The organism is Salinicola halophyticus (assembly GCF_003206695.1).
In the GTDB taxonomy this organism is placed as follows: Bacteria; Pseudomonadota; Gammaproteobacteria; order Pseudomonadales; family Halomonadaceae; genus Salinicola; species Salinicola halophyticus.
The window spans coordinates 576,716-692,058 of the sequence record NZ_PZJN01000003.1 but is presented as its reverse complement, the minus strand read 5'-3'; the positions used below and the strand labels follow the sequence as shown (position 1 = coordinate 692,058).

The 115,343-nt window shown below is 60.9% G+C and carries 87 protein-coding genes and 2 tRNA genes (2 of these 89 running past the window's edge); 65 read left to right on the top strand and 24 right to left on the bottom strand.

From position 1 onward, the window contains the following. The 18 genes from DOM58_RS05170 to DOM58_RS05090 all read left to right on the top strand — a co-directional run. Positions 1–19, top strand: partial view of a nucleotide sugar dehydrogenase gene (locus DOM58_RS05170; protein WP_110691996.1) — the 3' end only. The gene continues 1,148 nt to the left of window position 1, outside the view; the window shows 19 of its 1,167 coding nt (coding positions 1,149–1,167); its start codon lies off the left edge, out of view; its stop codon occupies positions 17–19. A 44-nt stretch (positions 20–63) separates the two neighbouring features. Continuing rightward, on the top strand, positions 64–954 hold the full coding sequence (locus DOM58_RS05165) for an O-methyltransferase (RefSeq protein ID WP_110691995.1): 891 nt from the start codon (positions 64–66) through the stop codon (positions 952–954). A 53-nt stretch (positions 955–1,007) separates the two neighbouring features. After that, complete coding sequence (gene rfbB, locus DOM58_RS05160) at positions 1,008–2,144, top strand: dTDP-glucose 4,6-dehydratase (RefSeq protein ID WP_110691994.1); 1,137 nt, start codon at positions 1,008–1,010, stop codon at positions 2,142–2,144. After that, entirely contained in the window at positions 2,141–3,025 is an 885-nt protein-coding gene (rfbD, locus tag DOM58_RS05155) for a dTDP-4-dehydrorhamnose reductase (RefSeq protein ID WP_110691993.1), read from the top strand. The genes rfbB (DOM58_RS05160) and rfbD (DOM58_RS05155) overlap by 4 nt, the downstream gene beginning before the upstream one ends. A 79-nt stretch (positions 3,026–3,104) precedes the next feature. Then, positions 3,105–3,404: a nucleotidyltransferase domain-containing protein gene (locus DOM58_RS05150; protein WP_110691992.1), complete on the top strand. Its 300-nt coding sequence runs from the start codon at positions 3,105–3,107 to the stop codon at positions 3,402–3,404. Continuing rightward, positions 3,401–3,880 (top strand): ribonuclease HepT family protein, encoded by a 480-nt coding sequence (locus tag DOM58_RS05145; protein ID WP_110691991.1) that lies wholly within the window; start codon positions 3,401–3,403, stop codon positions 3,878–3,880. Before DOM58_RS05150 ends, DOM58_RS05145 begins: the two co-directional genes overlap by 4 nt. A 223-nt stretch (positions 3,881–4,103) precedes the next feature. Then, positions 4,104–4,994 (top strand): glucose-1-phosphate thymidylyltransferase RfbA, encoded by an 891-nt coding sequence (gene rfbA, locus DOM58_RS05140; RefSeq protein WP_110691990.1) that lies wholly within the window; start codon positions 4,104–4,106, stop codon positions 4,992–4,994. Then, positions 4,991–5,551 (top strand): dTDP-4-dehydrorhamnose 3,5-epimerase, encoded by a 561-nt coding sequence (gene rfbC / locus DOM58_RS05135; protein ID WP_110691989.1) that lies wholly within the window; start codon positions 4,991–4,993, stop codon positions 5,549–5,551. The genes rfbA (DOM58_RS05140) and rfbC (DOM58_RS05135) overlap by 4 nt, the downstream gene beginning before the upstream one ends. 102 nt (positions 5,552–5,653) lie before the next feature. After that, positions 5,654–8,317 (top strand): glycosyltransferase, encoded by a 2,664-nt coding sequence (locus DOM58_RS05130; protein ID WP_157957494.1) that lies wholly within the window; start codon positions 5,654–5,656, stop codon positions 8,315–8,317. Between the two features lie 11 nt (positions 8,318–8,328). Further along, entirely contained in the window at positions 8,329–9,945 is a 1,617-nt protein-coding gene (locus tag DOM58_RS05125) for an asparagine synthetase B family protein (protein WP_110691987.1), read from the top strand. Positions 9,946–9,991: 46 nt separating this feature from the next. Continuing rightward, positions 9,992–10,771 carry a hypothetical protein gene (locus tag DOM58_RS17440; protein ID WP_157957493.1) on the top strand — a complete coding sequence of 260 codons (780 nt, stop codon included), beginning with the start codon at positions 9,992–9,994 and terminating at the stop codon, positions 10,769–10,771. 172 nt (positions 10,772–10,943) lie between these two features. Continuing rightward, positions 10,944–12,848, top strand: coding sequence for a hypothetical protein (locus DOM58_RS05120; protein ID WP_110691986.1), 1,905 nt, complete (start codon positions 10,944–10,946; stop codon positions 12,846–12,848). Between the two features lie 8 nt (positions 12,849–12,856). Next, positions 12,857–15,928, top strand: a complete 3,072-nt coding sequence (locus DOM58_RS05115; protein ID WP_110691985.1) for a glycosyltransferase — start codon at positions 12,857–12,859, stop codon at positions 15,926–15,928. 12 nt (positions 15,929–15,940) lie between these two features. Further along, positions 15,941–18,262 carry an alginate O-acetyltransferase AlgX-related protein gene (locus DOM58_RS05110; RefSeq protein ID WP_110691984.1) on the top strand — a complete coding sequence of 774 codons (2,322 nt, stop codon included), beginning with the start codon at positions 15,941–15,943 and terminating at the stop codon, positions 18,260–18,262. Beyond that, positions 18,259–20,562 (top strand): glycosyltransferase family 2 protein, encoded by a 2,304-nt coding sequence (locus tag DOM58_RS05105; protein ID WP_110691983.1) that lies wholly within the window; start codon positions 18,259–18,261, stop codon positions 20,560–20,562. The genes DOM58_RS05110 and DOM58_RS05105 overlap by 4 nt, the downstream gene beginning before the upstream one ends. A gap of 36 nt (positions 20,563–20,598) precedes the next feature. Next, a complete protein-coding gene (locus DOM58_RS05100; RefSeq protein ID WP_188113774.1) occupies positions 20,599–21,636 on the top strand; it encodes a glycosyltransferase family protein in 1,038 nt (345 codons plus the stop codon). A 39-nt stretch (positions 21,637–21,675) separates the two neighbouring features. Further along, entirely contained in the window at positions 21,676–22,692 is a 1,017-nt protein-coding gene (locus DOM58_RS05095) for a phytanoyl-CoA dioxygenase family protein (RefSeq protein ID WP_075561188.1), read from the top strand. Positions 22,693–23,028: 336 nt separating this feature from the next. Continuing rightward, positions 23,029–24,294: a glycosyltransferase family 2 protein gene (locus tag DOM58_RS05090; RefSeq protein ID WP_157957491.1), complete on the top strand. Its 1,266-nt coding sequence runs from the start codon at positions 23,029–23,031 to the stop codon at positions 24,292–24,294. A 145-nt stretch (positions 24,295–24,439) separates the two neighbouring features. On the opposite strand, the gene DOM58_RS05085 is transcribed toward DOM58_RS05090, so the two are convergent. From DOM58_RS05085 to DOM58_RS05055, 6 genes are read right to left on the bottom strand one after another with little or no spacing between them, the layout of a single operon-like run. Then, a complete protein-coding gene (locus tag DOM58_RS05085) occupies positions 24,440–25,762 on the bottom strand; it encodes an aminotransferase class I/II-fold pyridoxal phosphate-dependent enzyme (RefSeq protein WP_110691980.1) in 1,323 nt (440 codons plus the stop codon). After that, positions 25,759–33,465 (bottom strand): type I polyketide synthase, encoded by a 7,707-nt coding sequence (locus DOM58_RS17680; RefSeq protein WP_245392156.1) that lies wholly within the window; start codon positions 33,463–33,465, stop codon positions 25,759–25,761. The genes DOM58_RS05085 and DOM58_RS17680 overlap by 4 nt, the downstream gene beginning before the upstream one ends. A 39-nt stretch (positions 33,466–33,504) precedes the next feature. Further along, positions 33,505–35,100 (bottom strand): LTA synthase family protein, encoded by a 1,596-nt coding sequence (locus DOM58_RS05070; RefSeq protein WP_110691979.1) that lies wholly within the window; start codon positions 35,098–35,100, stop codon positions 33,505–33,507. Continuing rightward, the gene (locus DOM58_RS05065) at positions 35,097–35,891 is read right to left on the bottom strand and encodes an SDR family NAD(P)-dependent oxidoreductase (protein WP_110691978.1); all 795 of its coding nucleotides are present in this window, start codon (positions 35,889–35,891) and stop codon (positions 35,097–35,099) included. Before DOM58_RS05065 ends, DOM58_RS05070 begins: the two co-directional genes overlap by 4 nt. Beyond that, positions 35,888–37,150 carry a capsule biosynthesis protein gene (locus DOM58_RS05060; RefSeq protein WP_245392155.1) on the bottom strand — a complete coding sequence of 421 codons (1,263 nt, stop codon included), beginning with the start codon at positions 37,148–37,150 and terminating at the stop codon, positions 35,888–35,890. Before DOM58_RS05060 ends, DOM58_RS05065 begins: the two co-directional genes overlap by 4 nt. Before the next feature lies 1 nt (position 37,151). Further along, positions 37,152–39,212 (bottom strand): capsular polysaccharide biosynthesis protein, encoded by a 2,061-nt coding sequence (locus DOM58_RS05055; RefSeq protein WP_110691976.1) that lies wholly within the window; start codon positions 39,210–39,212, stop codon positions 37,152–37,154. A 738-nt stretch (positions 39,213–39,950) separates the two neighbouring features. On the opposite strand from DOM58_RS05055, the gene cysD reads away from it, so the two are divergent. From cysD to DOM58_RS04960, 19 genes are all read left to right on the top strand, one after another. After that, the gene (cysD, locus tag DOM58_RS05050; RefSeq protein ID WP_083627667.1) at positions 39,951–40,868 is read left to right on the top strand and encodes a sulfate adenylyltransferase subunit CysD; all 918 of its coding nucleotides are present in this window, start codon (positions 39,951–39,953) and stop codon (positions 40,866–40,868) included. Next, positions 40,868–42,781 (top strand): sulfate adenylyltransferase subunit CysN, encoded by a 1,914-nt coding sequence (gene cysN, locus DOM58_RS05045; RefSeq protein ID WP_110691975.1) that lies wholly within the window; start codon positions 40,868–40,870, stop codon positions 42,779–42,781. Before cysD ends, cysN begins: the two co-directional genes overlap by 1 nt. 180 nt (positions 42,782–42,961) lie before the next feature. Continuing rightward, positions 42,962–43,366 (top strand): DVU3141 family protein, encoded by a 405-nt coding sequence (locus DOM58_RS05040; RefSeq protein WP_157957490.1) that lies wholly within the window; start codon positions 42,962–42,964, stop codon positions 43,364–43,366. A 180-nt stretch (positions 43,367–43,546) separates the two neighbouring features. Next, on the top strand, positions 43,547–45,298 hold the full coding sequence (locus DOM58_RS05035) for a polysaccharide biosynthesis/export family protein (RefSeq protein ID WP_245392154.1): 1,752 nt from the start codon (positions 43,547–43,549) through the stop codon (positions 45,296–45,298). A 211-nt stretch (positions 45,299–45,509) separates the two neighbouring features. Continuing rightward, the gene (locus tag DOM58_RS05030) at positions 45,510–46,247 is read left to right on the top strand and encodes an ABC transporter permease (RefSeq protein ID WP_075561200.1); all 738 of its coding nucleotides are present in this window, start codon (positions 45,510–45,512) and stop codon (positions 46,245–46,247) included. 13 nt (positions 46,248–46,260) lie between these two features. Continuing rightward, a complete protein-coding gene (locus DOM58_RS05025) occupies positions 46,261–47,247 on the top strand; it encodes an ABC transporter ATP-binding protein (protein ID WP_110691973.1) in 987 nt (328 codons plus the stop codon). Next, positions 47,244–48,359, top strand: coding sequence for a KpsE/RkpR family capsule polysaccharide export protein (locus tag DOM58_RS05020; protein WP_110691972.1), 1,116 nt, complete (start codon positions 47,244–47,246; stop codon positions 48,357–48,359). The genes DOM58_RS05025 and DOM58_RS05020 overlap by 4 nt, the downstream gene beginning before the upstream one ends. 96 nt (positions 48,360–48,455) lie before the next feature. Then, on the top strand, positions 48,456–49,529 hold the full coding sequence (gene rfbB / locus DOM58_RS05015; protein WP_223162134.1) for a dTDP-glucose 4,6-dehydratase: 1,074 nt from the start codon (positions 48,456–48,458) through the stop codon (positions 49,527–49,529). Beyond that, entirely contained in the window at positions 49,526–50,413 is an 888-nt protein-coding gene (gene rfbD, locus DOM58_RS05010; protein ID WP_110691970.1) for a dTDP-4-dehydrorhamnose reductase, read from the top strand. Before rfbB (DOM58_RS05015) ends, rfbD (DOM58_RS05010) begins: the two co-directional genes overlap by 4 nt. An 80-nt stretch (positions 50,414–50,493) precedes the next feature. Next, entirely contained in the window at positions 50,494–51,414 is a 921-nt protein-coding gene (gene rfbA, locus DOM58_RS05005) for a glucose-1-phosphate thymidylyltransferase RfbA (RefSeq protein WP_075561203.1), read from the top strand. A gap of 38 nt (positions 51,415–51,452) precedes the next feature. Further along, complete coding sequence (gene rfbC, locus DOM58_RS05000) at positions 51,453–51,998, top strand: dTDP-4-dehydrorhamnose 3,5-epimerase (protein WP_110691969.1); 546 nt, start codon at positions 51,453–51,455, stop codon at positions 51,996–51,998. 165 nt (positions 51,999–52,163) lie between these two features. Continuing rightward, positions 52,164–53,519 carry a UDP-glucose dehydrogenase family protein gene (locus DOM58_RS04995; protein WP_110691968.1) on the top strand — a complete coding sequence of 452 codons (1,356 nt, stop codon included), beginning with the start codon at positions 52,164–52,166 and terminating at the stop codon, positions 53,517–53,519. Between the two features lie 732 nt (positions 53,520–54,251). Next, positions 54,252–55,298 (top strand): HAD family hydrolase, encoded by a 1,047-nt coding sequence (locus DOM58_RS04990; RefSeq protein ID WP_110691967.1) that lies wholly within the window; start codon positions 54,252–54,254, stop codon positions 55,296–55,298. Between the two features lie 41 nt (positions 55,299–55,339). Next, on the top strand, positions 55,340–57,700 hold the full coding sequence (locus DOM58_RS04985; protein ID WP_223162130.1) for a rhamnan synthesis F family protein: 2,361 nt from the start codon (positions 55,340–55,342) through the stop codon (positions 57,698–57,700). 190 nt (positions 57,701–57,890) lie between these two features. Further along, the gene (locus DOM58_RS04980; RefSeq protein WP_157957489.1) at positions 57,891–58,883 is read left to right on the top strand and encodes a hypothetical protein; all 993 of its coding nucleotides are present in this window, start codon (positions 57,891–57,893) and stop codon (positions 58,881–58,883) included. Between the two features lie 33 nt (positions 58,884–58,916). Beyond that, positions 58,917–60,761 carry a glycosyltransferase family 2 protein gene (locus tag DOM58_RS04975; protein ID WP_110691965.1) on the top strand — a complete coding sequence of 615 codons (1,845 nt, stop codon included), beginning with the start codon at positions 58,917–58,919 and terminating at the stop codon, positions 60,759–60,761. Between the two features lie 11 nt (positions 60,762–60,772). After that, positions 60,773–63,085, top strand: a complete 2,313-nt coding sequence (locus DOM58_RS04970; RefSeq protein WP_188113772.1) for a glycosyltransferase family 2 protein — start codon at positions 60,773–60,775, stop codon at positions 63,083–63,085. Positions 63,086–63,130: 45 nt separating this feature from the next. Then, positions 63,131–64,159 carry a glycosyltransferase gene (locus DOM58_RS04965; RefSeq protein ID WP_075561209.1) on the top strand — a complete coding sequence of 343 codons (1,029 nt, stop codon included), beginning with the start codon at positions 63,131–63,133 and terminating at the stop codon, positions 64,157–64,159. A gap of 198 nt (positions 64,160–64,357) precedes the next feature. Further along, positions 64,358–65,308 (top strand): glycosyltransferase family 2 protein, encoded by a 951-nt coding sequence (locus tag DOM58_RS04960; protein ID WP_157957488.1) that lies wholly within the window; start codon positions 64,358–64,360, stop codon positions 65,306–65,308. Positions 65,309–65,456: 148 nt separating this feature from the next. Here DOM58_RS04960 and DOM58_RS04955 read toward each other — a convergent pair whose 3' ends face one another. The 3 genes from DOM58_RS04955 to DOM58_RS04945 all read right to left on the bottom strand — a co-directional run bounded on the left by DOM58_RS04955 (position 65,457) and on the right by DOM58_RS04945 (position 71,281). Next, positions 65,457–66,695: a capsular polysaccharide export protein, LipB/KpsS family gene (locus tag DOM58_RS04955; protein ID WP_110691962.1), complete on the bottom strand. Its 1,239-nt coding sequence runs from the start codon at positions 66,693–66,695 to the stop codon at positions 65,457–65,459. A gap of 379 nt (positions 66,696–67,074) precedes the next feature. Beyond that, on the bottom strand, positions 67,075–68,826 hold the full coding sequence (gene ligB / locus DOM58_RS04950) for an NAD-dependent DNA ligase LigB (protein ID WP_223162129.1): 1,752 nt from the start codon (positions 68,824–68,826) through the stop codon (positions 67,075–67,077). A 316-nt stretch (positions 68,827–69,142) separates the two neighbouring features. Then, the gene (locus DOM58_RS04945; RefSeq protein WP_110691961.1) at positions 69,143–71,281 is read right to left on the bottom strand and encodes a carboxy terminal-processing peptidase; all 2,139 of its coding nucleotides are present in this window, start codon (positions 71,279–71,281) and stop codon (positions 69,143–69,145) included. Positions 71,282–71,414: 133 nt separating this feature from the next. On the opposite strand from DOM58_RS04945, the gene DOM58_RS04940 reads away from it, so the two are divergent. The 12 genes from DOM58_RS04940 (at position 71,415) to DOM58_RS04885 (ending at position 83,887) form a co-directional block, all read left to right on the top strand. Next, on the top strand, positions 71,415–72,731 hold the full coding sequence (locus tag DOM58_RS04940) for a M18 family aminopeptidase (protein ID WP_110691960.1): 1,317 nt from the start codon (positions 71,415–71,417) through the stop codon (positions 72,729–72,731). 93 nt (positions 72,732–72,824) lie between these two features. Further along, on the top strand, positions 72,825–73,739 hold the full coding sequence (locus DOM58_RS04935; protein ID WP_110691959.1) for a LysR substrate-binding domain-containing protein: 915 nt from the start codon (positions 72,825–72,827) through the stop codon (positions 73,737–73,739). Between the two features lie 102 nt (positions 73,740–73,841). Further along, the gene (locus DOM58_RS04930) at positions 73,842–74,762 is read left to right on the top strand and encodes an N-carbamoyl-D-amino-acid hydrolase (RefSeq protein WP_110691958.1); all 921 of its coding nucleotides are present in this window, start codon (positions 73,842–73,844) and stop codon (positions 74,760–74,762) included. A gap of 67 nt (positions 74,763–74,829) precedes the next feature. Continuing rightward, positions 74,830–75,690 (top strand): hypothetical protein, encoded by an 861-nt coding sequence (locus tag DOM58_RS04925; protein WP_110691957.1) that lies wholly within the window; start codon positions 74,830–74,832, stop codon positions 75,688–75,690. Continuing rightward, entirely contained in the window at positions 75,672–76,244 is a 573-nt protein-coding gene (locus DOM58_RS04920; RefSeq protein WP_110691956.1) for an amidohydrolase family protein, read from the top strand. The genes DOM58_RS04925 and DOM58_RS04920 overlap by 19 nt, the downstream gene beginning before the upstream one ends. A 37-nt stretch (positions 76,245–76,281) precedes the next feature. After that, entirely contained in the window at positions 76,282–77,721 is a 1,440-nt protein-coding gene (locus DOM58_RS04915; RefSeq protein ID WP_110692068.1) for an N-acyl-D-amino-acid deacylase family protein, read from the top strand. Positions 77,722–77,864: 143 nt separating this feature from the next. Beyond that, positions 77,865–78,950, top strand: coding sequence for a TRAP transporter substrate-binding protein DctP (dctP, locus tag DOM58_RS04910; RefSeq protein WP_110691955.1), 1,086 nt, complete (start codon positions 77,865–77,867; stop codon positions 78,948–78,950). Next, positions 78,947–79,507 carry a TRAP transporter small permease subunit gene (locus DOM58_RS04905; protein ID WP_110691954.1) on the top strand — a complete coding sequence of 187 codons (561 nt, stop codon included), beginning with the start codon at positions 78,947–78,949 and terminating at the stop codon, positions 79,505–79,507. Before dctP ends, DOM58_RS04905 begins: the two co-directional genes overlap by 4 nt. Before the next feature lie 57 nt (positions 79,508–79,564). Further along, complete coding sequence (locus DOM58_RS04900; protein WP_075561220.1) at positions 79,565–80,881, top strand: TRAP transporter large permease; 1,317 nt, start codon at positions 79,565–79,567, stop codon at positions 80,879–80,881. Between the two features lie 80 nt (positions 80,882–80,961). Further along, positions 80,962–81,963 (top strand): N-acetyltransferase DgcN, encoded by a 1,002-nt coding sequence (dgcN, locus tag DOM58_RS04895; RefSeq protein ID WP_110691953.1) that lies wholly within the window; start codon positions 80,962–80,964, stop codon positions 81,961–81,963. Further along, positions 81,957–82,937, top strand: coding sequence for an N-acetyl-D-Glu racemase DgcA (dgcA, locus tag DOM58_RS04890; protein ID WP_110691952.1), 981 nt, complete (start codon positions 81,957–81,959; stop codon positions 82,935–82,937). The genes dgcN and dgcA overlap by 7 nt, the downstream gene beginning before the upstream one ends. A gap of 86 nt (positions 82,938–83,023) precedes the next feature. After that, positions 83,024–83,887: a D-amino-acid transaminase gene (locus tag DOM58_RS04885; protein WP_110691951.1), complete on the top strand. Its 864-nt coding sequence runs from the start codon at positions 83,024–83,026 to the stop codon at positions 83,885–83,887. A gap of 106 nt (positions 83,888–83,993) precedes the next feature. On the opposite strand, the gene DOM58_RS04880 is transcribed toward DOM58_RS04885, so the two are convergent. From DOM58_RS04880 to DOM58_RS04840, 9 genes are all read right to left on the bottom strand, one after another. Then, positions 83,994–84,070 (bottom strand) — tRNA-Met (locus tag DOM58_RS04880). 159 nt (positions 84,071–84,229) lie between these two features. Continuing rightward, positions 84,230–85,321 (bottom strand): redox-regulated ATPase YchF, encoded by a 1,092-nt coding sequence (gene ychF, locus DOM58_RS04875; protein WP_110691950.1) that lies wholly within the window; start codon positions 85,319–85,321, stop codon positions 84,230–84,232. A 180-nt stretch (positions 85,322–85,501) separates the two neighbouring features. After that, positions 85,502–86,086 carry an aminoacyl-tRNA hydrolase gene (gene pth, locus DOM58_RS04870; protein WP_110691949.1) on the bottom strand — a complete coding sequence of 195 codons (585 nt, stop codon included), beginning with the start codon at positions 86,084–86,086 and terminating at the stop codon, positions 85,502–85,504. Between the two features lie 34 nt (positions 86,087–86,120). Beyond that, positions 86,121–86,771, bottom strand: coding sequence for a 50S ribosomal protein L25/general stress protein Ctc (locus DOM58_RS04865; RefSeq protein WP_075561225.1), 651 nt, complete (start codon positions 86,769–86,771; stop codon positions 86,121–86,123). A gap of 203 nt (positions 86,772–86,974) precedes the next feature. Next, the gene (locus DOM58_RS04860) at positions 86,975–87,916 is read right to left on the bottom strand and encodes a ribose-phosphate pyrophosphokinase (RefSeq protein ID WP_188113771.1); all 942 of its coding nucleotides are present in this window, start codon (positions 87,914–87,916) and stop codon (positions 86,975–86,977) included. A gap of 263 nt (positions 87,917–88,179) precedes the next feature. Continuing rightward, positions 88,180–88,254 (bottom strand) — tRNA-Gln (locus tag DOM58_RS04855). Between the two features lie 149 nt (positions 88,255–88,403). Further along, positions 88,404–89,288, bottom strand: a complete 885-nt coding sequence (gene ispE / locus DOM58_RS04850) for a 4-(cytidine 5'-diphospho)-2-C-methyl-D-erythritol kinase (protein WP_110691948.1) — start codon at positions 89,286–89,288, stop codon at positions 88,404–88,406. Next, entirely contained in the window at positions 89,285–89,998 is a 714-nt protein-coding gene (gene lolB / locus DOM58_RS04845) for a lipoprotein insertase outer membrane protein LolB (protein ID WP_110691947.1), read from the bottom strand. Before lolB ends, ispE begins: the two co-directional genes overlap by 4 nt. An 88-nt stretch (positions 89,999–90,086) precedes the next feature. After that, complete coding sequence (locus tag DOM58_RS04840; RefSeq protein WP_110692067.1) at positions 90,087–91,799, bottom strand: tetratricopeptide repeat protein; 1,713 nt, start codon at positions 91,797–91,799, stop codon at positions 90,087–90,089. A 271-nt stretch (positions 91,800–92,070) separates the two neighbouring features. On the opposite strand from DOM58_RS04840, the gene hemA reads away from it, so the two are divergent. The 5 genes from hemA to DOM58_RS04815 all read left to right on the top strand — a co-directional run bounded on the left by hemA (position 92,071) and on the right by DOM58_RS04815 (position 96,823). Continuing rightward, positions 92,071–93,345, top strand: coding sequence for a glutamyl-tRNA reductase (gene hemA / locus DOM58_RS04835; RefSeq protein ID WP_110691946.1), 1,275 nt, complete (start codon positions 92,071–92,073; stop codon positions 93,343–93,345). A gap of 16 nt (positions 93,346–93,361) precedes the next feature. Then, positions 93,362–94,447: a peptide chain release factor 1 gene (gene prfA, locus DOM58_RS04830; protein WP_075561230.1), complete on the top strand. Its 1,086-nt coding sequence runs from the start codon at positions 93,362–93,364 to the stop codon at positions 94,445–94,447. After that, the gene (prmC, locus tag DOM58_RS04825) at positions 94,447–95,280 is read left to right on the top strand and encodes a peptide chain release factor N(5)-glutamine methyltransferase (protein ID WP_110691945.1); all 834 of its coding nucleotides are present in this window, start codon (positions 94,447–94,449) and stop codon (positions 95,278–95,280) included. Before prfA ends, prmC begins: the two co-directional genes overlap by 1 nt. 244 nt (positions 95,281–95,524) lie before the next feature. Next, positions 95,525–96,025: an Lrp/AsnC ligand binding domain-containing protein gene (locus tag DOM58_RS04820; RefSeq protein ID WP_075561232.1), complete on the top strand. Its 501-nt coding sequence runs from the start codon at positions 95,525–95,527 to the stop codon at positions 96,023–96,025. 51 nt (positions 96,026–96,076) lie between these two features. Next, positions 96,077–96,823 (top strand): HesA/MoeB/ThiF family protein, encoded by a 747-nt coding sequence (locus tag DOM58_RS04815; RefSeq protein WP_110691944.1) that lies wholly within the window; start codon positions 96,077–96,079, stop codon positions 96,821–96,823. Between the two features lie 1,143 nt (positions 96,824–97,966). Here DOM58_RS04815 and DOM58_RS04810 read toward each other — a convergent pair. The 3 genes from DOM58_RS04810 to DOM58_RS04800 form a co-directional block, all read right to left on the bottom strand. Continuing rightward, positions 97,967–98,515, bottom strand: a complete 549-nt coding sequence (locus DOM58_RS04810) for a glycine zipper 2TM domain-containing protein (protein WP_075561234.1) — start codon at positions 98,513–98,515, stop codon at positions 97,967–97,969. Continuing rightward, positions 98,512–98,781 carry a hypothetical protein gene (locus DOM58_RS04805; protein ID WP_157957487.1) on the bottom strand — a complete coding sequence of 90 codons (270 nt, stop codon included), beginning with the start codon at positions 98,779–98,781 and terminating at the stop codon, positions 98,512–98,514. The genes DOM58_RS04810 and DOM58_RS04805 overlap by 4 nt, the downstream gene beginning before the upstream one ends. Before the next feature lie 202 nt (positions 98,782–98,983). After that, a complete protein-coding gene (locus DOM58_RS04800; RefSeq protein ID WP_075561322.1) occupies positions 98,984–100,243 on the bottom strand; it encodes a 6-phosphofructokinase in 1,260 nt (419 codons plus the stop codon). Positions 100,244–100,688: 445 nt separating this feature from the next. On the opposite strand from DOM58_RS04800, the gene mpl reads away from it, so the two are divergent. Next, positions 100,689–102,062 (top strand): UDP-N-acetylmuramate:L-alanyl-gamma-D-glutamyl-meso-diaminopimelate ligase, encoded by a 1,374-nt coding sequence (gene mpl, locus DOM58_RS04795; RefSeq protein ID WP_110691942.1) that lies wholly within the window; start codon positions 100,689–100,691, stop codon positions 102,060–102,062. Next, complete coding sequence (locus DOM58_RS04790) at positions 102,046–102,711, top strand: flavin prenyltransferase UbiX (protein ID WP_110691941.1); 666 nt, start codon at positions 102,046–102,048, stop codon at positions 102,709–102,711. The genes mpl and DOM58_RS04790 overlap by 17 nt, the downstream gene beginning before the upstream one ends. A gap of 60 nt (positions 102,712–102,771) precedes the next feature. On the opposite strand, the gene DOM58_RS04785 is transcribed toward DOM58_RS04790, so the two are convergent. From DOM58_RS04785 to DOM58_RS04775, 3 genes are read right to left on the bottom strand one after another with little or no spacing between them, the layout of a single operon-like run. Beyond that, a complete protein-coding gene (locus tag DOM58_RS04785) occupies positions 102,772–104,178 on the bottom strand; it encodes a bifunctional DedA family/phosphatase PAP2 family protein (protein ID WP_110691940.1) in 1,407 nt (468 codons plus the stop codon). Then, complete coding sequence (locus DOM58_RS04780; protein ID WP_110691939.1) at positions 104,175–105,098, bottom strand: diguanylate cyclase domain-containing protein; 924 nt, start codon at positions 105,096–105,098, stop codon at positions 104,175–104,177. The genes DOM58_RS04785 and DOM58_RS04780 overlap by 4 nt, the downstream gene beginning before the upstream one ends. After that, positions 105,089–105,919 (bottom strand): hypothetical protein, encoded by an 831-nt coding sequence (locus DOM58_RS04775; RefSeq protein WP_157957486.1) that lies wholly within the window; start codon positions 105,917–105,919, stop codon positions 105,089–105,091. Before DOM58_RS04775 ends, DOM58_RS04780 begins: the two co-directional genes overlap by 10 nt. A 197-nt stretch (positions 105,920–106,116) precedes the next feature. On the opposite strand from DOM58_RS04775, the gene DOM58_RS04770 reads away from it, so the two are divergent. The 9 genes from DOM58_RS04770 to DOM58_RS04730 form a co-directional block, all read left to right on the top strand. Further along, positions 106,117–107,400, top strand: coding sequence for a glutamate-5-semialdehyde dehydrogenase (locus DOM58_RS04770; protein ID WP_110691937.1), 1,284 nt, complete (start codon positions 106,117–106,119; stop codon positions 107,398–107,400). Continuing rightward, positions 107,387–108,112: a nicotinate-nucleotide adenylyltransferase gene (gene nadD, locus DOM58_RS04765; RefSeq protein WP_245392152.1), complete on the top strand. Its 726-nt coding sequence runs from the start codon at positions 107,387–107,389 to the stop codon at positions 108,110–108,112. Before DOM58_RS04770 ends, nadD begins: the two co-directional genes overlap by 14 nt. Before the next feature lie 66 nt (positions 108,113–108,178). Beyond that, positions 108,179–108,583: a ribosome silencing factor gene (gene rsfS, locus DOM58_RS04760; RefSeq protein WP_110691936.1), complete on the top strand. Its 405-nt coding sequence runs from the start codon at positions 108,179–108,181 to the stop codon at positions 108,581–108,583. Beyond that, the gene (gene rlmH, locus DOM58_RS04755) at positions 108,580–109,047 is read left to right on the top strand and encodes a 23S rRNA (pseudouridine(1915)-N(3))-methyltransferase RlmH (protein ID WP_075561241.1); all 468 of its coding nucleotides are present in this window, start codon (positions 108,580–108,582) and stop codon (positions 109,045–109,047) included. The genes rsfS and rlmH overlap by 4 nt, the downstream gene beginning before the upstream one ends. Before the next feature lie 105 nt (positions 109,048–109,152). Further along, complete coding sequence (mrdA, locus tag DOM58_RS04750) at positions 109,153–111,048, top strand: penicillin-binding protein 2 (protein ID WP_110691935.1); 1,896 nt, start codon at positions 109,153–109,155, stop codon at positions 111,046–111,048. Then, entirely contained in the window at positions 111,038–112,180 is a 1,143-nt protein-coding gene (rodA, locus tag DOM58_RS04745) for a rod shape-determining protein RodA (protein ID WP_075561243.1), read from the top strand. The genes mrdA and rodA overlap by 11 nt, the downstream gene beginning before the upstream one ends. Positions 112,181–112,215: 35 nt before the next feature. Then, a complete protein-coding gene (mltB, locus tag DOM58_RS04740; RefSeq protein ID WP_110691934.1) occupies positions 112,216–113,247 on the top strand; it encodes a lytic murein transglycosylase B in 1,032 nt (343 codons plus the stop codon). Between the two features lie 44 nt (positions 113,248–113,291). After that, complete coding sequence (locus DOM58_RS04735; RefSeq protein WP_245392151.1) at positions 113,292–114,308, top strand: septal ring lytic transglycosylase RlpA family protein; 1,017 nt, start codon at positions 113,292–113,294, stop codon at positions 114,306–114,308. 27 nt (positions 114,309–114,335) lie between these two features. Then, positions 114,336–115,343, top strand: partial view of a D-alanyl-D-alanine carboxypeptidase family protein gene (locus DOM58_RS04730; RefSeq protein ID WP_075561246.1) — the 5' portion only. Its footprint extends 213 nt past the window's final position; only the first 1,008 of its 1,221 coding nucleotides appear in the window; the start codon lies at positions 114,336–114,338; its stop codon lies beyond the right edge, outside the window.

Below are 115,343 nucleotides of genomic sequence, written 5' to 3'. Positions count from 1 at the left end.
CCTGTTCGGTAACGACTGACTCGATTAGCATCGAGACTCTTCAAAGGTCACCGGGTATGCGACATGAGCGAGGATAAAGCCAAAGAGGCGTGGTCTGCGGACCTCTCTCCGGCCGAAGCGCTGGAAGCGTCGCGTCTCGAGGCGTTCGATAAGGTCTTGGATGCCCGCCTGCACAAGCTGCAATCCGCCATGCTGGCTAAGCAGCAGGAGATGGATCGGCATCTCTACCGGCAGTTCGAGGCGTTTCACTGGCTCACTCAACGGCTCAAGATTCAGGGCCGCTTGCCCCCGCTGCGTGGCTGGCCGCTGTCGCCAGATGTGCTGCTGGAACTCCACGAATGGATCATGGCGACACGGCCCAGGCTGATCGTGGAGTTCGGTAGTGGTTCTTCCACGCTGGTGATTGCGGATGCGCTGTCCCAGGTCGGTGCCGGTCGGTTGGTTTCGATCGAACACTCCGCGCACTTCGGCGGTAAAACTCAAGCCAATCTCGACAGGGAGGGGCTGGGCAAGTGGGTCGATCTGCGCGTTGGCGAGCTGGAACCGTGGCAGGGTGAGCATCTCAATACGCGTGAAGACCAGACCGTCAGCTGGTATCCGGTGGCGTTGCTCGAAGACCTGCAAAACATCGATTTCGTACTCATTGATGGCCCGCCGGCCAAGACGTGCGAGTTCGCCCGTTACCCGGCGGTGCCGGCAGTGATCGATAAGCTCGCTCCCGACGCGGCGGTCTGGCTGGACGATGCTGCGCGCGGGGAAGAGAAGCGGATCTGCCAGAGCTGGGCCGAGGCGTTCAATTGCACCTTCGAGTCGGTACCGATGGAGAAGGGCCTTGGCGTGTTTACCTTCGAGCGTAAGCCTTCTGTCGATACCGATACCGATACCGATACCCGCATCGAAACGCCGGACGATGCCGATACCCGCCCCGAAACGCCTGGCGATGCCGAGCGATGAACTTTCCTTCCTTGTGAACCCTGGCCGATCCGGCCAGGGCAGATGATTTCTCTATGAGTTTGACTTTTCTAGTGACCGGCGGGGCGGGCTTCATCGGTTCCGCCGTCGTTCGCGAGCTGATCGGCAATACTGAGCATCGTGTCGTCAACGTCGACAAGCTCACGTATGCGGGCAATCTGGAATCGCTGCCCGCGTTCGTGACGGATAGCGCGCGCTATCGTTTTCACCTAGCCGATATCGGCGACCGGGAGGCGATGGCGCGCATCCTCGAAGAGGCGCAGCCGGATGTAATCCTGCATCTGGCGGCGGAAAGCCATGTCGATCGGTCGATCGACGGCCCGGCGGCCTTCATCGACACCAATATCGTCGGCACGTATCAACTGCTGGAAGCAGTGCGAAGCTACTGGCAGGCGTTGGCCGAGCGAGACGCCAGCCGCGCTCAGCGGTTTCGCTTCCACCATATCTCGACGGACGAGGTCTACGGCGATCTCGCGCCCGAAGATCCGCCCTTTGCGGAAACCCACGCTTACGCTCCGAGTTCTCCCTACGCTGCCAGCAAGGCGAGCGCCGATCACTTGGTGCGGGCGTGGCGGCGCACCTACGGCCTGCCGACGCTCGTTACCAACTGCTCTAACAACTACGGCCCGTATCACTTCCCCGAGAAGTTGATCCCGCTGATGATCCTCAACGCGCTCGCCGGCAAGCCGTTACCGGTCTACGGGGATGGGCTTCAGGTTCGCGATTGGCTCTACGTCGAGGATCATGCGCGGGCGCTCGTCCACGTCGCGACCCAGGGCGAAGTCGGGGAGACGTACAACATCGGCGGTTGTAACGAGATACGCAATATCGATGTCGTTCGAACCGTCTGCCAGTTGCTGGAGGCGTTGAAGCCCGAAAAGCCGGCTGGCGTGGCGCGTTACGCGGATCTGATCACTCACGTGACCGATCGCCCGGGTCACGATACCCGCTACGCGATCGACGCGGGCAAGCTGGAGCGCGAGCTGGGCTGGCGCCCGCGAGAGACGTTCGAAAGCGGCCTGCGCGAGACGGTGGCGTGGTACCTGGAAAACCCGCAATGGTGGCAGCGCATTCAGGATCATAGCTATCAGGGCGAGCGGCTGGGGCTGGCAGCTACCGGCGATGACGCCCCCGAGGCGCCAGCCAAGAACGACGGGGCGAATGACGCATGAAGATTCTGATTACGGGTGGCAGCGGCCAGGTCGGGTTTGAACTGTGCCGAACGCTTGCGCCATTGGGGCCCATTCTGGCCCCGAATCGTCAGGCGCTGAATCTGAATCGCACTGACGAAGTTTCAGCTTATCTCGACCGTCATCGGCCTGAGTTGATCGTCAACGCCGCCGCCTTCACCGCGGTGGACGCAGCGGAAAGCCAATGGGAAGCCGCCGAGCGGCTCAATGCCGGTTTGCCCTTGCAACTGGCGACCTACGCCCGTGAGCAGGGTATCCCGCTGGTTCATTACTCTTCCGACTACGTCTATCCCGGTAACGGCGACACGGCCTGGAAAGAAGACGGCGCCATCGGGCCGCTGTCTCACTACGGGGCAACGAAGCTGCAGGGTGATGAGGCGATCCAGCGCAGCGGCGCGGCGCATCTCATTCTGCGCACGAGCTGGGTCTATAGCGCGCGCGGCAAGAACTTTCTCGATACCATGCTGCGCCTGGGCCGGGAGCGCGAACGTCTGTCTATCGTCGATGACCAGATCGGGGCGCCTACACCGGCTCGGCTGATCGCCACGGTGACGCTGCTGGCGCTGCGCGAATGGCAGCGTGGCACGATGGCAGGCGGTCTCTATCATCTGGTGGCGCGTGGGGAAGCCAGCTGGCATGCCTTCGCGAGCGAGATATTCCGCCAGGCCATCGCGGCGGGGGAGGCGCTGGCAATCTCGCCTGAGGCGGTCTCCGCGATCCCGACCCGCGATTACCCGACGCCGGCGGCGCGCCCGCTCAATTCGCGCCTGGCGGTCGACAAGCTGGAAACCGCGCTGGGGATCACCTTGCCGGATTGGCAAACGCAATTGGCCTTGACGCTGCAAGAGTACCTCGCACCCTAACAGCCCGGTCTATGCCGGGCTTGGCATCTCGACGAAAATGCTACAGTGGGTTCGTTTTTGCCCTTGCTGAGGAGGCATGATGCGGCTTTCAGACAGAGAGATCGGCGCCATCAAAAATGCAGTAAGAGACGTCGTTGGCCGAGATGCACAGGTCAGGCTGTTTGGTTCTCGTACCGATGACGCTGCCAAGGGAGGAGATATTGACTTGATGATTACGGTAGACCGTGCCATCGAAAATCCCGCGTGGGCAATCGCCAGGGTCGAAGCCAAAATTATTCGTCAACTTGGTGAACGCAAGATAGATGTCGTTCTCAACGCGCCTAACATGACCAAGGCATTGATTCACCGCATTGCCCAGGACAAGGGGATGCTGTTATGAATCTCGCGCCGGAAACACAGGCTCGATTGGCCTTCCTTGTACGGGTCGTTGATAAGGAAATAAAACATCTGGACTATGCAGATAGCCAGACTTTTTCGCCCTCACTTAGCTTGAAGGCCGTAGAGGGCCTTGATGAGAATCCAGAGCTGGCGCTTAGGCTGGAGGCTTTTACCAGCCGGTTTTGTCGGCTTCAAGATACGCTCGGTGATAAGCTGTTGCCGGCACTACTCGATGCTCTCGGTGAACCCGTTAAGGCCTTGCTTATCAATCTGGATAAAGCGGAAAAATATGGTTGGCTGGAATCAGGGGAAGAGTGGTTAAGCCTACGTCAGCTGCGCAATAAAATGATCCATGAGTATATTGAAGATGCTGATATTCTTCACAGTTCACTGATCACCGCTCACGAAAGACTGGATGTGCTGAAAAAGTTTGCTGGAAATCTGACTTCGCAGGTTCAGCAGTTACAAAAATGGTAATTACATCCCTAGAAAATCCACAGATTCATGTGGCGACGCACACGGAAGTCGTGAAGGCGTACCATCTCGATGGCCGCAACCAAATCCGCCATATCGATGTCGTTTGGGCCGTCTGAGAGTGGTGATTGATGAGCCCGAAAGCCAGAGCGAATTGGCCGATCGATCGAATCACCGGCTGTCTGATCAGTATGCAGAACGCTCTAGTGATGAATAAGGATTCAACATGACACGCAAAGGAATCGTGCTGGCCGGGGGCACCGGCTCGCGTCTCTTTCCGATGACGCTAGGCACGTCCAAGCAGTTGCTGCCGGTTTACGACAAACCGATGATCTACTATCCGATCTCGGTGCTGATGCTGGCGGGTATTCGCGAGATTCTCATTATTTCTTCACCGGATGCACTGCCGCAATATCGCCAGTTGCTGGGCAGCGGTGAACAGTTCGGCGTGAGCTTCGAGTATGCCGAGCAACCGGCGCCGGAAGGGCTCGCCCAGGCGTTTCTGATCGGGGAGTCGTTCATCGGTCAGGATTCGGTGTGCCTGGTGCTGGGCGATAACGTCTTCCATGGCCAGCACTTCTCCGAGCAGCTGCGTATTGCGGCGCAAAAGCCGCATGGCGCGACGATCTTCGGCCAGTGGGTGAAGGACCCGGAGCGCTTCGGCGTGGTGTCGTTCGATCATTCAGGCCAAGTCAAAAACATCGAAGAGAAACCCGCGCAGCCGCAATCTCCCTATGCCGTTACCGGGCTCTATTTCTACGACAACGACGTGGTCGAGATCGCCCGCGGCGTGAAGCCCTCAGCGCGGGGCGAGCTGGAAATCACCTCGGTCAATAACGCCTATCTCGAACGTGGCGATCTGTTCGTCGAACGCCTGGGCCGGGGCTTCGCCTGGCTGGACACAGGCACGCCGGAAAGTCTGATGGAAGCCAGCCAGTACGTGCAGAGCGTGGAGCACTGCCAGGGATTGAAAGTCGCGTGCCTCGAAGAGATCGCCTGGAACAGCGGCTGGATCGATGACGAAGCGCTGCTGGCACGCGCCGCGATGTTCGAGAAGACCGGCTACGGCGAGTATCTGGCTCGTCTGATTTCTCAGCAGAAGGCGGGTTTCGCATGAACTATGAACCGCAAGCGATACCTGAAGTTGTTCTGCTGACGCCGCGCCGTTTCGAAGACGAGCGCGGCTTCTTCATGGAAACGTTTCGTCAAAGTACCTTTCAGGAACACTGTGGCGAGCACACCTTCGTGCAGGACAACCACTCCCGCTCCGCTCGCGGCGTGCTGCGAGGGTTGCACTATCAGATTCGCCAGCCCCAAGGAAAGCTGGTTCGGGCCGTGGTGGGTGAGATTCTGGACGTCGCGGTCGACCTGCGAGAACAGTCCAAGACCTACGGCCAGTGGGTCAGTGCGCGCTTGAGCGCCAGCACCGGCCAGCAATTGTGGGTGCCGCCGGGCTTCGGTCACGGGTTTCTGGTGCTGAGCGAGGTGGCGGAGGTCGTCTACAAAACCACTGACTACTATGCGCCTGAGTGCGAGCGGTCAGTGCGCTGGGACGATCTCGATCTAGCGATCGACTGGCAGCGAGAGGCGTGGTCCTGGCAAGGCGAACCGGAACTCTCGGCCAAGGATCTGGCTGCCCCCGGCTTTTCGTCGGTCAGTGATTCAAGAACGTAGCCACCGTTCGAGGCGATGCCGGCTCATGAGAGCGGGTAGAGCTCCGAGTGGCGCTTGAATCCATTCATGTTATCGAAGCTGGGCAACAAGGAAGATGCTTCCATGTATTTGAAGAAAATCGAGTTTGTCAGAAGTTCAGGGTTTTTCGATGAAAGCTGGTACGTAAAGCAGTACCCGGACGTAAAGAAGTCCGGCCTCGACCCGGCTCTGCATTATCTGAAGTACGGCGAACCTTGGGGACGGCAGCCGTCGCGCTTCTTCGAGCCCAACTACTATCTGAGAAACTATCCGGATGTGCAGTTCTCGGAAACCGGGCCGCTCCTGCACTACCTGATGCACGGCATGAGAGAAGGTCGTCGGCCGGCGAGTAAAGTCTCGCGGCAGTCGGTAGAAAACGCGAAACAGCAGAGCCGGCGTTCGAAGAAAAAACAGGCTCAGCGAATCAAGGACATCGTCGCGCGGATCTACGACCTCGAATTCTCGAACGTGGCGGTGCCGGAACTCGAAGCCATCGTTCGGGATGAAATCGGATCTTCGCGCCAGCTCGCGCTATGGGAGCTCGGGCTGTGGTACTCCGCGCAATCGACCTCCGCGAGCTTGAGCAAGGCCGGCGCGTTCCTCGAAGCCTTCATCGATTCCACCAAGGATGAAGCCTCGCAAGCGCTGGGGAGAAAGCTGCTTTCGCAAGTTCACGCTAAGTCCGATCGACCTGTCGAAGCGCTCGCCGTATTGGCGGAAGTGCCGGCAAGTCTGAGAGACGACGATTGGCGCCTTTGCCATATCAATGCCGAGCCGGATTTGCCGGCACGGCTGGCCGTCGTCAACGATTTGTACCGAAGCCATGGGCTCGAGTCGATTCATCTGTCGGAAGATGAAACGCCGGGTTTCTACGAGCGTGTTCAGGCTCGGGCCAGCACTTCGAGCCCATCGAGCTCGCTGGTGAGTGTCATCATTCCCGCTTACAACGCGGCCCAGACGCTGCCGACGGCGATCGAATCACTGCTGGCGCAATCTCATCGCGAGTTGGAGATCATCGTCAGCGACGATGCCAGCACCGACGACACGGTGCAGGTCGCCGAACGTTACGCGGCGAAAGACGCTCGTATCCGTGTGCTGCAAAGCGAGATCAACCAGGGGCCTTATGCGGCGCGAAACCATGCCCTGGACCACTGCGCCGGCGATTACATCACCACGCACGATGCCGACGATTGGTCACATCCACGCAAGCTCGAAATTCAGGTCGCGCATCTGGATGCCAACCCGCAGATCGTTGCCAACTGCTCGCGTCAGATACGTCTGGAAGAAGATGGCCGTATCTATCTCCGGCCCAAGTCACGCACGTTTGTGCTGATGAACCTCTCGTCGCTCATGTTCCGCCGGCAGCCGGTGGTCGAACGGCTCGGCTACTGGGATAAGGTGCGTTTCGCGGCGGACTCGGAATTCCTGGCGCGCATGCGCGAAGCCTTTGGGCGGGAAGCGGTGGAAACGCTCGACGGCGCGCCACTGTGCTTTCAGCGTCAGGCCGAGGGTTCGCTCACGGCAGACAGCGCGTTCGGCTATCTCGGCTTCAAGACCGGGGCCAGGAAGGAGTACGACGAATCGGCCGCTTATGCGCGCAAGCAGAGCCACTCGCTTCGTTATGGCGCGGAAGGGGCGGCGAAGCACTTCGCCAGACCCAGCCCGATGTTGCCGGACAAGGGCATCAGCCGAACGCACTACGATGTCATCATCGCGTCCGATTTTCGTCTGCCAGGTGGCACGAGTCACTCCAATATCGAAGAGATCAAGGCGCAGCGCTATTTCGGCTTGAAGACCGGGCTGCTCAACCTGCCGCGCTACGATCTCAATCCGGGCCGCAAGATCAACGAGAGCATTCGCTATCTCGTCGACGGCGAATCTGTGTCGTTCGTCGTGCAGGGGGAATCGGTCACCTGTGATCATCTGGTGATTCGTCATCCGCCGGTCGTGCAGCACCTGCAGGATCGCATTCCGCAGGTCTCGGTCAAGCGCGTTTCGGTCATCGTCAATCAGCCGCCGAAGCGGGAATATAGCGAAACCGGTGCGACGCTCTACGATATTCCCACGTGCCATCGCAATATCGTCAAAGCCTTCGGTGTTGAAGCAAGCTGGCACCCGATCGGCCCGCTCGTTCGGGCATCGCTGTTCGACCATCACGCGGATGAATTGGCCAACATCACCCTGGGTGACGAGGACTGGGTCAATATCATCAACGTTGCCGAGTGGCAGCGGGCGCCTCATACACCGGGCGACGGCCCGATCCGCATCGGTCGGCATTCTCGCGATCAGTACGTCAAATGGCCGGAATCCGCCGAGGTACTACGCGAGCTATACCCGGCTGACGAGCGTTTCAGCATTCACGTACTCGGTGGCGCAAAAGCCCCGGCAGAAGTGCTGGGGCATCTTCCGGGCAACTGGGTCGTGCATGAATTCGGCTCGGTTCATCCCGCCGAATTCCTCAAGGATCTGGACTTCTACGTCTACTACACCCACTCGGACTGGATCGAAGCCTTTGGCCGCGTGATGTTCGAAGCCATGGCGGTTGGCGTGCCGGTGATCATCGATCCTAAGTACAAGCCGCTGTTCGGGCCGGCAGCGGTCTATGCTTCCGCCGAAGAGGTCAAAGACGTTATCGCGGAGCTGAAAAACGATACCGCGCGTTACCGTCAACAGGTCGAATTGGCATCGGAATACGTGGTCAAGATGTTCGGTTACGGCGTCCATCGCGATAGACTGCTATCTCAATGAGGGAGAAGAGAATGCAGTCGAATGGCCCAGTATTCCTGGTGGCCTCGTCCGATGAGGCTTACCAGAGCTATTTCGCCGGGATTGCCTACACCTCGAGTGATATTATCTTGGGCACGGGCGGCGCGGAGGATTATTTCGCAGAGTTTGGCGAGAAAGCTTTTTACGATAACGTCATAGATGGCCGATTCTTTGCGTTCTTGAGCTTGGGAAGCGAGTTACGTGCCTACACCGACCCTATGGGGCAGGATGTCCTCTATTATTGCCTGGACGATAATGGTTGGGCCGTTTCGAATTCCTTCTATAGACTGGCTCAGTTTTTGGGTAAAGACAGAAAGCTCAACCTCTACAAACCGGCTCTCGATGCATTCTTCATTGCCAATGGAAATGGATTTGGCGCCCAGCCTATCTCGAACAACACGTCAATTTCGGAAATCAAGGTCTTGCCTCTTGGTAAAATATTCAAGGTCGATCTGCATGAAAATCAGGCAAGGTTGATCGATGCAAAGCCGGTGCTGCAGTCTGATGAATCATATGAAGCGCTCATTACAAAAGGGCTGATCGAAAGTCGGGATCGACTGACGGCCATTGCTCGTTCAGGTGCCAATCTAATCGCGGATCTCTCAGGCGGCCAGGACTCGAGAGCCGTCTTTGGAATCGCCAGAAGCTCCGCGGGAGAGGATAAAGGTTTGCGAATCGTATCGAATCCCCGAAAAGAGGACGATTACCGAATCGCTCAATCGTTGGCCGCACGCTACGGAAACAAGATCCATCATAACAGCGGCGCTAGTGCCAGTACCAACGGGGAGGCCGCTTACCAACTATGGAAGTCGGGTAGCTTGGGCGTTTATCTCCCGGTTTACCCCGTGAACTCGGAAGTGCCGGACTATCGCAAGTACAAAGTAAATGGGGGCAATGCTCTCGCTAAAACCTTTGCTAATCTTTCTGCACCTGAGTTTGTTAGCCACATCGAGCAATATTACGCTGACTCCCAAGCGTGCGAAGAAGTAAAAAAAGAATTTGTGAATGCCATCCGTGATTTGGGCGTGGAAGAAAACGATCCGGATGCGATGTACTTGCATTATTATAACTTCAGGGCGCGCTTTCATTACGGCCGAAATTGGTATGCTTCGTTGATCAGTCCGGTGATTTCGCCGTTAATCAATCAGCATTTGCTGAAAGCTTTTTTCAAGCTCCCAGCCGAAGAAAGAAAACGCGGGCGTTTCTTTCTGGATATATTGATGTCCTTGGATCCCATTTTGGCATTGCACCCCTTTGATAGCCCATCGAAAGGGTTCGAGGTAGAGGATATTTCCCGATCCCCATTCTGGCCATCGGGATCGAAAAGTGTCATTGGCAGCGCAATTCAGACTCACTACAAGATATACTCTCGGGAAACGACTCTAGAAGCGGCCACGAACGGCGGGAACTTTAAAAGCGATTTTGTTGGCTTCATGAACGATGATTTAGAGTTCTCTGCCAATAATTCTTCTTTGGTTAATGCAATCTTTTCAGGCTCGAGTATAAAGAAGGCTAAAAAAGAACTTTTTAAGGCAAAAAAGTTCTCTGATCAGACTCGCTCGGCATCGCGTATTATCGTTTTTGGTGAAATTGATAGGCTGACAAGCTGATGTTGTTTTCTCCCTTGGAGAATATTGATATTTGGGGTGGTATGCAATGCGTCTAGATGACGAGTTGGTGTTTTGTGTTTCGTTGAAATCACGGTCTAACTCAAAAGATTGGGTGCAGGTTTCTCGTTATTTAGAGAATACTGTGAAAAGTATCAAAGGTTCGACGGATGAGCGGTTTCATATTTTGGTTGTCGGTCATGAGAAACCGGATTTTTTAAATCACATTGAGTCGGGTGTTACCTTTCTTCAGGCGCCTTTCGCCCCTCCTTCCACTAAAGATAGAGGACGGCCGATGGATAAGGCGCGTAAAAGACGCTTTGGTGGAGCGTGGCTAAGAGAAAATATAGAAAAATCCGTACGGTTGGCCTTTGTTGATGCAGATGATTTGGTGTCCACTAATCTGGTTAAGACAGCCATGGACCAGCCATCAGAAAGGTCGCTCATTATCGACTCAGGTTATCGATTTGATTTGAGGAATAGCGATTTGGAGTTGATTTCAAATCAATTCTATCGACATTGTGGGTCATGTCTGTTACCTGTTTTTAAAGCGGAAGAGCTACCTGATACCTGGGAAGACGAAAGTAAGGTATTTTCACATCTCGGACCGCATTCCAAGCTGACCGAAAGATTTAAAGTTTTGGGGAGGCCGTTAGAAAAAATAGATTATCCAGCGATCACCTACATGACCAATCACGTCGAAAGTCTTGAACACTCGAAGAAAGGCATGAGAGATGGGTTGATTGAAAATCAATTTTCTGACGCGGAAAAAAAGCTGATTTTTCAAGAGCAGTTCTCGATAGACATTAAGGATTTTGTGGTTGGTTAAATAACGGATCAATGCGTTGGGCTATTGGATTGAAGGTTTATTGGACGTTTTGAGTAGAGCGGACGTCTAGTTGTGATTTACGTTTAACGCTTTTCAGGTTTTCGCCACCTAAGCTGCCTTGGTGGAGAGCTTGAAAAATTATATGACAAGATTTTGTTATGAGATGTGAGTGATGAAAGTTACAGAGCAGAACGCAAGGGGTATGACGGCCGCGCCACTTCAGTCATTGGCGCAAGGCTCGATGTTTTGGCGCCCAGATCATGTGGAATTGTCCGCCTGGCTGGATCATCTGCCTTGGGTATTCTGGTTGATGGAAGCCGTGTTACCTCAGAGATGCGTCACCCTTGGCGCCAGAAGCGGCAGCCCGCACCTCGCTTTATGCCAAGGCATCAGCCGACTCGGGTTGGATACGGAATGTCTATTAGTTGCGGAAAGCGGTAGCGACGAAGCCGAAAAGGTGCACGCTATTGCCGATCGTCGTTACGGCGCGCTGGCGGGGCGAATCAACGTGTCGCCCCGGCGTGGCGCCAAGCAGCTGGAAGAGGGGAGCATCGATATCCTGGCCTTGGATATTCCCCCCGACGACGAGGACATGGAGGACGTGCTCGAGCGATGGCTGCCTCGTATCTCCGAACGTGGGGTGATTCTGATCCCGGGTATCAATCGTCGTGAACCTGGCTGCATCGCACATCAGAACTTCCTGGCGCTACAGAATATTTATCGCTCCATCACCTTTCATCATGGAGACGGGCTAGGGGTCTTGATCGTTGGCGAGACCCCCCCCGCGTTACTGGAAACATTACTGTCTCGCTGGAATTCGCCGACAGCGGCACGAACTGTTCGTGAGGTGTTCGCCCGGTTGGGTCGCGCTTCGGTGGACCAAGCCATGGCCGATGCTCAGACGGCTCGCTTGCATAACGTTCAGGAAAAGCTTGAGACGGTCACCCAGGAACGTGCCGAACGTATCGCCTCGTTGGAACAGCTGCAGAACCAACTCAAGGAGCGCGACGAGGACCTAGCCGGGCTGGAAGCGGACAAACTCCATCTCGCCGAAGAAAACGCCGATGCGCAGCGGTTGGTTCAGTCGCTTCAGACCGAGCTGGCCCAAGTCAGAGCGCAACTGACGGATACTGAAGCCTCACTAAGAGAGGCTGAGCAACGTAGCCAGTCGTTAGAGGCGGCCGTCGCCGAAAAAGATGCCAATATCCAGACGCGGTTTCGTGAATTGGCGACAATGACGAATATTGCCGAAGAAGCCGATCGTCAGACGCAGGTCTTCAAGAATAAAGCCGATACCTACAATGAAAGAAACGAGGCGAAGAAAGTCGAAATAAAAGAGCTGAGAAAACAGCTTAGAAAGTTGGACAGCGATAAAGCCTCTTGGCAATCAGAAAAGAGTGGTCTTTTAGCTCAGGCCCGAACAACTGAGAGCCTTCAGGTCGAGTATGAGCGGGTGCTTGCCAAGATAACTGAGTTCGAAGCTTTGGTCAGCCAACTCGAGGAACGGTTGGCGTCATTGAAAGCGGATAAGAAAGACTCTGATCGCAGCGTCGCCGAGCTCAAGAAACTTCTCAAGAAGCGTGAGAAGTCCTTGGCGAGCCGTTTTGACGAGCTGGGCTCGCTAACCGCGGCAATGGAAGAAAAGGATAAAGAGCTTACCCTATTGAAAGGTGGGGTTGACGGGCGGGCTCGCCAAGGCCAGGAAACGACGAAACCCGGTTCTTCCGCTGGCTTGTTGCACTTCCCTACGTTCAGGGGCAAGTCCGAAAGGCGAAAAGATCTGGAACGCAAGCGCCGTAAACAGCAGGAGTCGCTCGCGGAACTCGAAGCCAGCGAATGGTTCGATTCCCAGTGGTATCTCAAGCAGTACCCGGATATCGCCAGCGATGATAGGTATAGCTCGAATCCCGCGCTTCACTATTTGAAGTTCGGCGGTTTCGAAGGCCGCGATCCTTCGCCGCATTTCGACAGCGCGGGTTATCTGGAAGCCTATCCGGACGTGGCGTTCACCGAAATCAATCCGCTGCTGCATTTCATTCGAGACGGCATTGGAGAGGGGCGTTCCCCGCGACCGTGACGCATCCCATGATCGGACATCTCAAACGATGGTTCGGCACCGGCGGTCAGAGACCCGACCCTGACGCCACGTTCGTGGCGAACTCCGGCTGGTTCGATGCCGATTGGTATCGCCTGCAGGCCCAGTCGGCGGGAATGCTGGTTCGCGCCGACGACGCCGTGCGTCATTACCTGCGCGAGGGCGGCAGGCGTGGGTTAGCGCCATGCTTGCTGTTCGATGGCGCGTGGTACCTGAGCGCCTACCCGGACGTTGCGAACGCCGGGCTCAATCCGCTGGTTCATTTCCTGAAGTTCGGTCAGATGGAGGGGCGGTTGCCGCGACGTAACCGCGCGCTCGCCCGTGATTTTCATCTCTGGCGTGGCGCCGGCCCGGTCATGGTCGAGCGGCTTCAGCGGCTGAGCGAAGCCGAAGATGCAACGGAAGAAGAGCGCCACCACGCACGTTGGGCGCTGGCGCGCTGGTGGGCGTGGCAGGGCGAGCCAGGCAAGGCGATCGATTATCTTCTTCGTGATGGGGGATTGATTGCCTGGCCCAGAAATTCGGCGCCGGCGTTGCTCGCCTTGGACTGTCTGGCTCACGTGGGTGCGGATGCCGAGCGGATGGCCGTGCCTCTGGCCGTCCTCGATCGTGATTGGCCGCAAAGCGCAAACACGGCGCTGGCGCATGCTAATGTCTCGGCGGTGTCAGGAGAGGCGCTGGAAAAACGTCTCGAGTGGATCAATGCGCCCTGGCGACTTCGAGCGTTGCCTACGGTCGGCATTTCGCCCGGCGATGAGGCGCTGATCGATCGGCTCGTCAGCGATACGTCGACGTTCGAGTCGATCCGCACCGAGCGCGGGCCGTTAGTCAGCGTGATTTTGCCGATCTTCAATGCGTCCAGAACTATCTCCACGGCGATCCGCAGTTTGTTCGCGCAGCGCTGGCAGCGGTTGGAGATCATCGCGGTCAACGATGCGAGCACGGATGACACCTCGGAGGTGCTCTCGCGGTTGCAACAGGCGTGCCCGCCGGGCATGTCGTTCCGGGTCGTCGATCAACCGGAAAATCGCGGTGCCTATGCGGCCCGAAACGCGGGCTTGGCGGTGGCGCAAGGCGAGCTGATCACGACCCACGACAGTGATGATTGGTCTCATCCCGATAAGCTGGCACTTCAGGTGGCCGCGCTCGTGAGGGGCGCTGCCCCGGCGAACATCAGTTTCTGGTCGCGGGCGACGCCTGCGTTGATGTTCCATCGTTGGCGGCTCGAGGACGAAGGCTGGGTGCACCGCAACCTGTCGTCACTGATGTTTCGCCGCGAGGTGTTCGAGCGGCTGGGGTTCTGGGACGAGGTTCGCGTCAACGCGGATTCCGAATACCTGGCCAGGATCGAGGCCGCCTATGGAGGGGATTCAGTCGCAGAGGTGGAGCCGGATCTGGCGCTGGCATTCGGCCGGGCTTGCGAGCTTTCGTTGAGTCAGCATGGTGAGACGCACCTCAGTACGCAGTTCGAGGGCGTGCGGGCGCAATATATGGCCGCCGCTCAGCGCTGGCATGAACGTGCCAGGGCGAGCGGTGATTTCTATCTGGCGGCGGGCGCCGAGTCGCGGCCGTTCCCGGCCCCGCTGGCTTTTTCGCGTGGCGAACCGAGTATGGCAAGCGATGACGATCGAGATATCATCGAGGCCTCCGGCTATTTCGATGCCGGCTGGTATCTGCGGCGCTATCCGCAGCTGCAGGACACCCGCATCGAGGCATTCGATCACTACTGGCGGGAGGGGCGGTTTACCGGTCACGATCCGGGGCCTGATTTCAGCCAGTCCGGCTATGCCCGCCAGCCGAGCGGAGCGATTGCCCTCGAAGATGCGCTGGTGCATTTCCTGCGCAACGAGCGCTCGGCAGGGTTGAATCCGTTGCCGGTGATCGAAGGTCAACAGACTCGCCCTGACGATGCCACAGATGCCACGACCGTGCTGCTGTGCGGGCATCAGGCTGGTAACGAGCTCTACGGCGCCGAGCGGAGCCTGATCGACGTTGCCAGCGCCCTCGATGAGTTGGGGTATCGCGTTCTGGTCGTGCTGCCCACGGCCGTCAATGCGTCCTACATCGAGACCCTGCGCCAAAGTTGCAGCGCGATTGCGATACTGCCGTTCGGCTGGTGGCAAAAGGGGCGCCCGCCGGAGCCTGCCACGGTCGGGCATTTCGAGCGTTTGATCGAGCACTACGCGGTTGACCTGGTAGCCGTCAACAGTCTGGTTCTGGACGAGCCGCTGGTGGCGGCCCGGCGCCGTAGCCTGCCGGTCGCCGTTCATCTGCGGGAACTGCCGCGGCAGGACGTGGCGCTCTGCGACACGCTCAATGGCGATGCGCAATGGATCATCGAGACCGTGCGACAACGCGCGGATCTGTTGATCGCCAACTCTGGGTTCACGGCGTCCCAGTTCGTGCCGGAGGGCGAGCCGGCAATTCGGATCGCGACCGTCCCCAATACGATCGACATGGCGCCATTGCTGGCGCTGCCATCTCCCGACATGACCGAGGCGGGTGAGCTGGTGGTCGGCATTCTTTCCAGCAGCCACGCCAACAAGGGGCTTGCCGATCTCGAGGCACTAATGGCAGCGCTCGACGAAAGAGAGTTGGCGGTACGAATCATCGTGTTCGGACCCGTCACGCCGGCGCTGGAGGCGCTCTGCCAGCGCCGCGGCGAAGAGGCATGTGCGAAGGTCGAGCTGGCCGGTTACGTGACGTCTCCGGCGGCAGCATTAGCTCGCGTCCAACTAGTATTGAGCCTCGCACGTTTTCAGGAATCTTTTGGTCGGACGGCACTGGAAGCAATGGCGGCCGGACGGCCCTTCATCGGGTATCATCGTGGCGCGCTGCCCGAGGTGGTGGGAGAGAACGCCGGCGTACTGGTGCCGTTTGGCGACATCCCGGCCCTCGCCGACGCGCTCGCCGGTTTTATCGAATCGCCTGCTCGGCTCGTGTCGATGGGGCAACAAGGCCGGGAGCGCGCCGTAGCACAGTTTGGATGGAAATCGTTCGTGGCTTCATTGGAAGAAGCCTATTCAGCAGTCTCCCGCAAGCCGGGAGCGCGACAGATGTGATTGGAGTCATTGGTGAAGCTGGCTATCGCTGCAATTGTCAAAGATGAGATCGATTCGCTGGCCGAATGGATTGCTTTTCACCGGGTCATCGGTGCCGACTATTTTTTGATCGCCGACAATGGCAGTACGGATGGTACCAGGGAGTATCTCGAATCGCTGAGCGGCGGCGACTGGTTGCAGACCATCAGTGTGGCGACGCCGCCGGATCGGGCACCACAGCTCGTCGCCTACCGCGAGCTTACGGCGCTTTGCCCGGAAGACGTGGACCTCATCGCCTTCATCGATGCCGACGAATATATCCTGCCGGTACCGGCAGCGGGTGAAGAGACTTTTGACCCACGTGCCAGGATGCATCGTTGGCTCGAGGCGCGGTTCGGTGACGGCGAGGTCGGCGCCATCGCGCTCAACTGGTGCTGTTTCGGCTCGTCCGGGCATCGATTCCGCAAGGAAGGGCTGGTAATCGAACGTTTCCAGCAGCGCGCCAGGCAGGGCTTCGGCCCCAACCATCACTATAAATCCATCGTGCGGCGCACGGCGCTCGACAGGATGCAGAACCCGCATCACCCCGGATTGACCGCCGGCACGATGCTCAATGCCAAGGGCAAGCCGTTCGAGTACCGTCTTTCGCGCGAAGGCGTGCTACGCCGGGGCCTGTCGGAAGAGATCATGTGGGACGAAGTTCGCCTCAACCATTATCTGGTGAAGTCGGTCGAGGAGTTCGTGCTCAAGAAGGCGCGTCGGGGCAGCGCGGCGACCGTCGGCTACACCAAGACGGCGGTCTATTTCGAACGTCACGACAAGAACGACGAGCCGTGCGGGATGGCAGCCGCGTTGGCGCCGCGGGTTCACGACGAATTACGGCGGCTGGAAACGATCGTCGAGCTCGATCGTCGTCTGGCGGGTGTCGAAGCGCCCGCCGAACCCAGGAAGGATCGCCCGTTCTTTCAGCGCAAGCGTGCCGAACCGTCGTCGCCGGTCCGGCGCCTTGTCGTGGATTATCCGCAGGAGGAAGGGTTGGCTCGGATCGAAGGCGGCCAGACCCTGGTGCAGGGCTGGCTGTTTCTGACCGACGAGTTCGCCGATTTCAACCCGGATGCACGCCTGATCGCGCGCTGGTCGCCGGAATTCGAATTGCGGCAATCGCTATCCAAAAAGCGTGCCGACGTGGTCGCGCACTTTGGCTACGAGAACCCGGAAGATCACCCGCAACTGCAGTGCGGTTTTCAATTCTTTCTGCCGTTGGGTATCAACCACTGTGAACTCGAGCTGGAGCTCGGGCACCAGCGATGGCCGTTGCAGACGCTGAAAATCCGAACGGAAGCGCAGGCGCCGCAGGAATCCGAGAAGGTGCTGGTGGGCAAGAACGACTGGCTCTTTCTGCGGGCGGATACCAATCTCAGCCTGGAGCAGCACCGCGGCAACCTGCTGTTGACGCCAGCCGGCCTGCAGAGCTGGAGAGCCTATTTCCATGCGCTGGAGGCGATTGCCAGGACCCACGAGGCGGAGTGCCGGGTTCTGGTCACGCCTTCGAAGGAGACGGTGCTGGAAGAGGCCTACGGGACGCCCCGGGCAAGCCGCACCGCGATCGACCAGATCCTGCAGCTGGCGTCTGGCACGACGTTGTATCCGGTCGACGTATTGAAGGCGCTCGGCGATGAGAGCTTCTATCGAACCGATACCCATTGGACTCACAAGGCGGCGATGAAGACATCGGTCGAGCTGGCGGTGTCGTTGGGTATCGATCGCAAGGCGCTCGAAAAGCGGTTCGAAAAAGACCGCTACCGCGAGGTCTCGCACAAGGGAGATCTCGGCGGCAAGCTCGAGCCGCCCGTTCTGCAGCCGGTGGAGATTCTCAAGTCGTTCTCGAATCAGCGACTTAAGGTCTACGATAACGCCATACCCAATTTTGGCCGTCTCGCCATTTTCGACAACGACGACCCGCTCGACGACGGCGTTCTGCTGCTTTGCGGGGCGTCTTCCAGTGCCGGGCTGTTCAATTATCTTTCGCGAATCTTTGCCCGAGTGATCTTCGTACACACCGCCGGCAATCTGGATGTAACGCTGATCGAGGAGTTCAAGCCGGACTTTCTCATCATGCAGACGACGGCCAGGTTCGCGATCCGTCCGCCGGCCACCGACTTCTCGTTCGAAACGTCGTTGAGACAGAAAATCGCGTCACTGGATTCTGAAGCACTGCAAAAGATCGAAAAGAAACGCGTCGTCGCCGATGCTGCGACGGCCAATCCGCCTTGGGAACGCTGGGAAAATCTCTATCAACGCTATGCCACCGAGCGACATGCTCAGCAACATCGGCACGGAGGTGATGCCCCATGAAACCCGATCGTCGTATGGCCATTCGATCGCGCCAGTTCCGGCTGCGCTATCCCCGTTTCAGGACCCGCCCCGGGCTGATGCCCATGGGGCAGATGCGTCCGGTCGTCGATAACGATACCCCCGAAAGCGCCGACTACGATTGGCGCGTCGGCGAAGGCGAAGGCAATTTCATTCTGCTTGGGGATCGGCCGACTGCAGGCTGGAACATGATCGAGCTGGGGATCACTCACGATCAGAGATCGGCCGCGGCTTGCATCACATTTGACCTTGGGCGCGGTTTCGAACGGCGCCACAGTATTTTTCTGGTCATTCGGCGCGGCAAGGTCTCCAAGCGTGTCTGCTTCGTGCCTTACGGGACGAAGCGCATTCGGCTCGAGCCACTCGTTGGCCAGCAGGGCCAGTTCCGAATCGATCATTTCAACTTCGTCTGGCTGACGCCGCGGTTCGCCTATGGCCGCATGATCAATCGGTTGGCATACGCCGATAAGCGTTTCCAGGAAGTCGACGAGAAAGCGATCGTCCGCTCGCTCAAACAGGAAGGCAAGGAAGAGGGCATCAGCTGGAAAAAGCTGATGGGCGCCTACTACGAAGCGACTTTCATCCATTGCGCGCCGGAAACCAGCTACGAGTACTGGCAGGAACATATCGAAATCCTGCGGGAGCCTTCGGCGAACAAGGTCGCCCGGCAACAGGCGCAGTTTCAGAACCCGATCGAGCTTGCCGTCGTCCTGATACCCAGCGGTAAAGAAGCCCAGGCGGCGGGGGACCATCATCAGTTGCTCGAGTCGGTTCGCTCGATAACCGAGCAGCGTTATCCCCACTGGCATCTTTACCTCGCGGAGTCTCTACTCGAGGCGCACGATGGCCAGACATGGGCAGAACGCGTGGTGGCTCGAGACGGCAGAATCCGCCGAGTCACCGGTGGTGTGGGCGAGGCAGTCAAGATGGCCTGCGATCCGAACGGCGAGTCCTGTCACTACGTCATGTTCGTGCGCGTTGGCGATCGATTGGGGCTGAATTCGCTTTTCCATATTGCCAACCACTGCCAGATAACACCGGATGCGGCGCTCATCTACGGCGATGAAGATATCATCGACGCCAGCGGTCAGCGGACGGCGCCCAACTTCAAACCGCACTGGAATCTTGATTTTCTGCTGGCCACGAATTACATCGGCCATGCCGCCGCCTTTGCGAAGGATCAGCTCGAATCACGCTTGCAGGTATTCTCGCGCGAAGGCGGTCTCGAGCTGCATCGACTGCTGCTGGAGCTGATCGTTGGCGTGGACGAGACCAGAATTCATCACGTGCCGTTCGTGATCTACCACAACGCCGAAGCCAACCGGGTTTCGCCGGAGCGGCGCATCGACGAGAGCCGTGAAGCCATTTCGGCCTACGTCGAAAGCGTGGATCCCCAGGCGGTGGTCAGCCCGGCCGGGGACAAGGGCTGTCGAATCGCCTGGTCGGTCCCTGAACCCGCGCCGCTGGTTAGCCTGCTGGTGCCGACGCGGGACCGTGTCGAGATTCTCAAGCCGTGCGTGGATACGCTGCTGGCCCTGACGAGTTATCCCCACTACGAGGTAATCATTCTCGATAACGGCTCCACCTGCGTGGAAACGCTGGCCTACATGGAGGCCATCGAGAACGACCCGCGTGTTCGCGTATTACGCTACGACAAGCCGTTCAATTACTCCGCCATCAATAACTTCGGCGTGCGGCATGCCAAGGGATCGATCATCGGGCTGGTCAACAACGACATCGAACCCATCAACCCCGACTGGCTGACCGAGATGGTCGGCCATGTCTGTCGACCGGACATCGGCTGCGTGGGTGCCAAGCTCTATTACCCCAACGACAGCGTGCAGCATGGCGGCGTGATCCTCGGTTTGGGGGGAATCGCCGGCCACGCCCATCGGTTTTTCCCGAGAGCGCATCCTGGCTATCAGAACCGGTTGAGCCTGGTCCAGAACCTGTCGGCGGTGACGGCGGCCTGTCTGCTGGTGCGGCGGGAGATCTACGATGAGGTCGATGGACTCAACGAACGCGATCTCACGGTCGCCTACAACGATGTCGATTTCTGTTTGAAAGTCCGCGAGAAGGGCTATCGCAATCTGTGGACGCCGTTCGCCGAGCTTTATCATCACGAATCGATTTCTCGCGGGGCCGACGACAATCCGGTCAAGCAGGCGCGCGCCAAGCGCGAGGTGGATTACATGCGCCGGCATTGGCGCGAGGCACTTCAGCAGGACCCGGCTTATAATCCCAATCTCACGATGAGCTATGAAGATTTCTCGCTGCGCTGATCTCGATCAGGCCGTTGCGTCGCGCGAGGGCCTGGTTTGAAGCCGTATTTACCGTGTCGGTGGTTGGTGTTGAGCGATGGCGCGCATCCGACGGAAGACATCTATTTCAGCGATGTTGCGAAGTGGTTGTCGTCTTGTGGCTATCGAAGCGCCTACGTCGATACTCGTGAAATCTCGCCGTGGCGCTACTGGCCCTGGCAAGGATACGCATGGCACCGCGCGAACGTGCTGGTCACGCGCTCGCTCAAGGAACCGTGGCTGGGCTGGCTGGAGCGGCATCGCGAGTGGTTTGGCGAGATCTATTATCTACTCGATGACGATCTGCTAGCCGCGGCTCGGGATCTTTCCGTACCCGAAGAATACCGCCTACGCATGCGTGATCTGGTCTGTAATATTCAGCCCAGGCTCTTTGCGCTGGCGGACGAGGTGGTCGTCTGTAGCGAGACGTTGGCAACCGTGACGCGACATCACCATTCCCGCGTATCGGTACTGACACCGTCGTTGATTTCCGAGTTGCCGGACCACGACCATCACAGGCGCATTCGCCGCGATATCGGATTTCATGGCACGCGTGCGCATATCGGCGATCTGGAGGCGATCACATCCGCGATCCAGGCCGTCCATGAACACTATCCACAGAGCGATTTCGAGATCATGCTGGGCGACAATACGCCCGATTCGCTCAAGTCGTTGGAGCGAGTCGAGTGCCCGACGGCGCTGAAATGGCGCGAGTTCCTCGACTATCAGCGAGGGCGGCGATTACATATCGGCCTCGCCCCTTTGTGGCCCTCGGCTTTCAATCGGGGCAAGTCCTGGATCAAGGTGTTGGATATCGCGGTCATGGGTGGGGTAGGTATCTACAGTGCCCGTTCCCCATACTCCGACGTCGTGACTGATGGGCAAGATGGCCTGCTGGTCGAAGATGACCCGCTGGCCTGGCAGTCGGCGCTGGAGCGCCTGTTGGACTACCCGAGCGATACCGAGCGTATGGCGAAAGCCGCAGGCAAGACGGCCGCCGACATCGGCAATGCGGTGCAGGCGCAGGAATTCTGGTGGCAACGGACCAAAGGGTAGCTTGGCGATCCTGGCTTCAACAGTGAGAGGCTACATGGCATGAAATTCTGGACTCGATATCCGCTCTGGCTCGGTGAACTTTTCACCGGGGCAAAATCGTTCAAGGCCAACCCCATCATCGGTAGTGAGCGGTTGAACCGCTACGGTCTGCACGCCGGTCGGGTATGGTCCGCGTATTGGCTTTCCCGCCTTCGTATGGCGTGGTTCGCACCTGGCGTACCCAAAGCCGATCGCGCGCATTTCCGGCAATATGGCTACGTGCTCAAGGAAAACTATCTGCCCGAGCAGCAGTTTCAGGCTCTGATCCAGGAAATTGGCGCTTTCGAGGGCGAAATTCGCGAGTGCTGCCAGGGCGATACCAACACGCATCGGATTCTGCTGGCGCCAGAAGTCGTCGATCAACTACCGACGGTCAAGGCGGTACTGGAAGATTCCAAATTGAAGCGGCTGTTCCGCTACTGCGCCGGACATGCGCGGCTACCGATCTGCCACATCGAGAACGTGCACAACGGCAGCCGGGATAGTGTGACGGAGCGCGATCCGCAGAAGAATCTGCACGTCGATACCTTCCAGCCGACGATGAAGTTCTGGCTCTATCTCGAAGACGTGACCGACGAGAATGGTCCGTTCGTTTTCGTGCCCGGTTCCAATCACCCGCATCGTGAGCGGTTGAAGTGGGAATACCAGATGAGCCTGCGGGCCAAGGAACACGCGGACCGTTATACGGCGCGCGGCTCATTCCGGGTGAGCCAGGAGGAAGCCGAACGGCTGGGGGTTTCCGGGCCGCAGCCGTTCCGGGTCAAAGCCAATACTCTGTTGATCGCCAACACCTTCGGTGTTCACGCCAGAGGCAATGCCGAGCCAGGAAGCTCGAGACTGGCGCTTTGGGGCATGAGCCGGACCAATCCGTTTCTGCCGTTGCCGGGGCTAGGATTCGGTTATTTCAATCGCCTGCAGTATCGCGTGCTTCAGCGTATGCGTCGTCAGGAAGACGCCAGGGCTGCCGCCAAGGGGGGGCAGTCCTCCTGGCACGTGATCGAGCAAAGACGGATCTAGATTTCGCACAAATTTCATTCGTTTTAAAACAAAGCCACCTTCGGGTGGCTTTTTTGTTTCCGGGCTAGGTGTTGGGGCAAGCACAGACCGTGAAACTGTCGAGCTGATTCCGGCGCGAAGAATATTACAAGACGATTAATCAACGAGCTTATTTTGAGCCGGAGAATAAGTGCTAGAGAAACCATCTTGCTGGTTATTTGATGTTCCGCGATGCTGCTTTGCGCTTTTCCCGAATCTAAAGCTGTTTCGGGCCCCCGAATCCGGCTCATGTTAATCGTTGATATTCGGCATCGTTTTGATAACAGCCAAGCGCCGTGGCGCTTGAGGGATCCATTCATGAAACCGCTTTTCAAAGTCTGCGCCGTTGCCAAGGATGAAGGCCCGTATCTGGCGGAATGGGTCTTTCATCACCTCCATTTCGGGTTCGATTTTATCCATGTCTATATCAATCGGACTTCGGATGCTTCGGCCGCGGTACTTGAAAAAATCAATCAGTCACATCCTCAGGTGACGTTCGAGTTCATCGACTGGGTCGATCTCTGCGATCCCGGCGTTAGTAGCAAATTGCAGACCATTGCCTACGCCAGGGAGCTCGACCGGTCCCGGCAGCTGGGCATGGATTGGCTGCTGTTTCTGGATATCGATGAATTCTGGACGCCCGACGACTTCGCCACGCCCGTTGATCGCTTTGTGGCTCGAACGTCTGGTGACCAGAAGCCGGCGCCTATCTGCCACCTGTGGCACTGTGAACTGGGCCAGCACGCGCCGTTTACGCCCCTTCAAAGAGGCGCAGGCTACGAGTTGTCTTCGCATTTGAAGACGCTGATTCCGCTCGACGGTGTCGAGATAAAGCACGTGCGAGTTCATCATCCGATTTTTGGGAAATCGGTGGTACCGGTAGGCGCGGATGGCGAGCCGATGGTTTTCGACGAAAAGCAGCCTGAGCTGGCAAATCGCGCTGCCATTCGCCCCATGAGTGCCTATGTCATTCATCGGATGTATCGTTCAGAGGACGAATACATGGCGATGATGCTGCGTGGCAGACCCTCCCAGAGAAAGCAGTTGAAGCTGAATCGTCCGGGTTACCGATCGCACCGGAACGTGACCGTGCGCCACCGTTTCTTCTGGCCTGAACATCCATTTCAGGATTACGATCTGGCCCGCCGCAGCTTCCTGGAAGCGAACGATATCGACAGTATCATCCGCGAGGATCGGCGCGCGATTCTCAAGAGGGCGAAACTCGCCGTATCGATGATCAAGGAACTGCTGGAAACGCCGGATCGCGACCGCGCCGTCGCCTTCCTGAGAGGCACCCGCCATGCTGTCGCAGCTAACGACGAAGCGCCGGGTCCCGCACCGGCGGTGATTCAGCCTCTCGCCTTCGAAGGGCAACTCCCGTCCCGATCAGTCCAGGCCGCGCCGGATCATCCCGAATCGATTCAGCCAGAGCCAGTTCAGCTAGATTTGACGCAATCAGAGCCGACGCTTTCCGAGTCGGTTCGTCCAGAGCCGATTCAGGCCAAGCGCGCGGCCGAGATGTTACCCGTCGGTGAAACGAGGAGAAGGCGTTCCTGGTTTGCAGCGCTGGTAGGGAGGTCTTAAATGAGCGGATATCAAGCAGAACGATTGCAGGACAAGCGGTAGCTGGCGCGTCGACTTTTCAGGCGCGACTTCAGCAACAAAACGGCCTTGTCATCCATCCGGATAACAAGGCCGTTTTCGTTCTCGCTCTGCCGGTAGCGTGGCGTCAGCCAGTCCTCGCTTTCCACTCGGTCTCCAGCACGTCGAGCGTCTGGTCGATCTGCTCGCGAGTGTGGTCGCAGTTGAGGAAGAAGCGCAGGCGCGCGCTTTTCTCGGGCACGGCGGGGTGAAGGATCGGCTGGACGTTGATGTCGTGCTTGAGCAGGGCGTCCGACAGCCCGGCGGCGAGCACGGAGCTACCGACGATCACCGGCACCACCGCGACACCAATGCTCTCGCCGATGTCGAACCCTTTGACCTTGGCCTGCTGCAGGAAGTAGCGCGAGATATCGTGCAGCCGTCTCAGGCGCTCGGGTTCGTCCTTCATGACCTGCAGGGCGGCGAGCGATGGCCCGGCGACTTGGGCGGGCATGCCCACGCTGTAGAGGAAGCCCGGGGCGAAGTAGCGCAGCATTTCCACCAGTTCCCGACAGCCGGCGATGTAGCCGCCGCAGCCGGAAAGTGTCTTCGAGAGCGTACCCATCCAGATATCGACGTCGGTCGATGGCACGCCGCAGTATTCCCGGAGCCCCAGGCCCTGATCGCCCATCACGGCGAAGGAGTGGGCTTCATCCACCATCAGCCAGGCCTGGTGGCACTGCTTGATCTCGACGAAGCGCTTCAGGTCCGGGGCGTCGCCGTCCATGCTGTAGAGCCCCTCGATCACCACCAGCACGCGCTCGAACTGGCGGCGATGGCGCGCCAGCAGGTTCTCGAGCGCGGCCGGGTCGTTGTGCGCGAAGCTCATGCGGCGGGCGCCGGATAGCTGCGCGCCGACCACGGTGCTGTTATGGATGTATTCGTCGTGAAGCAGCAGGTCCTTGGGGCCGAGCAGGTAACCCAGCGTCGACACGTTAGTGGCGTGGCCGCTGACGAAGACCACCGACGCCTCGACCTCGTAGGTCTCGGCGATGGCTTGTTCCAGTTCGTGGTGGATCGGGCGCTCACCGGACACCGGCCTGCTGGCGGATACCGAACTGCCGTAGCGCTGCAGGGCATCGATGCCGGCCTGGATCACCGCCGGGTGGTGGGCTAGGCCCAGATAGTTGTAGCTGGCGAAATTGATGCATTCGCGCCCGCCGATCACGGTAGTCGCCCCGGCGGTACTTTCGTGGACCTTGAAGAACGGGTCGGGAATGCCGAGCCGCTGGCCGCCTTCGCGCATCATCTTGAGCTGCTGATAGCCCGGATGCCGATCGAAGCGAGTGAAGCGCTCGTCAACGCCAGCAGTTGCCGATTTGGGGGCAGTGTCGCCTTCGGGGCGCTGCTGGCGGCGCTGGCGCGCCTCCTGCAGCAGGCGCTGTTTCAGCGCGTCGCGGGATTGGCTCACGATTTTGCCCCGCCGTCTTCCTGTGGTCCATGGCCGTTCTGAAGCACTTGGACACCGTTCTGAAGCACTTCGACGCCGTGCTGAGCGGCCAGACCGCTGAGCGCATCCTCGTCGCTGTCGGATTCCGTATCATCGCCGCGCAGTTTGCCCATCAGGTAATCGCACAGCTTGGCCAGCGTACCGGCTTCACTGAGCACCATCACCGGAACCTGGATGCCCAGGCGGGCTTCCAGTGCGGTGACGAGTTCGACCCCCATCAGCGAGTCGAAGCCCATGTCATAGACGGATTTGTGGATATCGATCTTCTCCTCGTCGATCAGCAGAATCTTGGCGAGTTCCTTGCTGAGCACATCGATCAGGGTGGCGTAGAGCGCTTCCGGCGCCAGACTGGCCAGCAGCTGCTGCAGGTCGTCGTCGCCTTCCTGACTGCCATCGTCCTTGGCCGTGCGGGCGATCTCGCGATAGCGCGGCGCTTCCGCGGTGGGCAGGAAGCGCGCCAGGGCGTGCCAGTCGAGCTCGAGAACACCGAGCGAGGCCACGTCGGCCACCAGCATACGCTCGAGAACGCCCAGCGCGTCGGCGGAGGTCAGTGCCTGACCGCCAAGGCGCTCCTGCAGGCTGTCGCGGGTCTGGGTATTGCGGGCCAGGAAGCCGACGTCCTCGATCGCGCCCCAGCGGACCACCGTTGCCGGTCGGCCTCGGGCGCGACGATTGGCGGTGAACGCTTCCAGCCAGTGGTTGGCGGCCACGTAGCTCGCCTGGCCAGGATTGCCGAACAGGGTAGTGGCGGAGGAGTAGACGACGAAGAATTCGAGCGCGTCGCTTGCCGTCAGCGCATCCAGATGACGCGCGCCTTCGAGCTTGGGTGCCATGGCGTGACGAATGCGCGATTCGTCGAGATTGCGGATCAGGCCGTCGTCGATGACGGTCGCCGCATGCACGATGCCACGAATCGGCCCAAGGTTCTGACGCGCTTCTTCCAGCACATGCTCGAGCGCCTGGGCATCGGTCACGTCGCAGGCGCGGGCCGCGACCGTGACGCCGAGCGCTTCGAGCCGCGCTACGCCGCTTTCGGCTTCCTCGGTGGTTGCCCCACGGCGGCTCAGCAGCAGCAGTTGACGCGCGCCCTTGGCGGCCAGCCATTCGGCAGTCGCCAGCCCGAATCCGCCGAGGCCGCCGGTCACCACGTAGGTGCCCGCAGCGTCCAGCGTCAGCGGAATGTCTTTGGGCGCGGCAGCGGCCATCTGCGGCGGGCGTTCGTAGGTGACGACGACCTTGCCGATCTGGCGGGCCTGCTGCATGTAGCGGAAGGCCTCGACCACCCGGTCGCTGCCGAAGGCGATGTACGGCAGCGGCGACAGGGTGCCGTCGGCGAACAGCGCCATCATCTCGGCGAATAGCTCACCGGTCAGCTCGGGCAGCTCGCTCATCAGCTGGTCGGAGTCGACGCCGAAGTAGCTCAGGTTGTTGCGGAACGGGCGCAGGCCGACCTTGGTGTTCTCGTAGAAGTCACGCTTGCCGAGCTCGATGAAACGACCGAACGGCTTGAGCACCCGCAGGTTCTGGTTGATCGCTTCGCCGGCCAGCGAGTTCAGCACGACGTCCACGCCATCAACGCCGGTACCTCGGCCGTTGCCGCCGTTCTCCAAGGCCTGTCGTTCAATGGCGTTATCGTGAAGAATCTCTTCGGCAAACGTCAGGCTGCGCGAGTCGTAGATGCGCTCGACGCCCAGCAGGCGCAGGAAGTCCTGTTTTTCCGGCGAGCCGACGGTGGCGTAGATCTCGGCGCCCAGCCAGCGGCCGACCTGAATCGCGGCCAGACCGACGCCGCCGGCGGCGCCATGAATCAGCAGCCGTTCGCCGGGCTGCACGCGGGCCAGATGCTTGAGCGAGTAGTAGACGGTGAAGAAGGTCGTCGGGATCGTCGCTGCGGCGGCGTAGCCGATCTCGGCGGGGATCGGCGCCACGGCGTTGACGTCGGCGATCAGCCGGTCGCTGAAACTGGCCGGGCCGAAGCCGACCACCGCATCGCCGGGGCGCAGCGAGCCGTTCGGGTCGCCGACGCTGATCACTTCACCGGCGAACTCCAGACCCAGGGTGGGCCCGGCGAAGCCGTTCTCGATCGCTTCGTCGGAGAGCAGGCCGAGCGCGTACATGACGTCGCGGAAGTTGAGCCCGGTGGCCTTGACCGCGATCTCGACCTGCCCGGGCTGCGGGGCGGGTAGATCATGCGGTTGCCAGCGAAGATGGCGCAGCTGGCCCGGCAGTTCGAAGCCGAGGCTGACGGCGCGATCGCTGGCGGGTTCTTCGGTGCCGGCCGGCGTGCCGGGCGCCGCTGCCAGACCCAGCCTGGGTACCCAGCGCTGACCGTCGGTATCCAGCACGATCTCGGTTTCGGCGTCGGGTGCGCTGAGCTCGAACAGCAGCGCATCCAGCACTTCGTGGGGAAGTGAATCCCGGCTCGAGAAGGGCAGATCCAGCAGCCGTACCTGACGATTGCCCGCCTCGTTCTGTAGCGAACGACCGAAACCCCATAGCGCCGCATCTTCGGGGAGCATAGAAAGCGCTGCATCTTCGGGGAGCATGGAAAGTGCTGCATCTTCGGGCAGCATAGAGAGCGCAGCATCCGCAGTGGTGTCGGACGACTTGGAGAGCTCGGGCAGGGTAAGCGAATTGACTGCAGCACCAGGCAGTGAAGACGAATTGACTGCGGCACCGGGCAGTGTAGAAAAGTGCGCTCCCACGCCCAGGGTGATCCACCACAGCGCGGCGTCACTTCCTGCCGATTCCAGCGTCTGCAGCCACTGAGCTGCCAGCACGCAGCGATCTTGCGCTGCGGTTGCCAGCCCCCGTAGGTCGACGATCTGGCTCGGGCTGATGCTCTCCAGCGCCAACGGCAACAGATCCCCGGGGGCCAGTTCACTACCGGCCAGGTGCAGTACCGGTTCGTCCAGCGAGCCGAAACGTGTCACCAGTGCGGCGGCGAGCCACGCCGAGGCATCGTCGCTGACCACCAGCCACTGTTCGGAGGGCTGGGCATCGGCATGCCCGGCAGCGCCAGTGTCGGACCGTGTTTCTTCGGTCGCCAGCGGCGCCTGGGCGGTCAGCAGCTGCAGGCCGCCCTGTTCGTTTTCCAGCGTATGCCGCTCGACCTGACGATAGCCGAGCACGTTCAGCTGCTGGATGACGCCTTCGAGATCAGCCGGGCGCGACTGGGGTTCCATCGGCAGCGACAGGAACGACTGCCAGTCGGTGTCCCCCAGCGCCAGAATCGCGATCTGGGCGTCTTCGGCCAGCTGTGGCGGTAGCCACTGCAGCAGTGTGTCGATCTCGCCCTGGGTGCCATCCAGCGTCACCAGCGCGACGTTGGCGCCGATCTCTGGCGCGGCGGCACCGGGCGTCAGCAGGTCGACGCGCGGATCGTGTTCGGCCAGAGACTCCGCATCGCTCAGCGCGCTGTCTCGCAGCGCGACGAAACGATACTGGGCACGATCGCCTGGAAGACCGCTCATCAGTCGTTCGCCGAGTTGCGGACGCAGCGCCGAGGCTTCGAGCATGATCAGACGCTGATGGGGGGGCAGCAGCTCGAGCGACATGGCATATTGCGCCAGCCATGTCTCGGCCAGCGCGTGCCAGCCGCGCTCGCCGACGGCGGTTTGCACCAGTCGCGTCAGGCGCGAGGCATCCAGTGCCAACGTCGCAACATCGAGACGTTCTTCGAGCCAGTCCGTCAGGTGGAGGCCGAAGCGGCCGATGCTGTGGGTCAGCGCGGCGTAGTCCGGGTAGTCGCGAATCAGCAGATTCCAGACCGTCGCCGCGTCGATATCCGGGGTTTCCTGCAGCTGCCAGCCGGCCGGCGTTTCCGACACGATACCAGTGGCCAGCGCCAGCTCGATCAGCGCATGACGGCGCTGGCGGGTTTCGGTCGATCCGGCATCGAAACGCCCGGCGAGCAGTTGCCCGTCGCTATCGGCGTAGCCCCGCAGCGCCTCGTCGAGAAATGCGGAAACCAGCGTTTCCAGTAGCGGCTCGACTTCATCGCCATAGCGGCTTTCGGTCACGCGACGATAGTTGTCGACCAGTTGCGCCAGCGCCAGCTCGGCGGTGGCCTCGTCCAGCGGCAGCGCGGCGGCTTCGCGCGGTGCCGGCACCAGGCGATGATCGAGGTAGCTCAAGCGATGCTGAACGGCGTGACGCAGTCGGGCGGCCTTGAAACGGGCGCCTTCGACCACCGCCACGGCATTGCCGGCGGCGTCGAACAGCGCCACGTCGGCGCACAACGAGTGCGGGGCGCGGCTGGTCAGGCGGACTTCCATCGACGCCGGCGGCGCGGCATCGACCTGGAGTTGCAGGCGTTCCAGACGCACCGGCACGAAAGCCAGGCCGCCGGCTTTGGCGAGTTCATCGGCCAGCAGCGGGATGAAAAGCTGAAAGGCGCTGTCGAGGATACCCGGCGCCAGCAGGCAGTCGCGCTGATCCTCGGCGATTGCCGGAGGGAGATCGATACGAGCCATGGCACGATCTTGTTCGATCCAGACCTCGCTGATCGCCTGGAAACCGGGGCCGTATTCCAGCCCAACATGGGCGGCCATCGCCAGATGCTGCTCTCGCGTGACATCCGCCGGCCGGTTCGGCAACGGCGTGCCGCGACGTGTCAGCAGCAGGCCACGTGTCTGCGCGGCGATGCGGGCGCGGGCGTTGAGCGTCCAGGCGTCGTCGCTCGCCGGCTCGCGGGTCTTCATGGTCAGGGTGCCGTCGGCGTCCTGAATTTCCACCTGCATCTTCTTGCCATGGGTGGCATCCAGCAGCAGCGGGCTGAGGATTTCCAGCGCTTCGATATCCAGCAGCGGTGACGCCTTGGCGGCCGCTGCCGCGGCGAGCGCGAGTTCGGCGAAGCCGGCCCCCGGAAACACCGTGGCGTCGCCGACGCGGTGATCGGCAAGCCACGGGAGGCGGCGAGTATCGAGCTGGCTTTCCCACGCCATGCCTTGACGCGGCAGCCGATAGCCCAGCAACGGATGTTCGTAGTGCCGCGCCATCAGGCCCTGGGAGTCGCCAGTCGTCTTGACCCAGTAACGCTCGCGCTGCCATGGGTAGTGCGGCAGGTCGACGAAGCGCCCGGTGACCGGGAACCACGCCGCGGGAGAAACGGCGCCGCTGACCAGCAAGCTGGCCAGGCTGGACTCCATGGCGCTGGCGCCGTCGTTGTCGCGGCTCAGCGTGGCGATGACCTTGCCGGTAACGGACTGCGCGGTGAGCGCATCGGTCAGGTAACGCCGCAGGATCGGCTGGGCGCCGATTTCGACGAAGGCGCGGGCACCGGACGCGATCAATGAATCGATCGCCGGCGCGAACTGGACCGGCTCGCGGATATTGAGCCACCAGTATTCCGCACCCAGTTCGCTACCCGCCAGCGCCTTGCCGGCCACGGTAGAAAGGAACGGAATGCGGGCGTCGCGGGGCGAAAGATGCGCCAGCGCGTCGATGACGTCCTGGCGGATCGAATCCATGGCGGGGCTGTGGAAGGCGTAATCCAGCGCCAGCCGCTTGGCGAAGATACGCTCACCGGAAAGCGCCGATTCCAGACGCTCCAGCGCTTTCGTCGGGCCGGCCAGGGTCACGCCCTTGGGGCCATTGACGCCGGCGATCACGACCTCGGCATGCGCGGGTTCTTTCAGCCATGCCTGCATCGCTTCGGCACCGAGGCCGACGGCGGTCATTTCGCCACTGCCACGGGTACGCCCCTGGCACGCGCTGCGGTGATAGATCACGCTGACCGCTTCGGCGAGTGTCAGGGCGCCACAGGCCCAGGCCGCCGCAACTTCACCCACGCTGTGGCCGGTCACGGCGGCGGGATGCACGCCTTCGGCTTCGAGCACACGGGTCACGCCGACCTGCAGCGCGAACAATGCCGGTTGGGCGATCTCGGTGCGAGACAGCCGCTCGTCTCCGTCGGTCGAATTCTGTTGATTGGAACCGTCCAGCTCGGCACGCAGCGAAAAGTCGGCATATCTGGCGAACAGCGCGTCGACTTCGTCGACGGCGGCGGCGAAAACCGCCGATTCACTCAGCAGCGTGCGGCCCATCGCTTCCCACTGGCAGCCGTTGCCGTCATAGACGAATACCGGGCCGTAGCCGATATCGACCCGCTCGCCGACGGCGGAACCGGGCACGCTCTCGGCGGCAGCCAGGGCGTCCAGCCGGGTAATCGCATCGGCGGCGTTGTCGCTCAACAGCACTGCGGCGTGGGGATGGCTCTCGCGACGGAAAGCCAGGCTGTAGGCGGTGTCGTAGAGCGACACGCCGCCCGCGGTCAGGTTGTCGCTGAGGCGTGCCGCGAACTCGCGCAGGGCTTCCGGGCTGCGCGCGCTCAGGCACAGCGGCAGTCGACGCACGGATGCATCGACGGCCTCGGATGCCGGCGTTTCGAGCGCAGACTGCAGGATGACGTGCGCATTGGCGCCGCCGAAACCGAACGAGTTGATGCCGATGGTCAGCTGGCCTTCGGCCTTCAGCTTGCGCGGCTTGTCGACGATGTCGAGATTCCAGCCTTCGAGGTCGATCCGCGGATTGACCTTGCGAATGCCGATGGTGGCCGGGACTTCGCGCTCGCGCAGGGCGTACAGCGCCTTGGCCAGGCCGGCAACGCCGGAAGCGGTTTCCAGGTGACCGAGGTTGCTCTTGACCGAACCGATCGGCAGCGGCGTCTTGCGCTTCTGGCCGATCGCCGCGCCGATGGCACGGGTTTCCAGCGGATCACCGACCGCGGTGCCGGTGCCGTGGGCTTCCAGGTAGTCGATATCGTCCGGCGTCAGCCCGGCGCGCTCCAGGGTCTGGTTCATCAGCGCGACCTGGGCGTCGGGGTTGGGAACCGTCAATCCCTTCTTGTAGCCGTCGGTGTTGACGCCGCTACCGGCGACCACGGCCAGTATGCGATCGCCATCGGCGACGGCCGTGTCGTAATCCTTGAGCAGGAAGATCCCGCCGCCTTCGGAACGCACGTAGCCGTCACCGGCTTCGTCGAAGACCTGACAGCGCCCGGTGGGCGAGAGCATGCTGGCCTTGGCGAAGATGATGAAGCCGAACGGGTGCAGGTGCAGGCTGATGCCGCCGGCCAGCGCCATTGTCGTTTCGCCGCTGCGGATCGACTGGCAGGCCTGGTGGAAGGCGACCAGCGACGAGGAGCAGGCGGTATCCATCGACATGCTCGGACCGTGCAGGTCGAACAGGTAGGAAATCCGGTTCGAGGCGATGCTCGAGGTATTGCCGGTCGCCGTCGAGGTGTCGATCGCCGACATGTCGTCGGCCATGCGATACGAATAATCGAGACTGGCAATGCCCAGGAACACGCCGCACTGGCTGCCGCGCAGCGCCTGCGGCGGGATGCCGGCGTCTTCCATCGCTTCCCAGGTCATTTCCAGCAGGATTCGCTGCTGCGGATCCATCTGGGCGGCTTCACGCGGCGAAATACCGAAAAAGCCGGCATCGAAGCCGGAAATGTCGCCGAGGCTGCCGGCGGCAAAAGTATAGCTGGTGCCCGGATGTTGCTTGTCCGGGTGACGATAGGCTTCCAGGCCCCAGCGGTCTTCGGCGACCGTGGTGACGAGGTCTTCGCCGGTCTTGAGCGCTTGCCAGAAACGTTGGGATGTCGGGGCGCTCGGAAAACGGTGAGCCGCGCCGATGATGGCAACGCGTTTGGTCATTGGGACTCCTTGCTTCGTAGCGCGCGGGCTACGCCTTTCTCAATTCGCACCAAGCTTGCCTGCGTGGTCGATAATTCTGTCGTAGATTGTGGTTCCCAGCTTATCGGCTGGGAGCGTCATCCGCACGTTATCCCCCGAACGGGGCGCTGTCTGCCAGATGAAATAGTTCGTGAAACCATCCGGCTCGCCATGCTGTGCGTAGACTTTCGGCATGATCGGCACATGGTCGCCGTAGAAACCCAGAATGCCGTGCCGGCTGCTTTTATGAAGCTCGTTGTTATCCTGCAGCTCGCTGTTCTGTTGCAGAGAGTCCCTGAGTCGTTCCAGCATACTATCGGTATTGCGTAGATGCCTCAGATAAACCGTTAGCTCTTCGCAACCGGGAGTAACGCCACCTTCGACCCACCGCTCGGCAATGGCCGGGTCCGGCGTTTCGAGATGGAGCGGGCCGTGATTCTCCATGCTGATCACGAAGATGAACAGCGGTTTTTCGTCCGCCGTTGCCAACTGTTTCTGAACCCGCTCTGCCAGCGCCAGATCGCCGGTGTACTGACCGTCGCGCTCGCTGAGATCGAAATCGGCGATATCGATGAAGGTGTCGAACCCGAGATTAGGGTAGACCCGATCGCGCAGGTAGAAACTGACGGGATACGGATGGATACAAACCGTGCGATAGCCCAGACGTTTAAGGGCGCCGGCGAGATTGTTGACCGGCAGCTTCGAGAGCTGATGGTAAGGATTGAAACGATGCACGCCGAGCCGTGACGGGGTGAATCCGGTCAGGACCGCGCATTCGGTGCGCACGGTATTGGCGCCCCAGGCGGGCACGTCGAAACGCCCCGACTGCAGAGATTCGGCCATCAGCGCATCGTATTCACCCAGCAGTTCGCGCCGAATGTCCGGGTGCCAGTCGCGGGGATCGAAGAAGGATTCGCTTTGAACCAGCACGACGTTGGGCAGCGTAGCGGGATCGACGGGTTCGGATTCCAGATCCCACGGGGCGGCGAAGGCGCTGTCGTTGTCGTCGCGGTCGATGGGCAAGCGAGTCATGCGTCCATAGGCCCAGAGATAGGGATAGAGGCCGAGTCGCACGAGATCGTCGTTGGGTTCCAGCGTGCATTCGGGCAGCCGGGGCAGTTGCCAGCTCAGCACGGCGACGGCAGCCGCGGTCAGCGCCAGCGTTCCCGCCAGCGACCAGGGCGCATCGGCATGACCGAAGAGCGATGGCTCGAGCCAGAAACCGATGCCGATGGCGATGGCGCCGGCCACGCTGGCGCCAATCGTCAAGCCGACGCCAAAAAACGGAATATAGAGACGCGGATGGCGAATCGCGTCGATGAAGTATTCGAAATCCTGGCACAGGAAGGGCTCGCGCAGCGATGTCGACTTGGTGTTGTTGACCTGGATCACCACCATCTGCAATGACGCGGCGATGACCAGCGCAAACCACGGCCGCTGGACGATCAGAAGCCAGAATGTAAAGTGCAGGGCGGCCGTTGCCAGGTGCACGGCAATCGCGGCTGGCGGGCGTTGCCACAGCGGCTGCGGGCGCGGTTTCAAAATCATTTCGCACAGGCTGGTCACTACCAGCGTGGCAATCGCCGCCCAGAACCCGTTCCAGAAACCGTGAATCATCGATGCGCTCCGTCGCCGTGGTCGTGGTCATGGTCGTGGTCATAACCGAACAGCGTCAGCAGGCGCTGCGAGATCGCCGCCGGTAATACGGCCAGCCACCAGCAGCCGAAATTGAGCGGAAAGGGGAAGCTGATCCGGGCGCGATTCCTTTCGATGCCCTGGGCGATGAACCGGGCGGCGCGCTCGGGCTGCCAAAGAAATGGCTTGGGGCCGGGCATCTCATCGCACATCTTCGAGCTGACGTAGCCCGGCATCACCACGCTGACGCCCACACCGTGCGGCGCCAGCCAGCCGCGCAGCGCTTCGCCGTAGGCCTTGACGCCGGCCTTGCTGGCGCTGTAGCTCGGCGTCACCGGCAAGCCGTGATAGGCGGCCAGCGAGCTCATCAGCACCAGCTGGCCGTGACCGGCGGCGCGCATGCGTTTGCCGAGATAGTTGCCCATTGCCATCGGCACACGCAGATTGATTTCGAGCAGGCGGCTGGCGTCGTCCCAGTCTTCGCCGCTGGCATCTTCCCCGATATCGATGTTCATGCCGGCATTGACGATCACGATATCCGGCACCGTCGGCGTGCATAGCGTTTCCAGCCAGGCGAACAGGGCATCGTCGTCTTCCAGTGCGACCTGATCCAGCTCGACCTCGGCACCGGCGTGACGACACGTGGCCGCCAGGGTCTCGAGCACGTCGAGCTGGCGGCCATGCAGGATCAGTTGGTTACCCGGCTTCGCGTAGACGGCGGCCAGTGCCTGACCGATGGCGCCGGTGGCACCGGTAATGACGACTCGGGTCATAACGCGATCTCATCCATGAGTTGCTGTAAGGGGGAGCGTTCCCGCTGTAACGCCTGAAGGGCGTTTTTCGCCGCCAGGTCGATTCCCGGACGGCAGTAAAACCCGCCGTTAATCTGAACCGTCTGGGCAACGGTCCGGCGGTAGGCCCGGAACAGTTCCGCGTCCGGTTTGGGGACATTGTGCCAGAATTCGTCCAGCGTGCCCTGATGGGTCAGGCCGGCCATATCGTAGACCGGCGAGGCCAGCGTGTGGGTCGGGCAGTCGAAACCGAGCGAGACGTTGCCGGCGGTGCTGTTGACCGTCACCAGTCCGCTGGCGTGCTTGAGCAGTGCCTCGAGATTGCCGCCCTCGAGATAGACGAGGCGGTCGCCCAGATCGTATTCGTGCGTCAGTACCTCGATCAGGCTCGCGTACTGGGCCAGCCCCATGTCGAGGGGATGGTTCTTGATCACCAGGAAGGCATCGCGCGGGGCGTGGTAGGCGAACGATGCGGCCACCTTGCCGATCACTTCCTGCATGTTCTTGTAATCGGAATGGTAGCGAATCTGGGCATCGCTCTTCAGCTGCAGGGGCAGCAAGTAAAACGGCCGTTTGGCGTCCAACAGCGCTTTCACGCGCTCGTTGTCGCGCCGTTTCAGGTACGGCATGCGCATCTTGCGCAGCAGAAAACCGGCGTATTCCACCGGCGCGGTGACCAGCGCGTGATTGCGATAGTGCGGGTGGAGAAACGGATTGGCGATCCCCGCCAGATGATAGATCACATCGTGGCGCGCCCGGGTGTGGAACTGGTTGGGAAACGCCATGGGTCGCCCGGCGCTGGGCAGCCGCCTGCCGGCTTCGCGGTACCAGTCCGGATCTCGCGGCAGCAGCGAATGGGCGTTGACGCCTTCGCGCTCCAGCGTCACCCAGTAAGGCCGGAAATAACCTTCCTCGAAGACGTGATTACGGATACCTCGGCGCCGCGCGGCCAGAATGGCGCGTCGATGCACCGGGCGACGATCCCCGAAGACGACCTGATCGGTGATCTCGTGGCGGTCCCATATCTGCGAAAGATATTCGGGTATGTCCTTGGCCTGTCCGCGGTAGGCGTAGGTATTGCCCTGACGCCAGAAAGTGCTGTCGCCGACGGTGAAATTGATCTTGATCACTTCGTGTCCCGCGGCCAACAGCTGTTCGCCCAGCCGGTCGAAAAACGGCGAGCAGACACCTTGCAGCAACAGAAAGCGTTTGTGCGCGCTGCTCAAAGTCGAAGCACTCAATTCATTGCCTTTGGGAGAACAGGTTGCGGTACAGACGATACAGACGCACACGAAAGGGCAGGCCCGAGCGCTGATCGCGTTGCTGTTGCATCAGCTCGACGGCGGTGTCGGCATTGCAGAATTCGCCGCTCAGAGGATCGACATAGGTCGGATAGATCAGCAGCGCGCCGGCGATCAGGGCATCCAGTGTCAGCTGTCGTTGGCGACGCGGGGAGGATAGCCGATCCTGCGTCAGACCCCAACCGGCATAGAAGGGGAGGCCGTAGGTATGCACAGCCACCTCGCGCATCAGGCCTTCGAAGCCCGTCAGCGAACACATGGTATGGATCTCGTCGGCCAGCTCGATCAGATCGATGATGTCGTAGTGAACCAGCTCGAGGTCATAGAGTTCGCTGGCACGCTTGTCGAGCAGGCCGACCCGCGCGCCGGAGACCACATCCGGGTGGGGCTTGTAGATGATGAACGCATCGGGTCGGTTGTGCCTGACGGCTTCGAGCAGCGCCTGGTTGGTCTTGATTTCGGGGGAGCCATGCGCGATCGAGGCGTCGCTTTCGACCTGGCCCGGGACCAGCACGATGAGCCGTGAACCCACTACGCCTTCGGGCAGCGTGGGTAGCGTCTTGCCGCGCACGTTGTATTTCGACAGCTTGAGCTCGGTCAGGCGTCGACGCAGGCGCTCGGCGCGCGCCAGTAGCGCCGGCTCGAATTCCGTCTCCGTCAGCAGCCGTTCGAGATCGCTTTCATGATTGGCGTCGTAATAGAGCCCGCGTGAATCGAATGCCAGCGACAGCGGCCGGGTCAGGTCGACCCCGAGCCCGACCGAGCGCACGAACCCGTCTTCCATTCGCCACAGTTTGAGTCCGTGCTGACGGCATAGCGCCTTGAGCTCATCGGTGGCCTTCTGGCCCCACACCACCAGACTGTCGCGACCCTCGAGTTCATGGGGCTGCGGCCGGTCGCTCTGAAGGAAGCGCACGCTCGACGCCGGACCGAGAAAATCGGTAATGAAGGCCCGCTTCCAGCTGGAAAAGCCGACTGCCAGCCAGCGTCCGGCGAGGCGATCGCGCTGGCGTTTCTGATCGGCGATCAGGTCGATGGTGGCCTCGAGCGTGGATGGCAGCCCGGTGTAGGGGTTGGCATAGCGGCAGTAGCGCAGATAGGCCGCGGCGAAGAGTTCCGGCAGCGAGCGTTGTCGCTGGCGGCGCTCGCAGTGGAGCTCATCGAAGGTCAGTCCCCAGCCGGCATAAAACGGCATGCCGAAACAGTGCACCGGCTTTTCCGCCATCAACGCTTCGAACCCCAGCTGACTGGTGACCACGTAGACCGCGTCGACAGCGTCGATCAGCGCCCACGGGTTGATGTCGTCGCCGATCAATCGGCAGCGAGGGTGGGTCGAGGCCTGAGTCAGATAGCCCTGCTTGCGCCCGGCGATGACGTCGGGGTGGGTCTTGATCAGGATTTCGGCGTCCGGATGATCGGCGATCGCGCTCTCCAGCATGCGCTTGAACGAGCTGGCATCGGCCATGCCATGGGTAATCGAGGCGTCGTCGCGGGTCTGGTCGATGACCAAAACCCGCGGCCGATCGGAGGTCGGCAGCGGCCGATCAGGAGCATGGTTGTACTTCGACAGACGACACCGGCGCAGACGCTGCATGGCCTGGCTGGCGCGTGCCAGTTCCTCGGTCTCGAAGACGGCCTCGGCCAGCAGTGTCTCCAGATCGGACGGCCGGGTCGCATCGTAGTAGATACCGCTGTAGTCCACGACCAGGCTGTGGGGCTGGGAGTAATTGACGCCCAGCCCCAGCGAGCGCAGGAAGCCATCCTCGATCGCGACATAGGGCAAGCCGCGGCGGGCCGCCATGCGTCTTGCCCGGGTCGATGTGGGCTTCAGTCCCCAACCGAGAATGGCATCCACGGGCTGGCGGCTGCCCGGCTTGAGGCGAACCTGACGCGAATATTCCGGTAGCAGGCAGCGGATGATGTGCCAGCGGGCCAGGCCCTTGGAGAGGTAGCCGGCCACACGCGGGGAGGACGGTCGCAGAACTGTCGAATCGTTATGCATGGGTCACGAAAAGCCAATGCGGTCCGTCGTCGAAGAGAATTGCGGCATCGCTATTCCTGGGCCGAAGGCCCGACGCGCCGTGAATGTGAAAAGGTGCCAAAGCTACTCAAGTCTGCCGCTTTAGGCAATCGAATGCGCAGTGTACCGCATACCAGGGTGGGCGAGCGCTTTTGCGCTGTAGCGAAATGATAAGAGCAGACATGTCGTGATCACATTCGCAATTGTTAGGTGAGTAGTGAATGCGGCAAATGTAAGCAAACTTTTCTCATAGAAAAATCGATGTTTACGGTATTAACAAATTCACACTTTTCCCGGTGCGGGCGATGTATTTATTTCCTCGCCTTTGTCTCTAAAAACAGGAGTAGGGGCGCTTTTATACGCTTAACATTTCCCTTTGATGGTTTTATTGAACGTCGTTAATGAGACCGTGTCAGCATTTTATCGATAGAGATAATGTCTTGAAAATCATTTAAAAACAATGGCATATCTAAAGTATTAGCTCGCCGTTTTTTAGCATTATTCCTTCCCGTGTAATGTTTTATTCAACGCGCCCCAAAAAATGAATTTTGACATTTACATGGGCTTACTTTTGGCGATTTTAATATTTGACTCGAGGGTCTCGTTTGACCGAAAAGGAGTCTCGAAACAACAAATCAAGGCAACGATCGTTGATGTCTGGTCCGTTTCAGGGCCAAGGACTCGGGTTTCGTTACTCTCGATCGGCTGCACGGGAACGTTATGCGCGAACTCACACACAGGGCTCACATGCACCTTCGGCAACTCGAGGCGGAGTCGATCCAGATCATCCGGGAGGTGGTTGCGGAGTTCCGCAACCCGGTAATGCTCTATTCGATCGGCAAGGACTCTTCGGTGATGCTGCATCTGGCGCGTAAGGCGTTCTATCCGGGAACGCCGCCGTTCCCGCTTCTGCATGTCAACACCACCTGGAAGTTCCGCGAGATGATCGAGTTCCGCGATCGGACGGCGGCTCAGGTCGGTATGGAACTGATCGAGCATGTCAACGAGGAAGGTCGCGCCGCGGGGATCAATCCGTTCGATCACGGCAGTGCCAAATACACCGACGTGATGAAGACCCAGGCACTCAAGCAGGCGTTGAACCAATACGGCTTCGACGCCGCTTTCGGTGGTGCCCGCCGCGACGAAGAGGCTTCTCGGGCCAAGGAGAGAGTCTATTCGTTCCGGGACAGAAACCATCGCTGGGATCCCAAGCAGCAGCGCCCGGAACTGTGGAATCTCTACAACGGCAAGGTAAGCCAGGGCGAATCGATCCGGGTGTTTCCGCTCTCCAACTGGACCGAGCTGGATATCTGGCAGTACATCCGTCTCGAGTCGATCTCGATCGTGCCGCTCTACTACGCCGCGCCGCGTCCCACCGTGGTTCGTGGCGGCATGTTGCTCATGGTCGACGATGGTCGATTGCCGCTCGCGGCGGGGGAAGTGCCCGAGGAGCGCTGGGTACGCTTTCGCACGCTGGGCTGTTATCCGTTGACCGGCGCGATCGAATCACGGGCAACCACCTTGCCCTCGATCATTCAGGAAATGCTGCTCACGCGGACCAGCGAGCGCTCCGGGCGTGCCATCGATCACGACGGCGCCGGGTCGATGGAGAAGAAAAAGCGTGAGGGGTATTTCTGATGATCCCTCATTCCGCACGATTCACCCCCAACCTCGAAGGGCATCTCGCCGCGCATCCGGAGAGTGAGACTCACGAGGGCAAGGATCTGCTGCGCTTCATGACCTGCGGCAGCGTCGATGACGGCAAGTCCACTCTAATCGGGCGGCTGCTGCATGACTCCAGGATGATCTTCGATGATCAGCTGGCGGCCCTGACCCGTGATTCGAAGTCGCGAGGTCACCTCGGCGGCGAGCTGGACCTCGCTTTGCTGGTCGATGGACTGCAGGCAGAAAGAGAGCAGGGCATCACCATCGATGTCGCCTATCGGTTTTTTTCCACCGACAAGCGCAAGTTCATTATCGCCGATACGCCTGGCCATGAGCAGTACACCCGCAACATGGCAACCGGGGCGTCCACCGCCGATCTGGCCGTCATTCTGATCGATGCCCGCTTCGGGGTGCAGGTGCAGACGCGCCGACACAGCTTCATCTGCGATCTGCTCGGTATCCGGCATTTCGTGATCGCGATCAACAAGATGGATCTGGTCGGCTACTCCCAGGCGCGATTCCAGGAGATCGTTGCCGACTACCGCGGCTTCGTCAGTCAGCTGGGCGTTTCCGACGTTCGCTATCTGCCGATATCGGCACTGGATGGCGACAACGTGGTCAACTCGAGCCCGCATATGAGCTGGTTCGACGAGCCGCCGTTACTGGCCCAGCTCGAGCAGATCGAGGTGCTGTCGGCGCGCAGCCTGCACGAGCTGCGCTTTCCGGTGCAGTACGTCAACCGGCCCAATCCCAACTTCCGCGGCTACTGCGGCACGTTGGCCGCCGGTGCCGTCGAGGTGGGTGCCGACATTCGGGTCGAGCCTTCCGGCAAGCGCTCTAGCGTCGCTCGAATCGTCACCAATGACGGCGATCTGGACGTGGCGTATGCGGGGCAGTCGGTCACGCTCACGCTGCAAGATGAGATCGATGTCTCGCGCGGGGACGTTCTGGTCGCGGCCAACAGCGACATCGAGCCCTGTACCGCTTTCGTCGCCGACGTGGTGTGGATGCACGAGACGCCACTGGCAGTGGGGCACGAGTACGAATTCAAGGCCGGCGCCCGCGTCGTGCCGGGACGCGTCGTTCGTTTTCTCTATCAGGTCGACGTCAACACCCTCGAGCACCACCCGACCGAGACGTTGCCGCTCAACGCCATCGCCCGCTGTCAGATCGAGGTTGCCGAGCCGCTGGTGCTGGATCGCTATCAACACTCGCCCGAGACCGGAAACTTCATCTTTATCGACAAGCTGAGCAACCTGACCGTGGGTGCCGGCATGGTGGCCGACGTACTGAATTCGGGCCATGTGGTCTGGCACGACATGGCCGTCACCAAGCACCGGCGCGCAGAGCGCAATCGTCAGAAGCCGAGCATCATCTGGTTCACCGGGCTCTCCGGCGCAGGTAAATCCACCGTTGCGGATGCGCTGGAGCGGCAGCTCTTCGGCATGGGCCACAACACCTACCTGCTGGACGGCGACAACGTTCGCCACGGTCTTTGCCGTGACCTCGGTTTCAGCAATGCGGATCGTCAGGAGAACATTCGGCGCATCGGCGAGGTGGCCAAGCTGATGGTCGACTCGGGGATGCTCACGCTGGTCTCGTTCATCTCCCCGTTTCGTGACGATCGCCTCGAGGTTCGCCGCATGGTCGAAGCCGGCGAGTTCATCGAGGTCTTCGTCAATACCCCGCTTTCGGTTTGCGAGCGCCGGGATCCCAAAGGGCTCTATCGGAAGGCTCGCCGCGGCGAGATTCAGCAGTTCACCGGTATCAGCTCACCTTATGAAGCTCCCGAGTCACCGGAAATCGAAATCGATACCTCCGCCTGTGATCTCGAGGAAACCGTCAGACGTCTCATCGTGGCGCTGCGTCGCCATCGAATTATCTAGCGGTCGCCAATATCCGGAATTCGACATTTAAGAAAGAGAAGTTCACGTCAGAAAGAGAAGTTCACGTCAGGAAGAGAAGTTCACGTGGAAAAGGCGGCAACGACGTTGGGCGCTACAGACACATATCAGGCTAGGTTCTCGGCGATAACGCGCGAGAAATCGAGGGGAAAGGTGGTCGCGATGAGACATGAAAAAGAGCAGGTCATCAGCAGGAAGTCCGTAACCCGGTGGATGGCTTTGACGTTGGCACTCGCCGCCGTTTCGGGGTGTGCCACGTCACAGCAACACGGTGACTCGATGGCGGCGATGCCCATGGATGGCGCAACGCCGGTAAGCGGACCGCTGTCGAGTTTTCTCGATAGTGCCGCCCCCGGCAGCGTAACCACGTTGGCCAGTACGCCTTGGGGCGCGAACGTTTCGATACACGCCCGGGAGCGCTATTTCTCGGCAAGCGGTCGGCGCTGCCTGCTTCTCGACGTGACACGCAACACGGCACCGGCCGGTCTGCCGGTAGGCGAAGTGACCTGCCTGGTGCCGGAAAAGGGATGGTATGCGCAGCGATTGGTGACGGAAATCATTCGCTGAGGATCGATGCCGACGCGCAGTCGGACATGTCCTCGACGAAGCCGTCGAAAGCCGTCGTTCCCGATGCCGGAACGACCTATCTGCCAACGAATAACTGAGTGCCATTAAAGGCATTCAAGCGGATCTCAGTTACCGAAATCCGACGTTCGATGGCTTGAAAACGTGAGAAAGGGAAACATCATGAAGCGGGCAGCAATGATTTTCCGGGCCGTGTGCCTGGTGGCGGTAGCGTGCTTGAGCGCCAACTTTGCTCACGCTCAGGCGATCGGGCTGAGCAGTAGCTCGTTGCTTGGCGGCGACCAGGAGGCCCAGGCGTTGACCTCGCAGTCCGACGATGCCCAGGGTGCCGAGGCCTCGCCGAGAGCGGATTGGAACAGCGGAACCTATGGCCCCGTCGATCCGAATGGATCAGTCGATCCGAGGTCGCAGGCCGTAGTCGACCCCGAGAATCTGCCCCCGTTCGGCGAGAATCTTTTCAGCGGCGGCTTCCGCGGCATGATGGCCGATGGCCTCAATGCCGACTATCTGATCAAGCCCGGCGACCAGATCACGATTCGGGTCTGGGGCGGGGTCGAGATCGATCGCGTGCTGGCCGTGGATGCTCAGGGCAACATCTTCCTGCCACGAATCGGGCCGTTGCAGGTTCAGGGAATATCCAACGCCCAGCTCAATGCCAAGGTGCGCGGAGCGATCAAGTCGGTCTACCCGGAAAACGTCAGCGTCTACACCAACCTTCAGGGCGTGCAGCCGGTGGGGGTCTTCGTCACGGGTTACGTCTTGAATCCCGGGCGCTACTCCGGAACGCCCAATGATTCGGTGCTCTACTTCCTCGATCAGGCGGGCGGTATCGATCAGGCCCTGGGCAGCTATCGTCAGGTCGTGATCAAGCGGGGAAGCCAGGTCGTCGATTCCGTCGATCTCTATGACTTTCTGATCAACGGCGATATCGCTCGGCCCCAGTTTCGCGACGGCGACACCATCGTGGTCGAGGAGCGCGGTCCTGCCATCAGCGTCGTCGGCGCTGTACAGAAAAGCTATCGCTACGAACTGCTTGGCGATGCGCTGACCGGGCAGGACGTGATCAATCTGGCTCGCTTGAAATCCGGCGTCTCGCACGTGCTGCTGCGTGGCAGTCGTTCCTCGGGGCCGATCTCCCGTTATCTGCCACTGGCCGACTTTCGAAGTGCCGAAGTTCGTCGTGGCGATGAAGTGATGTTCAGCGCCGATCAGCGTGACGAGACCATCGTGGTTCAGGTGGAAGGAAGTTACTACGGGCCGTCGCGATACGCGTTGCCCCGCGACGCCAAGCTGGGTGAATTCCTCGACGCGGTCAGCGTGCCGCAGGGCATGACCAGCTACCAGGATGTTTCCATCCGCCGCATCAGCGTGGCGGAGCAGCAGGCGCAATCGCTGAAGGACAGTCTGCGGCGCCTCGAAACCACCTATCTCGGCTATCCGGCGCGTACTGCCAAGGAAGGGGAGATCCAGGTTCGTCAGGCCGAACTGATCCAGCGGTTCGTGCAGAAGGCCTCTCAGGTCAAACCGACCGGCCGTCTGGTCGTCGCTCGCGACGGCAATGTCGCCAATATTCGGCTGCAGGATGGCGACGTCATCACGATCCCCGAGAGTTCGGACTCTGTGCTGCTGAGCGGCGAAGTCATCATTCCTCAGGCGATGGTCTATACGGCGGGCATGAGCGCCGAGGACTACATCCAGCAGGCTGGCGGATTCACGCCCCGCGCCGACGAGGGGCAGGTGCTGGTCGTTCACCGCAATGGTGCCGTCATCAAGGCCGATCAGACCCGCATGCGTGCCGGCGACGAAATCATCGTTCTGCCCGCGGCGCCGACCAGCAACATCGAACTGGCCACCAGCATTACCCAGATCCTCTATCAGGTCGCCGTGGCCACCAAAATAGCGCTGGATCTATGAGCGCGCTCGATCCGCGGTCCTGCCGCGCCCTTGCTGCGGGACAGAGTTTCCGCGGCACCTTCGGGGGGACTCCGTCATGGCTATAGATTCTTCACGATCGGGGCTTTTACCACCGGGCTTCCCGCCGGGGTTTCCCGGGCCTGGTTTCGCAGGACCTCCAGGGGGGCCTTCGCGGTCGCCTTGGCGAGTCGCCCGAAGCGTCTGGTTCGCCATGTTCATGCGTGAGGCGATTTCTCGGACCATGGCCGACCGCATGGGCTGGTTCTGGATGATCTTCGAGCCGCTGGCGATCATCGGCGTGATGGTATCGGTACGCGGGCTATTCATGTCCGGCCGGCATATCGCCGGCGCCGACTACGTCGCCTGGATGGTGGTCGGGCTGATGGGCTTCATGTTGTTTCGCGAGAACATGATGCGTTCGATCGGCGCGGTCGAGGCCAATCGCGGGCTATTCGCCTATCGCCAGGTCAAGCCGATCGATCCGGTGCTGGTGCGCTGCTTCCTCGAAGGCATGCTCAAGTCGCTGATCTTCATCCTGTTCATCACCATCGGCAGCCTGCTCAAGTTCGAGCTGATGCCGGACTACCCGGTCGGCGCGATGATGGACTGGATGTCTCTATGGGCGCTGGGCTGGGGATTCGGGCTGACGCTGTCGGTGCTGGGCGATCTGGTGCCGGAAATCGGCAAGATCGCACGCATTCTCAACCTGCCGTTGCTGTTGCTCTCCGGGGTCATTCTGCCGGTGCTCTACGTGCCCCATCAGTATCGGGAATATCTGCTGCTGAATCCGATCGTGCACGGTCTGGAGAGCATGCGGCTGAACTTCTTCGCCGGCTACCACACGATCGGCGGTATCGATATGACTTACCTGTGGCTCTGGGCGCTGGCGTCGATTTCGCTGGGGCTGGTCCTTCACCTGCGTTTTCGCGATCAGCTGAAAGCGCACTAGGAGATCTGCCCACATGATCGAGATCCGCAATCTCTACAAGCGCTACCACAATCATCACGGCAGCCAATGGGTGCTCAAGGACATCAACCTGACCATCCCCTCCGGTGTCAGCGTAGGGCTTCTGGGCCGCAACGGCGCCGGCAAGTCGACCCTGCTGCGGCTGATCGGCGGCATGGACTCGCCGGATCGTGGCGACATCATCCGCAACAGTCGGGTTTCCTGGCCGATCGGTCTGGCCGGCGGTTTTCAGGGATCGATGACCGGTCGCCAGAACGTCAAGTTCGTGGCCCGTATCCACGGGGCGGAGGAAGAAATCGAACGGGTGATCGAGGAGGTCGAGGCCTTTGCCGAGATCGGCAGTGCCTTCGACGAGCCGGTCAAGACCTACTCGTCGGGGATGCGTTCGCGCCTGGCATTCGGGCTGTCGCTGGCCTTCGATTTCGATGTCTACCTCTCGGATGAGGCGACCGCGGTCGGTGATCGCGCGTTCAAGGCCAAGGCTCAGAAGGCGTTCAAGGATCGTATCGGCAAGGCCAGTCTGATCATGGTCTCCCACGGCGAGGGGGTCCTGCGGGAGTTCTGCGAGGCCGGCATCGTGCTGGAGAAAGGGCAGGCGCAATGGTTCGACGATATCGAGGATGCGATCGGCGCTTATCACGAAGCGACCGATGGCAAGAAGACCGCGCCGCCGATCGTGCCCCAATCGCTCTCCGAAGCGAAGCAGGCGCTGATGCAGGCCAATCGCGAATTCGAGCAGGTGCGTCTCGACTACCAGATCGCCAGCGACGATCCCGCTCGCAACGATCCGGATGACACCCTGCGCTGGCGCATGGAAGAAGCCCGCGAGCGCATGCATGAAGCGCGCCGCTACGTACAGCAATTCCAGGCGCAAGCGAAGCCCAGGCCCACGCCCAAACCTCGTAATCGAACGACAGCGCCTACGACACAGACGCCGAACAAGACCCCGAAAAAGACTCCGAAAAAGACAGGTCGGCCATGAACAAGTCAGCTCATACCCATAAGTCATCCCGGTTACGCAAGTCATTCCACTGGATCGTGTGCGTCATCGCGATCGTCGTCGTCTCACTCTACTGGGCGCTATGGGCCAGCGACCGTTATGTCTCTCATACCAACGTGGTACTGGAAAGCCCCCAGCTCGCTTCGCCGACCTTGAGCGTGAGTTCGCTGTTGAGCGGCGGCTCCTCCAGCAATCTCGCGGACATGCTGCTGCTGCGCGATTACATGCGCTCCGTCGACATGCTGAAACTGCTCGTCGACGAGGCGGATTTCCGCAACCACTACGCCAACTCGGGTGCCGATCTCTTCAGCGCGCTTAGCGACGAGAACGCGCCGCTGGAGGAGCTGCACGACTACTTCCTTTCGCGGATATCGGTGGAGCTGGACGACTACGCCGGCGTATTGCGGATCGACGTCGAAGCCTTTACCCCGCAGGAAGCCAACAAGATTGCGCAGCTGCTGCTGGAAGAGGGCGAACGCCACATGAACCTGATGGGGCAGCGGCTGGCGGAAGAGCAGGTGCGCTTTCTCGAACAGCAGGTTTCGTTGTTGGAAGACAAGTTCCAGCAGACCCGAGACGCGCTGGTCGATTACCAGAACTCCAATGGCCTGGTCTCGCCGACGGGCACGGTGGAGAGCCTGAGCTCGGTGGTTTCGACCCTGGAAGGACAGCTCGCGGTCGCCAAGGCGCGCAAGAGTGCCCTGGCAAGCTTCCAGAGCGTTCGTTCTCCGGAAATCGTGCGCGTCAGCAGCGAGATCAAGGCGCTCAACGATCAGATCGTGCAGGAGCAGGAGCGGCTGGCCCGCCAGTCGGGTGACGCGCTCAACAGCATTTCCTCGAAATACCAGACCTTGATGCTGCGCGCCCAGTTCGCTCAGGAGAGCTACTCCGGGGCGCTGGGGGCACTCGAAACCACCCGTATCGAGGCTGCCCGCAAGTTGAAGCAGGTTTCCGTGCTGCAGACGCCGACGATGCCGGAATATGCCGAGCAGCCGGAGCGCGTCTACAACTCGGTGGTTTTCGCGGTGATCGCGCTATTCATCACGCTGATCATCAACATGCTGATCCTGATCGTGAAAGACCATCGCGACTGACGTTCGCCATCGATCCAGCAATGCGCGTTGCACGACAAACCCACTATGGGTCGTGGCGCTATCAACAGTAGTTTCGACGGGGGAAATACCATGAGCATGACATTTCTAGTGACAGGGGGAGCCGGGTTCATCGGTTCGGCAGTGGTGCGTGAATTGATCGAAAAAACGCCACATCGCGTGGTCAACGTCGACAACCTGACCTATGCGGGCAACCCGGAATCGCTGGCTCGCGTCGATAGCGACGAGCGCTACGAGTTTCGTCTGGCCGACATCTGCGACGCGGCGGCGATGGCCAGAATCTTTCGCGAGTATCAGCCGGATGTGGTCATGCACCTGGCGGCTGAGAGCCATGTCGATCGCTCCATCGATGGGCCTTCGGCGTTCATCGAGACCAACATCGTCGGCACCTATACCTTGCTGGAGGCGGCGCGCGTCTATTGGAAAGGGCTTCAGGACAGCGCGCCGCAGAAAGCGGCGAATTTCCGGTTTCATCATATCTCCACCGATGAGGTCTACGGCGATCTGCACGGCGTCGATGACCTGTTCACCGAGACGACACCGTACGCGCCGAGCTCGCCCTATTCGGCCAGCAAGGCCAGCTCCGATCACCTGGTGCGCGCCTGGAATCGGACCTTTGGTCTGCCGACCCTGGTGACCAACTGCTCCAACAATTACGGGCCGTTCCATTTTCCGGAAAAGCTGATCCCGCTGATGATCCTCAGCGCGCTGGCGGGGCAATCGTTGCCGGTCTATGGCGATGGCAAGCAGGTTCGCGACTGGCTGTTCGTCGAGGACCACGCGCGGGCACTGGTTCAGGTCGCCTGTGAAGGCAAGATCGGCGAGACCTACAACATTGGCGGCCATAACGAGAAGCAGAATCTCGAGGTCGTCGAGACGATCTGCGACCTGCTCGAGGAACTCGCGCCGCGCAAGCCCCCCGGCGTCGAAAACTACCGGGATCTGATCACCTTCGTTGCCGATCGGCCGGGACACGATCAACGCTATGCGATCGATGCGTCCAAGATCCAGCGGGAGCTGGGCTGGACCCCCCGGGAAACCTTCGAAAGCGGCATGCGCAAGACCGTGTGCTGGTTCCTCGAGAACGAGGTGTGGTGGCTACGTGTGCAGAACGGCAGCTACCAGGGCGAGCGACTGGGGGTGACCGCATGACCATCCTGATTCTGGGCGGCAACGGTCAGGTCGGTCACGAGCTGCAGCGGACGCTGGCCCCACTCGGGAAGTGTGTCTCTCCCAATCGGCGGTCGCTGGACCTGCAGGATGCCGGTGCCGTGTCTCGGCTGCTGGATTCGCTGCAGCCCAGCCTCATCGCCAATGCCGCTGCCTGGACTGCCGTGGATGCGGCTGAAAGTTCGCGTGACGAGGCCTTCCGGTTGAACGCGGCGCTGCCGGCGCAACTGGCCGATTACTGCGCGTCGACCTCGGCGCGGCTCGTGCATTACTCGTCTGACTACGTCTATCCCGGCGATGGAGAAAAGCCGTGGCTCGAGAGCAGCGAGACGGGTCCGCTTTCCATTTATGGCGAGAGCAAGTTGGCGGGTGACGAGGCGATACTGGCCAGCGGTGCCGACGCGCTGATCTTTCGCACCAGCTGGGTCTACAGCGCCCGCGGCCACAACTTTCTGAAAACCATGCTGCGCCTGGCCCGGGAACGCGAGGCGCTGCAGATCGTCGGCGATCAGATCGGCGCGCCGACGCCGGCGCGGCTGATCGCGGAGGTTACGTTGCTGTCGGTGAGGGCACGGATGGAAGGCCGCCTGGCCTCCGGCCTCTACCACCTGGCGCCACGTGGCGAAACTAGCTGGCACGGCTTCGCTCAGACGATCTTTCGCCAGGCCGAAGCCTTCGGGGAGACGTTGCGGGTACAGCCGGATCGGGTGGTTTCGATCCCGACCGCCAATTACCCCACACCGGCGCGACGGCCGCTCAATTCGCGCCTGGCGCTGGAGAAACTCGAACAGGCGCTCGGCATCACGCTGCCGGACTGGGAGTCTCAGCTGGAGCTGACGCTGGCGGAGCTGCTCGAAGCCGAGTAGAGGCTCTCGTGGGGAAAATTCTCTAATTATACCGTTATCTAAAATCTGAATCGATCCTGGCATCGAATAGGAGCTTAACCATGGCACGTAAGGGCATCATTCTGGCCGGCGGTTCCGGCACACGGCTTCACCCGATCACGCAGGGCATCTCCAAGCAGCTGCTGCCGGTCTACGACAAGCCGATGATCTACTATCCGATTTCGGTGCTGATGCTGGCCGGAATCCGCGAAATTCTGATCATCTCGACACCGTCCGATCTGCCGCAGTATCGGTATCTGCTGGGTGATGGCACCCAATTCGGGGTGCGCTTCGAATATGCCGAGCAGCCATCGCCCGATGGCCTGGCCCAGGCGTTTCTGATCGGCGAGTCGTTCATCGGCAGCGACTCCGTGTGCCTGGTACTGGGAGATAATCTCTTCCATGGACAGCACTTCACCGAGCAGTTGACCCGGGCCTCGGAAGCGAAAAAAGGGGCGACGGTATTTGGCTATCTGGTCAAGGATCCGGAGCGCTTCGGGGTGGTGGATTTCGACGCCTCGGGCAAGGCGCTATCGATCGAAGAGAAGCCGATCAAGCCGAAATCGCCCTATGCGGTCACCGGTCTCTACTTCTACGACAACGATGTGGTCGAGATCGCCCATCGGGTCAAACCATCCGAGCGCGGCGAGCTGGAGATCACCAGTATCAATAACGCCTACCTCGAGCGTGGCGATCTGCGCGTCGAGCGGCTGGGCCGCGGCTTCGCCTGGCTCGATACCGGGACCCACGACAGTCTGCTGGAGGCGGGTCAGTACGTGCAGACGATCGAGCACCGTCAGGGACTCAAGGTTGCCTGTCTGGAAGAGATTGCCTGGAATCAGGGCTGGATCGATGACGCGACGCTGGCCGAACGCGGCAACGCGCTCAAGAAAACCGGGTACGGCCAGTATCTGCTGGAGCGCCTGGAGGACTCGCGACGTGGAGCGACGGTAGCGAAAGCGGCAGCCGTTGGCGGCCAGTAACCCGACGCGCCCCCATCGTAGGCTGAGGAACGAATGACATGAACTACGAAAAATTGACCATCCCTGACGTCGTGCTGATAACGCCCCGAACCTTCGGCGACGAGCGCGGGTTCTTCCTCGAAACGTTTCGTCACAGCGAGTTCATCGAGCACTGCGGCGACTACACCTTCGTACAGGACAACCACAGCAAGTCCGGCCAGGGCATTCTGCGGGGGCTTCATTATCAGCTGCAACAGCCCCAAGGGAAGCTCGTGCGGGTCACGCGAGGCGAGGTCTACGACGTCGCCGTCGACATGAGGCGCAGCTCAGCCACTTTCGGCCAATGGGTCGGAGCGCTGCTGAATGAAGACAATCGCCAGATGTTATGGGTGCCGCCAGGATTCGCTCATGGCTTCTACGTGACCAGCGACGTCGCCGAGTTCCAGTACAAATGCACGGACTACTATGCGCCGGGCGACGAATACAGCCTGCACTGGAACGATCCGCAGCTGGCCATCGACTGGCCATTGGTTGGCGACAGACCGATGACGTCCGACAAGGACGAGCAGGGGAGTTCTCTGGCTGACGCGGCGACGTTTGCCTAGGCGTCAGTCAGCCTGGATCTCTATCGAGCGCTCACCTGAGCGTTCGTCTCGATGGGATTCGGGCTCTTGGGTACTCGCTATCAGGCGTCAGGCCATTCGGTCTTGCCATCTCGACTTTCTGAGCTGCCCCGCAGGCAGCATCGCACACTCTTGGGAGTTTCTCGGATGAAGATCACCGTTTTCGGTACCGGCTATGTGGGCCTGGTTACCGGCGCCTGTCTGGCGGATGTTGGCCACGACGTGGTCTGTGTCGATATCGATCAGAACAAGATCGATCGCCTGGTTCAGGGAGAGATCCCGATCTACGAACCCGGCCTCGAGTCGATGGTGCTTCGCAACGTGGAAGCCCAGCGACTGCGATTCACGGTCGACGCTGAAATGGCAGTCGCGCATGGGGCCCTCCAGTTCATTGCCGTTGGGACCCCGCCGGATGAGGACGGCAGCGCCGATCTGCAATATGTGCTCGCGGTGGCCGCCACCATTGGCCAGTACATGAATGCTTACAAAGTCGTCATCGACAAGTCGACCGTCCCGGTCGGTACCGCCGACAAGGTCCACGACCGTATTGCAGGCATCCTTGCGGAACGCGCTGTCGAACTCTCGTTCGATGTCTGTTCCAACCCCGAGTTCCTCAAGGAGGGCTCGGCTCTGGAGGACTTCACTCGAGGCGCTCGTATCGTTGTCGGCACCGACTCGGATCGCGTCAGCGACCTGATGCGTGAATGTTACGCGCCCTACAACCGCAACCGCGAGAAGCTGATGTTCATGAGCGTCAGGGCGGCGGAGCTGACCAAGTACGCCGCCAACGCCATGCTGGCGACCAAGATCAGCTTCATGAACGAAATTGCCAACCTGGCGGAGCGTCTGGGCGCAGATATCGAGGACGTTCGTCGCGGCATCGGCTCGGATCCACGAATCGGCTACCACTTCATCTACCCTGGCTGTGGCTATGGCGGCTCCTGCTTCCCGAAGGACGTTCAGGCGCTGGCTCGTACTGCCAGCAAGGTCGGTTACGAAGCCGAGCTGCTCCAGGCGGTCGAAGCGGTCAACAAGCGTCAGAAGTCGACGCTGTTCGAGAAGCTTTCCCATGCCCTGGGCGGGGCGCTGGAAGGCAAGACGATTGCGGTCTGGGGGCTGGCGTTCAAGCCGGAAACCGATGACATGCGCGACGCGCCGAGTCGGACGCTGATGGAAGCGCTGTGGGCGCACGGTGCCACGGTACAAGCCTACGATCCCGAGGCGATGAAAGAGTGTCGTCGGATCTACGGTGAGCGTGACGACCTGGTGCTGGTGGCAGACCGCATTCAGGCCGTCAAGCGAGCCGACGCGCTGGTGGTCTGCACGGAATGGAAAGAGTTTCGCACACTCGATGCCGAATGGATCCGTGCGCAGTTGACCTTTCCGATCGTGGTCGACGGCCGAAATCTGTTCGATCCGGAAGCGATGTCCGCCGCCGGTGTCGACTACTACGCCGTCGGCCGTGGCAAGACGCTCGTTTCTTCGACTGAAACTCGTCGCTGAGTGACGCTTCGCTGACGCTCGTTCCGACTCCCCGCTGGAAAACGCATCGTCGATTTTCTACGGCGCTTTATTATCGGAATATCTCTATTTACTGTTTTTAATACTGTCGATTATGAGATGTCTGATATTGATCGTCGGTTTTTAATGAGTGGGTTGCTGGATGGTGAATATCGATGAGTAAATTCATCTTCACCAAAAGCCGGGTCGCGATTAACCTGACTAAAGTCTAGCAATAAACTGCGATCGTCGATTGGAAGGTGTTGAAAGTCGAAAGTATTTGACACGCTGAGGTTAACGGCGGGGAAAGTGTGGGCTGTCATGGTTCCGCAACATTGTGGCGATGTCATGTCGTTATTCTGCGACACTTCAAGCCTCAGGATTCATTTGTTGGTCAGTTTTTCGATTGATTGATCGATACTGGATTTTTGTAGACACGCATGTCGTTAGCCACGCCGTTAGCAAGATCGACTGTCATGATGAAGATTATGACGGGCATGGTGTTTATAAAATTTTTAGTTTAAACGCTACTTGATTCAAGAGCTCAGCGATTGAACGGTATTTAAGAGCCCAGCGATTGAACGGTCGATAGGAATGTCGTCGTTTTAGTCAGCCTGGTGTTCGTCGTATCGACACCATGAAAAAGATGAAATCTTCGGCTCCCCGTCAGACGCGCCGAAATGAATAAAGAAACGTCACGATTCGTGGCCAATAACATATCGACGAGGCGTCATCATGCAAGCCAAGAATCGAGCACTACATGAGTTCGGGGCAACCTTTCTTGGGCCCGCGCTGCACGTGTATGCCGAATCCATTGAAGCGGAATCCGACGGCCATCTGCCTGTCTGTCTGGCGCGTGAGGGGTGGTGCTTCCATCGTCTGCTGACCCGCTTGCAGCGTGAATCGTCGATCGAGCTACAGCATGACCCCGTCTATCTACGGGTGTCCAGAACGCTGCTTTTTCGCGCCATGCTGGGGTCGGAGACGATCATGCCGATGGCGCTGAGCAATGACTTTGCGGGCAGCATACTGGACCTCATGCGAAAACGGTTCGGTCTCCAGCTGCATGAAATCTTTTCGGCATTGCCGTTCGAGCTTCTTCGCTTCAACTGCGAGCTACCCAAGGACCGGGACCTGGTTCTGCAATGGCTGACGCCACACTTCAATGCGTTGAAAAGCGTCGTTTCTCCGACATATCGGTCATTGATTGCCTATTTGAGCCGAAGTGGCTTGATGGACCCCGACAAGCGGCCCCTGATGCTGGATCTGGGTTACTCCGGCACGATTCAGAAAATTCTGACCCATATTCTGAAACGGGATACGACCGGGCTCTATTTCATCGCGACCAAGCCGGGTGACTCGGCGATCAGCGATCACCATGCACTGTTGAAGGGTGTTTTTCATGAGGGAGTCGGATGGCGCGACGGCTGTACCATGCTCGACCGCTCTCTGCTCTTCGAATGCCTGTTGACTGCGCCTCACGGACAGATGGTCGATATTCGCCAGAAAAGCAATCGGGAATTCGAATATTTCTATGGGCGTGAAGCGGCAACACAGCGCCACTTTCAGGATCTGAAAACGGTCTTCGATGGCGCAATCGACCATGTCCTGATGTGTCGACGTCATGGTGTGAATTACACGAGCGAGGATGTGCAGGATCTCTACGAAGTCTTTGCCACTCGTCCCAACTGCATTCCTCATGATGTACGGCACCTTTTTAACGTCGATGACGATATCGCCGGTAACGGTATGGTCAGCCCGATGCAAATGTTCGCAATATAAATCAAGAGGCGGGGGCCCACATGAAACCAACGGGAAAAATGATGTCGCTACTACCGTGGCTATTTCAGACCCAGATCGCCAGCGAAGCCCGCAGGAAAAGGCTGGCGGCCGAAGAAGTCGTGGGGATGGATGAAAACATCGTCGTGCCCGAGGCTCGGTCAGAAAAGGCGCGAGTAGAAAAGATTCGGTCGGAGGAAGCTAAATCGGAAAAGGCTTTTACCGGGAAAGGTCAGGAAGAAAAGCATCTCGAGGATCAGCCTCGAGAAGAATCCGTCGTCGATGACAAGAAAATGGTCACTGTGACCGAAACCTATATCGTCGCCGATGGAGATGCCATCAATGATGATATTGCCCCTGCAAGCCTCATCGCTGGAAAGGAAATCATCGGAAAGGAACAGTCACCTTCGTTTCCTGACGCTGCTGCCTTGTCGGATGCCGCGTCGATCCTCGAAGCGAGTAATGACGAGAGCGAAGCCAGCGAGCTGCCTTTGGGCGTTACTACCGGCAGCGGCGGAGCTCACGCGTCGCTGATGGGCCAGGCGTTCATGGACGCGCTCGGCACGGGGTTGTTCGATCCCAAGTGGTACCAGGCTACCTACGGTCTACGCTTCTCCACGCAACGCGAAGCCTTCGATGACTATATTCGTAAGTCCCGCTTTGCCCCGGTGAACCCGTCACCGCGGTTCGATAGCGAGACCTATCATCGGATGTATATCGATGTCTTCCATGCCCAGCAGAGCCCGCTACAGCATTATCTGCTGCATGGACGCAGCGAAGGGCGCCAGCACTTGCCGGCCTCCGTGCGCTGGTATCCCCGGGAGATCATCGAGCCCGGCAACACGCTGACCCAGGCGGCTAGCGAGCTGAAAGTCGCGCTCTGTCTACATGTTTTCTATGTCGACTTCCTCGATCGGTTTGCCAAGGCGATCGAGCAGTTTCCGGTGGTCGTGGATGTCTATCTGACGCTGGCGGACGCCAGCTTCGAAACACATGCTCAGGAAGTGTTCGGTAAGCATGCACGTGTTGGCAAGCTGGAGACTCGTGTCGTGCCTAACCGCGGGCGAAATTTCGGTCCGGCTCTGGTGGAGTATGGTCAGGCGCTACAGGGCTACGACCTGTTCTGTCATCTGCACTCCAAGAAGTCGCTCTATTCGGGCAAGGAACAAACCCAGTGGGCGGAGTATTTGATCGAATATCTGCTGCGCGACACTTCCGTCATTACGCGCCTGCTGAATGCCTACGCGGCTGATGAATCGTTGGGGCTCTACTACCCGACCACGTTCTGGATGATGCCTTCCTGGGTCAATCATCAGACCATGAACAAGGGCTTCATGCGCGAATGGCAGCAGAAGCTGGGGCTGAAACACGTCCCCGAGTTCCTGAGCTATCCCGCAGGGGGGATGTTCTGGTCTCGCCCCGGGGCCATGAAGGGGGTGCTGGATCAGACATGGTCCTATGAGGATTTCCCGGAAGAGCCGTTGCCCAACGACAATTCGATGCTTCACGCGCTCGAGCGAATTCTAGGCCCGCTGGCCGAGAATCTCGGCTACAAGCAGCTGTTTTATTACCCGCCTACCGGCCAGTTTACGACGGATAACGGCTACATCACCGCGAGCTATCACGGTCGGCTGGAGCAACACATCGCCAGTATCCAGGCGCATGCCTGCATCAGTTTCGATGTCTTCGATACGCTGGTTCGCCGTGAGTTTACCGTGCCCGATTACGCCAAGCTGAAGCTGGGCAAAATGCTGGCCGAGCAGGGATTCGTCAGCTCCGCCCAGGCATTCGTCAAGCTGCGCAACGATGCCGAGTCGACGCTGCGCCAGCGGGCCAATTATCAGGGTGACGTTCGCATCGAGGCCATCTACGACGAGCTGGCAGATCAGCTGAATGTGGATTCCGAAGCGGCTCAGGAATGGATGGAACTCGAGTACGAACTCGATCTCGAGATGATTCAGCCCAAGGACGAAATGGTCGAGCTGTTCAACCATCTCGCCGCACACGGCCACATTCTTTGGGTCATCTCCGACACCTACTACAACCGCGAACAGGTGGGACTGATGCTGCGCAAGGCCGGTATTGCGGCGGCCTACCGGTTGATGGTGTCGAGCGAAGAGCAGCTGCGCAAGGACAACGGATCGATGTGGCGCAAGGTGAAGCAGGATCTCGCCAACGAAGGTATCGATCGCCATCTGCACATCGGCGACAACGTGGTGGCTGACGCCCAGATGCCCGGCGATCTCGGGCTGACGACGTTCCATATCCTGCATCCGATGGATAAGTGGGCGGCGTTAGGATTCCCGGCAGTACTGCACGGCGCGGATGCGCTGGATGAAATGGAAATTCTCAAGTGGGGCCGCTTGATCAACGAAGTGGGCCGAAATCCATTCATTGGCGAGTGACTGGCTGATTCGAGCGCCTGGCCGACACCTGGTGTCGGGTTGGCAACGAGAAATCTCGCAGTTGATCTGTTTTCGACGGGTCGAGTCATCCGCTACCGATGGCCGGCGCCGTGCGACGACAGAAACCGTGGTAAAGGGCGCCGGGAATCCTGGACGTGATGGTTATCAATTTAGTGGTCGAGGGGGATGCGTGACAGCCGATCCAATGCGCGCGGATATCCGCGCCACGATGAACATCTGTTTTACCGCCCTCACCATGGTGCGTGGCGAGAGTGACATCGTCTGGTCATCGCTGCTGCATCATGCCCGCCTGGGGTTCCAGCGTTTGATTGTCATCAGCTATCTGGAACACGACTTTCTGCGCCAGTGCGTCGATAAGCTACGCCAGGATTTTCCTGGCCTGGAAGTCAATCTGGTCGAGCTGGAGAGCCGTGGCCATTTCGGAAGGCGCAAGGCGTTTTACGTCAACCGGGCGTTGTCATTGTTCGTCGATCCCAAGATGGAAAACTTCGTCTACTGCTTCGATGCCGACGAGTTTCTTTCGTTGGGGCCGTACCCGTCGATAGGCGCGTTCTTCTCCGCGTTCGCCGCCGAGTTGCCAGACAGGGTGATCCACGGGACGACAGGTGAGTGCTTTCCGCTGCCCTGGCTCAACCTGATACCCAAGCGTCGTCACTACGAGGAACGGGATCTGAGCGGTCAGTTTCTCGAAGGAGAGTATCTCTGCGTCGACAGCCGTCAGAACAGTCGTCACAAGGTGCTGTTTCGCAAGCGCCCCGGCACGCGCGTGCACATGGCCTATCACCAGGCATTCGCGGGGGAGAAGGATGTCCCCATTCTGCCGGAGCCCGAGGCCGTGGCGTTCGTCGAAAAGAGCGGGGCCTGCGTCTATCACGTTCCGTTACGCAGCCCCGGCCAGTTTCGGGATCGGCTGGAAGGACCGATGCGACGCGTCATGATCCATTCCGTCGGCGGTCAACCGGCCACGCCTGCCGAGGCGTCTTTCGATATCGCCGCCGAGCTCTACTCGGCGTGTACCGCCAGTCAGCCTCGATTCACGAGTCTTGCCGAAGCCGCAGATGTCTTCGGGGAAGCCATTACCGATAGAAAGATCCGGGCCATCACTCGATTCATCTACCGTCATCGAGTGGACGTCGGCCCGGTTTTGGGATCGGCGAAGTAGTCGCCGCCCCGAGTTGCCTGGGAACTTACGCCAATGATTTCACGCACCGCCAATCAACCCCGTTATCGATTTGCGATGGTCGCCATCGTCAAGAATGAACGTCAGTACCTGCCGGAGTGGATTGCTTACCACCGGCTGATCGGCTTCGAACACTTTTACATCGCCGATCACGGCAGCAGCGACGATACCGAGCTGTTGTTGGCGAAATGGCAAAGCCAGGGATTGGTCACCGCTTGCCAGTGGGAGCCTGAAGAACGAGCACAGATCCTGTGGTATCAGCACGTACTCGAGCACCACGGGCACGAATCGACCTACATGGCCTTTATGGATGTCGACGAATTTCTGGTGCACCCGCACTGCGACAGACCGTTGGAATGGCTGGCACCGACACTCGCGTCGGAAGAAGTGGGCGCGGTGGCGATCAACTGGCGAATTTTCGGGTCTTCCGGAATGCGGTTTCGCCAGCCGGGGGGCGTTTTGGAGCGATTCAGCATGGCCAGCGATTGTGCGCGAGTCGTCAACTGCCACGTGAAATCGATCGTCAAACCTTCGCGGGTACTGTCGATGACGCCACATACGGCACAGCTGAAACCGGGTTATCGCTATCTCTCGGCGGATGGCCAGACGGTGGATTTCATCGAGGGCAAGGCGCAGTCCGGGCGCACCCAGAGCGTGATCGACACGCCGATGAAGATTTACCACTACAACATCAAATCGCAGGAGGAGTTCGTCGATACCAAGATGTCCCGCGGACGCGCCAACATGGGGCCGATGCACTCCCGCGATCTGGATTATTTTCACCGCCACGACATGAACGACGAGCCGGTCCAGTTTTCGCCGGAGCTTTTGAGTCGCGTTCGCAAGGCCAGTCAGGATCTCGCTCCCGAAGCTTTCCCGGCCCGGCGCCAGCCGTGTTTCTTCGTGCATATCCCCAAGACGGCGGGGACGAGCTTCCGCCTGGGAGCCAAAGCCCATCTCGGTGAAGACCGGGTATGGCACGATTACGGCGAAAAGCAGCGTGAAACCGCTCCCGAAGTGGTGCGCTGGGGTTACGAGCGCCGCGATGTGTGGCGGCTGTGGCAGATCCTTTCCGCCCGGGACGTGCAATTGCTGGGCGGCCACGTCAAGTTGGAGAAGTACGCACACTTGGCTGGGCTGCGCCACTGCTTCTCCTTCGTGCGGAACCCCTTGCAGCGCCTGGCCTCCGAATATCACCACTTCGTTCGCCACCATGGCTACCAGGACACGTTCTCGGCGTTCTACCGCCGCCACGACATGATCAATCGGCAGAGTCGTTTCCTGGAATCGACTCGGATCGAAGCTCTGGGATTCATCGGGCTGACGGAGCGCTATCCCGAATCGCTGGCGATGCTGAATGCGCTGTATGACTGGGAAATCCCGGGCATGTCCGAAAATCTGGGGCACGCGACGGTGGATCACACCTACGATATCAGCGCAGACGACGAAGCCGCATTGCGGGCGCTGAATGCCGAAGATTTTCAGCTCTATCAGCAGTGTCAGCGGCTGTTCGATTCCCGGCTGGCGCTGTTCGAACAGGGTCGACCCTTCGTCCACGGCGCGATTCAACAGTGCGTCGCCGACAAGGTGGTGGGCTGGGCCTGGTGGTCCGGCGACGACAGCCCCGTCGAGATCGATGTCTGGGTCAACGATCGCAAGGTCGGTCGTACGCTGGCCAATGCGCTGCGTCCCGGGATGCTGCGATGGGGCGCACCGCGCGGCGCTTTCGTGGGTTTCCATCTGCCGCTCGAGGCCGGTCAGGGGGACATCGTCGATTGCCGCGTCACCCTGACCCAGCAGTCATTGGGTCGCCATCGCGTGCAGCGAACCGTCACTCTCCAGCCCGTGCTGGAATCATGAGGGGCGTACCGATGCAGACTTCGCTGCCGCCAATCTCAGCTTCCAGGGACTGGATGTTCTGGCGCGGGCTCAAACGCTCCACGCGAGTGGTCTGTTACCCCCGTCTGAAGCCCATTCATCAGCTCGAGGCCCTGACGGTCGATGACGGTGTGGCTGGCCTTTATAACTGGCGTTCGCTGGGCAACGATCCGCAATTCGCCTGGCGTCGCCAGCTACCCCTGCCGGGCTGGAACATGCTCGAAATCGGTATCCGCCATGATCAGCCGAGCGGCTCGGCGCGGCTATATGTCGATACCGGACAGGGATTCAACGAGGCGGAAAGTTTTTACCTGACGCTACGGCCGGGGCGGATCGCCAAACGGTTGTGTTTCATCGGGGCCGGTATCCGAGGAATTCGCTTCGATCCGCTGGAAGCGGAAGGGTGCTTCGTCGTCGATCATCTGCGGCTGGTGTGGCTAACCCCATGGTTCGCCCACGATCGTCTGGCTCAGCGGCTGGCCAACCTGCACGGTCAGTGGCTCGAGACGCCCAAGGCCAGGGTGCTTTCCCAACTGAAGTTGAGCGCACAGGCGCAGAAGCTTCATTGGCGCGCGCTGGCGTTGAAGCAGTACGAGGAGACTTTCGTTCGCCTCTGTCCGCGCAAGAGCTATCGGCAATGGCTGGTACAGCAGCCGGTGCTCTCCATCGAGCAGATATCTCGGCGGCTGACCACTTTTTCCTATCGTCCGCTGATCTCGATCCTGCTGCCGACCTATAACCCCGTCATCAAGGATCTCGATCACTGCATCGAGTCGGTGCTGGCCCAGCATTATCCGAACTGGCAGCTATGTATCGCCGATGACGCCTCGACCGATCCCCGCGTGCATGAACGGCTTTCCCACTATGCCGAGCGGGATTCTCGCATCGAGGTGGTCTTTCGCCCGACCAATGGCCATATCTGCGCGGCCAGCAACACCGCGCTGGCACGTGCCCGCGGTGACTATGTAGCGCTGCTCGATCACGACGACCGTCTGGTGCCGGAAGCGCTCTACCACGTGATCGAGACCTTGCAGCGACAGCCGCAGGCGGCGCTTCTGTACAGCGACGAGGACAAGATCGATGACTTCGACGAGCGCTTCGACCCGCACTTCAAGCCGGCGTGGAATCCCGACCTGCTGCTGGGACAGAACTATGTCTCGCATCTCGGCGTTTATCGCACCGAGCGCGTCAACTCTCTTGGCGGGTTCCGCCAGGGCTTCGAAGGCAGCCAGGATCATGATCTGACATTGCGTTTCTGTGCCGGACTCGATCCGGACCAGATCGTCAGAATTCCGCATGTGCTCTATCACTGGCACGCCGGTCACGGCTCGACGGCGTCGGCCGCCGTGGAAAAGGCGTACACCGCAGATGCCGGTCTGCAGGCGGTGCAGGACTACCTGACTCGGCACGCCGCAGGCGCGAGTGTCGAGCCGGGGAAATTCCCCAATACTTACCGTGTCCGTTGGCCGATCCCGGATCCCGCTCCGCTGGTGAGCCTGCTGATACCGACCCGCGATCAGGTATCGATCCTGCGCCCCTGCGTCGAGGCGATACTCGAGCGGACGCGCTATCCGCACCTGGAACTTCTGATCCTCGACAACGGTTCGACCTGCCCGCAGACGCTGGCCTTTCTCGATGACATCGCGACGGACGCGCGGGTGCGCGTGCTGCGTTGGCCGCAGCCGTTCAACTACTCGGCCATCAACAACTTCGGGGCGCGTCACGCCAACGGGCACATTCTCGGCCTGATCAACAACGATATCGAACCGATCAACGAGGACTGGCTGGAAGAGATGGTCGGTCAGGCCTGTCGCGACGAGATCGGCTGTGTCGGTGCCAAGCTCTACTACCCCGACGGCACGGTCCAGCACGCCGGCGTTCTCCTCGGGGTTGGCGGTGTCGCCGGCCACGCGCACAAGTACTTTTCGCGTCACGAACCGGGATATTTCAGCCGTCTGCATCTGGCGCAGAATTATTCCGCCGTTACTGCCGCCTGTCTGGTGGTGCGCAAGTCACTGTTCGATGCCGTGGGCGGTCTCGACGAAGAGAACCTGGCGGTGGCGTTCAACGATGTCGATTTCTGTCTCAAGGTCCGCGAGGCGGGCTACCGCAACCTGTGGACGCCGTTTGCCGAACTCTATCACCACGAGTCCGTTTCTCGAGGCGCCGACGACACCAACGCCAAGCGGCAACGGGCGAGCCGGGAAGCGGATTACATGCGCCGGCGCTGGCGGCATCGACTGTTCGATGATCCGGCCTATCACCCCAGCCTGACACTGACTTACGAGGACTTTTCGCTGCGTTGAGTCGCAGCGGGAAGAATGAATTTCCAGCCTACGAGGGGACTAATCATGAACTATCCGCGCTGGGTGGTTTTGAGTGATGGAACCTGTCCGACCGAAGATATCTACTTTCTGAAATCGGTGGCTCCGTGGCTGCAATCACGTGGCATCGAAGTCAAGCGGATCGACACCAGCTACTGGCGGCTGCCGGTCATGTGCATGCCCTGGCTGGTGGGCGAACTGCGCGATGCCCACATCCTCGTCTGCCGGTCGCTCAACGGCGCCTGGATTTCCTGGCTGGAAGACAATCGTCACCGTTTGTCCACCATTCGCTATCTGATCGACGACGATGTCGATGCCGCTGCGCAAGACGAAGAGCTGCCGGAAACCTACCGGCGGCGAATGGCGCATGTGGCCTCTCACTTGCAGCCACGCTTGCTGGCGATCGCCGACGAAGTGATCGCCTGCTGTGAACCGCTGGCGAGACACTTCAGTCGTCGCCACGATTCGGTTGCGCTCCTGGCACCGTCGTTGATTGCGGCGATGCCGAGTCACGATCATTTTTCGATGCTGGCACCCTGTGTGGGGTTTCACGGTTCTCGGGCGCATCTGGCCGATCTCGAGAACATCACGCCGGCGCTGGTCGATATCCACGAACGCAACAAGGCGTTGACGTTCGAGATCATGCTGGGAGGATTTTCGCCGGTCTCGCTACGCGGGTTGCAGCGGGTCCGGACGCCCAAGCCTCTAGGCTGGCGGGCCTTTCAGCGCTACCGCGGTCGTCAGCGCATGCATATCAGCCTGACGCCGATGCGCGACACGCCGTTCAACGCCGGCAAGACCTATATCAAGTTTCTGGACAACGCGGCGATGGGGAGCGTCGGCCTTTACAGTGCGCGTTCTCCCTACCGGGAGATCGTCTCGCACGGCGAGGACGGTTTACTGGTCGAGGACACGCCCGAAGCCTGGCGCTCAGCCATGCAACAGTTGATCGACGATCCGGCGGGCGCACGTCTGATGGCGCAGAACGCCGCTCGTAAGGCGATGGATATCGGTAATCCGGAGAAGGCTCGAGCTTTCTGGTGGGTGCGCCGGTGACACTGAACGGAAAATGCGGAAATCGACATTATTGCGCTGAGGTCAAAATAGTGGCGTTGAGGTCAAAAGGATCGCGTTGAGGTCAAGAGGATCGCGCTGATCCCGAGCGTCGATCCTGTGTGAGCACGCCGGCTCCGTTTCCCACTTTGTGTCGCCGCCACGGCGGCAAGTATCTTTAACATGACAGGAAGCTCAATCATGAATATCGAATTTACCGCCATTACGATGGTGAGGGGTGAAGAAGACGTCGTCTTCGCGTCTTTCCTGCATCACCTGCGGTTGGGATTCGACCGGCTCATCGTACTCAGCCATATCGAGCACGATTTCCTCAGAGAGTGCGTCGCCGAGCTGCGTGACCGCTACCCGGAAAAGGAGATCGCCTTCGTCGAGATCGAGGACGAACAGGGCTTTTCCAGGCGCAAAGCCGACTATATCAACGGGGCGCTGGATATCTACCTGAAAAAGGACTGCTTCAACGTCGTCTACGGCTTCGACGCCGATGAGTTCCTGACTTTCAAGAACAGGCTCACGGTCAAGGACTTCTACGCGGCATTCGCACAGCGATTCCCGGGGGAAGAAAATCTGAAGCGATTCTACTTCCGGCTGCCGTGGATCAACGTGATCTGCAAGGAGCGGATCGCCTATCAGCAGGATCTGGAAGGCAAGCTGTTGGAGGCCGAATACTGGTCGCTGGGGGAGCAGGCCTCCGATACCAAGGCGCTGTTCATGCATCGCCAGTCCCATCGTCTGCATATGGGGTATCACTGGCTGATGGCCAAGCAGGATGGCACGGTGCTGGAGCCTGAGGCCGAGATCATGAATTTCGCCCGGGAGTGGGAAGCCTGCATCTATCACTTGCCGCTACGGAGCGTGGAACAGTTCTTCGCGCGGATGGGCAACTACGTTTCCAGTGCGGCGAAACAGGAAAAGCACAACCGCTTGAGCCAGTTCTTCATCGACAATCCGCACATCAATCGCCAGCACTTCTTCGAGATGTGCATCGCGCCGACGCCGAGTTATCCGAGTTACGAAGCGCTCAAGGCGGATATGGGGCCGGCGATCGAAGAGATGGTCTTGATGGCGTTCACCAAGTTGATGGTGAAACCTCGCATCGACATTGGAAGGGCACTCTCTCCGGCCAATTCGTAGGCGGATTCGACGACCGAGCGGGTAGCCAAAAGAGCGGCCGGGTGACAATCACCTGGCCGCTTTTCTTTGTAAGGATAGGGACGGTTCGTCAGCAGAACGGATTGCTCGAAAGCTACCGAGAATCGAACCTAGGGTTTGTACGAAAAGCCTACGAGGCGACCGGTAGGCGAGAGTCCCACAGCAGCCGTTCGATAGGGGAGATGTCCTGGGTCAGGTGCGCCACGGCATTGATCACGGCCAGGTCGATACCTTCGCGATCGTAGAAGCCGCCGTTGATCTGAGTGGCATGAATGACGACTTTGGCGAAGCTTCGAAACAGGCGCCTCTCGGGACCGATCGGATAGCGCCAGAAGTCATCCAGAGTACTGGAGGAGGTCAATCCAGGCAGGCGGTAGATCGACTCTCCCAGCGCCAGGGTCGGGCACCCGCTCTCCAGCGCTGCGAACCCTTCGCGGCCATTGATCGTTACCAGCCCCGAAGCATGATCGATCAGCGTTTTCAGATCGATCCCGGACAGGAACACCAGTCGCTCGCCCAGGTCGGTTTCTCGCGCCAGATCCCGTAGTCGGCGAACGTAGCCCGTAGAAGCCGTTCCCTTTGGATCGAGAACGACCAGCCGTGTATGTCCCGGTGCGAAACGGGCAAACGAGCCGACGACCCGCGTCACGCCTTCGGCCATATCGGCATAGGGCGAGTGGCAAAGAATTTGGCTATCGCCATCCTGCTGGAGCGGAAACAGAAAGAACGGCTGCCTCTCGTCGAGCAGTCGCCGACAGCGGATGGCAGATCGGCGTCGACCTCGGCCGATGAGTCGTCGATAGTCGATGTCGCCGCAGGATCGGGTGTGACGGCGCGTGTGGCGAAATCGCAGCAAATCGGTCATATCGGCCAGCTGGTAGCCGATATTCCGCACCAGATGTGGTGTGAGGCGCTGCTGGAAAGGTCGGGGAGGCAGCGCGTGAGGGATGGTCGGGCCAACGCTGTGATACCACTCGGGACCCCGCGGAAGCAGCGAGTAGCCGTCGACGCCTTCACGCTCGAGTGTGGCCCAGTAGGGTTGAAAGTACCCGGGCGCCAGAATGTGGTTACGAATGCCGCGTCGTCGCGCTGCGCCCAGCACTCCCTTGTGGACGGGCCGACGGTCATCGAAGGCAACCTGGTCGGTGATGCCATGACGTCGCCACAGGTCGGTGACGAACTCGCCCAGCATGGGCAGGGGATCACGAAAGGTTTCTGCCGATTTCCCATGCCATCCCAGCTGATCTCCAACGGTGAAGTTGACTTTGACGACCCTGTGGCCGTCGTCACTGAGTCGCTGCCCCAGCTGGTCGAAGAAGCGTGAGCGGGGACCTTGCAGGAACAGGAAGGATCGCCTTGCGGGGAACATCGTGTCGATCCCTCTCTCTGGTTATGGACCTTCGGGTATGGACCTTCGGGTATGGACCTTCGGGTATCAGCCTCTGAGCGTGGCCATTTGGAGCTGGACGACCGGATAGAGGCATTGCCTGTCGGCGATAGGTCGTTCGGACATATCGATGAGATATGCCACGGAAGGCCGCCGGTACGCAGACACGAGGTGACTGTAACGCGACTTGGCAGCCCCGCCATGCCGCGTTTTCTTGAATCGGACGGTGGTTTAAATGGTTCTGCAGAGATGAGTCTTGTCAGACCGACTTGCCGTCACCGGCAAGTGGCCTGACAGGCGTTCGACCCGATTTCGACGAATGCTGGCGGTAGGGCGGGGTGCTGAAGACGGGACTGGCGATTCACAAGGTCGTCGTCGGCGTTTGGAAAATCGTGTCGAGCAGGGCATCGATGGTGGGGTGGTGGAAGAAGGTCGCCAGTCGTTCGCTGCGGACGACGCCGATGCCATCGAAGGTTTGCCAGGATGTCGCCGAGCGTTCGCGCAGCCGGTTCAATGAGGGCGCGAGTGCCGCCTGCTCGACGGCTGCTGGTATCGGTGGCATGCCCAGAGCGACGAGCCACTGTCTTTGGCTCGCATTCTCGGCCTCGTGGAACGCGCCGATCCACTGCCGAGCGCGCGTCTCCCCGACGCCAGGCAGGGCTTGAAGCTGGGCGACATCCAGTTGTCGCCAGGACAATAGATCGTCGACCAGGCCGGCGTCGACCAGCGCGGCCCAGGTGGCGGGGCCAATGCCGGTCATGTCCAAGCCGTGAGCGCTGCCCAGCCATTCCAGCCGGGCCAGGAACTGTTCCCGGCAGCCGGGTGTCAGGCGCAGACAGGACAGCGCGTCGTAGCGTCGAGTGTCGGGCAGCACCAGCGGCTGTCGTGGCGTGGCCGGTATCACTACCTGTTCGATCTGGGCAATGGTGGCGCCGGCGAGAGAGATCGAAACCTGATCCCCGGGGTGAACATCCAGCGTTTGCCAATGATCCAGCGAGCCCAGGCTGATCGAACTGACTTCGCGGTCGTCGAGCAGGACCGGATCCAGTCGGGCGATCGGGGTCAGGCGGCCGGTTCGCCCGACCGAGACGTCGACGGATTCGACCACGGCCAGCGTTTGCGCCGCCGGATATTTCCAGGCGATGGCCCAGCTCGGCGGCTGCGGCTGCCAGCGTTGCCCCGGCGGACGTTCGCTCCGCTTGATCACCACGCCATCGGAGGCGAACGGCAGCCCGGCGCGATACCAGCGATCGCGCCAGTGTTCGACCTGCGCCAAGCGGTCGGCGGGGGACGAGCCCTCGACGCGCCGGGTGTAATGGGCGGTATCGACGAATCCCAGCTGCGTCAGCTGTTCGAGCCGGCTGTCTCCGGTCACAGGTCCATCCGGCCAGGCCCAGGCGAAGAAACCGATCGCCTCGGCATCCTGCGTCGATAACGTCTTCCGATTCATCAGTCCGGCGACCTTGGAGCGTGCCGAGACACCGCCATCCCGGGCCTGAACGTGGTCGGGCAGTCGCAGGAAGAGCTCGCCTTGAAGCGTTATCGGTGCCTCGCTGCCCAGCTGTTGCGGGATGCCGGTGATCTGTTGGGCCTGGGCGGTCCAGTCCTGTCCATACTCTCCATCGCCGCGACTGATGGCGGAGGCGAGCTTGCCATCGCGATAGACCAGGGTGACCGCGACACCATCGACCTTGGGCTGAATCCATAGCGCCCGCCCCGATTGCCGCAATAACCACTCACCGACGGCCTTTCGATCGGGCAGTTTGTCGAGTCCGGTCTGAGCGAAAGGGTGCTTGAGATCATCATTGGCCGACGAAGGTGTGGCCTGGCGGGTTGCCGCGGCGGCTGGCTCGAGACAGCGACGCCAGCGCTGCCAGCGACGTTTGGCTTCGTCGTAGACCCCGTCGTCGACCAGGCGTTCGTGACGCTGATAATAGGCCTCGTCCCACCGCTCGAGTCGTCGAGTCAGTGCCTCGTAAGCGCTCTGCTGTTGTGCCCTAGCCGCGCCAGGTGGGCATGAGGTCTCCAGCGTGCCGGGGTGAACTGCACTAGTGGAGCTGGGATGGATCGTGTCCGCCTGGGCAATTCCTGACAGGCCCAGCCAGAGGAGCACCGTTGCTCGGATCAATATCGCCATCATGATGTCGCTCTCGAGTCTTCCAGACGTTCAACGACCGATGAGCGATTTTCTGAACCCTTGTTTCTGAATCCTTATTTTCTGAACCCGTGTTTCCAAGCCCTTATTTTCTAAACCCAGGCAGGCCGGGTTCGACGTTGCGACTGTCATCAAACATCAAACGAAAAAAGGGCCTCGCGAGTTCGCGAGGCCCTTGGCTGATGCTAAATTCCAATGGCTAATTCTGGATTCGACACGTCGGAGCTTACTGGTTCGTACCCGGCGCCGGATGACCCACGCCGGGCGAGATAGATTATCCGTTGGACTTCAACTGCACGTAATCCAGCAATATCTGCGAGGTTTCCTGCAGTTCGGCGCGATCGATCGGTTTGGCATCGTCGGAATCGGCTGCATCTCCCTCGCTGCTGTCGTTGGCGGCCGCGCCTTTGTCGTCCTTGTTGCTGGAATCTTCGCTCGCCTTGTCCTCCTCGCCCGACGTGCTCCCATCTTCGCGGGCATCGGTCCAGTGTTCGAGCGGTTCCATTCCCAGCGCTCGGCGTCGTTGGTTCTCCAAAGCCAGCTGTTCGCTCTCCTGGGCGTCCATTTCGCGCTGACGCTGATCCTTGTTGAGACTGATGCTGGTCTGCTGATCGCGTAGACGCTTACTCAACTGGGCCTGCTTCTCGAGATAGACGAAATCGGGATCGTTGGCGATGCGTCGCTCGTGACGGTCCTGCAGTCCCTCGATATACCGCCACGGCTCTCCATAGAGGCGGTACTGCACCGGACGTACTCGATCCCAGGGCAGGGCGTTGTCGAGGGCGCTTTCACCGATCTCGTCGGGGTCGATCAAGCTGGGATAGAGAATGTCCGGTTCGACGCCGCGATGCTGGGTACTTTCGCCGGAGATCCGATAGAACTTGGCACGTGTCAGCTTGATCTGCCCATGGCTGAGGTCGGTCAGGGTCTGCACCGTGCCCTTGCCGAAGGTTCGACTGCCGACCACCAGACCTCGACCGTAATCCTGAATCGCTCCGGCGAAGATCTCGGAAGCGGAAGCGGAGAGGCGGTTGACCAGCACGGCGAGAGGGCCGTCGTAGGCGACACCGGCGTCGGTATCACCGTAGAGATTGATGCGTCCCTGAGCGTCGCGAACCTGTACCGTGGGCCCGCGATCGATGAACAGGCCGATCATGGAATTGGCTTCCTGCAGCGCGCCGCCGCCGTCATTGCGCAGATCGAGCACGATACCTTCGACGTCTTGCGCCTTGAGCTTGTCGATCTCCTTGGCGACATCGCGGGTGGTGCTGCGATAATCGGATTCACCGGCTTGCCAGGCGTCGAAGTCGACATAGAACGCCGGTACCGTGATGACCCCGATCTTGTGCGTCTCGCCATCACGCTGGACCTGCTCGATCCGGCTGTGAGCGGCCTGGTCCTCAAGCTTGACGGTATCGCGAGTGATTCTGACGGTGTGTGTGCGCGTCACGTCGACGGCCTTGGCGGGAATGACGTCCAGACGTACCGTCGAGCCCTTTTTCCCACGAATCAGATCCACCACTTCATCGAGGCGCATGCCGACCACGTTGACCATGTCGCCATCTTCATCCTGACCCACCGCGACGATACGGTCCGCCGGTTGCAGCACGCCGGCCTTGTCCGCGGGTCCGCCGGGTACCAGGCTCGATACCTTGACGTACTCACCGTCGCTCTGCAGCAGTGCGCCGATGCCTTCCAGCGAGAGCCGCATCTGAATATCGAACGATTCGCTTTGCTGCGGCGAGAAATACTCGGTATGAGGGTCGACGGTGCCGGTGACTGCCGCCATCAGCAGCACCAGTACATCTTCGGCGTTGGTCTGGCGTACACGGTTGAGCTGGTTGGTGTAGCGATCATGCAGCGTCTTCTGGATCTCCTGCGGCGACTGGTCGCTCAGCGACAGCGTCAGCGCGGCATTCTCCAGACGTTTGTTCCATAGATCGTCCAGCGAACTCTCGCTTCCCGCCCAGGAGGAATCTTCCCGATCGAGCGCCAAACGTTCGTTGCTGGCGTAGTCGTAGTCGATCCCCTGATCGACTCTTTTCACCAGCCACTGCAGTCGGGCTTCGAGTCGATCCTGATAATGTGAATAGAATGCATAGACACGATCGAGATCGCCTGACTTGAGCGCATCATCGAGTGTCGTTTCCAGATCGCTGAAGTTGTCGACGTCTCGCTGCAGGAGGTAGGCGCGCTGATCGTCGAGGACGTCGAGCAGGCGCTTGAACGCGCGCTTCGACCAGGCGTCGTTGATCTCGACCTCGGCGTAATGCCCATACTCCAGCGATTCGGCGACTTCGCTTGCCGCCTGACGTTGGTCATCCGTTGGGGTGGGACCGGCCAGCGCCGTGACGCTCCATGCCAGCAGTAGCAAACACATGGCCGCGTACCGAGCGGCGACAATCAGGGTCATCAATGAAGCACTCCCGGTTTCCTGTACACTCTCTATTCCCTAGAAGACCACCGGATCCATGAATCTTTTTCAGGTCCGGGATTCATTGTAGCAGTCAGTTTGCGTGACTACAGACCGACATCCGAGGAAACCCATGTCAGACCATGCCGCCGACAAGGCTCTCGAAGATCGCTTGATCGATTTCCTTCAGCATTCGCCCTCTCCCTGGCACGCCACCACCAATCTGGCGGCAAGGCTGGAGGCGGCAGGATATCGGCCGCTCAAGGAAACTGACAGCTGGAAGTTGTCGCTAGGCAAAAAATATTACGTGACGCGCAACGATAGTGCCTTGATTGCGTTTCAACTACCTGACTCTTCGCTCGAAGCGATGCGTATGGTCGGCGCTCACACGGATAGTCCAGCGTTGCGAATCAAACCGCAACCGGCGATCGTCAATAAAGGCTGGCTGCAGTTGGGCGTGCAGGTGTACGGGGGGGCGTTGCTGGCGCCGTGGTTCGATCGTGATCTCGGCATTGCCGGCCGGGTTCACGTGCGCCGGGCCGATGGGACCCTGCAGGGTGTGCTGCTCAACGTGGCGGAACCGGTGGCGATCATTCCCAGTCTGGCGATTCACATGGATCGCGAAGCCAACAATGGCCGTGCGTTGAATGCGCAGACGCAGATGGCGCCGTTGATGATGCAGGGCGGGGACGCGCCGGATTTCGACCGTCTGCTCAAGCAGTGGATCGAGCGCGAGCACGCCATCGAGGTGGCGGATATCGTCGATTTCGAACTGGGCTTCTATGATGTACAGCCGCCGGCGCGGGTGGGTGTCAATGGCGAGATGATCGCCAGTGCCCGACTCGACAACCTGCTTTCCTGCTTCATCGGTGTCGAAGCACTGTTGGCGGCCGACGGTCGGCAGGGCGCGCTGTTCGTCGCCAACGATCACGAGGAAGTCGGCAGCGCCAGTGCCTGTGGCGCCCAGGGCCCGTTTCTCGCCGACGTGCTGCGGCGCGTGAACTCGGCGCTGGGTGAGCCGGGCGACGAGGGCTTCGTGCGGCTGATCCAGCGCTCGCTGATGATCTCCTGCGATAACGCTCACGCCGTTCACCCCAACTTCACCGACAAGCACGACCCGAACCACGGACCGTCACTCAACGCGGGGCCGGTGATCAAGGTCAATGCCAGCCAGCGCTACGCCACCAACAGCGCCACCGGGGCGCTGTTCCATGAAATCTGCCGTGAAGCCGGCGTGCCCGTTCAACAGTTCGTGACCCGTGCGGACATGGGCTGCGGCAGCACCATCGGACCGATCACCGCGACCGAACTTGGCGTGCCGACCATCGATGTTGGCGTGCCGCAGTTCGGCATGCATTCGATTCGCGAAACGGCAGGCAGCCGTGACCCGGCGTATCTGATCCGTGCGTTGAAGGTATTTTTCGACCGGCCCGAGCTGGCGATCGATTGAGCATCTGATTCTCGCGTCACGGATGTCGAGCTGGACCGAGAATGGGTATTGATTGTGGTGATGTAACGGCGGACTTTGGTTAGCGAGGCGGCAATGGCGCTGAATTTGCGGCAGATCGAGGTTTTCCGGGCAATCATGACGACCGGCAGCATTAGTGGCGCGTCGCGCGTCCTGATGATTTCTCAGCCGGCGGTGAGTCGGATGCTCGCCCACACCGAGCAGCGCATCGGTTTTACGCTGTTCGAGCGCATCAAGGGGCGGCTCTACCCATCGCCGGAAGCACGACGGTTATTTCGTGATGTGGAGAACGTCTATCGTGATGTGCAGCGAGTCAACAACACGCTCCACGATCTGACCCAGCGGCGTCATGGCGTCGTTCGCGTCGCGGCCAGTTCGAGTCTCGGCCATCAGGTAGTGCCGTGGGCGATCACCAGCTTTCGGGCAGAACAGGATGTTCGTGTCAGTCTCGATTGCCAGCGGCACACGCAGCTGCGCGACCAACTGCTCGATCGTCAAGCTGATCTGGGCATTTCGCTGTTCCCGGTCAATCATCCCAACCTGGAAGCCAGCCCGCTGCATCGAGCGGGCATGGTTTGCGTTTGCCCGAGCGATCACCCGCTGGCGGAGCGCGACATGGTGCAATTGCCCGAGCTCCGCCACTACGATCTGATCGGTTATGGTGCAGAAACACCGTTCGGGCAACATATCCGTTCGGCATTCGAGAGTGCCGGTGAGCCTTGGCGGCCAGCTACCGAGGTCGATTCCCCGCACTATGCCTGCGCCCTGGCCAATGCGGGTGCGGGCATCGCGCTGATCGATGAATTCACCTGGCAGGGGTTTCACAGCGACCATTTGACGGCGGTGCCTCTGCCGGTCGAACAGCGGCTTATCGTCAGCCTGGTCTATCCGCGTACGGAGCCGCTGTCGCAGCTGGCCCACGTGTTCATTTCACACCTCAAGGCGGCATTCGTCCGCTTCAGCGCTAGCGATACCTGCGCGCACCCGTAAATTAACCAAAAGTTATGGGCTGCCGATAAATCGGTATACGACACTTCGGCGCAATATTCAGACACTGATTCGACCAAATCAAATTCGATAGGCGGACAGGTCATGCGTGAACGGGTAATCGGCGCGGCTCAGATGGGCCCCATTCAGAAAAGCGACAGTCGTGAAGTGGTCGTGTTGCGAATGCTGTCGTTACTGGACCGGGCTGCCGCCCAGGGCTGCGATCTGGTGGTTTACCCGGAATTGGCGCTGACGACCTTTTTCCCGCGCTGGTACATGGAGGACCAGGCCGAGATCGACGGCTGGTTCGAGCGCGAGATGCCCAATGCGGCAACCCAACCTCTGTTCGATCGGGCTCGCGCGCATGGCGTCGCCATCTCTTTCGGGTATGCCGAGTTGACGCCGGAAGGACACCATTTCAACACGTCCATCCTCACCGACCGTCAGGGCCATATCGTCGGCAAGTATCGCAAGGTTCATCTACCGGGACATGTGGAATATGACGCTGCGCGTGACTTCCAGCATCTCGAGAAGCGGTACTTCGAACCCGGTGACCTTGGCTTCGAGACTTTCGACAACGAAGGCACGCTAATGGGCATGTGCATCTGTAACGATCGTCGCTGGCCGGAAACTTGGCGCGTCATGGGCCTGCAGGGCGTCGAACTGGTCATGCTGGGTTACAACACGCCGTCAGTGAACTCGCAGAATCGTGGCGAGGGCCTCAGCGAGCGGCTCTATCATTCAGAACTGTCGGTCACGGCGGGCGCCTACCAGAACGCGACTTGGGCCGTGGCCGTTGCCAAGGCCGGAGTAGAGGACGGCTTTCCGTTGATGGGTGGCACGATCATCGTCGATCCGGACGGATTCGTGGTTGCGCGTACCACCGGAGAGGGGGATGAGCTAATTACCGCGCATTGCGATATGGACCGCTGTCAGTTCGGCAAAACGACCATCTTCGATTTCGCGCGTCACCGGCGCGTCGAGCACTACGGACGAATTACCTCGCAGACGGGTGTCGAGCGCTAGCGGTTACCGCGAGGAAAGCCGCTCTCCTGATGACAACCACAATAACGACAATCACCGAGGTGCGAACATGATCGAGCGTTATGACGTTCTGCTACGCAATGGCACCGTCGTCGATCCTGCCAACGGATTGCACGAAATCCGGGATATTGCGCTCCGCAACGGAAAAATCGCCGAAGTGGCGCCGACCATTGCCGGTGAGGCGCGACGCGAGCATGACCTGGCGGGACTCGTGGTGATGCCGGGTATCGTCGACATGCACGTGCATCTATCACCCTTTCTGGGTGGTGGCTGCGGCCATCGAATGTTGGCAAGGGCTGGCGTAACCACAGCGCTGGACATGGCGGGGCCCATCGAAGGCGTGGTCGATCTGGCGGCGCGCCACGGCTGTGGACTGAGCGTCGCCTGCGTCAATTACTTGCGGCCGGAACACACCATCGCTTCCGACGACCCCGGCCGGGACGATATCGACGAAGCCCTGAGTCACGCCCTGAGCCAGGGCGCAATCGGGCTGAAGCTGCTGGGTGGCCATTATCCGTTGACCGCCGAGGCTACAGCGCGTGCCATCGAGGCGGCTGCTGGATGTGGCGCTTACGTCGCCTTTCATGCCGGCACGCAGTCTGCGGGTTCCAATATCGAAGGCATGCGCGAGGCATGCGAATTGAGTGCGGGCCATCCGCTACATCTGGCGCATATCAATAGCTACTGCCGAGGGCAGATCCGTGATGCCGTGTCCGAGGGCGAGGAGGCGTTGGCGTTGCTGGCCGCACATCCGCACATCCGCACATCCGCTCGGAGTCCTATCTCGCACCCTTCAACGGTGTCAGTGGCGAGTGTATCGACGGCGTACCGGGGAGTCGGCTGGCGGCTTTCGGGCTCGAGCGTGGCGGGTATCCGGCCACCAGCGAGGGGATGGCCGAAGCGATTCTAGCCGGTTGGGCGCTAGTCAATCTCGAGCGCGGGGGTATCGTCGAATTGGTGGGCGGGTCCGAGGGCCTGGCCGCCTGGCGTACCTGTGGTTCCAACATCGGCATCAGCTTTCGGGCCAATCCTCCCGAGCCGCGTCTGCGGCTGGTCACGGCTACGCGGGACGACGGGCGTTATGCGGTGGATGCCCTGGCCACCGACGGCGGCGGGATCCCGCGCAACGATATCGTGGCGCGAGGTCTCGCTCTAGTGCATCTGGATGCCTTGAGTCTCGAGGGCTTCGTGCGCAAGGCAAGTCTCCATCCGGCGAAAATCCTCGGGTTGCATGACAAGGGGCATCTGGGGGTTGGTGCCGATGCGGATATTACCGTGCTCGACCTCGAACGCCGGCGCCCGGTCCTGACCTACGCGCACGGGCAACGGCTACTCGATGGCGACGATGTCGTCGGCAGCGGTGGCCGTCTGATTACTACGCCGATGGGCGAGGCTGCGGTGCGTGCCGCCGGGCTCGACACGCTGGTCATCCAGCCGGGCACGATGCTGAAAAGCCCGCAATGACACGATGTCGGTCATTCCACATCATCAGGAGAACGATATGACATTCGATGTGATCATCCGTCGGGCTCACGTTCTGGATGGTACCGGTCGCAAGCCGTTCGTTGCCGACGTTGGCGTGAGCGGAGATCGAATCGTGGCTATTGGCGATCTGGACGCGACTGATGCCGCGCAGGTGGTCGAAGCAGAAGGGCGGTATCTTTCCCCGGGATTCATCGACGTTCATACCCATGACGATAGCTGCGCCATCCGCGAGCCGGAGATGCTGCCCAAGATCACTCAGGGCATTACCACGGTGATCGTCGGCAACTGCGGTATCAGCGCTTCACCGGTCAAGATCGTCGGCGAGGTGCCGGATCCGATGAATCTGCTCGGCGAGAGCGATGCGTTCTTTGCGCAGTTCGATGCCTTTGCCGCGGCAGTGGAAGCCGCGACGCCTGCCGTCAACGTGGCGGCATTGATCGGGCATACTACGTTGCGCGCCGGGGTGATGGATCGCTTTGACCGGGCCGCCAGCGACGAGGAAATACTGGCCATGCGCCAATCGTTGCGCACGGCGCTGAGGGCCGGCGCGATCGGCCTCAGTACCGGTCTGGCCTATACCAATGCGCGTCAGGCGCCGGCCGGTGAGGTAAAAGCGCTGGTCGAGGTCGTCGGCGAAGAGGGGGGAATCTACACCACCCATATGCGCAACGAGCGCGAGCTGCTGTTCGAGGCGATGGATGAGGCGTTCGACACGGCCCGGCATGGTGGGGTGCCGCTGGTGATATCGCACTTGAAGTGCGCCGACGTCGACAACTGGGGCAAGAGCGAACACGCCATCGAGAAGCTCGAGGCAGCGGCGGCCGAGCAGCCTTGCAACTGTGACTGTTACCCCTATTCGGCCTGCTCGACGACGCTCGATCTGTGGCGGGTCTCGGACGAGTTCGAGATCCTGATTACCTGGTCGAAGCCGCATCCTGAGCAAGGGCGGCGTCTGCTGAGCGATATCGCTGCCGAGTGGGAGGTCGATCTGACCGAAGCGGCACGCCGCCTGATGCCGGCCGGAGCGATTTATCACAACATGAATGAGGAGGATGTGCGCCGCGTGCTGGCGCATCCTCTAACCATGATCGGCTCCGACGGGCTACCCAGCGACCCGAATCCGCATCCGCGGCTGTGGGGGAGCTTTCCGCGCGTCATAGGCCACTATTGCCGTGACGAGGGGCTGCTCGACCTGCCGGAGGCAATCCGCAAGATGACCTCGATGTCGGCGGCGCGTTTCGGGCTGACCGATCGTGGCTTGATCCGCGAGGGCGCGTTTGCCGATCTGACGCTGTTCGATTTCGAGATGATCCGCGAGGGCGCCAGCTTCGTCGCGCCGACGACGCCTGCGGTCGGTATCGACTGGGTAATGGTCAACGGGCAACCAACCTGGGTCGATGGCGATGTCCGCACCCGCGCAGGGCGTGTTCTGCGGCGAGAAGGAATGATCGAGTAACCTTGCATCATTAACGTCAGGTTATGGCCCGTCGACAAAAAGGTATGAGACAGGCGCGTGTGACATCGATGATTATTTTCTGACAGCTCGATGACGACGAGCTGTGACGGCAACGACAACGACAACGATAAAGAGGTTTTCCCATGCCTTTGATGAACCCGCAATCTCTCCCGAGGCGCCGTTTCATGTCGGCGGTCGCCTTCACCCTGACCCTCGGAGCCGGCCTGGCTGCCACGCCTGGTGCGGTTGCCGCTGCGGAAACGCTGACCTATGCGACCAATACTGCACCGAATGGCCTGCGCGGTGCTGCCGAAAAGGGCTTTCTGGATGCCTTGAGCGAGGTTTCCAACGGCGAGATCGAAGTGGTGCCTTACTGGGGTGCCTCGGTCATGCAGGGCGATGAAATCCTCGGCGGTGTCAGCAATGGTGTTGCCGACATGGGTTATATCAACATCAATTACTATCCCAATCAGTTGCTGCTGAATGGGGCTTTCCAGCTGTTTCCCGCCGGGCCAGAGAACTACGCCGACATCATGTCGGTCTACCATGCCGTCTACGACCAGGTGCCGGAGCTAAGCGAGGAATTCGCCAAGCAGGACCAACACATCATTTATATCTACCCCTATCTTCCCTATGCCGGCGTCTTTCGCGAACCCGTGACGTCGTTTGATGACTTCCAAGGTAAACGGGTGCGCGCATCCAGCCAATGGATGCTCAATTTGCTGGGCGATCTGGGTGCAACGCCGGTATCGGTGCCCTGGAGCGATACCTATCAGTCGCTGCAGTCGGGTGCCATCGACGGCGTCTTCACTAATTACGACAGCCTCAACCGTACCGGCATGGACGAGGTTGCACCGAATATCCTGACGTCACGCCGCTTATGGTTGGCGGTGCCCATGATCCTCACCGTCAATCAGCGCAAGTGGGACGCGATGTCTACGGAGATGCAGGGCTGGTTCGAGCAGGCCGCGGCGCAGGCGGAGAAGACCTTCGGCGAGTATTACGCCAACGAGTTCGATCGCATCGTCAAGGTGCAGGAAGCCGCCGGTTATACCGTCACCGCAGCCTCCGCCGACGATATCGAGAAGTTCGTTTCGCTACCGGCAGTGGAAACCAATCGCCAGACCTGGATCCAGAGCGCCGAGGGTGCCGGCGCCGAGGACCCCGCGCGAATCATCGAGAAGATGAAAAAGATCATCGATGACGGTTCGGCGGCCGGCGACTCATGAATAGCGACTCGAACGTCGGTTCTCGGGCGCCTACCGAGGTCACGCCGTCCAGTTTGAAATCGGCCAATCGTCAGGCGCGTAGGCCGCGCCTGATGACCCGGCTGAATCAGAGCCTGGCTGAGCTGTGTGGCTGGCTGTTGATCCTGGTGGTGCTGTTCATGATCGTCGATCTGGTGGCGCGGGGATTTTCGCGTCCTCTCTACGGCGTCTCCGAACTGGCCATGTTCACGATGATTGCGGTGGTGTATCTCGGCCTGTCGCATGCGGAAGAACGGGACGCGCATATTCGTGTCGAGTTCCTGACGGACAAACTCAGCGGCACCACGGGGCGTCTATTGACAGGCTTCATCACGCTGGTTTCGCTCGTGACGGTGGTCATCGTGGCGTGGGCGGTATGGACCAACGCGGTCAATGCCTGGGAGAGCCGCCAGGCGATTGCCGGGCCACGCCCGATCCTGGTTTATCCGGTCAAGTTCGTGATGTTCGCCGCACTGGCGCTTTACGGGCTGCAGCTGTGTCGCCGACTGGTGGCCCAATTCCGATTCAAGAGTCCGTGAAGACCGAGAAGCTTGCGCCTCCTGGGTTTCTGACTTTCTACTACTACGGATATCATCATGGACTTCACGCTAGTCGGCGTCGTCGGTGTCGCGGCATTGCTGATACTTCTCGTGCTTGGCGTTCCTTTGGCCATCAATTTCCTGCTGGTCGCTTTCATTGGGATCGCCACGCTTCTGACCCCGTACAGCGCCACCTCGCTGCTCGGCGATACCATGTACACGGCGATCGCTTCGCCGACCTTTACCGTGCTGCCTTTGTTCGTCTTGATGGGGGCGCTGGCGGCGGCCAGCGGCTTCGCCGAGCTGGCCTATAAGGGACTACATCGCGTGACCGCAAGGATTCCCGGCTCGCTGGCGGTTGCGACGGCTTTCGGTAGCGCCGCGTTCTCGACCGTGTGCGGCTCTTCTCTGGCAACGGCTAGTGTGTTCGGGCGAATTGCCTATCCGGAGATGCGTCGTTATCAGTATGACAAGCGCTTCGCGCTGGGCAGTATCGCCTGTGCGGGCTCGTTTGCGGCAATGATTCCGCCCAGCGGCATGTTCATCCTGTTCTCTATCTTCACCGGCGTGCCGGTAGGTCAGCTCTTCATTGCCGGCATCGTACCCGGCGTGCTGACCGCGCTGGTCTACGCGATCTCGATCGTCTGGCGCGCCAAGCGCAACCCCGAGCTCGCGCCGATGCTGGAGGAAGAGCACCGGATCATGCTGCGGGATCGTGTACGCGGACTTCTCGATCTGTGGCAAATCCTGCTGCTGGGCGGCGTGGTTATCGGCGGCCTTTATGGTGGTCTGTTCACGGCGACCGAAGCCGGTGCGGTCGGGGCGCTGGGCGCGATCATCCTGGGCGTGGCGACCGGGCCCCTACGCTCGCTCGACAAGCTGCGCGGGGCGCTGCGGGAGTCGGCCGGCATCACGACTACGCTGTTCTTCATCATTGTGGCGGCACTGTTCTTCAGTCGATTTCTGGGGCTGACGCGGATTCCCTTCGAGATCACGAATTTCATGACCTCCTGGGATGTGCCTTCATGGATGGTCCTGGGGCTGATTCTGGTCATCTGGTTCCTGATGGGCATGGTCGTGGTGCCGGCAGCGGCATTCGCGTTGACGCTGCCGATCGTGTTCCCCATCGTCGTGGAACTTGGCTACGAGCCGATCTGGTTCTGTATCATTGCGATGAAGATGTGCGAGATTGCGGGGGTGACGCCACCCGTCGGGCTCAACGCCTTTGCCCTGGCCGGCGCCGCGGGAAAGGACGTCAAGATCAGCGAGGTCTTCGCTGGCGTCTGGCCATTCGTGGCGTGCGATCTGTTCATCCTGGCACTGCTGCTGGCGTTTCCCGCCATTTCGCTGTGGCTGCCGCAGAGTATGATGTAGCGGACCAGAATGTCGCGTCGTGGCGCATCGCCATGGCGGAGTAGGCTCCGTCGGTATCTATTCATCAGAGACAAGACAACATGCTCAAGACTCCTTATCTGTTGTTCCTGGGCGATGTGCCCGATCCGTTATCTGCCAAGGTCGCTCAGGGCATTCGTGACTGGCGCCCGGAGTATGCGTTGGGGCAGTACCGGCTACCCGGCTGCCAGGCGGATATGAAGCTTCCGGATCTCGACATCGATGCGGCGGTGGCCCAGGGGGCCAGAACGCTGGTGATCGGCGCGGCGAATCGTGGTGGCGTGATTTCCCGCAGTTGGATCGCCGTGCTCAAGGAGGCCTTGGCGGCCGGCATGGATATCGCTTCCGGCCTGCACAATCTGCTGCGTAATGAGCCGGAGCTGGTGGCGGCGGCGGAGAAGTACGGCGGGCGCCTCATCGATGTGCGCGTACCCCAGGTTCAGTATCCGATCGGCGACGGCAAGAAGCGCAGTGGCAAGCGTTGCCTGGCCGTGGGTACCGATTGTTCGATCGGCAAGATGTACACCGCCCTGGCGCTGGATATCGCCATGCGCGAGCGCGGCGCCAAGTCGAGCTTCCGTGCCACCGGTCAGACCGGCATCCTGATCACCGGTGAAGGCGTGCCGCTGGATGCCGTCATCGCCGATTTCATGGCCGGTTCGATCGAATGGCTGACCCCGGATAACGACGATGACCATTGGGACATCATCGAGGGGCAGGGCAGTCTGTTTCACCCTTCCTATTCCGGCGTCACCCTGGCGCTGATCCACGGCGGCCAGCCGGATGCGATGATCCTATGTCACGAGCCGACGCGCACGCACATGCGCGGCCTGCCCCATTACTCACTGCCGACGCTCGAACAACTGCGCGACACGGCGCTGCCGCTGGCCCAAGTGGTGAACCCGGTGTGCCAGGTCGTCGGTGTCTCGGTCAATACTGCCGGCTTGGCGGTCGACGAGGCCGATCGCTATCTGGCGGCACTGGAAACGCGCATGGGGCTGCCCTGCGTCGATCCCTATCGCCAGGGCGCGGATCGGCTGGCGGAGGCGGTGTTGGCATGCTGAGTCTCAGCGTCGAGGAGCAGGTCTTCCCGCTTGCCGAAGTCTTCACCATCTCCCGTGGCTCGCGAACCGAAGCGCGTGTGGTGATCGCGACGTTGAACGACGGGACGCATGCCGGGCGCGGTGAGTGCGTTCCCTACGCGCATTACGGCGAGTCGGTCGATAGCGTCACCGCCGAGATCGAGTCGATGCGCGATGCCTTGGCAAACGGTATGGATCGCCTCGAGCTGCAGACGCGACTGCCGGCCGGCGCTGCGCGCAACGCGCTCGACTGTGCGTTTTGGGATCTGGAAGCCAAGATTGCCGGCAAGCCGGTCTGGGCGCTTGCCGGCATCGATGAGCCTAGAGCCGAGATCACGGCCTTTACGCTATCCCTGGACACGCCGGACGTCATGCGCGATAAGGCCAGGCGTCACGCCGATCGGCCGTTGCTCAAGCTGAAACTGGGTGGCGAGGGGGATATCGAACGCCTCGAGGCGGTTCGTGAGGGCGCGCCGGAAGCGCGGATCATCGTCGACGCCAACGAGGGATGGGACCGAGAAGCTTACCAACGCCTGGCACCGACCCTGCTGGCGCTCGGCATTGGCATGGTCGAGCAGCCGCTGCCGGCTGGAGACGACGCGCCGCTGGCGGAGATCGAACGACCGCTCCCGGTCTGCGCCGACGAGTCTTGTCACGATCGCCGCTCGCTGCCGAACCTGGTGGGTCGCTACGACATGATCAATATCAAGCTCGACAAGACCGGTGGCCTGACCGAGGCGTTGGCGCTCAAGCAGGAGGCGCTGGCCCAGGGTTTCGAGATCATGGTGGGTTGCATGGTGGGATCGTCGTTGTCGATGGCGCCGGCGTTGCTGGTCGCGCAGGGGGCAGCGGTGGTGGATCTTGACGGACCGCTGTTGCTGGCGCGGGATCGTGAGCACGGCATGCGTTTCGACGTCGAGGGTGTGCACCCGGCAACGCCCGCTCTGTGGGGATGAGCAGTCGTCATGGAGTTACACTCTGCGTCGCGAGGTTCAGCGACAATCGGCCTGAACATGAAGACAGATACTAGAGACGGCATGAGATGACACAGCGCACGGTTTACGTGAATGGCGATTACGTCGCGGAACGGGACGCCAAGGTATCGGTCTTCGACCGCGGTTTTCTGCTCGCCGACGGGGTCTACGAAGTGTCGTCGGTGCTGGATGGCAAGCTGATCGATTTTTCCGGGCATATGCAGCGGCTAAAGCGCTCGGCCGGTGAACTCGAGATGACGTTGCCGTGGAGCGACGAGACGTTGTTGGAGATCCACCGCGAGCTGATCCGACGCAACGCGCTTGAGGAGGGCATGGTCTACCTGCAACTGACGCGAGGCAGCGCCGGCGATCGTGATTTTGCCTACCCGGATGCGTCAACGCCGCCGACGCTGGTGCTGTTCACCCAGGCCAAGGCCCTCGTCGATAGCCGCAGTGGCAGCGAGGGTATTCGCGTCGCGACACAACCCGATTGGCGCTGGACACGGCGTGACATCAAGACGGTACAGCTGCTCTATCCGGCGATGGCCAAGATGGCGGCGAAAGCGGTCGGCGCCGATGATGCCTGGCTGGTCGAAAATTGCATGGTGACGGAAGGGGCCTCCAACAATGCGTGGATACTGACGCACGACGGCGTGCTGGTGACGCGCGAGCTATCGCACGCCATCCTGCCCGGGATTACGCGGGCCGTCGTTCTGGAAATCGCCGCAGCGTTATCGTTGGATGTCGAGGCGCGCGCTTTCAGCGTCTCGGAAGCACAGAGTGCCAGAGAGTGCTTCGTGACGTCGGCGTCCTCGTTCGTCACCCCGGTCATCGCGATCGATGAGGTAATGATCGGTGACGGCCGGCCCGGCGATGTCTCGCGCCGTTTACGGTCAGCCTATATCGAGGAAAGTCGCCGCCGCGCTATCTGAGCCGCATTCGAAGGTCGTGGACGGTCATTCGATAATCAGCGAGCCAACTGAACCTCCAGCAGACGAAAACGACGAAGCCCGCCNNGGCGGGCTTCGTCGTGATATCTGGTGGCTACGCCCTGATTCGAACAGGGGACCCCATCATTATGAGTGATGTGCTCTAACCAGCTGAGCTACGTAGCCTTTGAGGTAGCCATGTCGTGGCAACCGTGTCTAGGTGACCATGTCGAGGTGGACAAAGTCGTCTGACAACGGTTGCGAATACTACCATAACCCGATGAAACGTCAACGCTTTCCCGGGTTCATACCGCATGCTTTCGACGTCCTGCGCCGTGATCGGTCTCAGACGTTAAAGCGGAAGTGCATGATGTCGCCATCCTTGAGCACGTAAGTCTTGCCCTCGAGACGCCACTTGCCGGCTTCCTTGGCACCGTTCTCGCCGCCCAGCGCCACGAAGTCCTCGTAGCCGACGACTTCCGCGCGAATGAAACCTTTCTCGAAATCGGTATGAATCACGCCGGCCGCCTGCGGTGCGGTAGCGCCGATCTTGACCGTCCAGGCACGCACTTCCTTCACGCCCGCGGTGAAGTAGGTCTGCAGGCCCAGCAGGCCGTAGCCGGCACGGATGACACGATCGAGACCGGGTTCTTCCATGCCCATCTCTTCGAGGAACATGGCGCGCTCTTCGTCTTCGAGCTCGGCGATCTCGGCCTCCAGCTTGTTGCAGACCGGCACCACCACGGCGTTTTCCTGAGCCGCGATCTCGCGCACGGTATCGAGATGGGGATTGTTCTCAAAACCGTCTTCGTTGACGTTCGCGATGTACATCGTCGGTTTGAGGGTCAGAAAACCGAAGCTGCGCAGCTGATACTGCTCGTCGGCGTCGAGCCCGAAGCTGCGCAACGGCTGGCCTTCGGCCAGATGCGGTTGGATCCGGTCGAGGATCGCCTTGGTCGCGATCGCATCCTTGTCGCCGCCCTTGACCACGCGCGTCAAACGCTGGATCGAGCGTTCGACGGCATCCAGATCGGCCAGTGCCAGCTCGAGATTGATGGTCTCGATGTCGGCGGTCGGGTCGACCTGGTTGGCGACGTGGATCACATTGTCGTCGTCGAAGCAGCGCACGACATGGGCGATGGCGTCGGTTTCGCGGATGTTGGCCAGGAACTGGTTACCCAGTCCTTCGCCCTTGGACGCGCCCTCGACCAGCCCGGCGATGTCGACGAACTCCATCGTGGTCGGTACCACTTTCTGCGGCTTGACGATCTCGGCGAGTTTGTTGAGACGCGGATCGGGCATTGGCACGATCCCGGTATTGGGTTCGATGGTGCAGAACGGGAAGTTTTCCGCGTCGATACCGGAGCGTGTCAGCGCATTGAAAAGAGTCGATTTACCGACGTTGGGCAAACCGACGATGCCGCAATTGAAGCCCATAATGTGATCCTGAGAACGGTATGATCCTGAAGCCAGCATGCTTTTGGGGACGTTCGGGTCGCGAGACACGAACGACAGCACGACAAACGAATGGCGAGCATTCTACGGGACGCGGCCGACAGGGGCCAGACTCTTGCCAGCTACGAGCTACGAGCTACGAGCTACGAGCTACCGAGCGAATCAGTCAGGCTTGAAACTGTGCAGCCGGTTCATGGCCTTGGCCCAGTTGCCAGCGAGAGCATCGGGGAGGGTATGGACAGTCTCGGTCAGGACGTCGTCGATCACCTCGCGTTCCCGCTTGCCAGGGCGGCCGAGAACATAGTGGGTGACCAGTTTGGCGCTGCCGGGATGGCCGATGCCGACTCGGAGACGGTGGAAGCCGTTGGCATTGGCCGACGCGCTGATGATATCTCGCAGACCGTTATGCCCACCGTGTCCGCCGCCCGTCTTGTAGCGGGCGCAGCCAGGGGCGATATCGAGCTCGTCATGGGCGACGAGAAGCTCGTCCGGTGCGATCTTGAAGAACTGGCACAGCGCGGCCACCGAGGCACCGCTGCGATTCATGAAGGTGGTGGGGTTGAGCAGGTGAATATCGTGCTCGCCCAGGCGGACCTTGGCATAGAGGCCCAGAAACTTGCGTTCGGGGCGCAGCGTTTCTGCTGCGCCCCGAGCGATTTGCTCGACCAGCCAGGCGCCGGCATTGTGGCGGGTGTCTTCGTATTCCGGCCCGGGATTACCCAGGCCGATGATCGCTTTCACTGCCATGCCGACTACCTGTTGTCCGGTCTATGACGGAAGATTACTCGCCGTCTTTCGGTTCGCCATCTTCGTCGACGCCTTCACCGGCGATCTCGTCGTCGCTGGCGACGGTCGGGTGCGTGACGCTGACGACGCCGGCATCGTGCTCTTCACCATGGCTTAGCTCGACCAGAGTCACGCCTTCCGGCAGCTTGATGTCGGACAGGTGAATGGTCTCGCCAAGTGCCAGGTCAGCCACATCGACTTCGATGTATTCCGGCAGCTTGGACGGCAGACAGCTGATCTGAACGTCGTTGTTCTGGACGTGGAGTACGCCGCCCTCGTCCTTGACACCTTTGCACGACTCTTCGTTCAGGAAGTGCAGCGGTACGTTCAGGGTCAGTTCGTGAGTCGCATCGACGCGCATGAAGTCAGCGTGAGTGATCAGGGCCTTGTAGGGATGGCGCTGCAGATCACGGATGACGACCTGCTCGCTCTTGCCGTCGATACTGATGTCGATGATCGAGGAGAAGAAAGCTTCGTCTTCGATCGCCTTGTAGAAGGCCGGCTTGTCGATGGTGATCGGCTGCGGTTCAGTGGAACCACCGTAGATGATGGCAGCGACCTGTTCGTTCTTGCGGCGCAGGCGGCGGCTCGCACCTTTCCCCAGCTCCTGACGAACATTGGCGGTCAGAGTGTAATGATGGGACATTGATTGTCACCTCTAATAGTCAAGTAATGGAAAGCGGCATCGCCCGCGACCAGACGATGCCGTTCCAGTAGGGGCCACTGCCGTCACGGCAGTAGCCCGCGTATCCGCGCGTGATTCCCTGTCGCTATGAACAACCGCTATGAACAACCTATCGTCATGAAACAACCGAGAAGGTCATTACGAGAGGGTCGTTACACGTGCGATCAGTGGAACATCGCGCTGACGGATTCCTCGTTGCTGACACGGCGAATGGCTTCGGCGATCAGGCCGGCGACCGTCAACTGACGGATCTTGCCACTACGACGTGCAGGTTCGGAGAGCGGTATGGTATCGGCAACGACGAGTTCGTCAAGCACCGAACCACTAATATTGTCCACGGCCGGCCCCGAAAGGATCGGGTGGGTGGCGTAAGCGACCACGCGACGGGCGCCGCGCACCTTCAATGCTTCGGCAGCCTTGCACAGCGTGCCGGCGGTATCGACCATGTCGTCGACCACGACGCAGGTTCGATTCTCGATTTCGCCGATGATGTGCATTACCTGGGCCTGGTTGGCCTGAGGGCGACGCTTATCGATGATCGCGAGGTCGACATTGAGCTGCTTGGCGATGGCGCGGGCACGGACCACGCCACCGACGTCGGGGGAAACCACGACCAGATCGTCGTAATTCTGGCGCTCGATATCGTCGAGCAGAATCGGCGAGCCGTAGACGTTGTCCACGGGAACGTCGAAGAAGCCCTGAATCTGATCGGCGTGAAGATCCATGGTCATGACTCGATCGACCCCAGCCTTGACCATCATGTCGGCAACGACCTTGGCCGAGATCGGCACGCGGGCCGAACGCACACGGCGATCCTGACGGGCGTAACCGAAGTAGGGCACCACGGCAGTGATGCGGGTCGCCGAAGCACGCCGCAGGGCGTCGACCATCAGGATCAGTTCCATCAGGTTGTCGTTGGTCGGGGCGCAGGTCGATTGCAGGATGAAGACATCCTTGCCGCGGACGTTTTCGTTGATCTCGACGGCTATCTCGCCATCGCTGAACTGGCCTACCGTGGCATGGCCAAGTCGGTTATCCAGACTCTCGGCTACCTTGGTGGCGAGGCCGACGTTGGCGTTACCGGTGAAAACCATCAATTTAGACACGCGCGGCCACCTTATGAGAGCGGTTGAAGGTCGGTGAGGACATTCGTTTCGAACCAGGATGGGTGACAAGGCGACAGAGGGAAGACGAGACAAGAGGCAGGATGTCGAAGACACCACGCGTGCCCGCCGACGATATCCGGGAGGATCGTCGAGCTACGTCGAGACGGCAGGAAAAACAACCGCAGCGCCGGTGGGGAAATCGTGTGGGCTGAATGGCCATCGCGTCCCGGTTTCCGTATGCAGGCTTATCGAAATTCAGGAAGTGGCTGGGGTACCAGGATTCGAACCTGGGAATGCTGGTATCAGAAACCAGTGCCTTACCACTTGGCGATACCCCAGCAATTCAATCGCGCTCATTATGCGCAAAAGCGTCAACCGTTGGCTAGGTCTTGACGGAAAACCAGCCGTGGGATCATCAACAGTCTGAGAAGTCTGACAAAAACCGCGTAATCGAAGCGGTCCTGGCAGCACCGACGGTATGGTGACATCACGTCTGTATTCTGTCCAAACCCTTGGCTGCTTTCAGGGCATGGTGCAGCGAAGAAACATTGCTGCCGCGTGCCTTGAAGGCGTGCCATTCGTCCGGAAGCTCGAGCAGTACCTGCTCGGCGTGCGCTTCGTCCTTCAACGGGCAGAAGACGCAGGCCCCGGTCCCTGTCAGCATCGCCTGACCCTGTCGGCCAAGCCAGGTCAGTGCGCGATCGACCTCGGGATATTGCGCTCGCACGGTGCGCTCGCAATCGTTGCGCCAAACGGTGTCCGGGGAGGCCCGGTCGAGTGCGCGTCGCATACTAATGACCGGGCTGTCGCGTGTCAAACCGGGGTCGCCGAAAATCGCTGCGGTGGAAATCTCGATGCCGGGGTGGATGACGACGAACCAGCAGGGCGGCAGTTCCACGGGGACCAGACGCTCGCCGACGCCTTCGGCCCAGGCGGTATGGCCGCGCACGAAGACGGGGACATCGGCGCCCAGTTCCAGCCCCAGTGCCGCCAGCCGTTCGATCCCCAGGTCCAGCTCCCACAGATGATCGAGCGCCAGCAGCGTGGTTGCGGCATTGGAGCTGCCGCCGCCCAGACCGCCGCCGATCGGCAGGCGTTTTTCCAATTCGATGATCGCGCCCTGGCGGCAGCCGGTTTCGCGCTGAAGGCGGCGAGCAGCGCGCACGATCAGATTGTCCTCGTGGGCGACACCGGTCAGTGCCGAGCCCAGTTCGATGTCATGGCTATCGGGCGTCGCGGTGAAACGCAGGATGTCACCATGGTCGAGAATCTGAAACAGCGTCTGCAGCGAGTGATAGCCGTCCGGACGACGGCCGGTGATGCGCAGCAGACGGTTGAGCTTGGCCGGCGCGGGCAGGGTCAGCGTTGTCATGGGGCCGCGTCTGATGACGTTGGGCTGGGTGTGTCGTTCGATGCCCCGTCCGGCATCGCTTCAGGCTGCCACTGATTGACCACCAGCGTGGCGCGAATGTCGTCGTAGGTCATGACCAGCCGGCTCGGCAGCCACAGCGACCCGGCGTAGGTCCAGTCGCGATAGCGGATGTTCCAGCCATCCTGCTGCAGTGTCTTGGGAAACCCCAGCTCGTCCTGGGTCTGATCGTGGGCACGATGCGGCGCCGGCAGGCCGCGAACCCAGTAATCCAGCGACGAGATAGGCAGCGACCACCCCAGCTGCTGCTGCATTAGGGCCTCCGGAGAGGAGGCTTCGAAGCGGCCGTCACCCGTGGTCAGACTGACGCGGCCTTGCTTGCCTTCGAGCACGCTGCGTCCGGCGCCAAAGGGTCCGCTGATCAACATGCGATAGTGATCGGGGGCCTGGGACCAGTCGAGATTGGCGCTGCGACTGTCTTCGGCGGTTCTCAGACCCACCTTGCCGGCCACTTGCCAGGTATCGAGCGCGACGAGATCGTCCTGCTGGCGCTGCCAGTCATCGGGCTGGCGCGGTACGTCCGGCGCTGGCGCCTGTCCGGCGCAGCCGGCCAGCCAGGCGACCACCAGCAATGTGCTAAGCGGCTGCCACCACCGAGTGCGCGGCGTCGCGGCGCGATATGGGCTTTCGGTGGCCGGGAAAGAGTATGGCATCGGGTTATCCTGTAAGTGCAAGAAGAGATGCGAAGCGATCGACGACGGCAATCATCGACGTCCAGCTCGAGAAGGGGAGCGACCTCGGCTAGGGGGCCAATTGCGGATAGCGTTTCAGGAGGTCGTCGATATCCGGGTGAGAGTCACTGCCCGCCAATGCCGACTCGACCAGTGTGCGGGCCTCGGACTGTTGCTCCAGCGTGACCAGGACCTCGGCCAGGTGCGCGGCCACCTCCTGATCCGGTTGACCAGCGTAGGCGCGGCGCAGGTAGCCCAGCGCTTTCTGCGGTTCACCGCGTTTGAAATGGACCCAGCCCAGGCTGTCGAGAATGGCCGGGCTCTGCGGCTCGAGAGCATGCGCCCGTTCGATGAGATCCAAGGCTTCGTCGAAGTGCTCGGTGTTTGTCGCCAGGGTATAGCCGAGCGCGTTGAGGGCTGCGGCATTGTCGGGATCGCGAGCGATGACATCGCGCATCTGGGTCATCATCGTCTCGACGTTGCCACGCTCGAACTCTCTCATCGCCCGGGTGTAGAGCAGATCGGTATCATTCGGTGACTGCTTGAGGCTGTCGGCGAGCAGGGCATCGGCGGTACGAGTCTGTCCGTCGTGGTCGAAGGCCTGAAGGCCGATCTGAGTCAGCGATCCGCGCTGCCCGGGATGACGCAGCATTTCGATGCGCAGGAATTGCTGGGCGTCTTCGGCACGGTCGTTGGCGATCAGCATCTGCGTCGCCACGGCGCGGGATTCGAGGAATCCGGGCCCCGCCGGCACCTGTCGATAGTAGAGCAGAGCGTTATCGATCTCGCCCTGAGTCTCGGCGATGCTGCCCAGCACCAGATAGGTCGCCGGCGGCGTGTCGTCGCGATCCAACAGGGGTAGCAGCAGACGGCGTGCTGGATCCAGCGCCCCGGCATCCAGGTAGAGCTGCGCGAAGCCGATGCGCAGCGACGGCGTATCGTTGTACTGCGCCAGCAGCTGATCGATCTGGCGTTCAGCGGCCGCGACGTCGCCACTGGCAATTTCGGCCTGGGCCAGCGCCAGCAGGAATCGGCTGTCGTCGGGAGCGAACTCGCGCCCACGGCGTGCCGTCGAAGCCGCCTCGGCATAATCGCCGGCATCCAGGGCGATCTGCGATCGGGTGAGCCACAGCTCCGGCAGCTCGGGGTGACGGCGGGTCAGTTGCGCCAGCCGTTGTCGTGCGTCGTCGAGCTGACCATTGGCCGCCTCGAGCCGGGCGGTCGCCATCTGGGCGTCGGCATGATCCGGGTTGGCCGCGGTAAAATCGCGTAGCTGGGCGATCAGCGGCGGCAGATCCGCCTGTGACTCCACCATCAGGTCGGAGAGTTCGAGAAGCTGGGCATCCTGTTCGGCGCGAGCGAGCTTGAGCCTGTGACGTAGTGCCGCAGGCCAATCGCCGCGGTCCACTGCGATACCCGATAGCAGCTTTTCAGGGGCCGGGTCCTGCGGTGCCAGCTGCTGCCAGCGGGCGGCGGCCGATTTCAGCAGTGACGTATCGTCGGTGTAGCGAGCCGCCAGGGTGGCACGCTCGGCCAGGTCGGCGGAACGATAACGGTCGGCAGCTGCCAGATAGCCCTGGGTGGCACGGTGGAAGTCGCCGCGCTGACCGGCCATTTCCGCCAGCAGCACCTGCGACAGGCCCGAGGCATCGAACCCCTGGGTGATCGGGGGCGCCGTGGCCATGGGGTCGTCCAGGGACATGGACGCGTTGTCAGCCGACATGCTTTGACAGCCAGCCAGCAGGGCCGCACAGCTGGCGGCGTAGAACAGACTTTTGGGCATGCCGTCCTCGAGATCGATCAATCGCTCCAGCATAACGGTTGGCGGCCGGGGGTCAATCTCCCGGCACGCGTCATCGGCGTGATTCATTGCCTGCTAAGCGTCTTTTGGCTGTGCTAAAATGGCGCCGCCTGGCTGAGCGGACCACAATGGGCTGTGCTTCTGACCAGTACCGTGCTTCATCCCGATTTCCATGCCGATGTATGGCGCGCGGCTTCGACGGCCTTCGCAGACGCAAAGGTCGGGTCCACGCAAGACAATTGACCGTGATTTCATGACGCTGCTAGCTCTGGGTATCAATCATAGAACGGCTGCGGTCGACATGCGCGAGCGTGTTGCCTTTTCGCCGGCACAGCTCGAGTCGGCGCTGAGCCAGCTGCGGGCGTTGCCCGACGTGCGTGAGGCGGCAGTGCTTTCGACCTGTAACCGCACCGAGCTCTACTGCATCACCGTGGCCGACGGCGAGAGCCAGCTGCTCGAGTGGCTGGGCGCGTTTCACGGCATGCCGGCGCAGGAGCTTCTGAGTTGCGCCTATCACTACCATGAGGGCGAGGCGGCGAAGCATCTGATGCGGGTGGCGGCCGGGCTGGATTCCATGGTACTGGGTGAGCCGCAGATTCTGGGCCAGCTCAAGGATGCCTACCAGATCGCGCGCCAGCATGCGGGTCTCGGCAGCGAGCTCGAGCGTCTGTTCCAGCAGACGTTCTCCGTTGCCAAGCAGGTTCGCAGCGAAACCTCGATCGGCGAAAATCCGGTCTCGGTCGCCTATGCCGCCGTCAGCCTGGCCAGTCGAATCTTCGACGATTTCAGTCGTGCCCGCGCGCTGTTGATCGGTGCCGGTGAAACGGTCGAGCTGGTGGCCCGTCACTTGCGTGAAGCGGGCATCATGGGGTTGACCGTCGCCAACCGCACGCTGGCGCGCGCCCAGGCTCTGGCGGAGACCTGCGACGCCAGGGCAATCGAACTCAGCGCGATTCCACAGGCGCTGGAACAGGCTGACATCGTCATCGCCTCCACCGCCAGCGAACTGCCGATTCTCGGCAAGGGCATGGTCGAACGCGCGCTCAAGGTGCGCCGCCATCGCCCCATCTTCATGGTCGACATTGCGGTGCCTCGCGATATCGAGCCCGAAGTCGGCGATCTCGATGATGTCTTTCTTTATAGCGTCGACGATCTGCAGCAGGTGATCGCCGAGAACCGGCGCCATCGGGAAGTCGCCGCGCGTCAGGCCGAAGTGCTGATCGAAAGCGGCGTCAACCACTGGCTGCACGAGCGGCGGGTACGCGGCGCCGGCGACCTGATCCGCCGTTATCGCCAGCACGGCGAGACACTGCGGCGCGATTCCGAGTCCGAGGCGCTGGCGCAACTGGCCCGTGGCGAGGATCCCGAAGCGGTCATCAAGCGACTTTCCCATCAGCTCGCCAACAAGCTGATGCACGGTCCGACCCTGCGCCTGCGCGAGGCGTCGGGCCAGTCCCGCCACGATATCATCCAGGCCGCCGATAGTTTGCTCATCGAAGGGCCCGCCACGACACAGGACTCGGTATGAAAACACAGGACTGGGCATGAAAGCGTCTTTACGCGAACGACTCGATGCCTTTCAGGAACGTTTCGAGGAGCTATCGGCGCTACTCTCCGAACCCGAGGTGATCACTGACCAGCCGCGCTTTCGCGATTATTCCCGCGAGTATGCCGAGCTCGAGCCGCTGGTCGCCGCCTGGCTCGATTATCGGCGCACCGAGGGCGATATCGAGGCGGCCGACCAGATGCGCCAGGACAGCGACCCGGACATGCGCGAGCTGGCCGAGGAGGAGTGGCGCGCTTCCCGGGCGCAGCTCGAAGAGCTCGAGGAAGAGGTCAAGCGGCTGCTGGTGCCGAAAGATCCGGATGACAACAACAACGTCTTCCTGGAAGTCCGCGCGGGGACCGGGGGCGACGAAGCCGCGCTGTTCGCCGGCGATCTGTTTCGGATGTACTCGCGCTATGCCGAAAAGAAAGGCTGGGGCGTGGAAGTGGTCAGCGCCAGTCACGGCGAGCAGGGCGGTTACAAGGAGATCATCGCTCGGGTCAAGGGTGATAACGTCTACGCCGCATTGAAGTTCGAGTCGGGCGCTCACCGCGTGCAGCGGGTGCCGGCGACGGAGTCCCAGGGCCGCATTCACACCTCGGCTTGCACGGTCGCGGTGATGCCGGAAGCGAGCGAAGTCGGCGATGTCGATGTCAATAGCAACGATCTGCGAATCGATACGTTCCGTTCCAGCGGCGCAGGGGGCCAGCACGTCAACACAACGGATTCCGCCATCCGCATCACCCACCTGCCGACCGGGCTGGTGGTGGAGTGCCAGGAAGAGCGTAGTCAGCACAAGAACCGGGCCAAGGCGATGTCGCTGCTGGCGGCGAGATTGAAGCAGGCCGCCGTCGACACGCAGCGCCAGCATCAGGCCGATACGCGGCGTTCGCTGGTGGGGTCGGGCGATCGCAGCGAGCGAATCCGAACCTACAATTTTCCTCAGGGGCGTCTTACCGACCACCGTATCAACCTGACGCTCTACAAACTCGTCGAGATCGTCGCCGGCGATCTCGACGAGGTCATTCGGCCGCTGGTCAACGAATACCAGGCCGATCAGCTGGCGGCTCTGCAGGGCGAGTGATGACGATAGACGATGCCTTGCGTGAGGCGACGGCGCGATTGAGTGCATCGCCGACACCGCGACTAGATGCCGAAGTGCTGTTGGCCCATCTCTGCGAGCGCAGCCGGACCTGGCTCTACACCTGGGGCGATCGTACCCTGACGGACGATCAGACCGCTCGCTTCGACGCGCTGCTCGAGCGGCGTGGCGAAGGATGTCCGGTGGCCTACTTGACCGGTTCACGCGAATTCTGGGGGCTGGACATTCAGACGTCGCCGGCGACGCTGATCCCGCGCCCCGATACTGAGCGTCTCGTCGAAGTGGCGCTGGAGTCGGCCGCGGCGGCGAACGGCGAGCTGCTCGATCTCGGCACCGGCACGGGGGCGGTGGCACTGGCCTTCGCCAGCGAGCGTCCCGGCTGGCAGGTGACCGGGGTCGACCGGGCCGCTGACGCCGTCAGCCTGGCGCAGTCGAACGCCGAAAGACTGGCGATAGCCAACGTGCGCTGGTTGGAGAGCGACTGGTTCTCCGCGTTGTCCGGGCAACGTTTCGATATCATCGTCGCCAACCCGCCTTACATTGCTGCCGACGACCCCCACCTGACGCGGGACGATGTCCGCTTCGAGCCACGCTCGGCACTGGTGGCCGAAGCCGCCGGCCTTTCCGATCTCGCATGGCTGGCCCGGCACGCCTCCGCCTACCTGAAGCCGGAAGGCTGGCTGTGGATGGAACATGGCTACACGCAGGCCGAGACGGTGCGTCACACGCTGATGCATTTTGGCTTTCTAGGCGTCGTTTCGCGACAGGATCTGGCGGGGCACGAGCGAATAACGGGTGGGCAGGGGCCTCGCTGATGGCGGCGATGCCGTCCCGCTTTCCGTCATGTCGAGCGATTGGCGTTGAACGCCTAGCGTTGAACGATAGTTGCCATGCCAGTTAGTGAATCGTAACCGCTCTGTGATAGTAATAATCCCGCTGCGAGCGACGGGTCGATGAGTGTCTGCTCGTTGATCCTTGCGCCACGCGTTCGGATGGCCCTCGTTCGGCCTCGTGCCATTCACGGAGCGCTTCTATTCACCGGCTGGAACAATTACACCAATGAAAGCCAAGTCTCGGTCACTCGATCGAATCGATCTCAACATCCTGCGCTGTCTGCAGGATAACGCCCGTATTTCCTACGTGGATCTGGCTTCGCAGGTGGGTCTGTCGACAACGCCTTGCCTGGAGCGGGTCAAACGTCTGGAACGGGCAGGTATCATCCGCGGTTACAAGGCCGTGCTCGACCCGCAGGCCCTGCGCGCCAATCTGCTGGTGTTCGTCGAGATCAGTTTGAACACGCAGTCACCGTCGGTCTTCGATGAGTTCCGCAGGGCGGTCGCCACGTTGCCGCAAATTCAGGAATGCCACCTGGTGTCGGGTCAGTTCGACTATATCCTCAAATGCCGTATTCCCGAGATGTCGGCGTACCGTCAGCTGCTGGGAGACGTGGTGCTGACGTTGCCGGGGGTCAAGGAATCCAAGAGTTACGTCGTGATGGAAGAGGTCAAGGAGGAGTTGGCGTTGCCGATCCCCGATCTCGATCCGGAAGACGCTCGATAACGCCCAGGAGCGAGCGCCGATGACGGCCGTTCCTGCGCTTCAGGAAGGTTCATGAACGACGAAGCACTGTTGCGCTATAGCCGCCATATCATGCTCGAAGAGATCGACATCGCCGGTCAGGAGCGTCTGCTGGCCGCCCGCGTGCTGATTGTCGGTGCCGGTGGCCTGGGGTCGCCGGCGGCGCTCTATCTGGCCGGCGCGGGAGTCGGGTGTCTGTCCATTGCCGATGACGATATCGTCGAGCTTTCGAATCTGCAGCGTCAGATCGCGCACACGGAGGCCTCGCTGGGCCAATCCAAGGCGAGATCGGCTGCTGCCACCGCCGGCGGTCTCAATGCCGGTTGCGAGCTTCGTCCGCTGGAGACCCGTCTCGTCGGCGATGCCTTGCTGGCGGAGGTCGATGCTGCGGATGTAGTGCTGGACTGTACCGACCGATTCTCCAGTCGCTTCGCGATCAATCGGGCCTGCGTCGATACTCGCACGCCACTGGTCAGCGGTGCTGCCATTCGTTTTTCGGGTCAGCTCGCGGTGTTCGATCCGCGTCAGCCGGCATCCCCCTGCTATGCGTGCCTTTATGGCGAGCACGGAGATGACGACGCGCTGACCTGTGCCGAAAGCGGGGTGGTCTCGCCGCTGGTGGGCGTCATCGGCAGCTTTCAGGCGCTGGAGGCGATGAAACTGATCAGCGGGGCCGGCCAGCCCCATCGCGGGCTTTCGACGTTCGATGCCTTGACCGGGCAGTGGCGCCATTTTGCGCTTTCAAGGGATCCCGAATGCCCCGTATGCCGTCGTCATTAGGCGATAGTGCTCCTCAGGGCTTGTCATGATCGAAAGCCCGATCCTTTGGCGGTGAACTCGAGTCGGTAATTCGGTTTCATCGAGTATTACTAAAGTATGTGAAAATTCCACTTCCGCATTATCCTCAAAGACTGATAATCTAGTAGCAAGAGCAGGAAATTGGACCGGTTTTCTACCAGATATTGATTTTCGCTATGCAATTTTAAGCTGATTGAGCGAAGCGGACATCAGAAGTTTCAAGCGTAGACCTCGCAGCATTGCGCTCGAGACACGACGAATCGGATGAGAGCGCGCCAACGAAGCGTTGCTTTTAGCCACATAGGTTCATGGTCGCGATTCGCGATCTTTTGGCCCGGCATACTTCACCTTCAGAGCGGTAAAGTATGCCGGGCGTTTTTTTGAAAGACCTGCCAGTTGACAGTCACAGGCCGTGATAGGCCTATGCTGCTATTTGTGAACTCCTCTACAGATCTCTCTTGTCCCTCATTTTGATGAGGAAGGCCCTATCGGCCATTCGGTTCTTTGACGACGATTTTCTGAAGTTATTGCCGCTAATTTAGTCTAGGTTAAGTATTTACGGGTAGAAAACGCGCAAAGTTGTTAAAACACGTAACATGCTAAGTATTATTAGTTTTTTGACCTGGATGTCCCGCCCTCCTAATTCGTGACGATCCTCGGACTGACAATGAAATTGACCGCACGAGATTTTCGGCCCACCCCGTGTCAGAAGAAAAGCGAGCCCAATATGGGAACGCTTTCTCAGCGTGCCAAGGCCATTGGCATGCCCGTGGGCACATTGAAAACGCGGATCAAAAAATTGATGGATAGTGGTATCGAACGAGAACGCGCCATCGAAATTGCGCTGAGTCGGCCCGTTGGCCCTCAAGGGCGGCCCCGCAAGCCTACCCATCGCTAACGTCTATTTTGTCTCGCCGTCCGGTATTTCGTGAGAGTAGAGCTTCGTATTCCCGGCGGATAGCCGTGTCTTAGGTATTCGAGTCGGTATTCAAGCCGATGTTCGAGTCGGTATTCGAGCCGGTGTTCGAGCCGGTGTTCGAGAGGGGGCGGTGGGTCGTTTGATAGCCCGCGACCCCGAATCAGTGATGAAGGGGTCGCGGAAAAGTCGGCAGGGGCGTCCAACGCTCAAGAAGACTGAGCGTCCCCGTCCCACTGCGGTTTGCCGTCGCGCATCAACACGCGGTCGCTACCGGGTTTGTCGTCCAGCTTGGCTTCGTGCACCTCACCATCGTAGCGGTATCGAACGTCGTAGCCGACAGTCTCGTCCTTGCTGTCGTTGACCGTGCTGCAGCGCTTCTCAGTGGTCTGATAAGTATCGCCTTGCTGCATCCGTTCCTGGACCTGATTGCCGGCGACGCCGCCGCCGACGGCGCCGGCCGCCGTCATGATCTTCTTGCCGCTGCCACCGCCAAACTGATTGCCAACCACGCCGCCGACGATGGCGCCGATGGCGGTGCCGGCAATACGATGGTCATCTTCCACCGGGCGCTGATGGGTAACGGTAACGTTCTTGCAGACCTCGCGAGGGGAGTCGGTGGTCTGCACGATCGGGTCGACGCTGACGATATCCGCGTAGCGTGGTCCCTCTTCGGAAGACTGATAGGAACCCACCGCCACGCCGCCGGCGATGCCCAGCGCGGCAATGATGCCGCCAATCATGATCGGTTTGTTCATGGTCCTGCTCCTTTTCCGTCCGCATCGATTTCGTGAGTGCGTGCCAGTTCTCGCGAGAGGCTGGCGCCGAAACCTGGCGGTTCGTGAGAATTTTTCTGGTCCAAGACAAGGCTCATCATGCCGCAGTCGAGGATCGATCGTTCGCGATTGACCCAGCCACTGCGACGCTCGTCTCCAGATGCGCCGCTCGTCTCCAGATACATGAAGTATAATCCGTAAAATTCTGTTAATCGCTCGGGAATCGCGTTCTTGAACGCTGTTTCCATATTGAAAAAGTCGTGTATCCAGATAGCGACACACCGTCTATGGGACGGTTAATGGTATGTCTGAATGGCGTGGAACGAGAGGCGGAGACAAGGCGCGAAGACGGGAGGCAACGACAAGAGGTCAAGACAAGAGACAAAGACAAGAAGCGAGCAGTATCCAGGCGGTGGGCGCGGTCGAATCCCGCGCCCTGTGTCGGAGTGGTTACAGCGTGAATTCGGCCAGCTTGCGTTCGACCCTGGCCTTTTTCAGTTTGGCGACCATGGGCAGGCCATTTTCGAACGGGGGGAAGTCTTCGCCCACGATCAGTGGCGCGAGGTAACGCCGGCCCGCTTCGCTGATGTAGAGGCCGTCTTCACTGATGTAATCCCTGGGCATGAATTTTTCATGATTGGCGATCTCTGCCAGCGGTGCCGGCTCGATCTTCCAGGTGTAAGGTGATTCCGACACTCGCTTGATGGCCGGCATCATCGAATTCTGGCCGCTCAGCGCCAATTCCACTGCAGCTTCACCGACCGCGTAGGCCTGGTCGACGTCGGTCTTGGAGGCGATGTGGCGCGCGGCGCGCTGCAGGTAGTCTGCCACTGCCCAGTGGTATTTGTGGCCCAGATCTTCCTTGACCATCGATGCCAGCGCGGGGGCGACACCGCCAAGCTGCTTGTGGCCGAAAGCATCGACGCTGCCGCCATCGGCAAGAAAGGTGCCGTCGGCATACTGCGCGCCTTCGGAGACCACGATCACACAGAAGCCGTGACGCTTGACGGCCTCGTCGATGCGCGCCATGACGATTTTCCGGTCGAAGGCGATCTCCGGAAAGATGATCACGTGTGGTGCCTCGTCAGAAGAGGCGCCGGATAGCGCGCCGGCAGCCGCGATCCAGCCTGCATGGCGTCCCATCACCTCGAGGATGAATACCTTGGTGGACGTGGCGCACATCGACTCGATGTCGAGTGCCGCCTCTCGCGTCGAGGTCGCGACGTACTTGGCAACGCTGCCGAAACCCGGCGAGTTATCGGTGATCGGAAGGTCGTTGTCGACGGTCTTGGGCACGTGGATAGCCGTTAACGGATAGCCCATCGTCTCCGACAGTTGCGAGACCTTGAGGCAGGTGTCCGCGCTATCGCCGCCGCCGTTGTAGAAGAAATAGCGGATGTCGTGCGCCTTGAAGACTTCGATCAGCCGCTCGTATTCGGCGCGGTTGTCCTCGATCGACTTCAGCTTGTAGCGGCAGGAGCCGAAAGCGCCACCGGGCGTATGGCGCAGGGCGGAGACGGTTTCATCGCTCTCCTGATTGGTGTCGATCAGGTCTTCCAGCAAAGCACCGATGATACCGTTATGCCCGGCGTAGAGATGGCCGATGCGGTCTGCATGACGGCGGCAGGCCTCGATCACGCCACAGGCGCTGGCGTTGATGACGGCAGTGACGCCACCGGACTGTGCGTAGAACGCATTGTGCTTGGCCATGTCGGCTTTCATCTCCTGATGTTCGGATTGCTGAGCTCGCGTTTTCGATCCCGCCATGCGCGGCGAAAGAGCGCGAGTCGGATGCGCGCTCAGCATAGCCGAAAGGCGTATGCCTGTTAATACGATAGCCGTGCCGCCACCACGGTCATTTTTCTGCGACTAGAAGATGAGTGACCGACTGATTCCCGTTCTCGATCGCCCCTGTACCCGCCAGTCATGAGTCGGTTGGGAGGGCGGGTTCAGAACGCCTTCGAAGGCGGGTAGCCGGGGCCAACGCCCATGAACTGGCCATGGCAGGAGCTCGACATTAGCCTGAAATAGGCGCCGGTAGCCCGGTTCTGGAGGCCGTGCTAGGCTCGCCGGTTCATATGGGGAGAGTGACGGAGAGCGTAGTGAAGAGAGTGGTGGAGAGAGTCGTGGAGAGAGTTGTTGAGAGAGTAGTGGCATGCACGTTCACGTAGTGGGGGTCTGTGGAACCTTCATGGGCAGTCTGGCGCGACTGGCAAAGGCATTGGGCTATCGAGTCACCGGCTCGGATGCCAATGTCTACCCTCCGATGAGCGTTCAGCTCGAGGAGATCGGTATCGAGCTGATGGAGGGCTATCGCGCCGAAAACCTCACCCCGGCTCCCGACCTGGTCATCGTCGGTAACGCGCTCTCGCGGGGTAATCCGGAAATCGAGGCGCTGCTCGATGCCAGGCTTCCCTACCTTTCGGGTCCGCAATGGCTGGCGGAGCATGTGCTGCCCGGGCGCAAGGTGCTGGCCGTGGCGGGCACCCATGGCAAGACGACAACGGCAAGCATGCTGGCCTGGATACTCGAAGCCGCAGGGCTGAAGCCCGGTTTCCTGATCGGGGGGGTGCTGGGCAACTTCGGCCTTTCCTCGCGTCTTGCGGCACCTGGCGCGCCTTTCGTAGTGGAGGCGGACGAATACGACACCGCGTTCTTCGATAAACGCTCGAAGTTCGTTCACTACCGCCCGGATGTCGCCGTTCTCAACAATCTCGAGTTCGATCACGCGGATATCTTTCCCGATCTGGCCGCCATCGAACGCCAGTTCCATCACTTCGTGCGGACTGTGCCCGGTAACGGCGGGCTGGTGGTAGCCGACGGCGAGCCGGCGCTGGAACGCGTGCTGGCAATGGGCTGCTGGACGCCGGTCGAGCGCTTCGGGGAACGTCCCGACAGTGATTGGCAACTGCTGCTCGATCCCGACGATAGCCGAGCCTTCACGGTTTTGCACCGCGACGAGCGCCATTCGGTGCGTTGGGGGCTGAGCGGCCGGCACAACGCTGCCAACGGGGTGGCGGCGCTGGCGGCGGCCAATCAGGCGGGAGTGTCGCTGGCCGACGGCTGCCGGGCGTTGACGACGTTCGCGGCGCCCAAGCGGCGTCAGGAAGTGCGTGGTGACGTGGCCGGGATCCAGGTGCTGGATGATTTCGCCCATCATCCGACCGCGATTGCACTGACTCTCGAAGGGCTCCACCGGGATCGGCACGGCGGCCGGTTGCTGGCCGTGATCGAGCCGCGCTCCAACACCATGCGCCAGGGCGCCATGAAAACGCGGCTGGCCGACAGCGTGGTGGCGGCCGAGCGCGTCTGGTGGTATCAGCCCCCGGGGCTCGACTGGTCGCTGGCCGAGGTGGTGGCCGGCCATGCTGCCAGCCGCGTCGAGAGCGATCTCGAGATGATGGTGGGTGAGATCGTCGACGCGGCGCTGCCGGGCGACCGCATCGTGGTGATGTCCAACGGCGGATTCGGCGGTATCCACGACAAGCTGCTGCACGCTCTGGAGGTCCGCCATGGCGGTACACACTGAGGTTCCACACACTGAGATTTCATCCCGAGCGCCCTATTTTAAGCCCTATGCCGCGCCGATCGCCGTCGCGATCACCGGCGCTTCCGGCGTGCAGTACGGGCTGCGGCTGATCGAGTGTCTGGTCGGAGCCGGGCACGAAGTCTACGTGATGATCTCGAAGGCGGCCCACCGCGTGATCGCGGTCGAAACCGACATCGAGCTCCCGGCTCAGCCGGATCGGCTGGCGCAGGATCTGACGGCCCGGTTCGGGGCGGGCGAGGAACAGATTAGCTGTTTCGGACGGGAAGACTGGATGGCCCCGGTGGCCTCCGGTTCCGGTAACTGGCAGGCGCTGGTGATCTGCCCGTGCTCGACCGGCACGCTCTCCGCCGTGGCCTGCGGCGCCAGCAACAACCTGATCGAGCGCGCCGCGGATGTCGCGCTCAAGGAGCGTCGACAGCTGATCCTGGTCCCCCGGGAGACACCGCTCTCGGCGGTGCATCTCGACAACATGCTCAAGCTCACGCACATGGGCGCCGTCGTGCTACCCGCAGCACCGGGGTTCTATCATCGGCCGGACAGCGTCGAGGCGATGATCGATTTCATCGTCGCCCGTATTCTCAACCAGCTGGGCATTGCTCAGACCCTGATGCCCCGCTGGGGGGATTAAGCCGTCTCCGCGTAGAACGGCAGTCGTGGCCGCATGGACGGCAGTCGTGGATAGCGGCAATCAGACGGGGCCAAAGAACATCACGCGTCCGGTTTCCAGTGCCAGCGAGGCGATGCATAGCCAGATCCAGGGCGGCATGTCCCGGCCTGGCTGCTGGAAGTGCTGATAGCTGATGCGAGTCAGCGCGCAGACCGTGAGTCCGAGCAGAGCGCCGCCGACCAGGTCGCTGGCCCAATGCACGCCGATGACCAGCCGGGATAGCGCCATCGGCACGCAGGTGAGGATTCCCAGCCAGTAGGCGTAGCCGCGATAACGTTGCGGCATGACCTGGGCGGCAAAAGCGGCCGTCAACCCAATCACGACGACGATCGTCGATGTGTGAGCGCTGGGGTAAGACATCGAACCGGTCAGGTAGTCCGGCGTGTCTGGCCGTGCCCGGCCGGCGAGATCCTTGAATACGGTATTGCTGACCGCGATGAGACCCAAGGCACCTGCGATATGCAGTAGTCCAGCGAAACGTCTGGCGTAAAGCAACCACAGTAGCCAGGGCGTCATCAGTACGCTGATCCCCAGAGCGTCACCGATCTCGGCCAGCGTTTCGCTGGTCCCGACCAGCCAGCTGCGCTGCAGCAGCTTGGCGAGGGAGTGGATCTGTTGATCCATCGGCAGCGGCCCGTTGTGGGCCAGTACCCACGCCGTCCATGCAACCAGGGCGATCAGGCTCGTCAGTAGCAGCGACAGTGACGCCAGGGGGAACTCGTTGGCGGGCGGTGGCGAGCAGAGCGATTTCCATCCCCTGGTCAGCACAGGGCTTCGAGCCATGCGTTCTTCCAGCCAACGGTGCAAGCGACCGTCGCCGCTGAGCTGGTAGCGAATAGTCGAGAACAGCAGCGCCAGCGCCAGTACCGCCAGCGACAGCGTCAGCAGCCAGCGTTCGGCGCCGGGAGGCAGGTGCATCAGTTTTTCCCACGATCGCCCCAGCAGATAGCCGGGCAGCAGATAAACCGGGGCCCAGGCCAGGGCGGAGACGATATTGACCAGCACGAAGCGCTTCGTCGGCATCGACAGCATCCCCGCGATCATCGGAATGAACGGACGCACGGGGCCCACGAAACGGCCGATGATCACCGAGAGAATGCCATATCGCTGGAAGAAATCGTTGCCCCGGTCCAGCCATCCGGGATGCTGTTTCAACGGCCACCAGTGGGGTATCCGGCTGCGTTGCGTACGGCCCAGCCAGAAGCTGAGGTTGTCACCGATGAAAGCGCCGACAATACCGGCGATCAGCACTAGCCAGAGCGGGACATCGTCGTGACCGGCGATCGAGGCCGCAGCACCCAGCAGTACGACACCGGGAACCACGATGCCGACGACGGCCAGCGATTCGATCAGCGCCACGACCAGGATGATGATGAGTAGCAGCCCCGGCGGCGGGGCGAGAGAGTAGAGCCAATGGGTGATATTCAAGCTTGAGGTTCCAGCAATTTGTTGGCGGCGGCTTCGAGGCGTTGCATAAAGCGTTCGGCGCTTTCATCGGCCTGCAATGTACACACTCGGCTGTGGCTTTCCAAAGACCCGATCTCGGGATGAGTGACGGCGGTGACCGCGTTCGAGAGCCTTTTGGCAGCGGCGATGGCGCCGGGTTCCGCGGCGTTGGGCAATACCAGCCAGAAAACGTTGGCGCGATACTCGCCGAGAAGATCGCTCTGGCGGCTGTTGTTGGAGACCACGTCGCTGAAACTCGCCGAGAGAACTTCGCGCAAGTGGCCGCCGAACTGATCGCTGGCCTGATCCAGCTGCGGGATATACACGACCAGCACGCTCAGCGGCCGGTCGAGGGCGGTTGCCCTGGCGACTTCGATTTTCAGGTTTTCCCGAATGCAGCTGCCGGAAAGTCGCCTGTCGCGGCGCCACGGCGTCAAGGTGAAAGGTGACGTCTTCGCCGAGTGATCGAGAAGGAGAGTCAAGGTGGCGGCGGCGAGGGTCAGCCACCAGCCGAGCGCCAGATTGAAAAGCGTCATGTACGCATCGCCGAGCACAACCAGCAGGGCCGGCACGACTGCCAGCGACAGTATCAGCGCGGTTAAGGGAGGCAACAGCAGGAAGCCCAGGGCGACCGAAAGCCCCAGCCACAGCATCGGCGTTGCGCTGCCCGGTGCCTCCACGGCGCACAGGATCAGGCCGCCGGCCAGCAACAGACGGTCGGCCACGGCCGCGCCGAGATGGCCCAGACACTGCAAGGGGATCGCTACCAGCAGCGCGATCGCGAGTAGCGTGGGCGGCAGGATCAAATCGTAGTGGCGCATCAGGTGCTCCCACAGCGCCAAACCTACGAGCAGCCCCAGAATGAGCAGCTGTGCGACCAGCTTGTAGCGACTCAATGCCACGACTGCATCTCCGAAACCGGTGTCGACGGTTTGCTATGGTAGCGGGTGAAGCGGTCGCCGATTTCCGCCAGCGGGGTCGAGGAGATTTCCCGTTGCGGGGCGATGGCGTATCTCAGCTGCTGTCGGCGAAGACTGGCTGCTTCGGCATTGGGCGCAATCAGAATTACCGCGACGCCGTAGTCGTTGAGGCGATAGGCGCGTTCGTAGAGCGCGAGCTGCTGGCTCAGGCAGCGACAGAGCTGTTCCATGTCGGCGGTCGTCGACCGGGCGCAGCCGTAGAGGGCAACTTCGCTATGCAGTATCTCTCGCTCGGATCGCTTCAGTTCGATCTGGATGTCGGCGTCGAGCTGGGCGGGGGGAAGCAGCCATTCCGGTGTCGTGGGGGGCGTCGCCGTCGAATGCCTTTGCCGTTCCAGGCACAGAAGCCACACGATCGCCAACGAGACGCTGACGACGATGGCGGTCGGCAGCGGCAGCGCCCAGCCGATGTCGGCCACGACCAGCACATAGGCCGCCACGTTCAGGGCCATTCCGATTCGCCCGGTCATTCGGGAGAGGCATAAAGGCAGCAACCACAGCCATAGACTGGCTTCGGTATGGCGCGTCGCGAGCAGGAGACCACATAGCAGGATGACGGCGACCGGAAACCAGCGCGAGAGACGCGGAGATGAGAAGCGGATCAGGAAGAGTGCAAAGATGGCTCCGCTGAGCCAGGCGATCATCCTGACGGTGTCTTCGGCCAGCCAGCCCGTGAGCAGGGCAAGCAGCAAGGTGAACGCCAGAAGAGTTTGAAGGCCGGGGCTTTTGTACTTGCTTTGCATGGTGGCTTATATTGGACCGATTGCGAATGACAGGCGCGGTTATTGATCGACTATCGCATGCGCCCGACTGACCGTATAGCGCCGATGCGTCTGACCTGCCCGTTTTCCGCCCTGGCGGGGAAACGGCAGATTTCGATTCTGAATCGCGCCCGAAGCGAACTGTCACCGAATCATCATCGAGACGGAAAGAGTACACCATGCAGCAGACTGCGACCGCCCGGGTCGAGGACATCGTTCAGTACATGCATCTTTTGGGGCAGCGTGCTCGCACCGCCAGCGCGGCCCTGCGCCGCGTCGACAGCGGGCGCAAGAATGCTGCCCTCGAGGCTATCGTGGCCCGACTGGACGCCGCGCGTCCGGCGTTGGCGGAGGCCAACCAGCAGGATCTGCAGCGCGGTCGCGACAACGGCCTGAACGAGGCGTTGCTGGACCGCCTGGCACTGACCCCGGAACGAATCGACGCCATGATCGCCGGCGTTCTGCAGGTGGCGGCGCTAGCCGATCCCGTCGGCCAGATCGACGGTCTCGGCTATCGGCCGAGCGGCATTCAGGTAGGTCAGATGCGGGTCCCGTTGGGCGTGATCGGCATCATCTATGAGTCGCGCCCCAACGTGACCGTCGAAGCCGCGAGTCTCTGCCTGAAATCGAGCAATGCCTGCATCCTGCGGGGAGGCTCGGAAGCCGCGGCCAGCAATGCCGCGATCGCCGAATGCATTCGTCTGGGGCTCGAGGACGCCGGCCTGCCGGAGGATGCCGTCCAGGTGGTGGCGACGACGGATCGCGCCGCCGTCGGCACCTTGATCACCATGCCCCAGTTCGTCGACGTCATCGTTCCGCGTGGCGGCAAATCGTTGATCGCCCGCGTCGCCAGTGAAGCGACGGTACCCGTGATCAAGCATCTCGACGGCATCTGTCACGTCTATATCGATGCCGGTGCGGATATCGACAAGGCGGTGGCCATCGCCGACAACGCCAAAACCCAGCGCTATTCGCCCTGCAACACCATGGAGACGTTGCTGGTTCACATCGATATCGCGGCGCTGGTATTGCCGCGACTCGCCGCCATCTACCGCGACAAGGGCGTCGAAATGCGCGGATGCTCGCGTACGCGGAGCTGGATCGGCGATGCCGTCGCGGCCACGGAGGCGGACTGGACGACGGAATATCTGGCGCCCATTCTGGCGATCCGGGTCGTCGATGACTTCGATCAGGCCGTCGACCATATCAATACCCACGGCTCTCAGCATACCGATGCGATCGTCACGGAAAACCTGACCCTGTCGCGACGGTTCCTGGCCGAGGTCGATTCCAGCTCGGTCATCGTCAACGCCTCGACACGCTTTGCCGATGGCTTCGAATACGGCCTGGGCGCCGAGATCGGCATTTCGACCAACAAGCTTCATGCCCGCGGCCCGGTCGGACTCGAGGGATTGACCACCCGCAAGTACGTCGTCTTCGGGGACGGCCATGTACGGAGTTGACGTGCAGGACGTCTCCTTTCTCGAGCGGCAAGGCGCGTCCATGCCCCGTATCGCCATGTTGGGGGGGACGTTCGACCCGGTTCACATGGGGCATCTGCGCAGTGCCGTCGAGCTGGGTGAGGTGCTGGCGCTTGACGCAGTCCACATGATTCCGGTGCACGTGCCGCCGCATCGCCAGGCGCCGGGTATCTCTGCCGAGCATCGCTTGGCGATGCTGAAAGCCGGTATCGGTACCACCCCCGGGCTGGTGGCGGACGATCGTGAAGTGCGTCGCTCCGGTCACTCGTACTCCGTCGACACGCTGGCGTCATTGCGTGAAGAGTGGGGCGAGCAGGCGCGGTTGGTCATGGCTGTCGGCCACGACGCCTTTCTGGGACTCCCCGACTGGCATCAGCGCGAGCGCCTGCTGTCGCTCGCGCATATCGTGGTTATCGACCGGCCCGACCATGACGCGCCGTTGGAGCCAGAGCTGGCGGCATTGATCGAGGGGCGCGAGGTCTCGACGGTGGAGACGATGATGGCGGCTCCGGCCGGCAACCTGTTGCGACTGCGACTACCCAGTCGGATGGCGATTGCCGCGACCGAGGTTCGTCGGCGTTTGCAGCAAGGGCTCAGCGTACGCTACCTGATCCCCGAGCCCGTCGAGCGCTATATCGAGCGCCACGGCCTCTACCGCGAGCCCGGGGCTGGCGTTCAGGCGTTATCCGAGTAAAATGCGCGACTCCCGGATTCCGGGAGTCGCGATTCCCCGTTCAAGGGGGTTATATGACGAGGAGCTATGCAGACAGATACGCTTAAATCACTGGTGGTGGAAGCGCTCGAGGAGCTGAAGGCTCGCGATGTCGTCGAGCTGGATGTGGCCGCATTGACCAGCGTCACCGATGTCATGGTGGTCGCGAGCGGAACTTCTTCGCGCCATGTGTCCGCCCTGGCCGACAACGTGGTCGAGAAGGCCAAGGATGCCGGGCTGCGTCCGCTGGGTATCGAGGGGCAGCAGGGCGGCGAGTGGGTGCTGGTCGATCTGGGCGACGTGATCGCGCATGTGATGATGCCGGAAACGCGTCAGCTCTATGATCTCGAGCGGCTCTGGGCCGACCTGCCGACCGATTCGCAGCGCACGGAAACCCCGGACCGGCAAGAACTACGTGGGCAAGAATTACGTGGGCAAGAACTACGCGGATGAAGATTCGACTGCTTGCCGTTGGCTCGCGCATGCCGGCGTGGGTAGAGGCGGGCGTCGAGGAGTACCGCAAACGGTTGCCGCGTGAAATGCCGTTCGAGATCGTCGAGATTGCTGCGGGCGCCCGCGGCAAGAACGCCGATGTCGCGCGGGCGATCCAGGCCGAAGGCGATCGAATGCTGGAAAAACTGCGCGATCAGGAACATATCGTTGCGCTGGAAGTCGAAGGGGCGTCCTGGTCCACGGAGCAACTGGCCGAACGCCTGGGTATCTGGCGCCAGGAAGGTCAGGATATTGCCCTGGTGGTAGGCGGGCCCGAAGGGCTCGATCCCCGTGTCGTCGCTCGCGCCCGGCAATCCTGGTCGCTCTCTGCGCTGACCCTGCCGCACCCGCTGGTGCGGGTCGTGCTGGCGGAGCAGTTCTACCGCGCCTGGTCATTGCTCTCAGGCCACCCGTACCACCGTTGATTCAGAGAGTCAGTCGCTTGTTCCCACTCGACGCCAACCAAAGCGACGCCCCTGGACGCTGCGCCCGTTCGACGTCGTCCGTCGCACTGAATCGCCGTTCTCGCCATGCGTAAGCGTCGGGAAAACGTCAAGAACCACGAGCGCGAAGTGCGTGTCTTTCGTAACCGCTCGCTGGTGGCAGTGCTGATCATCGCACTGATGGCAGGCGGGTTGCTTGCCCGGTTGGTCTATCTGCAGGTCATCGAGCATGACGTCTTCATCACGCGCTCCGACAGCAACCGCATGCGGGTCGAGCCGCTGCCGCCACGGCGAGGGCTGATCTACGACCGTAACGGCAAGCTGCTGGCGGAAAATCGGCCCACCTACAACCTCACCATCGTGCGCGAGCGTGTCGACGATCTCGATACGACGTTGCAGCGTCTGATCGATATTCTCGATCTGCCCGAGAGCGAGGTGGATGCCTTTCGCGCGCGCTCTCTGCAACGCCAGCGGCCCTATCAGCCGGCACTGTTGATGAGCGATCTGAGCGAGGATCAAATCGCGCGCCTGGCAGTGAATCGCTACCTGCTCTCCGGAGTCGAGGTTGAGGCGCAGTTGATGCGCTACTACCCCGACCCGATCGTGATGTCGCACGTGCTGGGCTACGTCGGAAGAATCAACACCGAGGAGCTGGCCGAGCTGGATCCGGGCAACTACGCCGGCACGCACTTCATCGGCAAGACGGGAGTCGAGTCCACCTACGAGGACCAGCTGCATGGCAAGGCCGGTCTGCGCAAGGTCGAGACCAATGCCCGCGGTAGAGTCCTGCGTGAGCTGGATCGGGATCCGGCAGAGCCGGGCAAGGACATCGAACTGACGATCGACAGCCGACTGCAGCACATGGCCTATGACCTGCTGGACGGCCGGCGCGGCGCGATCGTCGCGATTCAGCCCAAGACGGGCGATATTCTGGCGATGGTTTCGGCACCGGGTTTCGATATCAACAAGTTCGTGACCGGCATCTCCTACAAGGATTATCAGGCCCTGCAGAACAATCTCGACCTGCCGCTGTATAACCGCGCGGTACGAGGTCAGTATCCACCGGGGTCCACGGTCAAGCCGTTCGAAGCGTTGGGCGCCCTGCAGAATGGGGTGGTCAAACCCAACGATATCATCTACGACCCCGGCTATTTCCAGCTGCCCAACGATACCCGGCGTTACCATAACTGGTTGCGCTGGGGCCATGGTCGTGTCGACCTCGAACGGGCGCTGGAAGTCTCCAATAACACCTACTTCTATACCATGGCTTATCGGCTGGGTATCGACCGGCTTTCCGAGACCATGCATGAGTTCGGCTTTGGCGAGGTGACGTCGTTGGATGTCCAGGGCGCCTTGCCGGGCCTGATGCCCTCGCGCGAATGGAAGCGCGAGAAGTACAACCAGGCCTGGTACCCCGGTGAAACCCTTTCTGCCGGCATCGGCCAGGGTTACTTCATGGCGACGCCGTTGCAGCTGGCAACGGCCACCGCGACGCTGGCCAATCACGGCCACTGGGTACGGCCGCACCTGGCCAAGCAGGTTGGCGATGAAGCTATCGAGCCACCGTTTGCGGGTACCAAGCCGGATGTCCAGATCGACCACGCGCGCTGGTGGGAGGATGTCTATGAGGGCATGGAGGCGGTGCTTCACGGCTCCGAGGGGACCGCGCGCAAGGTCGGCGCTGGCATGCAGTACGAGATGGCGGCCAAGACCGGTACGGCCCAGGTTTTCTCGCTGGGCCAGAATCAGAAGTACGACGCCGACGAACTGACCGAACGCCTGCGCGATCATGCCCTTTTCATCGGTTTCGCCCCGGTCGACGACCCTCAGATCGCGATCGCCGTGATCGTCGAGAACGCCGGCGGCGGGGTATCCGGGCTCGGTCGTGAGCTGACCGATGCCTGGCTGCTGCCGGACAGCGAGCTGAAGAATCAGCCGGGTACCACTGTCAACGAAGAAGTCGAGAGTATCGATGGCGATTGATTTTCAACGCGTTGCACCGCGAACGCAGCGAGCGCGGGTCGGTCGCAAGCGTTCGCTTTGGCTGCGGCTGCATCTCGATCCGTGGCTGTTGGCGATTCTGCTGCTGCTGATCTCGTTTGGGCTGGTCGTGCTTTACAGCGCCAGTGGCATGTCGGCGTCGACCACGATGGCCCAGGCTATTCGCATGGGCGTGGCGCTGGTGGGTGCGGTCGTCATAGCGCAGTTCTCACCCGGCATTCTCTTTCGATGGACGCCGGTGGCCTACGGTGCCGGTCTGTTGATGCTCGTCGCCGTCGAGATCATGGGAGACATCGGCATGGGCGCCCAGCGCTGGCTGGAGATCGGCCCGTTGCGGTTTCAACCCTCTGAATTGATGAAGATCGCCATGCCGATGATGTTGGCGGCCTATCTTCACCGGAGACCGCTGCCGCCGACCTGGCGCGACCTGGTGGTGTGTGCGGTGATCGTTGGTGTTCCGGTACTGCTGATCGCCCGCCAGCCTGACCTGGGGACATCGTTGCTGGTCACCTGCGCTGCGGTCTTCGTGATCCTGCTGGCAGGGCTCTCCTGGAAATTCATTCTCGCCCTGGCGGGTCTGGCGGGAGCGGCGATGCCGATGCTGTGGATCAGCATGCACGACTACCAGCGTCAGCGAGTGTTGACCTTTCTCAATCCCGAAAGCGATCCACTGGGCGCCGGATGGAACATCATCCAGTCCAAGACGGCGATTGGCAGTGGCGGCATCGAAGGCAAAGGCTGGGGGCTGGGAACGCAATCCCAGCTCGAGTTCCTGCCCGAGCGTCATACCGACTTCATCGTCGCTGTTCTGGGCGAGGAGTTCGGGCTGATCGGCATGAGCACCATTCTGGTGCTCTATCTGTTGCTGGTCTCGCGAGGACTGGTGATGGCCAACAATGCTCAGGATACCTACGGGCGCCTGCTGGCCGGCAGCATCGTGCTGACCTTCTTCATCTACGTCTTCGTGAATATCGGCATGGTGACCGGCATTCTTCCCGTGGTCGGGGTTCCATTGCCGCTGGTGAGCTACGGCGGGACCTCCAGCGTGACCTTGATGGCCGGGTTCGGTATTCTCATGTCGATTCATACGCACCGCCGTCTGTTGACACACTGACGGTGGACGAGCCGCAAGCAGGGAGCCAGTCGCGCATGCCGCTGCGTTGTAAGCAGGAACGTCGGTTTCGCATCACGCTGTTGCTGATCGGGCTGTTGTGTTCGATCGGCCCGGCGGCACAGGCGGACGACGACTTCGATCCCGCTACGCACCCCGAGGTGCGAACGATGCTCGATTCGCTCAGCAAGCAGGGTCTGGCGAGTCGCGAGCTGAATGCCGCGATGCAGGCCGCGCAGTATCGCCCGCAAGTGCTGGACGCCATGAGCCACGCCGCAGAGCGGCGGCTGCGCTGGGATGAATATCGCGATATTTTCATACAGCCACAGCGGATTCAGCAGGGTGTGGCGTTCCTGAACGAAAACCGTGACGCCCTGGCGCGGGCCGAGCGGATTTATGGCGTGCCCCCCGAAGTGATCGTCGCGATTCTGGGTGTCGAGACCCAGTATGGCCGGCACAAGGGCACGCATCGGGTGCTCGACTCGCTTTCGACGCTGGCCTTCCATCATCCGTCCCGTGGGGCGTTCTTTCGCGGCGAGCTGGAAGCGTTTCTGGGGATTACCCTGGGTCAGGGTGTCGATCCGACGACACTGCTCGGATCCTACGCAGGAGCGATGGGCTATCCCCAGTTCATTCCGACGAGCTATCGGGCCTACGCGGTCGATTTCGATGGCGATGGCCTGAAGGATCTCTGGAACAATCCGGTCGATGCCATTGGCAGTATCGCCAACTACTTCAGCGAGCATGGCTGGCAGCGCCATCAGCCGGTATTGGTCGAGGCGAGCGGCCCGGATACGTTGCCGCCCTCCATCGACTTCAATCGCACCGAGCCACCGAATACGTCGGTCGAGACACTGAAGCGTGTCGGCATCGAACCGACGGCAGGAAACCTGTCGTCCACCGACGAGGTGGTTCCACTGGCGCTGGATTTCGCCGACGGTCACGTGCGCTACGTGATGGGTTTGAACAACTTCTACGTGATTACGCGCTACAACCACAGTCATCTCTATGCCATGGCGGTGGCCACGTTGGCTCAGCGCATTCAGACGGCCATGGGTGAGGGCGCGTGATTCTATGGTACGGCCGGTGGCGGGCGCTCGGCGCGACGTTGGCGTTGGCGTTGCTGGTGGGCTGTGCAGGCGGCGGGTCGCAGAATGGTGGCGGCCGTTATGCGATGGATCGGGACGCCTATCCGGATTCGCCCGAAGACGTAGCCAATGTGCCGGATGCGGTGCCCAGGGTCGAGCCGCGTTCCAGAAGCGGTAACCGTTCGAGCTATTCCGTCTGGGGCAAGACCTATCACGTGCTCAACGACCCCACCGGCTATACCGCTGAAGGCCGCGCTTCCTGGTACGGGACCAAGTTCCAGGGCTACGACACAGCCAACGGCGAGACCTACGACATGTACAAGATGTCGGCGGCGCACCGTTCGCTGCCATTGCCGACCTATGCGCGAGTCACCAATCTCGATAACGGCCGCAAGGTCATCGTGCGGGTGAATGATCGTGGCCCGTTTCACAGCGATCGGCTGATCGATCTTTCCTATGCGGCCGCCGCGCGGCTGGGAATCCTCAAAGGCGGCACCGGTCGAGTCAAGGTCGAGGCGATCGATCCCGTCGCCTGGGCGCGTGATCACGATCGCTCGACCGATGCCGCCGCGCGCGTTGCCCGCAATGACTCCGATTCTCGACCCGCTACCGAACCGTCTCGATCCACGTCCGTTCGGACGTCGTCCGCGAACGGCGCCGATCTGGACTCTGATCTGAATTACGAGTCGAGTATCGATCCCGTTCTCGCGGCGGCGAACACGAATCAGCCGGTGCAGAGGCAAGCGTTTTCATCGGCCGGCCGTGACGGGTCCTCGATGTCGCCAAAAACGTCGTCAGAAACGCCGTCGACGGCGGGGCAGCGGTATGTCCAAGTGGCTGCGCTCGGTTCGCAAACCGGAGCCGAAGCATTGAAAAGCCGACTGCAGGGCTTGCTGTCGCAGCCGGTTCGCATTGACAATGCGTCTCCTCCCTATCGTGTCCAGGTCGGGCCTATCGATGACCTGGCGTCGCTCGAATCCATCAGGGCTACCCTGCGAGACGCCGGCTTCGGCCAAGTGATCTTGGTAGCACCCACTCAGTAACCCTTGTCCAGTGAGAACCCGATTGTCATGAAAGCGTTGTTCACTTCGTCTGTTTCACGCCTGGTCATCTCGGCATCGCTATGCCTGGGCCTGCTTTCATCTCCGGTCAGCGCCCAGCAGCCCACGCCGGACAGCCAGATGTCGCAGACCAATCCGAAAACGGACCAGTTGATTCCGTCGCCGCCCGATCTGGCCGCCTCTTCGTGGGTGCTGATGGATGCGTCCACGGGGCAACTGCTGGTCAATCACAATGGCGATCAGCGCTTGCCTCCGGCGAGCCTGACCAAGATGATGACGGCCTATATCGTCGAGCAATCGATCGATAGCGGCAGTATCGCCGATAGCGACATGGTCAGCGTCAGCGAGAATGCCTGGCGGACAGGCGGTTCGCGCATGTTCATCCAGGAAGGCACCCAGGTCAGCGTCGAGAATCTGCTGCGTGGCGTGGTGGTGCAGTCCGGCAACGATGCCAGTGTGGCGCTATCGGAGTACGTCGCGGGTAGCGAGTCGGCTTTCGCGGATCTGATGAATCAGCAGGCCCAGCGTATGGGCATGCAGAACAGCCATTTCATGAATCCCACCGGGCTGCCGCACGACGACCACTATTCGTCTGCTCATGACCTGGGAATTCTGGCGCGTCATATCATCACGGACTTCCCTGACCACTATCAGGTCTATTCCGAGAAGTATTTCACCTACAACGATATCCGTCAGCCCAACCGTAACCGACTGCTATGGCGCGATCCGGATGTCGACGGGCTGAAGACCGGTCATACCGAAGCCGCCGGCTTCTGTCTGGTGGCGTCCGCCAAGAAGCAGGATACGCGTCTGATTGCCGTGGTCATGGGGACCAACTCCGACGAAGCGCGCGCCGCCGAGACACAGCGTCTGCTCAACTACGGGTTCCGCTTCTTCCAGACTCGCAAGCTTTACGATGCCGGCTCCGTGCTCAATGAAGCGCGCGTCTGGGGCGGGGACAAAGACACCGTGCGCCTCGGCGTTCAAAACGAAGTGAGCATGACCGTGCCGCGGGGC

What these genes read in the sequence shown, in the direction of transcription:
- DOM58_RS05165 (WP_110691995.1), top strand. Translation starts at nt 64, where the DNA reads ATGAGCGAGGATAAAGCCAAAGAGGCGTGGTCTGCGGACCTCTCTCCG.
- rfbB (WP_110691994.1), top strand. Translation starts at nt 1,008, where the DNA reads ATGAGTTTGACTTTTCTAGTGACCGGCGGGGCGGGCTTCATCGGTTCC.
- rfbD (WP_110691993.1), top strand. Translation starts at nt 2,141, where the DNA reads ATGAAGATTCTGATTACGGGTGGCAGCGGCCAGGTCGGGTTTGAACTG.
- DOM58_RS05150 (WP_110691992.1), top strand. Translation starts at nt 3,105, where the DNA reads ATGCGGCTTTCAGACAGAGAGATCGGCGCCATCAAAAATGCAGTAAGA.
- DOM58_RS05145 (WP_110691991.1), top strand. Translation starts at nt 3,401, where the DNA reads ATGAATCTCGCGCCGGAAACACAGGCTCGATTGGCCTTCCTTGTACGG.
- rfbA (WP_110691990.1), top strand. Translation starts at nt 4,104, where the DNA reads ATGACACGCAAAGGAATCGTGCTGGCCGGGGGCACCGGCTCGCGTCTC.
- rfbC (WP_110691989.1), top strand. Translation starts at nt 4,991, where the DNA reads ATGAACTATGAACCGCAAGCGATACCTGAAGTTGTTCTGCTGACGCCG.
- DOM58_RS05130 (WP_157957494.1), top strand. Translation starts at nt 5,654, where the DNA reads ATGTATTTGAAGAAAATCGAGTTTGTCAGAAGTTCAGGGTTTTTCGAT.
- DOM58_RS05125 (WP_110691987.1), top strand. Translation starts at nt 8,329, where the DNA reads ATGCAGTCGAATGGCCCAGTATTCCTGGTGGCCTCGTCCGATGAGGCT.
- DOM58_RS17440 (WP_157957493.1), top strand. Translation starts at nt 9,992, where the DNA reads ATGCGTCTAGATGACGAGTTGGTGTTTTGTGTTTCGTTGAAATCACGG.
- DOM58_RS05120 (WP_110691986.1), top strand. Translation starts at nt 10,944, where the DNA reads ATGAAAGTTACAGAGCAGAACGCAAGGGGTATGACGGCCGCGCCACTT.
- DOM58_RS05115 (WP_110691985.1), top strand. Translation starts at nt 12,857, where the DNA reads ATGATCGGACATCTCAAACGATGGTTCGGCACCGGCGGTCAGAGACCC.
- DOM58_RS05105 (WP_110691983.1), top strand. Translation starts at nt 18,259, where the DNA reads ATGAAACCCGATCGTCGTATGGCCATTCGATCGCGCCAGTTCCGGCTG.
- DOM58_RS05095 (WP_075561188.1), top strand. Translation starts at nt 21,676, where the DNA reads ATGAAATTCTGGACTCGATATCCGCTCTGGCTCGGTGAACTTTTCACC.
- DOM58_RS05090 (WP_157957491.1), top strand. Translation starts at nt 23,029, where the DNA reads ATGAAACCGCTTTTCAAAGTCTGCGCCGTTGCCAAGGATGAAGGCCCG.
- DOM58_RS17680 (WP_245392156.1), bottom strand. Translation starts at nt 33,465, where the DNA reads ATGACCAAACGCGTTGCCATCATCGGCGCGGCTCACCGTTTTCCGAGC.
- DOM58_RS05070 (WP_110691979.1), bottom strand. Translation starts at nt 35,100, where the DNA reads ATGATTCACGGTTTCTGGAACGGGTTCTGGGCGGCGATTGCCACGCTG.
- DOM58_RS05065 (WP_110691978.1), bottom strand. Translation starts at nt 35,891, where the DNA reads ATGACCCGAGTCGTCATTACCGGTGCCACCGGCGCCATCGGTCAGGCA.
- DOM58_RS05055 (WP_110691976.1), bottom strand. Translation starts at nt 39,212, where the DNA reads ATGCATAACGATTCGACAGTTCTGCGACCGTCCTCCCCGCGTGTGGCC.
- cysD (WP_083627667.1), top strand. Translation starts at nt 39,951, where the DNA reads ATGCGCGAACTCACACACAGGGCTCACATGCACCTTCGGCAACTCGAG.
- cysN (WP_110691975.1), top strand. Translation starts at nt 40,868, where the DNA reads ATGATCCCTCATTCCGCACGATTCACCCCCAACCTCGAAGGGCATCTC.
- DOM58_RS05040 (WP_157957490.1), top strand. Translation starts at nt 42,962, where the DNA reads ATGAGACATGAAAAAGAGCAGGTCATCAGCAGGAAGTCCGTAACCCGG.
- DOM58_RS05035 (WP_245392154.1), top strand. Translation starts at nt 43,547, where the DNA reads ATGAAGCGGGCAGCAATGATTTTCCGGGCCGTGTGCCTGGTGGCGGTA.
- DOM58_RS05030 (WP_075561200.1), top strand. Translation starts at nt 45,510, where the DNA reads ATGTTCATGCGTGAGGCGATTTCTCGGACCATGGCCGACCGCATGGGC.
- DOM58_RS05025 (WP_110691973.1), top strand. Translation starts at nt 46,261, where the DNA reads ATGATCGAGATCCGCAATCTCTACAAGCGCTACCACAATCATCACGGC.
- DOM58_RS05020 (WP_110691972.1), top strand. Translation starts at nt 47,244, where the DNA reads ATGAACAAGTCAGCTCATACCCATAAGTCATCCCGGTTACGCAAGTCA.
- rfbB (WP_223162134.1), top strand. Translation starts at nt 48,456, where the DNA reads ATGACATTTCTAGTGACAGGGGGAGCCGGGTTCATCGGTTCGGCAGTG.
- rfbD (WP_110691970.1), top strand. Translation starts at nt 49,526, where the DNA reads ATGACCATCCTGATTCTGGGCGGCAACGGTCAGGTCGGTCACGAGCTG.
- rfbA (WP_075561203.1), top strand. Translation starts at nt 50,494, where the DNA reads ATGGCACGTAAGGGCATCATTCTGGCCGGCGGTTCCGGCACACGGCTT.
- rfbC (WP_110691969.1), top strand. Translation starts at nt 51,453, where the DNA reads ATGAACTACGAAAAATTGACCATCCCTGACGTCGTGCTGATAACGCCC.
- DOM58_RS04995 (WP_110691968.1), top strand. Translation starts at nt 52,164, where the DNA reads ATGAAGATCACCGTTTTCGGTACCGGCTATGTGGGCCTGGTTACCGGC.
- DOM58_RS04990 (WP_110691967.1), top strand. Translation starts at nt 54,252, where the DNA reads ATGCAAGCCAAGAATCGAGCACTACATGAGTTCGGGGCAACCTTTCTT.
- DOM58_RS04985 (WP_223162130.1), top strand. Translation starts at nt 55,340, where the DNA reads ATGTCGCTACTACCGTGGCTATTTCAGACCCAGATCGCCAGCGAAGCC.
- DOM58_RS04975 (WP_110691965.1), top strand. Translation starts at nt 58,917, where the DNA reads ATGATTTCACGCACCGCCAATCAACCCCGTTATCGATTTGCGATGGTC.
- DOM58_RS04970 (WP_188113772.1), top strand. Translation starts at nt 60,773, where the DNA reads ATGCAGACTTCGCTGCCGCCAATCTCAGCTTCCAGGGACTGGATGTTC.
- DOM58_RS04965 (WP_075561209.1), top strand. Translation starts at nt 63,131, where the DNA reads ATGAACTATCCGCGCTGGGTGGTTTTGAGTGATGGAACCTGTCCGACC.
- DOM58_RS04960 (WP_157957488.1), top strand. Translation starts at nt 64,358, where the DNA reads ATGAATATCGAATTTACCGCCATTACGATGGTGAGGGGTGAAGAAGAC.
- DOM58_RS04955 (WP_110691962.1), bottom strand. Translation starts at nt 66,695, where the DNA reads ATGTTCCCCGCAAGGCGATCCTTCCTGTTCCTGCAAGGTCCCCGCTCA.
- DOM58_RS04945 (WP_110691961.1), bottom strand. Translation starts at nt 71,281, where the DNA reads ATGACCCTGATTGTCGCCGCTCGGTACGCGGCCATGTGTTTGCTACTG.
- DOM58_RS04940 (WP_110691960.1), top strand. Translation starts at nt 71,415, where the DNA reads ATGTCAGACCATGCCGCCGACAAGGCTCTCGAAGATCGCTTGATCGAT.
- DOM58_RS04935 (WP_110691959.1), top strand. Translation starts at nt 72,825, where the DNA reads ATGGCGCTGAATTTGCGGCAGATCGAGGTTTTCCGGGCAATCATGACG.
- DOM58_RS04930 (WP_110691958.1), top strand. Translation starts at nt 73,842, where the DNA reads ATGCGTGAACGGGTAATCGGCGCGGCTCAGATGGGCCCCATTCAGAAA.
- DOM58_RS04925 (WP_110691957.1), top strand. Translation starts at nt 74,830, where the DNA reads ATGATCGAGCGTTATGACGTTCTGCTACGCAATGGCACCGTCGTCGAT.
- DOM58_RS04920 (WP_110691956.1), top strand. Translation starts at nt 75,672, where the DNA reads ATGGCCGAAGCGATTCTAGCCGGTTGGGCGCTAGTCAATCTCGAGCGC.
- DOM58_RS04915 (WP_110692068.1), top strand. Translation starts at nt 76,282, where the DNA reads ATGACATTCGATGTGATCATCCGTCGGGCTCACGTTCTGGATGGTACC.
- dctP (WP_110691955.1), top strand. Translation starts at nt 77,865, where the DNA reads ATGCCTTTGATGAACCCGCAATCTCTCCCGAGGCGCCGTTTCATGTCG.
- DOM58_RS04905 (WP_110691954.1), top strand. Translation starts at nt 78,947, where the DNA reads ATGAATAGCGACTCGAACGTCGGTTCTCGGGCGCCTACCGAGGTCACG.
- DOM58_RS04900 (WP_075561220.1), top strand. Translation starts at nt 79,565, where the DNA reads ATGGACTTCACGCTAGTCGGCGTCGTCGGTGTCGCGGCATTGCTGATA.
- dgcN (WP_110691953.1), top strand. Translation starts at nt 80,962, where the DNA reads ATGCTCAAGACTCCTTATCTGTTGTTCCTGGGCGATGTGCCCGATCCG.
- dgcA (WP_110691952.1), top strand. Translation starts at nt 81,957, where the DNA reads ATGCTGAGTCTCAGCGTCGAGGAGCAGGTCTTCCCGCTTGCCGAAGTC.
- DOM58_RS04885 (WP_110691951.1), top strand. Translation starts at nt 83,024, where the DNA reads ATGACACAGCGCACGGTTTACGTGAATGGCGATTACGTCGCGGAACGG.
- ychF (WP_110691950.1), bottom strand. Translation starts at nt 85,321, where the DNA reads ATGGGCTTCAATTGCGGCATCGTCGGTTTGCCCAACGTCGGTAAATCG.
- pth (WP_110691949.1), bottom strand. Translation starts at nt 86,086, where the DNA reads ATGGCAGTGAAAGCGATCATCGGCCTGGGTAATCCCGGGCCGGAATAC.
- DOM58_RS04865 (WP_075561225.1), bottom strand. Translation starts at nt 86,771, where the DNA reads ATGTCCCATCATTACACTCTGACCGCCAATGTTCGTCAGGAGCTGGGG.
- ispE (WP_110691948.1), bottom strand. Translation starts at nt 89,288, where the DNA reads ATGACAACGCTGACCCTGCCCGCGCCGGCCAAGCTCAACCGTCTGCTG.
- lolB (WP_110691947.1), bottom strand. Translation starts at nt 89,998, where the DNA reads ATGCCATACTCTTTCCCGGCCACCGAAAGCCCATATCGCGCCGCGACG.
- DOM58_RS04840 (WP_110692067.1), bottom strand. Translation starts at nt 91,799, where the DNA reads ATGCCCAAAAGTCTGTTCTACGCCGCCAGCTGTGCGGCCCTGCTGGCT.
- hemA (WP_110691946.1), top strand. Translation starts at nt 92,071, where the DNA reads ATGACGCTGCTAGCTCTGGGTATCAATCATAGAACGGCTGCGGTCGAC.
- prfA (WP_075561230.1), top strand. Translation starts at nt 93,362, where the DNA reads ATGAAAGCGTCTTTACGCGAACGACTCGATGCCTTTCAGGAACGTTTC.
- prmC (WP_110691945.1), top strand. Translation starts at nt 94,447, where the DNA reads ATGACGATAGACGATGCCTTGCGTGAGGCGACGGCGCGATTGAGTGCA.
- DOM58_RS04820 (WP_075561232.1), top strand. Translation starts at nt 95,525, where the DNA reads ATGAAAGCCAAGTCTCGGTCACTCGATCGAATCGATCTCAACATCCTG.
- DOM58_RS04815 (WP_110691944.1), top strand. Translation starts at nt 96,077, where the DNA reads ATGAACGACGAAGCACTGTTGCGCTATAGCCGCCATATCATGCTCGAA.
- DOM58_RS04810 (WP_075561234.1), bottom strand. Translation starts at nt 98,515, where the DNA reads ATGAACAAACCGATCATGATTGGCGGCATCATTGCCGCGCTGGGCATC.
- DOM58_RS04805 (WP_157957487.1), bottom strand. Translation starts at nt 98,781, where the DNA reads ATGGAAACAGCGTTCAAGAACGCGATTCCCGAGCGATTAACAGAATTT.
- DOM58_RS04800 (WP_075561322.1), bottom strand. Translation starts at nt 100,243, where the DNA reads ATGGCCAAGCACAATGCGTTCTACGCACAGTCCGGTGGCGTCACTGCC.
- mpl (WP_110691942.1), top strand. Translation starts at nt 100,689, where the DNA reads ATGCACGTTCACGTAGTGGGGGTCTGTGGAACCTTCATGGGCAGTCTG.
- DOM58_RS04790 (WP_110691941.1), top strand. Translation starts at nt 102,046, where the DNA reads ATGGCGGTACACACTGAGGTTCCACACACTGAGATTTCATCCCGAGCG.
- DOM58_RS04775 (WP_157957486.1), bottom strand. Translation starts at nt 105,919, where the DNA reads ATGCAAAGCAAGTACAAAAGCCCCGGCCTTCAAACTCTTCTGGCGTTC.
- DOM58_RS04770 (WP_110691937.1), top strand. Translation starts at nt 106,117, where the DNA reads ATGCAGCAGACTGCGACCGCCCGGGTCGAGGACATCGTTCAGTACATG.
- nadD (WP_245392152.1), top strand. Translation starts at nt 107,387, where the DNA reads ATGTACGGAGTTGACGTGCAGGACGTCTCCTTTCTCGAGCGGCAAGGC.
- rsfS (WP_110691936.1), top strand. Translation starts at nt 108,179, where the DNA reads ATGCAGACAGATACGCTTAAATCACTGGTGGTGGAAGCGCTCGAGGAG.
- rlmH (WP_075561241.1), top strand. Translation starts at nt 108,580, where the DNA reads ATGAAGATTCGACTGCTTGCCGTTGGCTCGCGCATGCCGGCGTGGGTA.
- mrdA (WP_110691935.1), top strand. Translation starts at nt 109,153, where the DNA reads ATGCGTAAGCGTCGGGAAAACGTCAAGAACCACGAGCGCGAAGTGCGT.
- rodA (WP_075561243.1), top strand. Translation starts at nt 111,038, where the DNA reads ATGGCGATTGATTTTCAACGCGTTGCACCGCGAACGCAGCGAGCGCGG.
- mltB (WP_110691934.1), top strand. Translation starts at nt 112,216, where the DNA reads ATGCCGCTGCGTTGTAAGCAGGAACGTCGGTTTCGCATCACGCTGTTG.